The sequence below is a fragment of the Luteibacter sp. TLI7-4A genome, from assembly GCF_056754745.1.
This window is the reverse complement of sequence record NZ_JBPGWO010000001.1, coordinates 2,443,760-2,557,612: the sequence shown is the minus strand read 5'-3', so window position 1 is coordinate 2,557,612 and position 113,853 is coordinate 2,443,760. Positions and strand designations below refer to the sequence as shown.

Annotated in this window: 97 protein-coding genes and 1 pseudogene (2 of these 98 only partly in view); 46 read left to right on the top strand and 52 right to left on the bottom strand. The window is 65.0% G+C overall.

Annotated features, from left to right (window positions below):
* From ACR9Y6_RS11295 to ACR9Y6_RS11265, 7 genes are all read left to right on the top strand, one after another.
* On the top strand, positions 1-666 hold the 3' portion of the coding sequence (locus ACR9Y6_RS11295) for an ABC transporter permease (RefSeq protein WP_481281360.1). Its footprint begins 117 nt before the window's first position; the window shows 666 of its 783 coding nt (coding positions 118-783); its start codon lies off the left edge, out of view; it ends in the stop codon at positions 664-666.
* Positions 564-1,874 (top strand): ABC transporter ATP-binding protein, encoded by a 1,311-nt coding sequence (locus tag ACR9Y6_RS11290; protein ID WP_481281359.1) that lies wholly within the window; start codon positions 564-566, stop codon positions 1,872-1,874. The genes ACR9Y6_RS11295 and ACR9Y6_RS11290 overlap by 103 nt, the downstream gene beginning before the upstream one ends.
* Complete coding sequence (locus tag ACR9Y6_RS11285) at positions 1,864-3,111, top strand: class I SAM-dependent methyltransferase (RefSeq protein ID WP_481281358.1); 1,248 nt, start codon at positions 1,864-1,866, stop codon at positions 3,109-3,111. The genes ACR9Y6_RS11290 and ACR9Y6_RS11285 overlap by 11 nt, the downstream gene beginning before the upstream one ends.
* 11 nt (positions 3,112-3,122) lie before the next feature.
* Entirely contained in the window at positions 3,123-5,012 is a 1,890-nt protein-coding gene (locus ACR9Y6_RS11280) for a glycosyltransferase family 2 protein (RefSeq protein ID WP_481281357.1), read from the top strand.
* Positions 5,009-6,268, top strand: a complete 1,260-nt coding sequence (locus ACR9Y6_RS11275) for a rhamnosyltransferase WsaF family glycosyltransferase (RefSeq protein WP_481281356.1) — start codon at positions 5,009-5,011, stop codon at positions 6,266-6,268. Before ACR9Y6_RS11280 ends, ACR9Y6_RS11275 begins: the two co-directional genes overlap by 4 nt.
* A gap of 96 nt (positions 6,269-6,364) precedes the next feature.
* Entirely contained in the window at positions 6,365-6,991 is a 627-nt protein-coding gene (locus ACR9Y6_RS11270; RefSeq protein ID WP_481281355.1) for a class I SAM-dependent methyltransferase, read from the top strand.
* Between the two features lie 51 nt (positions 6,992-7,042).
* Positions 7,043-8,272: a hypothetical protein gene (locus ACR9Y6_RS11265; protein WP_481281354.1), complete on the top strand. Its 1,230-nt coding sequence runs from the start codon at positions 7,043-7,045 to the stop codon at positions 8,270-8,272.
* A gap of 9 nt (positions 8,273-8,281) precedes the next feature.
* Here ACR9Y6_RS11265 and ACR9Y6_RS11260 read toward each other — a convergent pair whose 3' ends face one another.
* The 10 genes from ACR9Y6_RS11260 to ACR9Y6_RS11215 form a co-directional block, all read right to left on the bottom strand.
* On the bottom strand, positions 8,282-10,372 hold the full coding sequence (locus ACR9Y6_RS11260) for a hypothetical protein (RefSeq protein ID WP_481281353.1): 2,091 nt from the start codon (positions 10,370-10,372) through the stop codon (positions 8,282-8,284).
* Positions 10,373-10,396: 24 nt separating this feature from the next.
* Positions 10,397-10,825 carry a GtrA family protein gene (locus ACR9Y6_RS11255; protein WP_481281352.1) on the bottom strand — a complete coding sequence of 143 codons (429 nt, stop codon included), beginning with the start codon at positions 10,823-10,825 and terminating at the stop codon, positions 10,397-10,399.
* Entirely contained in the window at positions 10,822-12,120 is a 1,299-nt protein-coding gene (locus ACR9Y6_RS11250; protein ID WP_481281351.1) for an NAD(P)/FAD-dependent oxidoreductase, read from the bottom strand. Before ACR9Y6_RS11250 ends, ACR9Y6_RS11255 begins: the two co-directional genes overlap by 4 nt.
* Positions 12,121-12,144: 24 nt before the next feature.
* Positions 12,145-13,089 carry an NAD-dependent epimerase/dehydratase family protein gene (locus ACR9Y6_RS11245; protein ID WP_481281350.1) on the bottom strand — a complete coding sequence of 315 codons (945 nt, stop codon included), beginning with the start codon at positions 13,087-13,089 and terminating at the stop codon, positions 12,145-12,147.
* Positions 13,090-13,091: 2 nt separating this feature from the next.
* Entirely contained in the window at positions 13,092-13,829 is a 738-nt protein-coding gene (locus ACR9Y6_RS11240) for an SDR family oxidoreductase (protein WP_481281349.1), read from the bottom strand.
* 2 nt (positions 13,830-13,831) lie between these two features.
* Complete coding sequence (locus tag ACR9Y6_RS11235; RefSeq protein WP_481282722.1) at positions 13,832-15,136, bottom strand: FAD-binding oxidoreductase; 1,305 nt, start codon at positions 15,134-15,136, stop codon at positions 13,832-13,834.
* Positions 15,136-16,587 (bottom strand): UbiA family prenyltransferase, encoded by a 1,452-nt coding sequence (locus tag ACR9Y6_RS11230; protein WP_481281348.1) that lies wholly within the window; start codon positions 16,585-16,587, stop codon positions 15,136-15,138. Before ACR9Y6_RS11230 ends, ACR9Y6_RS11235 begins: the two co-directional genes overlap by 1 nt.
* Before the next feature lie 82 nt (positions 16,588-16,669).
* Positions 16,670-17,611, bottom strand: coding sequence for an electron transfer flavoprotein subunit alpha/FixB family protein (locus ACR9Y6_RS11225; RefSeq protein ID WP_481281347.1), 942 nt, complete (start codon positions 17,609-17,611; stop codon positions 16,670-16,672).
* Between the two features lie 22 nt (positions 17,612-17,633).
* Entirely contained in the window at positions 17,634-18,380 is a 747-nt protein-coding gene (locus tag ACR9Y6_RS11220) for an electron transfer flavoprotein subunit beta/FixA family protein (protein ID WP_481281346.1), read from the bottom strand.
* 90 nt (positions 18,381-18,470) lie between these two features.
* Positions 18,471-20,348, bottom strand: coding sequence for a glycoside hydrolase family 99-like domain-containing protein (locus ACR9Y6_RS11215; protein ID WP_481282721.1), 1,878 nt, complete (start codon positions 20,346-20,348; stop codon positions 18,471-18,473).
* Here ACR9Y6_RS11215 and ACR9Y6_RS11210 point away from each other — a divergent pair.
* Entirely contained in the window at positions 20,292-20,501 is a 210-nt protein-coding gene (locus ACR9Y6_RS11210) for a hypothetical protein (RefSeq protein WP_481282762.1), read from the top strand. The genes ACR9Y6_RS11215 and ACR9Y6_RS11210 overlap by 57 nt on opposite strands.
* Positions 20,502-20,521: 20 nt before the next feature.
* On the opposite strand, the gene ACR9Y6_RS11205 is transcribed toward ACR9Y6_RS11210, so the two are convergent.
* Together ACR9Y6_RS11205 and ACR9Y6_RS11200 are read right to left on the bottom strand one after the other, a co-directional pair.
* The gene (locus ACR9Y6_RS11205; protein WP_481281345.1) at positions 20,522-22,471 is read right to left on the bottom strand and encodes a glycosyltransferase; all 1,950 of its coding nucleotides are present in this window, start codon (positions 22,469-22,471) and stop codon (positions 20,522-20,524) included.
* Between the two features lie 136 nt (positions 22,472-22,607).
* The gene (locus ACR9Y6_RS11200; RefSeq protein ID WP_481281344.1) at positions 22,608-24,215 is read right to left on the bottom strand and encodes an electron transfer flavoprotein-ubiquinone oxidoreductase; all 1,608 of its coding nucleotides are present in this window, start codon (positions 24,213-24,215) and stop codon (positions 22,608-22,610) included.
* A gap of 146 nt (positions 24,216-24,361) precedes the next feature.
* Between ACR9Y6_RS11200 and ACR9Y6_RS11195 the strand changes: the two genes are divergently transcribed.
* Positions 24,362-25,762, top strand: coding sequence for an amidase (locus ACR9Y6_RS11195; protein WP_481281343.1), 1,401 nt, complete (start codon positions 24,362-24,364; stop codon positions 25,760-25,762).
* The gene (locus ACR9Y6_RS11190) at positions 25,711-26,358 is read left to right on the top strand and encodes an alpha-ketoglutarate-dependent dioxygenase AlkB family protein (RefSeq protein ID WP_481281342.1); all 648 of its coding nucleotides are present in this window, start codon (positions 25,711-25,713) and stop codon (positions 26,356-26,358) included. The genes ACR9Y6_RS11195 and ACR9Y6_RS11190 overlap by 52 nt, the downstream gene beginning before the upstream one ends.
* 159 nt (positions 26,359-26,517) lie before the next feature.
* On the opposite strand, the gene ACR9Y6_RS11185 is transcribed toward ACR9Y6_RS11190, so the two are convergent.
* Genes ACR9Y6_RS11185 through ACR9Y6_RS11170 form a run of 4 tightly spaced genes read right to left on the bottom strand, consistent with a single transcriptional unit; the run spans position 26,518 to position 29,925 of the window.
* Complete coding sequence (locus ACR9Y6_RS11185; RefSeq protein WP_481281341.1) at positions 26,518-27,123, bottom strand: ABC-type transport auxiliary lipoprotein family protein; 606 nt, start codon at positions 27,121-27,123, stop codon at positions 26,518-26,520.
* Positions 27,120-28,058, bottom strand: a complete 939-nt coding sequence (locus tag ACR9Y6_RS11180) for an MlaD family protein (RefSeq protein ID WP_481281340.1) — start codon at positions 28,056-28,058, stop codon at positions 27,120-27,122. Before ACR9Y6_RS11180 ends, ACR9Y6_RS11185 begins: the two co-directional genes overlap by 4 nt.
* A 5-nt stretch (positions 28,059-28,063) precedes the next feature.
* On the bottom strand, positions 28,064-28,846 hold the full coding sequence (locus ACR9Y6_RS11175; RefSeq protein ID WP_481281339.1) for an ABC transporter ATP-binding protein: 783 nt from the start codon (positions 28,844-28,846) through the stop codon (positions 28,064-28,066).
* Complete coding sequence (locus ACR9Y6_RS11170) at positions 28,843-29,925, bottom strand: MlaE family ABC transporter permease (protein WP_481281338.1); 1,083 nt, start codon at positions 29,923-29,925, stop codon at positions 28,843-28,845. Before ACR9Y6_RS11170 ends, ACR9Y6_RS11175 begins: the two co-directional genes overlap by 4 nt.
* Before the next feature lie 186 nt (positions 29,926-30,111).
* Between ACR9Y6_RS11170 and gcvT the strand changes: the two genes are divergently transcribed.
* Entirely contained in the window at positions 30,112-31,218 is a 1,107-nt protein-coding gene (gene gcvT, locus ACR9Y6_RS11165; RefSeq protein ID WP_481281337.1) for a glycine cleavage system aminomethyltransferase GcvT, read from the top strand.
* Positions 31,219-31,276: 58 nt separating this feature from the next.
* Here gcvT and ACR9Y6_RS11160 read toward each other — a convergent pair whose 3' ends face one another.
* Complete coding sequence (locus ACR9Y6_RS11160) at positions 31,277-32,431, bottom strand: DUF3103 family protein (protein WP_481281336.1); 1,155 nt, start codon at positions 32,429-32,431, stop codon at positions 31,277-31,279.
* A gap of 315 nt (positions 32,432-32,746) precedes the next feature.
* Here ACR9Y6_RS11160 and gcvH point away from each other — a divergent pair, with 315 nt between their 5' ends.
* The 3 genes from gcvH to ACR9Y6_RS11145 all read left to right on the top strand — a co-directional run bounded on the left by gcvH (position 32,747) and on the right by ACR9Y6_RS11145 (position 35,470).
* Positions 32,747-33,142 carry a glycine cleavage system protein GcvH gene (gene gcvH / locus ACR9Y6_RS11155; RefSeq protein ID WP_481281335.1) on the top strand — a complete coding sequence of 132 codons (396 nt, stop codon included), beginning with the start codon at positions 32,747-32,749 and terminating at the stop codon, positions 33,140-33,142.
* A gap of 433 nt (positions 33,143-33,575) precedes the next feature.
* The gene (gene metJ / locus ACR9Y6_RS11150) at positions 33,576-34,163 is read left to right on the top strand and encodes a met regulon transcriptional regulator MetJ (protein WP_481281334.1); all 588 of its coding nucleotides are present in this window, start codon (positions 33,576-33,578) and stop codon (positions 34,161-34,163) included.
* A 275-nt stretch (positions 34,164-34,438) separates the two neighbouring features.
* Positions 34,439-35,470: an energy transducer TonB gene (locus ACR9Y6_RS11145; protein WP_481281333.1), complete on the top strand. Its 1,032-nt coding sequence runs from the start codon at positions 34,439-34,441 to the stop codon at positions 35,468-35,470.
* Between the two features lie 35 nt (positions 35,471-35,505).
* On the opposite strand, the gene ACR9Y6_RS11140 is transcribed toward ACR9Y6_RS11145, so the two are convergent.
* Positions 35,506-36,852, bottom strand: coding sequence for a serine hydrolase domain-containing protein (locus tag ACR9Y6_RS11140; protein ID WP_481281332.1), 1,347 nt, complete (start codon positions 36,850-36,852; stop codon positions 35,506-35,508).
* A 185-nt stretch (positions 36,853-37,037) separates the two neighbouring features.
* Between ACR9Y6_RS11140 and ACR9Y6_RS11135 the strand changes: the two genes are divergently transcribed.
* The gene (locus ACR9Y6_RS11135) at positions 37,038-38,312 is read left to right on the top strand and encodes an NTP/NDP exchange transporter (protein WP_481281331.1); all 1,275 of its coding nucleotides are present in this window, start codon (positions 37,038-37,040) and stop codon (positions 38,310-38,312) included.
* Here ACR9Y6_RS11135 and ACR9Y6_RS11130 read toward each other — a convergent pair.
* The 3 genes from ACR9Y6_RS11130 to mtgA form a co-directional block, all read right to left on the bottom strand.
* Positions 38,309-38,737, bottom strand: coding sequence for a CBS domain-containing protein (locus ACR9Y6_RS11130; protein ID WP_481281330.1), 429 nt, complete (start codon positions 38,735-38,737; stop codon positions 38,309-38,311). The genes ACR9Y6_RS11135 and ACR9Y6_RS11130 overlap by 4 nt on opposite strands.
* 78 nt (positions 38,738-38,815) lie before the next feature.
* Positions 38,816-39,760, bottom strand: a complete 945-nt coding sequence (locus ACR9Y6_RS11125; RefSeq protein ID WP_481281329.1) for a glycosyltransferase family 2 protein — start codon at positions 39,758-39,760, stop codon at positions 38,816-38,818.
* Positions 39,761-39,768: 8 nt separating this feature from the next.
* Positions 39,769-40,509 carry a monofunctional biosynthetic peptidoglycan transglycosylase gene (gene mtgA / locus ACR9Y6_RS11120; RefSeq protein ID WP_481281328.1) on the bottom strand — a complete coding sequence of 247 codons (741 nt, stop codon included), beginning with the start codon at positions 40,507-40,509 and terminating at the stop codon, positions 39,769-39,771.
* Between the two features lie 106 nt (positions 40,510-40,615).
* Between mtgA and hslO the strand changes: the two genes are divergently transcribed.
* Complete coding sequence (gene hslO, locus ACR9Y6_RS11115; RefSeq protein ID WP_481281327.1) at positions 40,616-41,536, top strand: Hsp33 family molecular chaperone HslO; 921 nt, start codon at positions 40,616-40,618, stop codon at positions 41,534-41,536.
* A gap of 5 nt (positions 41,537-41,541) precedes the next feature.
* On the opposite strand, the gene ACR9Y6_RS11110 is transcribed toward hslO, so the two are convergent.
* Positions 41,542-44,436: a bifunctional diguanylate cyclase/phosphodiesterase gene (locus tag ACR9Y6_RS11110; RefSeq protein WP_481281326.1), complete on the bottom strand. Its 2,895-nt coding sequence runs from the start codon at positions 44,434-44,436 to the stop codon at positions 41,542-41,544.
* A gap of 260 nt (positions 44,437-44,696) precedes the next feature.
* On the opposite strand from ACR9Y6_RS11110, the gene ACR9Y6_RS11105 reads away from it, so the two are divergent.
* Complete coding sequence (locus tag ACR9Y6_RS11105; protein ID WP_481281325.1) at positions 44,697-45,650, top strand: hypothetical protein; 954 nt, start codon at positions 44,697-44,699, stop codon at positions 45,648-45,650.
* 570 nt (positions 45,651-46,220) lie between these two features.
* Here the strand turns inward: ACR9Y6_RS11105 and ACR9Y6_RS11100 are convergent.
* The 5 genes from ACR9Y6_RS11100 to ACR9Y6_RS11080 form a co-directional block, all read right to left on the bottom strand.
* Complete coding sequence (locus tag ACR9Y6_RS11100) at positions 46,221-47,129, bottom strand: DUF4097 family beta strand repeat-containing protein (protein ID WP_481281324.1); 909 nt, start codon at positions 47,127-47,129, stop codon at positions 46,221-46,223.
* Positions 47,130-47,153: 24 nt separating this feature from the next.
* On the bottom strand, positions 47,154-47,573 hold the full coding sequence (locus ACR9Y6_RS11095) for a hypothetical protein (RefSeq protein WP_481281323.1): 420 nt from the start codon (positions 47,571-47,573) through the stop codon (positions 47,154-47,156).
* Positions 47,570-48,124 (bottom strand): RNA polymerase sigma factor, encoded by a 555-nt coding sequence (locus ACR9Y6_RS11090; protein ID WP_481282720.1) that lies wholly within the window; start codon positions 48,122-48,124, stop codon positions 47,570-47,572. The genes ACR9Y6_RS11095 and ACR9Y6_RS11090 overlap by 4 nt, the downstream gene beginning before the upstream one ends.
* A gap of 294 nt (positions 48,125-48,418) precedes the next feature.
* Positions 48,419-50,212 (bottom strand): phosphoenolpyruvate carboxykinase (GTP), encoded by a 1,794-nt coding sequence (locus ACR9Y6_RS11085; protein ID WP_481281322.1) that lies wholly within the window; start codon positions 50,210-50,212, stop codon positions 48,419-48,421.
* Between the two features lie 98 nt (positions 50,213-50,310).
* Positions 50,311-50,901: a TetR/AcrR family transcriptional regulator gene (locus ACR9Y6_RS11080; protein ID WP_306852103.1), complete on the bottom strand. Its 591-nt coding sequence runs from the start codon at positions 50,899-50,901 to the stop codon at positions 50,311-50,313.
* A gap of 139 nt (positions 50,902-51,040) precedes the next feature.
* Between ACR9Y6_RS11080 and ACR9Y6_RS11075 the strand changes: the two genes are divergently transcribed.
* Positions 51,041-51,919 (top strand): alpha/beta hydrolase, encoded by an 879-nt coding sequence (locus tag ACR9Y6_RS11075; protein WP_481281321.1) that lies wholly within the window; start codon positions 51,041-51,043, stop codon positions 51,917-51,919.
* Positions 51,920-51,974: 55 nt separating this feature from the next.
* Positions 51,975-54,446, top strand: coding sequence for an acyl-CoA dehydrogenase (locus ACR9Y6_RS11070; protein ID WP_481281320.1), 2,472 nt, complete (start codon positions 51,975-51,977; stop codon positions 54,444-54,446).
* Positions 54,447-54,729: 283 nt separating this feature from the next.
* On the opposite strand, the gene ptsP is transcribed toward ACR9Y6_RS11070, so the two are convergent.
* The 12 genes from ptsP to ACR9Y6_RS11010 form a co-directional block, all read right to left on the bottom strand.
* The gene (ptsP, locus tag ACR9Y6_RS11065; RefSeq protein WP_481281319.1) at positions 54,730-56,487 is read right to left on the bottom strand and encodes a phosphoenolpyruvate--protein phosphotransferase; all 1,758 of its coding nucleotides are present in this window, start codon (positions 56,485-56,487) and stop codon (positions 54,730-54,732) included.
* Between the two features lie 32 nt (positions 56,488-56,519).
* On the bottom strand, positions 56,520-56,789 hold the full coding sequence (locus ACR9Y6_RS11060; protein WP_481281318.1) for an HPr family phosphocarrier protein: 270 nt from the start codon (positions 56,787-56,789) through the stop codon (positions 56,520-56,522).
* Positions 56,782-57,174, bottom strand: coding sequence for a PTS sugar transporter subunit IIA (locus tag ACR9Y6_RS11055; protein WP_371024631.1), 393 nt, complete (start codon positions 57,172-57,174; stop codon positions 56,782-56,784). The genes ACR9Y6_RS11060 and ACR9Y6_RS11055 overlap by 8 nt, the downstream gene beginning before the upstream one ends.
* Positions 57,175-57,211: 37 nt before the next feature.
* The gene (gene rapZ / locus ACR9Y6_RS11050) at positions 57,212-58,093 is read right to left on the bottom strand and encodes an RNase adapter RapZ (RefSeq protein WP_306852194.1); all 882 of its coding nucleotides are present in this window, start codon (positions 58,091-58,093) and stop codon (positions 57,212-57,214) included.
* Positions 58,094-58,113: 20 nt separating this feature from the next.
* Entirely contained in the window at positions 58,114-59,064 is a 951-nt protein-coding gene (hprK, locus tag ACR9Y6_RS11045) for an HPr(Ser) kinase/phosphatase (RefSeq protein ID WP_481281317.1), read from the bottom strand.
* Positions 59,065-59,279: 215 nt separating this feature from the next.
* Positions 59,280-59,630 (bottom strand): ribosome hibernation-promoting factor, HPF/YfiA family, encoded by a 351-nt coding sequence (gene hpf, locus ACR9Y6_RS11040; RefSeq protein WP_306852085.1) that lies wholly within the window; start codon positions 59,628-59,630, stop codon positions 59,280-59,282.
* Between the two features lie 118 nt (positions 59,631-59,748).
* The gene (locus ACR9Y6_RS11035) at positions 59,749-61,230 is read right to left on the bottom strand and encodes an RNA polymerase factor sigma-54 (protein WP_481281316.1); all 1,482 of its coding nucleotides are present in this window, start codon (positions 61,228-61,230) and stop codon (positions 59,749-59,751) included.
* Positions 61,231-61,329: 99 nt separating this feature from the next.
* Positions 61,330-62,049, bottom strand: coding sequence for an LPS export ABC transporter ATP-binding protein (gene lptB, locus ACR9Y6_RS11030; RefSeq protein WP_306852081.1), 720 nt, complete (start codon positions 62,047-62,049; stop codon positions 61,330-61,332).
* 4 nt (positions 62,050-62,053) lie between these two features.
* Positions 62,054-62,572, bottom strand: a complete 519-nt coding sequence (gene lptA, locus ACR9Y6_RS11025) for a lipopolysaccharide transport periplasmic protein LptA (protein ID WP_481281315.1) — start codon at positions 62,570-62,572, stop codon at positions 62,054-62,056.
* A 25-nt stretch (positions 62,573-62,597) separates the two neighbouring features.
* Positions 62,598-63,197, bottom strand: coding sequence for an LPS export ABC transporter periplasmic protein LptC (gene lptC / locus ACR9Y6_RS11020; RefSeq protein ID WP_481281314.1), 600 nt, complete (start codon positions 63,195-63,197; stop codon positions 62,598-62,600).
* Positions 63,194-63,742 (bottom strand): KdsC family phosphatase, encoded by a 549-nt coding sequence (locus ACR9Y6_RS11015; RefSeq protein ID WP_481281313.1) that lies wholly within the window; start codon positions 63,740-63,742, stop codon positions 63,194-63,196. The genes lptC and ACR9Y6_RS11015 overlap by 4 nt, the downstream gene beginning before the upstream one ends.
* Before the next feature lie 55 nt (positions 63,743-63,797).
* Positions 63,798-64,811 (bottom strand): KpsF/GutQ family sugar-phosphate isomerase, encoded by a 1,014-nt coding sequence (locus tag ACR9Y6_RS11010; RefSeq protein ID WP_481281312.1) that lies wholly within the window; start codon positions 64,809-64,811, stop codon positions 63,798-63,800.
* A gap of 176 nt (positions 64,812-64,987) precedes the next feature.
* Here ACR9Y6_RS11010 and ACR9Y6_RS11005 point away from each other — a divergent pair, with 176 nt between their 5' ends.
* The gene (locus ACR9Y6_RS11005; protein ID WP_306852072.1) at positions 64,988-65,227 is read left to right on the top strand and encodes a BolA family protein; all 240 of its coding nucleotides are present in this window, start codon (positions 64,988-64,990) and stop codon (positions 65,225-65,227) included.
* 57 nt (positions 65,228-65,284) lie between these two features.
* Positions 65,285-66,544: a UDP-N-acetylglucosamine 1-carboxyvinyltransferase gene (gene murA / locus ACR9Y6_RS11000; RefSeq protein WP_371024640.1), complete on the top strand. Its 1,260-nt coding sequence runs from the start codon at positions 65,285-65,287 to the stop codon at positions 66,542-66,544.
* Positions 66,545-66,646: 102 nt separating this feature from the next.
* Here the strand turns inward: murA and ACR9Y6_RS10995 are convergent, their stop codons facing one another.
* The 3 genes from ACR9Y6_RS10995 to purM all read right to left on the bottom strand — a co-directional run bounded on the left by ACR9Y6_RS10995 (position 66,647) and on the right by purM (position 69,278).
* Positions 66,647-67,348 (bottom strand): DUF3108 domain-containing protein, encoded by a 702-nt coding sequence (locus ACR9Y6_RS10995; RefSeq protein ID WP_481281311.1) that lies wholly within the window; start codon positions 67,346-67,348, stop codon positions 66,647-66,649.
* A gap of 203 nt (positions 67,349-67,551) precedes the next feature.
* Positions 67,552-68,199 carry a phosphoribosylglycinamide formyltransferase gene (purN, locus tag ACR9Y6_RS10990; protein WP_481281310.1) on the bottom strand — a complete coding sequence of 216 codons (648 nt, stop codon included), beginning with the start codon at positions 68,197-68,199 and terminating at the stop codon, positions 67,552-67,554.
* Positions 68,200-68,207: 8 nt separating this feature from the next.
* A complete protein-coding gene (gene purM / locus ACR9Y6_RS10985) occupies positions 68,208-69,278 on the bottom strand; it encodes a phosphoribosylformylglycinamidine cyclo-ligase (protein ID WP_481281309.1) in 1,071 nt (356 codons plus the stop codon).
* 104 nt (positions 69,279-69,382) lie between these two features.
* On the opposite strand from purM, the gene ACR9Y6_RS10980 reads away from it, so the two are divergent.
* From ACR9Y6_RS10980 to hda, 3 genes are read left to right on the top strand one after another with little or no spacing between them, the layout of a single operon-like run.
* Positions 69,383-70,369 (top strand): DUF2066 domain-containing protein, encoded by a 987-nt coding sequence (locus tag ACR9Y6_RS10980; protein WP_426286916.1) that lies wholly within the window; start codon positions 69,383-69,385, stop codon positions 70,367-70,369.
* 25 nt (positions 70,370-70,394) lie between these two features.
* Positions 70,395-71,558 (top strand): AI-2E family transporter, encoded by a 1,164-nt coding sequence (locus ACR9Y6_RS10975; RefSeq protein ID WP_481281308.1) that lies wholly within the window; start codon positions 70,395-70,397, stop codon positions 71,556-71,558.
* Positions 71,555-72,250 (top strand): DnaA regulatory inactivator Hda, encoded by a 696-nt coding sequence (hda, locus tag ACR9Y6_RS10970; protein ID WP_481281307.1) that lies wholly within the window; start codon positions 71,555-71,557, stop codon positions 72,248-72,250. Before ACR9Y6_RS10975 ends, hda begins: the two co-directional genes overlap by 4 nt.
* A 1-nt stretch (position 72,251) precedes the next feature.
* Here the strand turns inward: hda and ACR9Y6_RS10965 are convergent, their stop codons facing one another.
* Positions 72,252-73,295 (bottom strand): metallophosphoesterase, encoded by a 1,044-nt coding sequence (locus ACR9Y6_RS10965; RefSeq protein WP_481281306.1) that lies wholly within the window; start codon positions 73,293-73,295, stop codon positions 72,252-72,254.
* Positions 73,296-73,433: 138 nt separating this feature from the next.
* On the bottom strand, positions 73,434-74,237 hold the full coding sequence (locus ACR9Y6_RS10960) for an inositol monophosphatase family protein (protein ID WP_306852055.1): 804 nt from the start codon (positions 74,235-74,237) through the stop codon (positions 73,434-73,436).
* 134 nt (positions 74,238-74,371) lie between these two features.
* Here ACR9Y6_RS10960 and ACR9Y6_RS10955 point away from each other — a divergent pair, with 134 nt between their 5' ends.
* The 4 genes from ACR9Y6_RS10955 to murD all read left to right on the top strand — a co-directional run bounded on the left by ACR9Y6_RS10955 (position 74,372) and on the right by murD (position 80,520).
* Entirely contained in the window at positions 74,372-75,136 is a 765-nt protein-coding gene (locus ACR9Y6_RS10955) for an RNA methyltransferase (RefSeq protein WP_481281305.1), read from the top strand.
* 137 nt (positions 75,137-75,273) lie between these two features.
* Positions 75,274-77,835, top strand: a complete 2,562-nt coding sequence (locus ACR9Y6_RS10950) for a bifunctional aspartate kinase/diaminopimelate decarboxylase (protein ID WP_481282719.1) — start codon at positions 75,274-75,276, stop codon at positions 77,833-77,835.
* Positions 77,832-79,181: a UDP-N-acetyl-alpha-D-muramoyl-L-alanyl-L-glutamate epimerase gene (gene murL / locus ACR9Y6_RS10945; protein WP_481281304.1), complete on the top strand. Its 1,350-nt coding sequence runs from the start codon at positions 77,832-77,834 to the stop codon at positions 79,179-79,181. Before ACR9Y6_RS10950 ends, murL begins: the two co-directional genes overlap by 4 nt.
* Positions 79,168-80,520, top strand: a complete 1,353-nt coding sequence (murD, locus tag ACR9Y6_RS10940; RefSeq protein WP_481281303.1) for a UDP-N-acetylmuramoyl-L-alanine--D-glutamate ligase — start codon at positions 79,168-79,170, stop codon at positions 80,518-80,520. Before murL ends, murD begins: the two co-directional genes overlap by 14 nt.
* A gap of 177 nt (positions 80,521-80,697) precedes the next feature.
* Here the strand turns inward: murD and ACR9Y6_RS10935 are convergent, their stop codons facing one another.
* From ACR9Y6_RS10935 to ACR9Y6_RS10925, 3 genes are all read right to left on the bottom strand, one after another.
* Complete coding sequence (locus ACR9Y6_RS10935) at positions 80,698-80,961, bottom strand: flagellar biosynthesis protein (protein ID WP_481281302.1); 264 nt, start codon at positions 80,959-80,961, stop codon at positions 80,698-80,700.
* Positions 80,958-82,121: a flagellar hook-length control protein FliK gene (gene fliK / locus ACR9Y6_RS10930; RefSeq protein ID WP_481281301.1), complete on the bottom strand. Its 1,164-nt coding sequence runs from the start codon at positions 82,119-82,121 to the stop codon at positions 80,958-80,960. The genes ACR9Y6_RS10935 and fliK overlap by 4 nt, the downstream gene beginning before the upstream one ends.
* A 212-nt stretch (positions 82,122-82,333) precedes the next feature.
* On the bottom strand, positions 82,334-92,101 hold the full coding sequence (locus ACR9Y6_RS10925) for a Tc toxin subunit A-related protein (protein WP_481281300.1): 9,768 nt from the start codon (positions 92,099-92,101) through the stop codon (positions 82,334-82,336).
* 138 nt (positions 92,102-92,239) lie between these two features.
* Here ACR9Y6_RS10925 and tgt point away from each other — a divergent pair, with 138 nt between their 5' ends.
* From tgt to secF, 4 genes are all read left to right on the top strand, one after another.
* Positions 92,240-93,370 (top strand): tRNA guanosine(34) transglycosylase Tgt, encoded by a 1,131-nt coding sequence (gene tgt / locus ACR9Y6_RS10920; RefSeq protein WP_481281299.1) that lies wholly within the window; start codon positions 92,240-92,242, stop codon positions 93,368-93,370.
* A gap of 177 nt (positions 93,371-93,547) precedes the next feature.
* Positions 93,548-93,895 (top strand): preprotein translocase subunit YajC, encoded by a 348-nt coding sequence (gene yajC / locus ACR9Y6_RS10915; RefSeq protein ID WP_306852036.1) that lies wholly within the window; start codon positions 93,548-93,550, stop codon positions 93,893-93,895.
* Positions 93,896-93,956: 61 nt separating this feature from the next.
* Positions 93,957-95,831, top strand: a complete 1,875-nt coding sequence (gene secD / locus ACR9Y6_RS10910; RefSeq protein WP_481281298.1) for a protein translocase subunit SecD — start codon at positions 93,957-93,959, stop codon at positions 95,829-95,831.
* Positions 95,832-95,844: 13 nt separating this feature from the next.
* Positions 95,845-96,810 (top strand): protein translocase subunit SecF, encoded by a 966-nt coding sequence (gene secF / locus ACR9Y6_RS10905; protein WP_481281297.1) that lies wholly within the window; start codon positions 95,845-95,847, stop codon positions 96,808-96,810.
* Between the two features lie 1,627 nt (positions 96,811-98,437).
* Here the strand turns inward: secF and ACR9Y6_RS10900 are convergent.
* Entirely contained in the window at positions 98,438-98,677 is a 240-nt protein-coding gene (locus ACR9Y6_RS10900; protein ID WP_481281296.1) for a hypothetical protein, read from the bottom strand.
* A 202-nt stretch (positions 98,678-98,879) separates the two neighbouring features.
* Here ACR9Y6_RS10900 and ACR9Y6_RS10895 point away from each other — a divergent pair, with 202 nt between their 5' ends.
* The 5 genes and pseudogenes from ACR9Y6_RS10895 (at position 98,880) to ACR9Y6_RS10875 (ending at position 102,727) form a co-directional block, all read left to right on the top strand.
* Positions 98,880-99,140: a hypothetical protein gene (locus ACR9Y6_RS10895; protein ID WP_481281295.1), complete on the top strand. Its 261-nt coding sequence runs from the start codon at positions 98,880-98,882 to the stop codon at positions 99,138-99,140.
* 91 nt (positions 99,141-99,231) lie between these two features.
* Positions 99,232-100,545: a two-component system sensor histidine kinase NtrB gene (locus ACR9Y6_RS10890; RefSeq protein WP_481281294.1), complete on the top strand. Its 1,314-nt coding sequence runs from the start codon at positions 99,232-99,234 to the stop codon at positions 100,543-100,545.
* 81 nt (positions 100,546-100,626) lie between these two features.
* A complete protein-coding gene (gene motA / locus ACR9Y6_RS10885; protein WP_481281293.1) occupies positions 100,627-101,481 on the top strand; it encodes a flagellar motor stator protein MotA in 855 nt (284 codons plus the stop codon).
* A gap of 6 nt (positions 101,482-101,487) precedes the next feature.
* Positions 101,488-102,348, top strand: a pseudogene (gene motB / locus ACR9Y6_RS10880) (flagellar motor protein MotB); the annotation flags it as partial.
* Between the two features lie 154 nt (positions 102,349-102,502).
* A complete protein-coding gene (locus tag ACR9Y6_RS10875; RefSeq protein WP_429197837.1) occupies positions 102,503-102,727 on the top strand; it encodes a hypothetical protein in 225 nt (74 codons plus the stop codon).
* A gap of 19 nt (positions 102,728-102,746) precedes the next feature.
* On the opposite strand, the gene murU is transcribed toward ACR9Y6_RS10875, so the two are convergent.
* Together murU and ACR9Y6_RS10865 are read right to left on the bottom strand one after the other, a co-directional pair.
* A complete protein-coding gene (murU, locus tag ACR9Y6_RS10870; protein WP_481281292.1) occupies positions 102,747-103,427 on the bottom strand; it encodes an N-acetylmuramate alpha-1-phosphate uridylyltransferase MurU in 681 nt (226 codons plus the stop codon).
* Positions 103,424-104,434 carry an aminoglycoside phosphotransferase family protein gene (locus ACR9Y6_RS10865; protein WP_481281291.1) on the bottom strand — a complete coding sequence of 337 codons (1,011 nt, stop codon included), beginning with the start codon at positions 104,432-104,434 and terminating at the stop codon, positions 103,424-103,426. Before ACR9Y6_RS10865 ends, murU begins: the two co-directional genes overlap by 4 nt.
* Positions 104,435-104,613: 179 nt before the next feature.
* Between ACR9Y6_RS10865 and ACR9Y6_RS10860 the strand changes: the two genes are divergently transcribed.
* From ACR9Y6_RS10860 to ACR9Y6_RS10850, 3 genes are read left to right on the top strand one after another with little or no spacing between them, the layout of a single operon-like run.
* Positions 104,614-106,191, top strand: coding sequence for a flavin monoamine oxidase family protein (locus ACR9Y6_RS10860; protein WP_481281290.1), 1,578 nt, complete (start codon positions 104,614-104,616; stop codon positions 106,189-106,191).
* Complete coding sequence (locus ACR9Y6_RS10855) at positions 106,188-106,604, top strand: c-type cytochrome (protein ID WP_481281289.1); 417 nt, start codon at positions 106,188-106,190, stop codon at positions 106,602-106,604. The genes ACR9Y6_RS10860 and ACR9Y6_RS10855 overlap by 4 nt, the downstream gene beginning before the upstream one ends.
* Positions 106,605-106,607: 3 nt before the next feature.
* Positions 106,608-107,099, top strand: a complete 492-nt coding sequence (locus tag ACR9Y6_RS10850) for a RidA family protein (protein WP_481281288.1) — start codon at positions 106,608-106,610, stop codon at positions 107,097-107,099.
* A 180-nt stretch (positions 107,100-107,279) separates the two neighbouring features.
* Here the strand turns inward: ACR9Y6_RS10850 and ACR9Y6_RS10845 are convergent, their stop codons facing one another.
* Both ACR9Y6_RS10845 and ACR9Y6_RS10840 read right to left on the bottom strand, forming a co-directional pair.
* Positions 107,280-108,617: an ammonium transporter gene (locus ACR9Y6_RS10845; protein WP_481281287.1), complete on the bottom strand. Its 1,338-nt coding sequence runs from the start codon at positions 108,615-108,617 to the stop codon at positions 107,280-107,282.
* Complete coding sequence (locus ACR9Y6_RS10840; protein WP_448096670.1) at positions 108,607-108,945, bottom strand: P-II family nitrogen regulator; 339 nt, start codon at positions 108,943-108,945, stop codon at positions 108,607-108,609. The genes ACR9Y6_RS10845 and ACR9Y6_RS10840 overlap by 11 nt, the downstream gene beginning before the upstream one ends.
* 333 nt (positions 108,946-109,278) lie before the next feature.
* Between ACR9Y6_RS10840 and ACR9Y6_RS10835 the strand changes: the two genes are divergently transcribed.
* The 6 genes in view from ACR9Y6_RS10835 to ACR9Y6_RS10810 are tightly spaced (at most 21 nt apart) and all read left to right on the top strand, a layout consistent with a single transcriptional unit that may run on beyond the window.
* A complete protein-coding gene (locus tag ACR9Y6_RS10835; RefSeq protein ID WP_371025012.1) occupies positions 109,279-109,731 on the top strand; it encodes an SUF system Fe-S cluster assembly regulator in 453 nt (150 codons plus the stop codon).
* 14 nt (positions 109,732-109,745) lie between these two features.
* Positions 109,746-111,206: a Fe-S cluster assembly protein SufB gene (gene sufB, locus ACR9Y6_RS10830; RefSeq protein ID WP_481282718.1), complete on the top strand. Its 1,461-nt coding sequence runs from the start codon at positions 109,746-109,748 to the stop codon at positions 111,204-111,206.
* A gap of 2 nt (positions 111,207-111,208) precedes the next feature.
* Positions 111,209-111,616 (top strand): ACT domain-containing protein, encoded by a 408-nt coding sequence (locus ACR9Y6_RS10825; RefSeq protein ID WP_481281286.1) that lies wholly within the window; start codon positions 111,209-111,211, stop codon positions 111,614-111,616.
* Between the two features lie 21 nt (positions 111,617-111,637).
* Entirely contained in the window at positions 111,638-112,423 is a 786-nt protein-coding gene (gene sufC, locus ACR9Y6_RS10820; RefSeq protein ID WP_306852189.1) for a Fe-S cluster assembly ATPase SufC, read from the top strand.
* On the top strand, positions 112,420-113,742 hold the full coding sequence (sufD, locus tag ACR9Y6_RS10815; RefSeq protein WP_481281285.1) for a Fe-S cluster assembly protein SufD: 1,323 nt from the start codon (positions 112,420-112,422) through the stop codon (positions 113,740-113,742). Before sufC ends, sufD begins: the two co-directional genes overlap by 4 nt.
* 15 nt (positions 113,743-113,757) lie before the next feature.
* A protein-coding gene (locus ACR9Y6_RS10810; protein ID WP_481281284.1) for an aminotransferase class V-fold PLP-dependent enzyme crosses the window boundary here: on the top strand, positions 113,758-113,853 show its 5' portion. Its footprint extends 1,152 nt past the window's final position; the window shows 96 of its 1,248 coding nt (coding positions 1-96); it begins with the start codon at positions 113,758-113,760; the stop codon falls past the right edge of the window.

Here is a 113,853-nt window from a genome sequence, read left to right as displayed (position 1 = left end):
ATGCTCGGCGTGTACACGCTTGTCTTCAGCGGCATCTTCAAAGTCAAGTGGACTGGTGCCGCCACGACGTCGGGTTTCGCCTTGGTCCTGTTTGCCGGGCTGATTGTCTTCACGTTCTTTTCGGACGTGCTGGTGACTGCTCCATCGTTGATCTCGTCCCAGCCCAACTACGTCAAGAAAGTCGTCTTTCCAGTCGGAATTCTGGCGGTGGTGCGCGTTGCCGCAGCTTACGTGACGGCCCTTGTCGGTCTGGCTATTCTGATCATTGCACAGTGCGTCAGTGGTGCCTGGCCTAACGGTTGGGTAATCGTCTCGCCGCTTATCCTGGCTGAGCTAATACCGATGTTGCTGGGGATTGCGTGGCTGATGTCTGCGCTGGGTGTGTACCTACGCGACATCGCGCAGTTCACAGGTATTATTTCGAGCGTAATGCTTTTCGTTAGTCCCATTTTCTTTCCTCCGACTGCAATCCCTGAGCAGCTACGGGCGCTGGTGGATTTCAATCCGCTCGTTCTGCCCATGGGTGCCTTGCGTGCCGTGACGGTCCAGGGTCAAGCCCCGGAATGGGCCGGTTTGACAGAGCACTTCGTGGTTTCGTGTGCTTTCGCCTGGATGGGATATTTTGTGTTCCGTCGCCTTTCACGCGGTTTCTCGGACGTCCTATGAAAGATGTACGCACATTTCATGATGGCGAGTTGGCGATTTCTGTCCAGGACGTCGTCAAGGACTATCCGGTCTACGGTAGTCCCCGCGATCGCCTTGCCAGCCTCATCCGGCCGAGTAGAGAGGCGAAGGTTCGTCGGTTCCGCGCGCTCGACGGCATTTCCTTCGATGTGCCTCGCGGCGAAACAATGGGAATTATCGGACGCAATGGAGCAGGCAAGTCAACGCTCCTACAAATACTCTGCGGCACGGTTAATCCCAGTTCGGGTAGCGTATCCATTAATGGTCGATTCGCTGCACTGTTAGAGCTGGGTGCCGGCTTCAACCCGGATTTCAACGGACGCGAGAATGTGTATCTCAATGCGTCGCTCCTGGGCTTGTCGCGCGAAGAGATCGACAGCCGTCTTGACGACATTCGCGCGTTCGCGGATATCGGCGATTTCTTCGACAGGCCGGTCAAGACCTATTCAAGCGGCATGTATGTGCGCCTCGCCTTCGCGGTGGCCATTCATACAGAACCCGACGTGCTCATCATTGACGAGGCGTTATCTGTCGGCGACATTCGTTTCCAGATGAAGTGCCTCGCGCGCATCGAAGTGCTGCGCGCACGCGGAGCCACAATCCTTTTCGTTTCGCATTCCTTGGAACAGGTAAAGCGGTTCTGCCAGACGGCGGTATGGCTGGAAGCCGGCAAGGTCAAGCTGCGTGGAGACGCAGCCTTCGTGGCGGATCAGTTCCGCGACCACGAACTAGGACTTTCCGAGCCTGCGGATGCGGTGCCGCGCGAACAGCTGACCCACAATACGTCGGCGCCTGCGTTCCTCGAGACCGTGTCTGCGTCCACCGATTTCATGAGCCCGTTCGAGCCATTGTCGGTTGATGTTACGTATCAGGTCCGAGATGAGTCCATCAGCGGCCTTCTGGTGGGTGTCGCGATCAAAGGGCTAGACGGACTGCACATCTTCGGACCCAATACACACTTGGAACGTGTCCACATCCCGACGGACCGTGGCTCGCACCGACTGACTTACCATATTCCCTCAATGCCATTGCTGAGTGGCACGTACCAGATCGACGTGGGCCTGTTTACCGACAAAGGCCTTGTGTGTCTGGACTATCTCGGCGATGTAGCCCGCGTGACCGTCGCGGCGCCTTATTTCAGCGAGGGCGTCGTGTACATCCCGCACGAATGGAAGATCCATGAAATCTGAGCTCACCAGCCTTCCGTTCGATCATTTCCAGCGCTACGGGGCCGCATCGTCCGTCGTGGAATCCCTGGGTGGCGATCCGGTGCGTACGGTGCTCGAAGTAGGTGCCAACCGGCAGCGGATACTCAAAGACTTCATGCCTGGCGCGCGCTTCGTATTTAGTGACCTCGAACCGCAGGATCCGGTCGAGGGCGGCGAAGACGTCTTCGTACAAGCCGATGCGACTCAGCTTCCGTTCGTGGACCGCGAGTTCGACATCGTCGTGTCGCTCGATGTGATGGAGCACATTCCCCCTGAACTGCGCCGCCAGGCAACGAGCGAGATGGCCCGCACAGCGGCCCGCGCGGTTATCATTGGCTGTCCGCTCGACCATGCCTGGGTGCACGCGGCAGAGGCAGAGGCAAATACGGTATGGGAGCGCCATTTCGGTACGGCATACCCATGGCTGGAAGAGCACAAAGAATTCGGCCTCGTCGACCCGGTAGTGGTCGAGGACGCGTTGCGCGACGCCGGAATGCGGGTCATTCGCTTTGGTCAGGGTGACGTATCCGTCTGGACAGGAATGATGAGCGCTCACTTCGTGAAAGAGGCGGTGCCGGAACTTGCCGAACTCGTGGCCAGTGCCGACCGACTTTACAACGAGCGCGTGTTCGCCGGAGATCGCTCGAACCACGCATATCGCGAGTTTTTCGTTGCTGTCCGCTCCGAAGCGGACTACGAGGCTTTATCGGCCTCCCATTTTCTGAATGCTCCTCCTGAGGAGTCGATCAAACGCGTCTTCGCGGCTCTTCCCGGGCATTTGCGTCCTGTCGTCGAACGTCTCGCGCGCGCGGAACAGGAATGGAGCAATACGGCCTTAGTAGTTCGTGGCCTTGAAGAAACGCTCCACGCCGAACGTGGCGAGGCGGAACAGGTAGCGAAAGCGACAGCGGAACTTCATGCGTCGGTGATCGCCGAGCGCGACGCCATTCTTGCAGAGCGCGACGATGCGCTCCGTCGCAGCGAGGAACGAACCATCGAGCTTGCGCTGTCATCGGGTCAGCTGATATCGGTCGCCGACAGCTTGCGAGATTATAACGATGAGCTGAGGCAGGACCTGGCGAGGTGCAACGCCCATCGCGAAATACTCACTGACCGTGTACATACATTTGAACGTCGGCAGCGCTTTGTCCTTTGGATTTCCAGCCTGTTCCTCGCTGTCGCGGCAACCGCTGCGCTGGTTTACCATTTCGTCGGCTGACGGAGGCCTTGATGACTAAATCCTCGCTTCAGCGACCAAGCCTTGTGACGCGACTTCGTGCGTTGGTACAGGCCTCTGTGAGTGCCTTCCAGTTCGCCCGGCGCTCAGGGCTGAGCATCCCCGCAATGTTCGGGCTCGTCCTGCGGAGACTGGCCGAGGGGCCGCGTCCCTTCGCCCGTCGAATTATTGCCCTGTCCTCGCGCGCTCGAGTGATCGAGGAGCATTTTGAGGTGCGTTCCGATTCCGGCTTATCGACCTACGAAGCGTGGATCGAGGACGATGCGTCGCGTTTTCCTTACATTGCCGGATCGTCACAACGGCTGGTGAGTATCGTCATGCCCACGTGCAACACGCCGGTGCTCTTCCTGGAAGAGGTGGTAGCCAGTGTACGGGGTCAAAGCTACCCGTATTGGGAGCTATGCATTGCCGACGATGCATCGACCGAGCCACACGTCCGCGCACTACTTGATGCCTATTCGGATAACGACTCCCGCATCAGGGTGACCTACCGGACGGACCGCGGCGGGATATCCAACGCGAGCAACGATGCCCTCGCCATGGCGCGTGGAGAGATCATCACGTTCCTCGATCACGACGATGTTCTCCACGTCGATGCCCTGGGGGAGGTGATGGCGCGTTTTGATGCCGGCGACGTCGATGTCGTTTACACCGACCATGACGCACTGGGCGAGGACGGTCGCCGTCGCTTCCCGTTCTTCAAGCCCGCGTTCAGCCCTGACCTGTTGTTGTCGCAGATGTACATGGGCCATCTCGTTGCATTCGACAAGCGGATGCTGGATCGCGTCGGATCCTTGCGGCCGCAATTCGACGGCGCTCAGGACTACGACTTGATGCTGCGTTGCATGGGGGCGCAAGCACGAGTGGGCCACGTTCCCAAGGTGCTTTACCATTGGCGCCAGCACAGTGGATCCACGTCATCCAACGTGGATTCAAAGCCCTATGCACACGTTGCGGGCGTGCTCGCAATCCAGGACTATCTCGATCACCATGTTCCGGGTGCCCGAGCTACGGATGGCGTTGGCACATTCTGCTATGACGTCCGCTATCCATTCGCGGACGATGAGCCGCTCGCAAGCATCATCATTCCCACACGAGACGGTGTCGACCTCCTCGAGACTTGCGTAAATAGCATCATCGAGCGCACACGTTATGCGCGCTACGAGATCCTCGTGGTCGACAACGGGTCCGTGCATCCCGAGACTCACGAGTGGCTCGCACGTCGTAGCCAGTCAGGGGACGTCCGCGTCATCGACGCACCTGTGCCCTTCAACTGGTCGCATCTCAATAATCTCGCCGCGGTGGACGCCCGCGGCGAGGTATTGGTATTCCTGAACAACGATACCGAAGTGCTTGACGAAGACTGGTTACGCCGGCTTTGCGAGAACGCGCTGCGTCCCGACGTCGGCGTTGTGGGTCCGTTATTGCTCTATCCGGACTGTACCATCCAGCATGCAGGCGTCGTCGTGGGCATGGGTGGCTGGGCCGACCACGTATTCAAGGCACTCGAGCCGGTCCATGCGCAGATGCTGTATGTGTCTCCCGTGATACGTCGTAACGTTCTTGCCGTGACCGGCGCTTGCATGGCGATCGCGCGTTCGACATTCGCAAGGCTTGGCGGTTTCGATGAAGCGTTCATTGTATGCGGCAGCGACGTGGAAATCTGTCTCAGGGCCTTCCACGCTGGCCTGCTCAATGTCTACTTGCCCGAGGCCCGTCTCGTTCACCACGAATCCAAGACGCGCGATCCTCGCGCGATCCCCGAGAACGATTTCGTGCTCTCGGCGCGTGCCTATTCGCCATACCGCGAGGACGGCGATCCGTACTTCAGTCGAAACCTCGACTCGATGTCGCCGGTACCTGCGTTCCGGAGAAGTGCATGACTGACCTGTTCCAGCGTGCGGCACGTCGCGTCGCGCGCGGCATGTTGCGTTTTGCCGATGGCGCCGCCAGCACGCCGCCGGCGACGCATGTGTACGAGACCACCCCGATGACTCCACGTGTGTCGGCGTTCCGGCCGCGTCGTCTTAACCTTCTCGTGCCGTCGATCCGTGCTCAGCACTACTTCGGGGGCATTCACACCGCGATGCAGATGTTTGACGCCATGGCTTCGCACTTCGAAGCACGGCGTATCATCCTGACTGATTCGCCCCCCGATCAGGCGGCACTCTCCCGGTTTTCTCGCTACCAGTCCGTGGTCGCATCGGACGATTCCGACGCCCTGGCCCAGGTCGTTGCCTTTAGTGATCGCTACGGCGAGACCTTGCCCGTTGGTCGGGATGACCAGTGGTTAGCCACTGCGTGGTGGACAGCGCACGGGGCGCAGCGCATGGCCGCATGGCAGGGCCACACGTACGGAGTCGAGGGCCGGTTGGCGTACATGATCCAAGACTTCGAGCCCGGGTTCTATCCGTGGTCGAGCCAGTCGGCGCTGGCGTTGGCGTCGTATCGTCCCTCGCGTGACGTAGGTATTTTCAATACCTCGCTGCTTGCGGAGTACTTCGCAACACAAGGCATCGGATACGACCGGAGTGTCATCTTCGAGCCGACGATCAATGATGGCTTGCGTGCGGCCCTGTACGCGGCACGCACGGAGCGCGTGCCGCGTGCCCGGCGTATCGTGGTTTATGGACGTCCCTCAACGCCGCGGAATGCGTTCCCCTTGATTTGCGAGGCGCTTCGCACATGGGGCTGGAATGATTCGCGCGCGAAAGAGTGGGAGGTGGTTGCGCCCGGCGAGCTCATCGACGACGTCGATCTCGGCTCCCTGACCGTGCGTGCGCTGGGCAAGCTGGACATCGAAAGCTATGCCGAATTGCTCCGCACTTCCTCCATTGGCCTGTCGTTGATGGTGTCACCTCATCCTAGCTATCCACCCCTCGAGATGTCGGCTTTTGGTATGGAGGTCGTTACGAACCGCTTCGCGAACAAGGAGCTCACGCCCTTCGCGCCAACGATTCGATCGGTTGGCGAGATGACTCCCGAGGCGATCGCGGCTGCGCTCAGTTCAGCTTGCGATGCCTGGGAGAGCCGTGCGATGGCGCCTGGCTGGATTATGCCGGCAGACCATGCGTTTCTAGGCGAACCGGCGTTTTCGCCACTGGCCGCACTGGCTGTCCAAGCTCTCGATACGGACTAAAACGACTGGCAACGGCTTTCGCCAGCCAAGGTAATCTGCGTCTGCTAACATCCGGAAAGGTTGTTTCGTCGGTCTTGCCTATGAACTGGAGAGCTCATGAACATGCACGAGAACACGCAGCCGCACGCGTCCGTCACGAAGCTGGAACTCGGGTGCGGTAGTAACAAGCGGGAAGGGTTCTTTGGCATCGATATTATTGATGCGCCCGGCGTCGACCTAGTATTGGACTACGAGAGCAACCCGCTCCCATTCGCGACGGATTCAATCGACTACGTCTATTCCAGCCATTCGTTCGAGCACATTACCCGGTATCCGGAAGTGTTCCGTGAACTGCTCCGGGTCTGTCGGCACGACGCAACCATCGAAATCTGGACGCCGTATGGCAAGAGTGACGATGGCCTTCTTTTCGGCCACTACACGTTCTTCAGTGAAACCTCGTTCAAGCACATCTGTTTTGAGTATGACCGCTTCTATCTCGGTGATAGCCACGGTTATTTCCGGTGGGAACGAAGCCACTACAACCTTCATCCCGATATCCTCGACGGCCTGCGGAAACTGAAAGTATCGCTGGACTTTGCGCTTACGCACATGTTCAATGTCGCGTTGGAGTGGGGGGTCTTTCTTCGAGTGAAGAAGGACGCGCCGCGGGCTCCAGGCCCCCAGGGCCAGGTCCGCGCTTACTCCGTTGCCGGCCGGTCGCCTCTGATCGAGCCAAAGATTTGAGACGTACGACGACGCGCTCAGCATGAAGCGCAGTCGGGGGGAGCATACTAGATGAAGATGCAGCTGCTTGTCCGGCGATGGGCGACGTCGCTTCCGGCGCTAATCGTGCTTGCCGCCCTCGTATTCATGTGGCGGCGCCCTGTTGAGTTGCACCATCCGTATATATGGGTCGAGGAGGGGACGATTTCGCTTCCGGCTTACCTGGCTATGGGGTGGCGTTCGCTCTGGGACCCCGTGGCCGGTTATATCGTCCTTCCCGCGAAGCTGATCTTCCTTACCGCGATCAGTCTTTCCGCGTCGCACTCGGCAGCTATCGCCTACTGGCTCACGCTGATCTTCGAGATCGGCACGATCTGTCTGGTGGCGTACAGCCCAACTCACCTCCGCTATCCGAAGCTAGCGGCCATTGCGATCGCGTTAATTCCTACGCAGCCCGAAGTGTTCGCTGTTTCCGAGTACGCATTCTGGTGGGGTACCCTTTGGAGCTTCGTGGCGCTCTTCTGGCGAGAAGGCGAAAATCCGCGAACGCTTTGGCGAAGTTTTCTCGTCGTGTTCGGCGGACTATCGTCACCCATGGCGCTGCCCATTGCTGTATTTTTAGGTTATCGGGCGGCTCGTGAGCGTAAGCGCGCCGACTGGATCGTGTTTGGCGTGGGCGTCCTGGTTGCGGCCATCCAGTGCATTATGGTCGCGACAGCGAGTGTGCCGGTGGGGTTCGGCAAACGGCATTTCGACGGCGTGCAGGTGGTGGTGCGATTTTTCGGGCACTTCGTCCTGTCCACCGAACGGCCGCCTGTAATCGTCCTGTTCTTGCTGGGTGCCTCGATCATCGCTGCTGGCGTCTACTTCGCCATCACGCGGCGAAAGTGGAACGACACGTACTTCGTGTTACTCGGCGGCGGCTTGTGTGCGGGTGTTCTCGCTGCGATCAGTCGTGTCCCCGTAGAGGTAATGCACCCGGTGCTGGCTGGACCGCGCTACTTCTTTTACCCCTTCATTTTCTTGGTGTGGGCGCTGCTGTACATGTACGGCGAGACAGGCGTTCGATTCCGTGCCTTCATCGGCGTCGTTCTCCTCTTGGCACTATCGCAGTTCGCAATGCACGGCCGACTTGAGTACGACACCTTCCACTGGCGAGGTGAGCTGAAACGCTGTATTGCGGAAGGAACCGGCACTTACCAGTTCCCCGTGCAATTCGCAGGGCCGAAGGAGATCGCATGGCACGTACCGTTAACTGGCGTGCAATGCCAGTCGCTGGTGAATCGTAGCTTGCTCAAGTAGGAGGCTACGTCAGGGGGGCGCGGGTGCTGATGCCGTCGCGATGGCCGACCATTCGCCCCACCCGTCACCATGATCCGTGATTACCACATCAAAGGTTTCTGGCAGTCGGGGATCGTCCAAGGCGAGACGATGCCACTCCACCGCCAGCGGTAGCGGGCGTTCGTCGAACATGCCAGGAATCGAGACGGTTTGACGTCCAGGTGTCGGTCCGGTCCGGTAATAGATAAACTCGCCGCGACGCACCGTCAAACGCACGGCGCCTGTGTCTCGGTCCGATGTCTTCATTGAGCCGGCGACGTCCAAGCCATCGAAATGGCTGTGGTCGATATCGGTGCCGAGAAATGTATTCGGTCCCACGGTGCGCTGGCTCGGTACTAACCCGAGAGCTACGTGCGGTGCTTCAAGTACCGTGGAAACGGCGAGTGGCAGCTTAGCATTGAACTGGCAGGCAGCGCCCCGCAGCACAAACGTGAGATCTCCAGGCGCAGGTTTCGTAACCAGATAGCCCATGAAGCCGTCACCCTGGCGGCGGGGCTGACCGTCGACGGCGAGCCCGACGACGTGCCCACGGGTATCGACGATGTCGATTCGATCCGGCGCATCGCGCGCCGGGCCAACCACCCACCCAGATACTCGCAAGGCAAAGCGGTTCAGGGCTGCTACGTCTGCCACCTCGACGTGCCCTTCGCAAGCCGCGCCTTCGAATACCTCGCTCGTGCCTATGCGGTCGCGCGCGCCAACGAGCGGTTCACTGCCGAATACGGAGATACGGTCGCGCTGCGCGCGGTCCGCCAACGATAGAGCCATGTCAGTAAACGGGAATACCTGTCCGATGATAAGCTCGTCGCGCACTCCAAGGGTCAGGGCAGAGGCCGCTACCATACGGTCGAATCGCATTTTCCCGCGTGGTGAGAGTGCCGTTCGTTGGTACGGCACCATGGCAATCAACAGCGCTATGGCAGTGGCGCTGGCCCATACGAGCCGACGCGGTCGGGTGATAATCCATGGCAGGCCAAGGATGATAGTTGCCATCCACGCCATGATCGCTGGCGTGGTATAGCGGCTGGACAATGCTTGCGCCAGTCCACCCGTTACCCGCCCGAGCGCTGTGCCACAGGCGGTCATGTCGATATACAGAAGGAAGGCCAACATGGCTAGTTCGAGCGGATGCTGTCTGCGCACCCGCCAGATTGCTATGGTACGCAACGCGGCGATGGCGATGAGCGAGGCACCGGCAACCATCGCTGCCACGCCGGCACCTTTCACATGCATTAGTGCGAAATAGACCGGGCTGCCCAGGTACATGAGCATGAACTTCGTGACTTCGGCAGGCTTGGTCAGAAGCACGCTCGACAGCGGAACGTTGCCAACGGCGACATAGCTTTGGAAATAGGCTGCGAGCGTCGCGCAGGCAAGGACGGCCAGGAAAGTGATATGTCGCCACGAAAGTCCGGCAGCTATGGCGAAGACGAGCATGGCTGGGAGTGCGAGGGTGCCATTGGCCATCGTGCCTGCTGACGCTATGCCCAGGACCACGCCTACAAGGAACCATGGAGTGCCATAGGACTCGGAGCACTGCGAGCGAGCAAGGCAGTAGAGCGCCGTTGCCGGCAGCAACTGGGCAAGCAGGAACTGGCTCTGGAACCCCCACGTCAGGTTGTTCTCCTGACTCCAGAAAAAGGCCATCGCCAGGAACAGCGCGTATATCAGGGGTGCGGACGACTCTCCTGCGGTTCCCCGAAGTGCCCAGCGCGCCGCGCGACAGAAAAGAATGCCTGTGCATGCGGCGAGCGATGCGTTGACGACAAGCAGGGAGATTCCCTGTCCACGGAACCAGTGAAGGTCAGCCCAGAACAGCAGTCTCGACAGGAAGATTCGATGCTCGTTGTGCTGGCCCCACCATGCCTGGGGCACACTGTCTTGGACGCGGTAGAAGAAGCCGATGTAGCCGTCCCACATGTCCCAGAAGGGCACCGGGGAATAGGCTCTGATGACACCGAATAGAGCCATCGCGACTATAGATGCGCCGAGTACGAGGGCAAGCCAGTGCGCTACGCGGCGGACATGGACTTTGCCGTCGGAGGAGTTCCTCATCATCATGGTGTGGGGCGTGCTCTGGAAGAGTCAACGAAAGGAGAGGTACTTGTGGCCAAAATAGCTCGTGAAGACCGGGACGGCGACGCCGACTGCGTGAGCGCACAGTTCCAGTTGCCACGTCCATCCCAGCACCGGGAGAAGCCAGCGCGCCAGCAGCAGGCTGATGACAAGCGTCTGCGCCACGGCAAACAGGTTTACGATGATGAACCATATCGCCTGATGGCGTAGCGGCGTTGTGGTCTCGCGGAAGACGAACAGGCGGTTCAGGCAGAAGGCCGTCGTCATGCCCAGAAGGTAAGCCACGACGATCGCGACCGCATAGCTAAGCCAGAGGCTAAAGACGATGCGGGAACTGAAGTTCACAGCCGCCGCGGTCCCACCTACCAGTACGAATAGCAGGAACTGTTGACTCACCCGGGACTTGCTCTTGGGAGACGCTGCCGTGCCGGCAGTCACGACACCGCCTCGCGAGCCATCATTCGGCCAAAATCGATGCTCTCGGAGATGCCGCGGTCTTCTGGGTAGTAGTGCGACGTATCGGCCACCCACAGACCGTCGATGGGTAGCTTTCTCGAGGGAATGCTGTCCAGGTACCCGGGTGGGCAGATCGGTTGTGCATAGCGGTAACGGTTGGCGCGGATATCAATGAAGTCGTCGTCAGTCAGGGACGGATTGATCATCTTGAGGTAGCGGCGCACCTTCCCCGTGAACACTTCGTCGGCGTCGCCGTACTTTGGATGTTCTCCGGGCATATAGAACGGGACGTACACCACATGATGATCGAGGGGGCGCAGGTTGGTGTATTCCACCAGGCCCGGGATATCCATGTCGTCGTCGTTCGTATTGAGCCAGAAGTTCTCGGTGACCTGCCTTTTCAACTTTGCGATGACGCAGACGACGGCAACATTTTTCAGTGCGGAGAACTTCTCGCGAATATCGCTCGGAAGGTCCGGCATCAGGCGCGGGACAAACGGCAGCGGAACGGTGCTGATGACCTTATCAAATGATTCAGTGCCGTTGACCGTCTCTAGCCCCCTGACCGCGCCACCCTCGATGACGACCTTGCGCACCGGCGTTGAGAGCCGGATCTCGCCGCCGTTGCTTTCGATCCACGCCTTCATACCGTTGAGCAGTGTGTCGGAACCACCTTCGAGATAGCCTAACTTTTCTCGAAACAAGTCGTAGCGCGAAGTGCCAATACGGCGAATGCGGCTCCAGATCCATGCGGCCGACAAGTTGTCACTGTAGTCGTAAAACTTGTAATCGAAAAGGCGCTGCCACAACACGCGCCAGGCCTCTTCGCCAACCCAGCGGCGAATCCAGCTGGTAGCCTCGACATGGTCGAGAGGACGCCAGTCCTCGCGCTTGCGCTTCGTGGACAGGAAGGCGTGCAGCCCGTAGCGGACTTTGGCCACCATACCCAGTCCTTTGAACTTCAGCAAAGCAATCGGGTTACCCCAAGGCTGCAGTCGCTTGTTGTACCAGTAGCCCATCTTCGTTTCGGTCCAGTGCATGCGGTTGGCGAGGCCAAGCTCGTCCAGCATGGTGAGGAAGCCTGAATCCGAAATACAGTGGAAGTGGTAGTAGCGTTCAATGCTCAGGCCGTCGAAATCGAAGCACGCAGTCATCCCACCCACTCGGTCGTCGGCTTCGAACACCACGGGGTGGTGCCCGTCGCGGGCTAGTTGATAGGCGACAGCAAGACCCATCGGGCCTGCGCCAAGGACGGCGATGCGTTGTGGCTGGGTCATGGTGAACGATCCGGTGGTCGCGCGTCAGCGCTTCAGGACAATGACGGAATAACGGGGGTCGCAATAGCTTTCACGAACAGCATCGGCAAATGGCGTCTGCTTCACTCCAAACACGGCTTCCGTGTCGACGCCCTTGAAGTCATCGCCCGCGCTTAGCGCTTTGAGCTGGCTCTCAGTAAACGGCGGCTTGCCACTGAATAGTGCGAATACGCGAAGCAGGAAGCCAAATAGCCCATACGGAATGTGCAAGATGAAGGTCTTCAGTCCCTTCGCCCGCTTGATCGTATGGATGATGTCAACATAGTCGATGCGGGTATCGCCGACCACGTCGTACACCTCCCCATTGCGTTCGCGCACGATGCAATCCGCGATGCAGCGGCAGAAGTCGCGTTCGTAGAGAGGCTGGCGCATGTAGCGACCGTCGCCGGGGATCGGGAACACTGGGGTTTTTGCCATGAATCGTGACAGCCAGCCAAAGTGCTTGGGATCGAACCAGCCGAACATGAGCGTCGGCCGAAGCACACAGTGGCGGATGCCCGACTCGACGACCAGCTTCTCTTGGGCCTTCTTGGTGTTCGTATAGTCATCGTTGGAAACGGACACGACCACCGATGAGCTGATGTGCACCAGGTAAGGCACTTGGTGACGTTTGAGCGCGTCGAGCACGATGCGCGTGGCGTCGATGTTGTTGCGGACGAACTCTTCTGTGAACTTGCTCGTGATCTGCGCGTGCAGTTGGACTACGCACGCCGCTCCGGTGAACGCGTTCTCCCAGTCGCCCGGCACCGCTACGTCGGCCTCGATGGCGACGACGTCCGGATGCAGTTCACGCAGAATGCCCATGTTGTAGGCATGCTTGTCGATAGCGACGAGCGGGCTGAACCCCTGGCTCTTGAGCTCGACGATAAGGTTCTGGCCGACGAGTCCCGCGGCACCGGTGATGACGATCTTGCTGTTCTTGTCTGCCATGGTCAGAGGCTAAGGCGCTTGAAGAGGAATTCGGGAATGCTGCGAATGATTGTCATGATGCCGAACCAGAACCAGGGCAGGTACACCACCGAACGGCCATTATCGACAGCTTTCACGATGCCGGACGCGATGGCCTCGGGTTTCGCCCAGAGGGCGCCTTTCTTGAACTCGCGAGTCATAGGCGTATCGACGAAGCCGGGCTTGATGGTGATGACGTCCACGCCATGCTTGGCCATGCGTTGGCGCAAGCCGCTGAGGAAGGCGGATACCGCAGCTTTGGCCGAGCCATACAGGTAGTTGCTGGAACGACCACGGTCGCCAGCGACCGAAGAGATAACCGCGATGCTGCCGCGACCCGCCTGTTGCATGCGGTTGGCGATGAGCGTCAGCAAGGCGATGGTCGAAGTGCCATTGGTAGCGAACTCGGTCAGTGCCGTTTCCACGGATGCTTCGCACGCCTTCTGGTCTGGCAATGTGCCGTGGGCGATGAGCACAACGTCGACGTCGCCCAGGTCAGCCCAGGCGGCATCGAGGACGGCGGCATGCGCGGATACGTCGTTTACATTCAGGCTTCCGTGGCCGATCTCCGCTGCACCGCGGATACGCAGGTCTTCGGTGATGGTCTTGAGGCGATCGGCGTTACGCGCGACCAGATGCAGCCGTGACCCACGCTCGGCATAGACGCGAGCCGTGGCCTCGGCGATGGCGGATGTGGCGCCGATGATCAGAACTCGTTGCATCGTTACTCCGTGACCCTACGCCAGAAACTTGAAGAAATACCCGGATCGACGAACCGGGAGAATGCCTCCCACCGCGGGAAGTAGCGACGGAAATGCCCACCGGACATGCGAGCATCCTTCGCTGGATAAACAGCACCACCAACGGCGTCCACGATCGCGTCGAGGCGGTCGAGCAGCGCAAACGTCGGCGCGCCACCGTTCGGGAAATCCAGGGCCAGCGTGGCGCCAGGCCGCGGAAACGACAGCATGCCCAGCGAGGGTCTATCGCCGAACTGTTTGAGCACCGCGAGGAACGATCCCGCGCCACCGGCTGAAATATTCGAAACCAGTTCGGTCATGGTGGCTTCGGCGGCTTCCGGCGGCACGATGCACTGATACTGGAGGAAGCCCCGGGGGCCGTAGATCCGGTTCCAGTTGGCGATGCTGTCCAGCGGATAGAAGAACGGTTGGTAATGCGTCGTCGCGTGGACTACCGACTTCCGCTGGCGATGATAGTAGAGCTGGTTGAACGCGCGCAGACTGAGCGGGTTGATCAGCGAAATCGGCGGTGTGAACGGCACGCCGAGCGTCCTGCTTCCTGCCGCTGGACGCGAGTCGGGGCTGGCCGGTGCGTGATTCGCACGGCTGAACAGGCCTCGCCCCAGCGCTTTCCCACTCGCCACGCAGTCGATCCACGACACCGTGTACTCGTAGTCGCGATCGGACGCGCGTGAGAGCTCGAAAAACTCCGAGAGGTTGCCGAACCGGTGGTTTTCCGTGGACATCCAGGGCCCGGCGATGCGCCGCAGCTGGATAGTCGCGCACGTCACAACGCCGGTAAGACCAAGGCCGCCGACGGTCGCCGCAAACCAGTCCGCGTTTTCCGTGGGGGTGCAGCGCAAGCGCGTGTCATCGGTACGGAGCAGTTCGAACGCGAGCACATGGTGGCCGAACGTCCCCGCGCGATGATGATTCTTTCCGTGTACGTCGTTGGCAATGGCGCCACCGACCGTGACGAAGCGCGTTCCGGGAGTGACCGGAAGAAACCATCCCTGCGGCACGGCCAGGTCTAGGATCTCGGAAAACAGCACACCCGCTTCACAGGTGAGAACGCCGTTGGCCGGGTCGAATGCGATGAAGTGATCGAGGCCACGCGCAGCCAGCAATACGCCACCGTCATTCAGGCAGCTATCGCCGTAACTGCGAGCGTTGCCCAGTGGAAGGACAGGCAGGTTGCTCTTCGGCAAGGGGGCGTGGCGGTCCGCGAGGGCGACGACCTGCTCGGTCGTCACCGGATAGCGACCCCAAGAGCGTCCCACGGTCGCCATCAGATGGCCGCGGCAACGATGACTGCAGCAATCACGCCGAGGACCTGGCTGGTCCGGTCCAGTACGGCGAACACTACCGGATCGTCGTGCATGACGCCACGATGGGCGATAGCCCAGGTGCGGCTGATCCAGTAAAGCAGAAGCGGGCAGAGCATCCACAGGTAGTGCGGATGACGATAGAGTGACATGCTTGCCGTGCTGTCGACATAGAGCGCGAGCACGAGCACCGCGAGATAGCCGCTCGAGCTGCCCATCGACTGTATCAGCGGGATGTCGTCGACGTCGTAGCCGCGACCGCTGGCCGTGACCTTGCCGCTGGCTTGTAGGGCGAGGAGTTCGGTGTAGCGTTTGACCATGGCTAGGCTGAGAAAGATGAACATCGAAAAGGCGAGCAGCCAGAACGACGGCTTGGTGTGTATGGCCGCGATGCCAGCAAGGATACGCGTGGTATACAAGGTGGCGAGCACGACTACATCGAGCATCATGATCCGCTTCAGCCGGATCGAGTACGCGCTCGTAAGCAAGTAATAGCCCAGAAGTACTGCGACGAACTGGTGCGAGACGAAGAAGGCCAGCCCGAACCCCGCGATGAGCAACAGTGCCGCTGCGATCGGACCGGCGATCAACGGAAGCGTACCAGCCGCGAAGGGGCGGTTGCGCTTGCGGTGATGTTGCCTGTCGGATGGCAGGTCCAGCAGGTCGTTGGTTAGATATACACTTGATGCACACAGCCCGAAGCACATGAATGCCAGCAGCGTTGTCGCCAGGGCATCGATTTCGAACACGCGGTGCGATGCGAGCATCGGCAGAAAGACGAGGACGTTCTTGATCCACTGGTGCACGCGCAGAGCCTTGGCCCATGCCTTGATGCCGCCAGCGCGCACTTCGAAACGCTTCTCGACCGAGGCGATCTTGGCGGCAGCCTTCGAGAGCGCGTGGCCGCTCTCAACGACAAGCGCGGCGCGGGCGTGCTTCCACACCGCCAGATCGATCGGCGCGTTGCCGATGTAATCGAAGCTCTTGTCGCCGAAACGATTGACGAGTGCTTTGGCCTTGTTCGATCCTGACAGGTTGATATCGCCATCACTGGCGATGACCTCATCGAAGATGGCCGTGTGTTCGGCGACGGGTGTCGCCAGCTTTACGTCGGAAGCGGTGCAAAGTACGACATGCCGCTCCGAGCGTTGTTCACTTACCCACGCGATCAGTTCCTGGTTATATGGGAGTGTAGCGGGGTCCAACTCCACGCGCTGCGCAATCTGTCGCTTGAGATGTGCCTTGCCCCGGAGGAACCAGCCGAGCATGGAAAAAATTGCCAACGGCTGGCGGGCAAGCAAGGCCAGCGATGACTCGACTAACAAGTCGGATCGGATAAGTGTTCCATCCAGGTCGACGCAAAGAGGTATACCACCCTTCGCTGCGTGATCCATCGCCGTGACCGCCATTTGCATCCCCTTTCAAGCATAACGGCCGCGACACGCGTCGCGGCCTCTCGCACAAGACCCTGGGCGCTGCGGCGCCTGGTTGTATAGATCAACCAATCGCCGCCTCCAGCTCCGGAAGAATCTTGAACAGATCCCCCACCAGACCGATATCCGCAATCTCGAAGATCGGCGCTTCGCCATCCTTGTTGATCGCGACGATCGTGCCGGCGTCCTTGATACCTGTCAGGTGCTGGATCGCGCCCGAGATACCGATCGCCATATAAAGCTCCGGCGCGATGATCTTGCCCGTCTGGCCAACCTGCATCTCGTTCGGGCAGTAACCGGCATCAACCGCGGCGCGCGAAGCACCCACGCCTGCACCGATCTTGTCAGCAAACTTGTAGATGATCTCGAAGTTTTCCTTCGAGCCCACTCCCCGGCCACCGCTGACCACCTTGGCGGCGCCCTGCAGATCTGGACGGTCGCTCTTGCCCTGCTGCAGGTTCACGAAGCGCGTGTGCGAGGGCAGGGTGGCGTCGACGGTCAGTGCTTCGACCGGAGCGGAGCCATTCGAAGCAGCCGCCGGCCACGAGGCCGTGCGGATCGTGGCAACGACGGTCGAGGCCGCGTCCACGTCCACCGTGACGATGGCGTTGCCGGCGTAAATGGGGCGCTTGAAGCTGTGCGCACCTTCCACGCTCATCACGTCGCTTACCTGCGACACGCCAAGCAGGGCGGCTACACGCGGGGCGAGGTCCTTGCCGAAGGTGGTCGAAGGCGCGAAGACGTGGGTGTAGCCGGCAGCGAGCTTGGCGATCTGGGGCGCGAGGATGGCGGCCAGGGCATGCGCATTCTCGGCGCGGGCCACGGTCAGCACCTTGCTGACGCCGTCGATTTTCGCGGCTTCGAAGGCGACAGCGTCGGGCGCGTCAGATAGCACGATGACGTCGATGGAGTCCGGCTTGACGGCAACAGCGGCGCTGACGGCACGAGCCGTGGCGCCATTGAGCTTGCCATCGAGGTGTTCGGCGATAACGAGGATCTTGGACATGTCGGTTCTCCGGTCGGCTGCTTTACAGCAGGCCCTTCTGCTTGAGGGCCGCGACGAGTTCGGCGGCGTCCTTCACCATCACACCCTTGCTGCGCTTGGCTGGGGCGGCGTAGTGCGTGGTCTTGATGTGGTCGGCGGCATCGATGCCCAGCGAGTCCAGCTTGATCACGTCGATCGGCTTGGCCTTGGCCTTCATGATGTCCGGGAGCTTGATGAAGCGGGGCTCGTTCAAGCGCAGATCCGTGGTAATCACGGACGGGAGGTCGGCTTCGATGGTCTCGAGGCCGGCGTCCACTTCACGGGTGACTGTGGCCTTGCCGTCGGCAATCTCGACCTTGCTGGCAAACGTCGCCTGGGGGCGGTCCCACAGGGCGGCCAGCATCTGGCCCGTCTGGTTGGCGTCGTCGTCGATGGCCTGCTTGCCCAGGATGACCAGGCCGGGCTGCTCTTTCTCAATGAGCTTGAGAAAAGTACGGGCGGCGGTCAGCGGGGACACGGCATCGGCGGTCTGGACGTGGATGGCCCGGTTGGCGCCCATGGCCAGGCCGTTGCGCAGGTGGGCCGTGAGGTCCACCGGGCCGATGCCGACCACGATGACTTCCTCGGCCACGCCCTTCTCGCGCAGACGCAGGGCTTCTTCGAGAGCGATGTCGTCGAACGGGTTGGCGGAGAGCTTCACGCCGTCCGTGACCACGCCGGTGCCGTCAGGTTTCACCTGGATACGGACGTTGTAATCCACGACGCGCTTGTAGCCGACCAGAATCTTCATTCGGGGTTCCTGTGGAAAAAGGGCGCCCGGGGGCGCTCAACGTAGAGGTAGACGGGGCATTCTAGCGAATCTCGGCCGAAGGGCCGAAACTTACGATTGTTGGGCGTATGGATACGGTCCGTGGGGCTCTGGGTCACCTACGATCGAAGCCGCCGTGGCCATGCGGAATCCGAGGCCGGACGCTGAAAGTGACACGGCCCGCTCGACGGCATGCGCCATCGTGCCGTCCACCTGGCCTGCCTCGGCAGCGAACTCGGCTTCGGTCAGCGGAGCGTCGATCAGCGGCGTCAACGCGGTCAGGCGGCACCAGAACATGCTTCCTGCCACAAAGCTGGCCAATGGGTCCGGGGCCTGCGCCAAGCCAGCCAACGAACAAAGGTAGGCCAGGTTTCCAGCATTCGCCCCCACGAAGGAGGCGAGCGGCTGGACGTGACCCTCGGCAGCCACCAAACCCAGATCCGGCTGGGTGCTGAAGGCTTTCGCGATGGCATTGGCGCGGAGCGGCGCGACTAGTCGCTCAAGGAGTTCAGCACGCCACGAGGCACCGTTCTCGCGATGCGTCGACCGCTTGGTATGCAGCTTGAGGACCACGTCCTCGCCCTCGTCAAGCAAACGCGCTGCCACCTTCAGGAACGGCAGGATGTCCCGCCCTCGGTTGGGCGATACGAACAGTTCCGCGTCGAACGACAACCTGGAGAGCTCGCGCCGGACGGCATCTTCGCGCTCGGTGGGCACGGTGAGGACGACGCGGAAGGGTAGCCCCGTCGCCCGGATCGCGTTGACGATTTCCTCCAGCAGTTCCACGTACCAGACGTGGACCACGGTACAGGGACGCTTGGGCGCGATTGCCTCATTGGTGAGTGCCCGCCGGATCGCCTCGAGCCACGCGTAACCGTATTTCGTATCGGGCTCGAGGACAGCTCCTTCGGCCCATTCGTTCCAGGCGTTCACAAAGACGAGGGGCGTGATGGGCGTGCGGCGCCGCGCGACTGCGATCGCTTCGCGAGTCCACGAAGAAAACGCTCGCGGCGTCGCGTACACGAGGCTGCGTCCGCGTCCGGCACGGCGCGCTTCGTTGTCCCAGCCCGGGTTCACCCCGGGATAGAGCAGGTAGGAGGGTTCCGGCGCGGTGACGCTCGCCTTTGCGAGCTCGCGCCAGTCCAGCACCTGGCCGGTGAAATCAGGATTGATCAGTCGCTTGGTCGCGGTGATAGGAGTGAGACTGGTGTTGTTCGGCGGGAACGCCACGGCGGCATCGAAACCGATGCTGGACGGATCGACATTGTCGAAACTCTGCACGTACGCGAGATGGATCTCGCCGATGCCGTTCTCGCGGCACCATGCACGCCAACGCGTCGACGTGGCACGCGGTTCCGGAAGCAGGCCCGGCCGATAGACCAGCAGCATGGGTTTGCCGTCGACGCGCAGGTAGCGTGCATCGCGCAGGTAGGGCGCCACGTACGCGATAAAGGCGAGATCGTCTTCGGCGCTATGCTTCTGGCTGATCAGCAGGTCTTCTTCGCGGCCATCCCAACGGCGGGACCAGTTTTCGTTGGCCCAGCAGAGGCAGATCGGCAGGTCGAGCGACGGATCGTCCAGCCATTGCCGCAATGGCGCTTCGAGCAGCGTCTTGCCCGCAAACCAGTAGAAATACGTACAGAATGCGCCGACGCCGTATTCGCGCGCGAGCGTCATCTGCTCGCGCATCACCTGCGGCAGGCGCAAATCGTAATAGCCAAGGTCGGTTGGAAGCTTTGGCTGCAGGTGTCCCTCGAACTGCGGCAGCGCCCGCGTGACGTTCCGCCACTCGGTGAAGCCCGGACCCCACCAGCGATCATTCTCGGGGATCGGGTGGAACTGCGGGAGGTAGAAGGCGACGACGGTCGCGGGCAACGGGTCGGGCAAGGAGGCATGCCGCCGCTCCACGTAGCCGAGCGTGCGGTGGGCCGCATGATCGTACGGTCGCATCGACACCGTGGTGGCCGCCTGGCCAACGGGACCTGCAGGGACGAGATCGGCGTGACGGGCAAGGAAACGCTGGCGCAGGCGGTCCCGCGTCGCGGCGGGCATGGGTGTGAGCCGGAAGCCGAGGCGAAGGCTGCGAAATACCAGGGAGCGTAGGCGGTGTTTCAAGGGCATGCTCAGAGTATCGCGCGACGCAGCGCGTCACGTGCCGCTTCGGCGGAGAAGTGGGCACGGACGTTTTCGACCGCATTGTCGGACAGGGACGTCCAGAGTGACGTGTCGCGGACAAGACGCAGGTAGGCGGACGCAAACGCTTCGGCCGTATCGGCGACCAGCACGTCCACGCCGCTCTCCAGCCTCATTCCTTCGACCGCCACGGTGCTGGCGATCACGGGCAGTCCATGACTCATCGCCATGTTGATCTTCCCCTTAACTCCCGCGCCGAACCGTAATGGCGCGATCGCGGCCAGCGACGAAGACATCAAAGGCTCGAGATCGGGCACGCGACCGAGCATGTGGAGGCCTGCGTCGGATAGCAAACGGCGATTTCCTTCAGGTACGTCACCTGCGACGAGGATGTTCGCGCCAGGCGCCACGCGTCGCAGCGCCGGCAGGATCTCCGATACCATCCAGTTCATGGCATCCGCATTCGGCGGATGACCGAACCCTCCGACGAAGAGCAGGTCGCGACGACCATCATGACCGCCGGTCCGGCCATATACCTCGTGGATATTCGAAAGAAGCTCGACATTCGCGCTCGGTATCAGTCTGCTCAGCAAGTCCCGTTCGTAGTCGCTAACGACGAACGTGGTATCCGCTTCGGCAATCAGTTTCAGCTCCTGCTCTCGCGTTGTCGCCGCCTGCCGTGCCAGCGATGCGTTACCCCCACGCTCCGCCGCGCGCTCCTCGCGCAGGAAGTGTAGGTCCACCGTGTCGAAGATGACCTTTGCGTCGGGCGCATGCCGGCGAACGAAGCTCGTGTACTGCGAGGCGACCATGTGCCGGCTGAGGATCGCCGCATGCAAGTCCTCAGCAAAACATAGCAGCCAGGACGGAACGCCATCCACCCAGGGGCGCGCGATGACCTCGATGCCGAGGCGGCCCAGTTCCCGGATCCCTCCATCGTCGGCGCGGCCATCGTCTGGCGCGAACACGACGTGCCAGCCGTCTTCGACGAGCAGGCGCATCATCGAGATCAGGCGCAACGAACCCGAGTCGCGCGACGCATCCGGCGTCGCCACATCCACGACTAGGATAGTGCCGCGTCGTTTCGCCTTGGTCACGAGGGCGAGTGGCGTACCCGCCGCCGGCTGGGTGGTCAGCGCCGTGCGCCATTTGTCGGCGAACTTCCTCTGGTTGATAGCCTGGAACCGTTTCATCCCGGTTTCCATGCGGCCGTCGGAGCTGACGCCCTCCGCGTGCACTACAACGCTGGTCGGCACATACCACACCGAATAACCCGCCGCACGGGCGGCGAAAGCGAGGTCGGTATCCTCGTAATAGCCCGGAGCGAAGCGCGAGTCGAAGCCACCCAACTCGGTGAAGACGGCGCGGCGAATCGCGAGCGAAGCCCCCGACACATAATCTACCTTGCGCGCGTAGCGCACGGCGGGATCGCTGCGGGAATCGAAGCGACCAATGTTCCATGCCGACGCATCGGCGAACACCCAGGCGCCGGCTTCCTGCAGGCGGCCATCGGGATAGACAAGCTGGCTGCCGGCAATGCCACAGTCGGCACGCAGTTCGAAACAGCGGAGCAGTTCCTCGCTCCAGCCCGCCATCACCTGCGTGTCGTTGTTGAGGAAAATCAGAAACTCGCCGTGGGCTGCCACCGCGCCGGCGTTGCAACTGCCGACGAAACCGAGGTTGCTGGCGTTACGTAAAAGGCGAATGCCCGAGACACGGGCCAGCGTACCGGCGCTATCGTCGGGCGACGCATCGTCCACGACGATGACTTCGAAGGCATCCGTCGGCGGACAGGCGGCGATTGAGCGGAGGCAGGCCAGCGTGTATTCGAGCTTGCCGTAGACGGGAATGACGATGGAGATTCGCGGCTGTTCGCTGGACGGTAGCGCAAACGGTTCGAACGCTACGTCCAACGGCAGCAGGCTAAGCGAATCATCCACCTCGGGTCGCGAGGCGAACTCCTGCGAGATGCGCGATATCGTTCCGCGCCATCCGCGCAGAGCAACGCTGGAACGAAGCCGCTGCGCAATGGAAACGGCTCGTCGGTAACGCCAGGTAAGCTTTCCGGACACGTCGTCAAAGGTTCTGATAGTTCGGACCCGAGCCACCTTCCGGTGTCACCCAGGTGATGATCTGGTAGGGATCCTTGATGTCACACGTCTTGCAGTGCACGCAGTTCGCCGAGTTGATCTGCAGGCGTTTACCGGCGTCATCCTGGACGATCTCGTAGACACCTGCCGGGCAGAACTTCTCGCAGGGATTGCCGTATTCTGTGGTGCAGCGGTCGATACAGATCGAGGTATCGGCCACCTTCAGGTGCACCGGCTGGTCCTCGTCATGCTCCGTCGCGGCGAAGTAAACGCTCGCAAGCCGGTCGCGCGGGGCCAGCGTCCGATCGACATAGTCCTTCTTCGGCGCTTCGTACTTGCCGAGCTTGCCCAGGGCCGACCAGTCCGCATGGTTCTTCAGCGTCCACGGCGAGCGCCCGCCGGTCACCGTTTCCCATGCCGCATTGATCAACCCCCACCACAGCCCCTTGTTGAAGCCGGGGCGGATGTTGCGCACCTTCTTCAGTTCATCGAGGACGGCGGAGCCGCGCAGCTTCGCATCCCAGCCGGCGGGTGACAGCTGCGACGCGACGAGGTGTTCGGCGGCGAGCATGCCCGAGGCGATGGCCTGGTGGGTGCCCTTGATCTTCGGCACGTTGACCAGGCCGGCGGAATCGCCGATCAGGATCGCGCCCGGCATCTCGACCTTCGGCAGCGACTGCCAGCCGCCTTCGATGATGGCGCGCGCACCCGCCGAGACGATGCTGCCGCCATCGAGCAGGCCCTTCACGTTTGGGTGGTGCTTGAACTGCTGGAACGCCTCGAACGGCGAGAAATTCGGATCGGGGTAGTCCAGGCCCACCACGAAGCCGACCGCCACGCGGTCGTTGTCCAGGTGATACAGGAAGCTGCCGCCATAGGTGTCGCTGGTCAGTGGCCAGCCGACGGTGTGCACCACCTTGCCGGGCTCGCCCCGGCCGGGCGGCAGCTGCCAGAGTTCCTTGATGCCGATGCCGTAGGTCTGCGGATCGCTGTCGGCATCGAGGTCGAACTTCTTGATCAGCGATTTGCTGATATGGCCGCGGCAGCCTTCGGCCAGGACGGTGACCTTGGCCCGGATGTCGATGCCCTCGGTGTAGCCGGGCTTGTGGCTGCCATCACGCGCGACGCCCATGTCGCCGATACGCACGCCGTTCACCGCGCCGCCTTCGTCGAACAGGGCCTCGGCCGCGGCGTAGCCCGGGAACACATCCACGCCCAGCGCCTCGGCCTGCGGCGCCAGCCAGGCGCACAGGGCTCCGAGGCTCACGATGAAGTTGCCGTGATTGTTCATCTGCGGCGGCGTCATCGGCAGCCTGGTGCCGGAGGCGTGGTCGCGCAGGAACCAGAACTCGTCCCTGGCCACCGGCACGCAGACCGGCGGCGGGTTCTTGCGCCAGTCGGGCAGCAGGCGGTCGAGCGGAGCCGGCTCGATGACGGCGCCGGAGAGGATCTGCGCGCCGATCGTCGAGGCCTTTTCGATCACGCAGACCGATACCTCGGGATTGAGCTGTTTCGTACGAATGGCGAACGCCAGGCCCGCCGGGCCGGCCCCGACGACGACGAGGTCGTATTCCATGGTTTCGCGTTCGCTCATGGCTGGCTCACTCATCGGCTGGCTGCGGAATCAACCCGGCATTGTCCGGTTTCGCCGGGAGCGGGGCAAATCGGCGTTTCAAACATCAGGGGTTGCACGATCTTCACATGGCGCGTTCATAATCGTCCCACGTGCAAGGAGATTTCATGAATACGATGCCGCCGGTCGCCGATGTCGACATGCGACGGGCCACACTGCTGCAGATCCTGCATTGGCTGGCCATCGGAAGGGTCCAGCCACAGGCCCTTTCCGACGTTTACCAGGGCGCCATCGAGCGCCTGAACCCCCGGCTCAACGCTTTTGCCGACTACAGCGTCTCCCTGATCCAGGAACAGGCCCTGGCGGCGGACAGGCGGCGTCGCGACGGTGTCATCGGCCGTCTCGATGGCCTGCCGATCGCCATCAAGGACAATTTCGACGTGGCCGGGGTGCCCACGCGGGCCGGCATGCGTCGACGCACCGTCGTGCCCGAGGAAGACGCCCACATCGTCGCGCGGCTGCGCGCGTCGGGGGCCGTGCTGGTGGGCAAGACCAACATGGACGAAGGTGCCCTCGGCCTGACCACGAACAACCCGTTCCATGGCGCGACGCACAATCCGCATCGCCTGGGCTATACGGCGGGCGGATCATCCGGCGGCGCGGCCGCCGCCGTGGCCGCCGGGCTCGCGGTCGCGGCCATCGGCTCGGACACCCTCGGTTCGATCCGCGTACCCGCCAGCTATTGTGGTGTTTACGCGCTCAAGCCCACCCACGGCGAAATCTCGACCCGTGGTCTCGTACCTGCCGCCCGCCGCCTCGACGCCGTAGGCCTGCTCGCCCGTGGCGTGGACGACCTCACGGTGCTCTTGCAGACGCTGGCCGGCTATGACGCCGACGACGCGCGTTCCCGCCGCCGCCGCGTCGCCTTCTCGCCGCCGGATTGGGAGCCGGGCAATCTCCGCGCGGGCTTCCTGCCAGATCTCGCGGCCGTGGGTGTGGAACAGGATGTCGTCGATGTGTTCAACGACGCCCTGTCGAAGCTGAAGGGCGAGCTGGGCGAACGCCGGACCGTGGATTTTTCCGACTGGGATTTCGCCCGGACCCGCCGCGCCGGCCTCCTGCTGATGGAAGCGGAAATGCTCAACACCTTCGCGGCCGAACTGGCCGACGAGGCCTACCCGGTATCGAACGGTTTCCGTGACATGGTCGGTTTCGCGGCGAAGAAGTCCGCAGCCGACTACGTGGCGGCCGACCTCGTGCTCGACGCGGCCACGTTGAAGATGCGCCGCCTGTTCGCCCAGGTCGATGTGCTGGTGCTGCCCACGACGCCGCAGGGCGCGTTCCCGCTCGATGGACCGGTGCCGTCCTCGCAGGCCGACCTGTGCAGCTTCGCCAGCCTTGCCGGTTGCCCGGCCGTGAGCATTCCCATGGGCACCTTGTCCAACGGCATGCCGATCGGCCTGCAGTTGGTCGGCGCGCGCGGCTCGGATCTCCGCTTGCTCGAACTGGCCGGCGTATGTGCGTCCTCGCTGGACGCCGAGCCGGCTTACCCGGTGGAGCCGGCCTGAACTCCGGCTGGCATCGCATCGCGCTACCCGGCGCGGACGTCACGTTCGCGCCGGCGTGGCTGGGCCGCGAAGAGGCCGATGCCTTGCTCGCGCGGCTGCTCGATGAATTGCCCTGGGAAGTGCATCGCATCCGCCTGTTTGGCCGTCTCGCGGATTCGCCTCGGCTGAGCGCCTGGATCGGCGACGAGGACGCCACGTACCGCTATTCGGGCACGCGCTTCGTGCCGCATCCATGGACGCCGGCGTTGGCGACGCTGCGCGAGCGCGTCGCCGAGGCGTGCGGCGGCCGCTTCAACAGCGTCCTGGCGAACCTGTATCGCGATGGCGGCGACCGCATGGGTTGGCACAGCGACGACGAACCGGAGTTGGGTCCGGAGCCATTGATCGCTTCCTTGAGCCTGGGTGCCGAGAGGACGTTCCGTTTCCGGGCGAAAGCGGGCGGCGAGCCGGTGGCGATCGATCTGCCGCATGGCAGCCTGCTACGGATGGCTGGAGGCACGCAGCGCTTGTACAAGCATGAGTTGCCGGTGCGGAAGCGGGTCGCGGGGCCGCGGGTCAACCTCACCTTTCGGTGTATCGGGGAGCTTCGCCGCTGAAGCGGCTCCCACAAGGGCATCGCCGACAGGGTCGGCTCCCACTACATCAGGTTCCCACCAAGCACAGCAGGTTCCCTCCGGGCACGGCGCGCTACCACCCACCAGGCATGGCGCGCCTGGTGGGAGCCGACCCTGTCGGCGATGCTCTCGTGCGACAACTTATTTCGCCGGCACCGTCTGCAACGTCCATCCCACCACGTCCGCCGACACCTTATCCATCGCCCGTCCGAACGCCTCGACCACCCGCGGCACCTCCTTCCCATCGACGGGCTCGTGCACCTCGAAGCGACGGCTGCCCACGATCTGGTGCTTGCGCGTGCTCGCCAGTACCGCGTCGTAGCGGATCACCACTTCCGGCTTGCCGCCCACGTACTCGGTCTGGAACGCTCCCAGCCCGCCGCCCAGTTCGTAGTCGGCCGCGAGGTTGCTGTCGTCCGTGCTGATCGCGGCGACGCGCCCGGTATCGCGGAAGGCATCGGCCAGGCGTTCGCGGAAGAGGTGCGGCGAGGTATCCGCCCAGCGGGCGCCGCCGTACACCGTGATGGTGTTCGATTCCGGCACGACCGCGATGCGCGAGTTGTCCAGCGCGCGCGGCGCATTCGGTGCCGCGACGCGCAGTGCCCAGCTCACCGGTGCTGGCGAGGCGGGGCGAGCGCCGGGCGCGGCCGGCAACGTATAGATATGTGGCGTTTCCGCCTTGGGCAGGATCGAGCACGCCGTCAGTAGCGCGAGAACCAACGGAGCGGCGAGGCGGGCACGGCTCATGGGGTGAACTCCTTGGTCTTTTCGCGGCCGAACAGATAGCCGCTGGGATTCTCGTCGAGGCGACGCGTGATGGAACGCAGAGAGCCCAGCGTGTCGCGCAGTTCGCGCAACGCGGGCTCGAGTTCGCCCAGGCTCGCGGCACCACCATTGATCGCATCGCTGTTGTCGTTGAGCAGGCGGTCGACCGACGCCATCGAATGCTCCAGCGAAGCCATCGCACGCTGCGCGCTTTCCAGCGTCGCCTTGCCCTGGCCTTCGATGAGTCCGTTGGCGTTGTGCACCAGGGTACGGCTCTCGGCCAGCGTGTCGTTGGCCTGTTGGGTGGCCAGGGCCAGTTGCTTGATAAGGGAACGGATGTCCTCTCGCTCGTCCGCGATCACGCCCGTGGTCTTGTCCAGGTGATCGAGGGTGTTCTCGATCCGGTGCACGTTTTCCTTGGAGAGGAGTTCGCTGGCCCGCGCCGCGGCCTGGTTGATATTGGTGATGAGATCCTCGCCATTGGCCAGCAGGCGGGCGAAGGGGGAGGGATCGGCGATGATCACCGGCACTTCGCCATCGTGGCCCACCAGCAGCGGGCTGCCCGGCGAGCCGCCGGAAAGCTGGATGATCGCCACGCCGGTCACCCCGGTCAGGGCGAGCTTGGCATGGGTGTCCTTGCGCAGCGGCGTGTCGCCCTCCACGCGAACACGGGCGAGCACGCGGCGCGGATCTTCCGGGTCCAGACGCAATTGCATGACGTCGCCCAGGCGGATGCCGTTGTACTGCACGGCGCCACCCTTGGAGAGGCCGGTCACCGCCTCGTTGAAGACGATGTCGTAGTAATTCCACTCCTGGTCCGAATGCGCCTTTGCCAGCCAGACACCGAAGCCGAGGCCGAAGAGGACGACGAGGACGGTGAACAGTCCTATCAAGACATGATGGGCACGGGTTTCCATGGTCTTCAGTCCTTGCCGGGATGAGCGGCGCGGGTGGCCGCGCGGCCGCGCGGTCCATTGAAATAAGCCTGGACCCAGGCGTCGTCGGTGCGGGCCACGTCGTCGATCGGCGCGGCGGCCAGCACGCGCCGTTGCGAAAGCACGGCGACGCGATCGCAGGTGGAATACAAGGTATCGAGGTCGTGGGTCACCAGGAACACCGTGAGACCCAGCGCGTTGCGCAGGGTCACGATGAGGCTGTCGAACGCGGCGGCGCTGATCGGATCGAGCCCGGCGGTGGGCTCGTCGAGGAACAGGATCTCCGGATCGAGGGCCAGTGCGCGTGCCAGGGCCGCCCGCTTGATCATGCCGCCGGAAAGCTGCGAGGGATATTTTCTCCCCGCATCCACGGGCAGGCCGGCCAGGGCGAGCTTCACCCCGGCCAGCCGTTGCGCATCCACGCGGGGCAGGCCCGCATGCTCGACCAGGGGCAAGGCCACGTTCTCCGCCACCGTAAGGGAGGAGAACAGCGCGCCGCTCTGGAACAGCACGCCGAAGCGTCGCTCCACCCGGGACCGCCGTTCGTCCGACAGGGCGAGCAGGTTCTCGCCGAACACGCGCACCTCGCCGGCCACCGGCCTCACCAGCCCGACGATCGTGCGCAGCAGCACGGACTTGCCGGTGCCCGAGCCCCCGACGATGCCGATGATCTCGCCTCGATAGACGTCGAGGTCGAGGTTCTCGTGCACGGTCTGCGACCCGAAGCGGTTGACCAGCCCGCGGACCTCGATGACGGTCTCGCGCGTCACCAGCCCATCTCCATATAGAAGAGGGCGGCGAGCGCATCGAGCAGGATCACCACGAAGATCGATTGCACCACGGCCGAGGTGGTGTGTTCTCCGACGGACTGCGCGCTGCCGGAGACCTTGAAGCCTTCCATGCAACCGATCACGGCGATCATGAAGGCGAAGACGGGCGCCTTGGCGATGCCGACCAGGAACTGGGTCAGCGAGATGTCCGCCTGGAACATCGACAGGAACATCGATGGCGACATCTTCAGCACCGCCATGCAGACCACCCCGCCGCCGACGATCCCCGCGATCATCGCCAGGAAGGTCAGCAGCGGCAGGGCCACGAGCAGGGCGAGTACACGCGGCAGCACCAGCAGCTCCACCGGGTCGAGACCGAGGGTGCGGATGGCGTCGATTTCTTCCCGGGCCTTCATCGAGCCGATCTGCGCCGTGAACGCACTGGCGGTCCGGCCCGCCAGCAGGATGGCGGTGAGCAGTACGCCGAACTCGCGCAGGAAGGCGAAGCCGATCAGGTCCACCGTGAACAGGCTGGCGCCATAACTCGCCAGCGCGGTCGAGCCGAGGAAGGCGACCACGCAGCCGACCATGAAGGAGAGCAGGGCGAGGATAGGCACCGCATCGAGGCCCGTCTGTTCGATGTGCGACACCAGCGAGGTGACCCGCCAGCGGCGCGGCCGCCATGCCGTGGCGAGGAAGCCCTGCAAGGTGATGCCTATGAAGGCCAGCAGCTTGGCGGTCTGCTTCCAGAACCCCTGCATGGCCTTGCCGATGCGCTCCAGCGCGGCGACGAAGCCGGCATCGCGAGGCCGTTTCACGCCCGTGCAGTAGGTATCGATGGCATCGCCCACGGTCTTCAGCAGCGCGCGGCGCGCTGGCGGAAGGGCTTCGTCCTGGGCCAGGGCCTGGGTGCGCGAGCTGCCCAGCAACTCGGCGATGACGAAGGCGCCCGAGGTGTCCATGGCGCCCAGCTGGTGGATGTCGACGGCGACGCCGGTGTCGATCGACCCGGCCAGCTCGTTCGCGCGGTGCTGGAGGTTGGAATAGTGGGCCAGTGTCCAATCGCCGGCGATGGTCAACCGCGTCCCGCCCGTGTCGCGGGTGAGCGTGGCCGAGCCGGGGAGGGGGGTACTGTCGCCATGCGCCAAAGGCTAGCAGGACTACCGCACGAAATCGCCGATGCTGCGGCCGCGCTTGGACTGGAACCGCCCGGGGCCCGATAATGCCAGGCTGCACCCGCCGCCATTCCCCTGCAAGGTACGACGATGACCGACAAGACCGCACTCAACGCCACCCACCGCGAGCTCGGTGCCCGCATGGTCGACTTCGGCGGCTGGGACATGCCCATCGCCTATGGCTCGCAGATCGAGGAGCATCACGCGGTCCGCAAGGACGCCGGCATGTTCGACGTATCGCACATGACGGTGGTCGACCTCACCGGCGATCGCACCCGCGAGTTCCTTCGCAGGCTCGTGGCCAACAACGTCGACAAGCTGGCCAAGTCCGGCAAGGCGCTCTACACCTGCATGCTCGACGAGAACGGCGGCGTCATCGACGACCTCATCGTTTATTTCCTGCGCGAGGATTTCTTCCGCCTGGTCGTCAACGCGGCGACCCGTGCCAAGGATCTGGCCTGGATCGAGAAGCAGGCGGCCAGCTTCGGTGTCACTGTCCGCGAGCGTCCCGAATTCGGCATGATCGCCGTGCAGGGGCCGAATGCCCGCGCGAAGATGATCGGCCTGCTTCCCGAAGAGGTTCGCGAGAAGGCCACCAAGCTCGGCAAGTTCGCGGCCATCGAGATCGAAGGCCCCAACGGCATGCCCCTGTTCCTCGCCCGTACCGGCTACACCGGCGAGGACGGATTCGAAGTGGTGGTACCCAACACGCGCGTGGTGGAGCTGTGGAACCTTCTGCGCGAGGCGGGCGTCGCCCCGGCCGGCCTGGGTGCGCGCGATACGCTGCGCCTCGAAGCGGGCATGAACCTCTACGGCCAGGACATGGACGAGACGGTGACGCCATGGGAGGCTTCGCTGGCCTGGACCATCTCGCTGGACGAAGGCCGCGACTTCATCGGCCGTGCCGCGCTCGAGAAGCAAAAGACGGCGGGCGTGCCGCGGGTCATGGTCGGGCTGGTGATGGACGACAAGGGCGTATTGCGCCACGGTCAGAAGGTGCTGACCTCCGCCGGCGAGGGTGAAATCCTTTCGGGCGGTTTCGCGCCCACCCTGGGCAAGTCCGTGGCGTTCGCCCGTGTGCCCGCCGGTGAACCGGGACAGGTGCGCGTGGATATCCGTGGCCGTGAAGTGCCGGTGCGCGTGGTGAAGTTTCCGTTCGTCCGCGACGGCCAGCCGATGCCGGGCATCGTCGACTGATTCCTCTCTGTAGGCACCGGAGTGGAGGAGTGGCCGTCGGGCCACCCCTCCACCGACCTCACCGGGACTTCACGACATATGGTGCGAGCACCATCTTCGCCTCGCCCCGCGCGCCGACCAGCGGCGCCACATCACTGCCGTACTTGCCACCGCGCTCGATCACGTAGAAGGAATCCACGTAGTCGGCATCGTTCTGGAACCACTTTTCGTCCATGGCGTTGATGATCTCGGCACCTACCTTCGATACGCCGGCGACGATCAGCGCGGGCGGTGCGCCCGGGGACACGACGAGCGCCAGGTCCCCGACCGCCTTGGTAACGGCCATGGCGAGCGCCTTGAAGTTCGTGTTCCCGTCTTCCTCGAAGAACTGCACGTTGACGTAGTTGGTCCCGTAGTCCGTCCAGTTGATGAGGTCCATGCCGGGCTTGTACCAACGCTTGTCGTGGTCCAGCCATGGCATGTCCTTGGTGACGAGTCGCGGTGTCCCGTCCGGTGCCACGCCGGAGACGATGGCGAAGATCTCCGCGTCGCCCTGGATGTTGGGCTCGTGGTCGTTTTCCAGCCGGATCTCCCGCAGGATCGTCAGTTCTTCCGATGCGTTGACCGCGCGCGAGCTGCCGGCGGCGGTGGGGGCCTGCATGCCGCTGTTGCGGAGGACCTCGTTCATGACGGTCATGCCGGCCTGGAGCGCCGCCGAACTGTCCGACTCCACGATCAACATCGGTACGTCCGGGGCCGCATCGAGCGAGAACCGCTGCTCACGCCCGGAGGGGGCGTAGGCCACGAGCTGCTTCTGGCCGGTGGCCAGGTCCTTGCTGACGGTCGCGGTCCAGAAGCCGCGGATGCTCGTGATCGGCTGGCCCTTGTCCACACCATGTACGCGAATATCGAAGAGGGCGTCCAGTGCGCCATCGAGACCGCGCAGGCGAATGGCCTGCCGCTCCAGGTCGCGCAGGTCGGTCGTCACGTTTTCCCTGGCCTGCGTTCCATGCCCGGCGTAGTTGCGTAGCACGTCGGCCAGCGGCGCCTTACCCTTGCTCAATTGTTCCCGAAGCGTGGCGTCGAAGGAGGGATCGTTGACCAGCGCGGCGATGGCCTTCGCCGTTTCTTCCCGTGCCTGGTTGACCGAGGTGACCTCCGCGGCCATGAGCGGCGAAGAAAGGGCGAGGGCGAGGGCCGCGCCGACGAGGGTGAGATTGAGGATCCGTTTCATGGGTAGTCCTTGATATGGGTTCGCGGCTCGCACCGCGGGGGATGTGGGCTGTCACCTCATTGCAGGGGAAGGTGAGGCCGATGCGGCGTCGTCGAGGTCGAGCCGCATGGATAAGGTAGTCGCCCGCGCCGACGGTCTTCTGTCGGTGGAAGCGTGAGGTTCGTGTCGGCGAAAGACTTGTGCGCCGCCCCGGCTCGAACCACAGGGCACTTCTTTTTTCCCCGCGGCCAGCCCGAACGCTTTCCTGAAACGCATAGAACGGTACAATCGGCCGTCACATCAGCGACCGTCCCGAGACAACGAGGCATATACCCCATGAGCGAAATCCCTGGCGATCTGAAATTCCGGAAGTCCCACGAATGGGTCCGGGTCGAGGACGACGGCACCGTCACCGTCGGCATCTCCGAACACGCGCAAGAGGCGCTGGGCGATCTCGTCTACGTCGAACTGCCGGAAGTGGGCACGGAAGTCACGGCCGGCAACGGCGTCGCTGTCGTCGAATCCGTGAAAGCCGCCTCCGACATCTATGCTCCCGTTTCCGGCAAGGTCACCGCCGTGAACGATGTCCTCAGCGACAAGCCGGAGACGATCAACGAGGACGCGTACGGCAAAGGCTGGATCTTCAAGTTGGAGATCTCCGACAAGGGCGAACTCGACGACCTGCTCGGTCCGGATGAGTACGCCGAAGAGATCGAGAACGAAGATCACTGATCCCCTCCTCGAACCCCGAACATGGTGCCGGTCGACCTCGACCGGCATTTTTTTGTCCGTTTGGGCGGGTCCGGCAAAAATATTTTTTGCCCCCAGTTGAACTCCGTTCATCCCCCGGGAAGGGGTCCGACGACACCATCCAGGCGATCTCTCACGAGCGTCATCTCGTGTCCCCGCTTGTCGTCGTCGTTTCTCGTGGCGAACGAAAAATGCCTTTATTTAAGGCGTTTGCTGAACCGATATGTTTGCGCGGTATGTTTTGTTTTAGATGTCCAAATATCCGCGGTGCTCGTCGCGACGGGTGCGATCGCACCTCGGCGATGGCGGGGAAGGCCCGGCTATGCGTCCGCAAGGTCTTCAATTTAGAGCCAAAATTTATTGACAGCGGAAATGTTCAGGAATAGCTTTTGCGTCAATTGACGGGGAACCGGAAATGGAAACAGGAAAATTCATCAGGCCGTACGTGGAGCATGGTTCGAAAGCGGGCTCGGTAAGAAAGATCACAGTATCGATTCCGCTGCACATCCTCCGCCTGCTTTCCGATGAACGTACTCGCCGCCAGGTGAACAATTTGAGGCACGCTACGAACAGCGACCTGCTGGTCGAAGCGTTCCTCCACGCTTTTACTGGGCAACCACTGCCAACTGATGAGGAGCTGAGAAGAACTATGGCCACTGCCAAGAAAGCCACTGCCAAGAAGTCCGCCGCCAAGAAGGCGTCGAAGAAGTCCACCGTGAAGAAGACCGCCGCGCGCAAGTCGCCGGCAAAGAAGGCCTCGACCCGTAAGGTCGCGACCAAGAAGGCCGCGACCCGCAAGTCGCCGGCGAAGAAGGCTGCTGCTAAGAAGGTCGCCCGCAAGGCGCCCGCCAGGAAGGTCGCCGCCAAGAAGGCGGTGAAGAAGGCCGTTCGCAAGGCCCCCGCCAAGAAGGCCGCGCGCAAGGCTGCACCGCGCAAGGCTGCTTCGAAGAAGGTTGCCGCCGCCAAGGTGGTCCGCGCGACCAAGGCCGCCAAGGCCAAGTAAGCGTCACCTTCCAATAAGAAAGTACGTTTTGCGAATTAGCTCCCCGCGGTGCCCAGCGCGGGGAGTCACTTCGAAAACTTGACCCCGGCCTGGCCGGGGTCGTTCGTTTCTGGAGCAGGGGTTTTGCCGGCCCGGGAAAAGCTCCTAGGCCGCCCAACTGGATTCACGCGCCCATTACGGTTACCTTGTCGCCACATCGCGCTGCGGAGGACGGGGGGTTCTCCGCGTCAAGCCATCAGGGGGCGCGCGCCTTGCGGAGTCCGTTCTGTAACGCCATGGATAACCGTCATCGCTTTTCCGCGCGCTCGCGAGCCCGCGGCGCCGTCAATCCCGTCACCCTCGCCGTCATCGCCATCGTGCTGGCGCTCGCGGTCGCGGCCTGGTTCCTGATCATCAAGCCTTACCGCGATGCGGCCGCGGGCGTATCGCCGGTACCCACCGCCTCGCAAAAGGCGGCGGCCACCCGCGAGACGCCTCCGGCGAACGTGGACGCGCTCAGCGTCGACCAGCTGCTGGCCGAGGCGCGCACCGCGATGAACGAGCAGCGGCTCGTCGCCCCGGCGGGCAACAATGCCTTCGAGTTCTACATGAAGGTGCTGCAGAAACAGCCGGGAAATCCGGTGGCCGCGGATGCGCTGCGGGAGACGTTCTCCTACGGTGCCGCCGCCACGGAGCAGACGATCAACCAGCGTGACTTCAACGAGGCGCAGCGGGAAATCGATCTCCTGGCCAAGGCCGACCCCGAGAACTACACGTTGACGATCCTCCGCTCCAAGCTCGACGCCCAGCGCAAGACGCTGGACCGGGAGCAGCAGCAGGCGGTGGATGCGCAGAAAGCCCAGCTTGCCCAGCAGAATGCCGCCGCGGCCGCGAGGCTCCAGGCGGAGCAGGCGGCGGCCGCCGAAGCGCAGCGCCAGCAGGCGGCTCGCGAGCAGGCGGCACGCGTGGCCCAGCAATCTCAGGCGGCGAGCCCCACGACTCCCACGCGTCCGGCCGCCGCGGCGCCACGTGCACCCGCCGCGGACGCCGACGCCATCAGCGACGCCGTCCTCATCCGCCAGGTCAGCCCGCGCTACCCGACCGCCGCCATGCGTGCGAACCAGGAAGGCTGGGTGGACGTCGAGCTGACGGTGGGTACGGATGGCACGGTGACCAACGTCGCCGTGGTCGACGCGCAACCCAAGCACGTCTTCGACCGCTCGGCGATCGACGCCGTCAGCCGTTGGGAGTACAAGCCGGCCACGCGCAACGGCGAACCGATGACCGTGACGCTACGGCGGCGGTTGCAGTTCAACCTCGGCCGGTGACGACAAAACCAGCCGCGGCCGGTGCCGCGGCTGGATCAATCGGGTTTCTTCTTCCTGGCCGGCTTGGCCGCGCTCTTCTTCGCAGGTGTCTTGGCGGCGGCCTTCGCGCGTGATTTCGCTGGCGCCTTCGCGGCTTTCGCCACCGGTGCGGTACGCGCGGAACCTTCCACGCCGGCCCAGTCCACGTGCGGCAGGCCGAGCAGGCTGTCGAACACCATCGGCATGAGGCCGGCCGGGATCGGTCCCGCGGCGTTCCACATCGTCACCACGCCCGCGTGGTACTTGGGGAAGAAGCCGATCATGGTGCGGTAACCGGACACGGCACCCGCGTGGTAGATCAGGTCTTCGTTGGCGTACTTGAACACGCGCCAGCCGAGCGCGTAGTGCGCGTCGGTCACGCGTGCCCGGCGCCAGGGCAGCGAGCGCTCCTCGGAAGGCGTCGCCACTTCCGGTGCGTGCAGCACGTCGAGCAGGGGCGTGGGCAGCACGTCGGGACGCCCGCCCATCTGCGCCATCAGCCATTGCTCCATGTCGCGCAGGCTCGCATTCACGCCCGCCGCCGGGGCGACGCGGTAGTAGCTGTCGTTGGGCTCGTAGGGAATCCAGTTGTGCGGTCCGCCGCGATGGGGGCGGGCCCAGCTCTTGCTCGCCTCGAGCGCGTCGCGGCCGTAGCTGGCGGTGGTCATGCCCAGCGGCGCGAAGATGCGGCGCTCCACCTGGCGGAAGAAATAATCTCCCGTGACCGCGTAGACGACGTCGCCGATCATGCTGAAGGCGACGTTCTGGTACCCGTAGCATTCGCCGACCTTGCAGGAGAGATCGACCTCGTCGAGCTTGCGCACGAGTTCCTCGTACGGCGCGTCGGATTCGAGCATGGCGTCGTAGGTGTTGCGTGGCAGGCCCAGCCGTTGGCCGAGGATGTCCCTCACGGTGGCCTGTTGGGCCGCCTGCATGTCCTTGAGCTTGAAGTAGGGGATGGTGTCGATGAGCTTGGTGTCCCAGCTCAGGAACCCGGCGCGGACCAGCACGGCGGTGACGCCCGTGGCGAAGGCCTTCGACAGGGAGGCGAGGCGGAACACCGTTTCCGGCGTGGCGGGTTCCTTGGTCTTCGCGTTCGCGTAGCCGATGGCGCGTTCATACACGACCTTGTCGTCGACGATCACGGCGGTGACGATGGCGGGGGCGGCATCACGAGCCTCTGCGGCATCCAGCCACTGTTTGTAGCTTTCGACGGTCGCCTTGACCCGTTCCGCTGGCAGCCGGGAGGCTTCGGGGTCCACATGGACGACGGGCGGCTTCGGCGGCGGCGCGGCGAGCGCGAAGGGAGCGGCAACGGCGCAGGCGAAAGCGCAGGCGAGCAGGGAAGCGGAACGGAACGACATGCTTTTCTCGCGGGGTCGAGGCGTGGGGCACGCCGCGGAGTGGGGACGCCGGGAGGGGTCCGGACGTCGTTCCCGGCATTGTCTTTTACTTCCTCGTCCGCGACAACGGATGGTGCCTTGACGACGCTGAACGGAACGTCTCGCCATGCTAGGCTTCACCGACTCCACCGGACACGCCGGCCATCGTGAACGCAGCACCGCATGCCGCCCGGAGCAAGGGAACCACCCTGGCGCTCTCGGTCATCGCCTTCTTCCTGGTGCTGACTTCCTATTACGTCCTGCGACCCGTGCGCGACCAGCTCGTCGGCGCCGCGGGTTCGTCGTCGCTGCCGATGTTCTACGCGATCGTGTTCGTGGTCATGCTGGCCCTGACTCCGGTGTTCGGCTGGCTCGTCGCCCGGTTTCCCCGGAGGCAGGTGCTGCTGGGCAGCTACCTTTCCTTCGTCGTCTGCCTGGTCGCCTTCGTTCCTGCCTTCGCCGCCCAGGATCGGATCGGCGCGGTGGTGCTCGGCCGGGTGTTCTTCGTCTGGGTGAGCGTCTTCAACCTGTTCGTGGTCTCGCTCTTCTGGAGCGTGATGGCGGACGTGTACCGGAGCGTAGAGGCGCGCCTGGTCTTCCCCTTCATCGCCTTCGGCGGGATGATCGGCGCGCTGGTGGGACCGTTGCTCACGCGATCGCTGGTGGTTCGCCTGGGCGTACCGTCGATGCTCGTGGTGTCCGCGGTGATCTTGTTGTTGGCCCTGGGGGCGCTCCTGGCGCTGCCCACGGACAGGGAAGGTAACGACCGCAGTGGGGGCGCACCCGTGGGCGGCTCGATCCTGCAGGGTGCCAAGGCGGCGTTCTCGCAGCCGTTCCTGCGCTACATGACCCTGCTGATGCTGCTGAGCGACGGCATCGCCACGATGGCGTACGCATTGATGGCCGACTACACGAAGGCCCACTTCACGGACAACGCGGCACGTACCGCGTTCTACGCCGACCTCGACCTGTGGATCAATGGCTTCGGTGCCCTGCTGCAACTCACCCTGACGCCACTGCTGATGCGCGGCTTCGGTCCGCTCTGGGCGCTGGTGCTGCCTTCCGTGGTGAACTTCGGCTTGCTCCTGCTGCTGACCCTGCACGGGCCGGACACGATGCTCTTCGGCATCGCCGTGCCACTGATCGTCATCGTGCAGGTGGTGACGCGCGGGACGACCTACGGCATGACCAAGCCCGCTTCGGATGCCTTGTACACGCGCATGCCCCGCGAGGCGCGCTACAAGGGCAAGAACTTCATCGAGACGGCGGTATGGCGTTTCGGCGACCTGCTGGTCACCAGCGGGCTCACTGGCCTGCATGCCGTGGGCGTGGGCATCGCGGGCATAGGACTGATCGGTTCGGGGCTGGCCGCTATCGCGACCGAGGTGGCCCGGCGCGCCGCCACCTCGCCGGACCTCGAACCGGAGTCGAAGGACACCTAGCCGACGATGTAGCTCTCGAGCTGGTTGATCGTTTCCTTCTGCTCCGAGATGGTGGCCTTCACCAGGTCGCCGATGGAGATCATGCCCACCACGCGGCCACCTTCCAGCACGGGCAAGTGGCGCAGGCGGCCATCGGTGCACAGGCGCATGCACTCGTCGACGGAAGCGTCCGGCGCGACCGTCACCACGCTGGCCGTCATGATGTCGGCCACGGGCGTGTCGCGCGAGGAGCGATCCTTGAGGATCACCTTGCGCGCGTAGTCGCGCTCGGAAACGATGCCGACCAGTTCGCTGCCCCGGATGACCGCCAGCGCGCCGACGTTCTTCTCGGCCATCTGCTGGATCGCTTCATAGACGGGCGCCTCGGGTGCGACGGCGAAAACCGCCGTGCCCTTCGCTGCCAGGAGATGCTTGACCTGCTGCATGCTCGACTCCCCGGATGGACGCGGCGCGTGCCGCTCGGGCTCCAGTCTACCGCCGCGACGGACCGGCCAGGGTAACGATCAGGTGAAGGGCGGACGGCCGCCCCGGCGCGATTCCACGTAGTAGAGCGGGCGGCGTTTGGACTCGGAGTAGGTACGGCCCACGTATTCGCCGATGACGCCCAGCGCGAGCAACTGCGCACCGCCGAGGAACAGGATCACCACCATGAGCGTGGGGTAGCCGCGGACGGGATCGCCCCAGATCAGGACCTTCAGCAACACCCAGAGGCCGTAGAGGAAGGCGAGCGTGGCGGCGGAGACGCCCAGCCACGTGGCGATACGCAAGGGCGCGGTCGAGAACGAGGTGATGCCTTCGACGGCGAGGTTGGTCAGCCGCCAGTAGTTCCACTTCGTGCTGCCGGCGTAGCGGGCGTCGCGGTGGTAGGTGACGGCGGCCTGCCGGTAGCCGATCCAGGCGAACAGGCCCTTCATGAACCGCTGGCGCTCGCGGAGTTCGCGCAGCGCTTCCACCGCGCGCCGCGACAAAAGGCGGAAGTCGCCGGTGTCCCGGGGCAGCGGGGTGTCGGATACGCGTTCCATGACGCGATAGAAGGCGGCCGAGGTGAATTTCTTCGTGCGCGTTTCGCCATCGCGTTCGCCGCGGGTCGCGTAGACCACGTCGTTGCCTTCGCGCCAGCGCGCGATGAGCGCGGGGATGACCTCGGGCGGGTCCTGCAGGTCCGCGTCGATGACGACCACGGCGTCGGCATCCACGTGGTCGAGGCCGGCCGTCAGGGCGGCTTCCTTGCCGAAGTTGCGCGACAGCCTTATCGCCTCCACGCGCGGGTCCTGCTCGGCCAGCACACACAGGCGCGCCCATGTCTCGTCGTGGCTGCCGTCGTCGACGTAGATGACGTGCGTGTTCGCGTCGATGGTGCCGAGGACGGCGCCGAGCCGGGCATGGAAACTGTCGATGACCAGCGCTTCGTTATAGGCGGGGACGACGATGGCGAGGGAAAAGGACATGGGCGGTCTCAGCGGACACGACCGGCGACGGGCGCCGGGCGGGTGAGGTAGGCGGGGCCGCCGAGCTGGCCCATCTGCTGGGCGATCCATGCCGTGCGCCGCTGCACGTACGCACTGGGTGCGTCGACGCGGAATCGGCGCGGATTCGGCAAGACGGCGGCGAGTCGCGCGGCCTGGACGACGCCGAGGCGGTCGGGCGTGGTGTGGAAGAACACGTCGCTCGCGGCGCCGACGCCGTAGACGCCATTACCCAGCTCGACGATGTTCATGTAGACCTCGAGGATGCGCCGCTTCGGCCACAGGGCTTCGATCAGTACGGTGAAATAGGCCTCCATGCCCTTGCGCACGAAGCTGCGTCCATTCCAGAGGAACAGGTTCTTGGCCACCTGCTGGCTGATGGTGCTGGCGCCACGCAGGCGCTTGCCTTCATCGGCGGCATCGATCGCGTCCTGGATCGCGTCCACGTCGAAGCCATGATGGAACGGGAACTTCTGGTCTTCGCCCGCGACCATCGCGATGCCGACCTGCGGAGAGATGCGTTCCCACGGGACCCAGCGATGGCGGTAGGCGAAATCCTTCTCTCCACCGACCAGCGCCTCCACGCGGCGCTCCATGATCATCGCGCTCGTCCATGGCGGCACGAAGCGCAGGACCAGCACCACCAGGCACGACAACGCCAGCCACGAGACGAGCGACAGGCCCACGAGGCGGGCGATCCGGCGGAACGGTGAACGGGGCGTCGGACTCATGGCGGCGCGGTGACGAAGGATGGCGCAGTATAAGGGCCTGGACCTTCGCGGGCTTGCCGGCGCTCCGGCGAGTCCCCATCTTCCGTCGGATCACCAGGAGACCGCCGTGACCGATTCGATCGTTGAAACCCTTGCGTCCGAAGACGTATTGCACCGCTTCATGCTCGAGAAGGCGGGCGTGCGCGGTGTGCTGGTACGCCTCGGCGCCAGCTGGCACGAGATCGCCTCGCGTGCCGATTACCCGGCCGCCTTGCGCGACACGTTGGGGCAGGCCGTGGCCGCCAGCGCGCTGCTCACGGGCAACATCAAGTTCGAGGGATCCCTCTCCCTGGAATTCAAGAGCCAGGGGCCGCTGCACCTGCTCTTCGCCGAATGCAGCGACAGGGGTCGCCTGCGCGGCCTCGCGCGGTACGACACCAAGGCCTTGCCCGCGCGACTCGCGCTGGCGGGCCTGCCCGAGGCGATGCTCGCGATCACCATCGGCCATGCCGAGCGGGGCCGTTACCAGGGCGTCGTGGAGCTGGACGACACGGAGTCGATCAGCCAGGCACTGGAAAACTACTTCGAACGCTCGGAGCAGCTCCCCGCACGCATCCTGCTCGCCGCGAATGGCGAGCATGCGGTCGGCCTGATGCTACAGCCCGTGCCAGGAGAGGGTGGCCACAGCGCCGCCGAGGACGACGACGAGGCCTGGTCGCGCGTGGGCCATCTCACGGCCACCCTCAGTGCCAGTGAAATGCTCGCCACGCGGCCGGAGGAATTGCTGTACCGCCTCTACCACGAGGAATCGGTGCGCCTCTACGAGCCCAAGCCGCTGGCCTTCGGCTGCACCTGCTCGCAAGAGCGCGTGGAGGGCATGCTGCGCGCGCTCGGGCGCGAGGAGGTCGAAGCCACGCTTGACGACCGCGACGGCGAGATCGAGGTGATCTGCGAGTTCTGCGCCACCCGTTACACGTTCGACCGCGTGGATGCGGAGCGCCTGCTCACCCAGGTGGAAACGCCGCCCTCGCCCTCGACCCTGCAGTAGCGGGGTCAGGCGTCCAGCGATAGCGGCGAGCCCAGCCACTTGCTGGCAGGGGCGGGCTGGGCGAAGAGGAAGCCCTGGCCGAAACGGCATCCGATCCGGCGCAGGGCACGCATCTGGGATTCCGTCTCGATGCCTTCCGCGATCACCTGCATGCGCAGCGAATTGGCCAGGGCCTGGATCGCCCTGACCACCGCCGTGCTGTGCGCCTCGCTGTCTTCGGCGGGCAGTTCGATGACGAAGGAGCGATCGATCTTCAGCGTCTCGATCGGATACTGGTGCAGGTAGCTGAGTGACGAATAGCCGGTACCGAAGTCGTCCAGCGCGATGCCCACGCCGTGGTCGCGCAGGTTCTCGAGGATGCGCTTCACCTGGGCCGGGTTCTCCAGCAGCGCGCGCTCGGTCACTTCCACGCGGATGGAGCGGGCCGGCACCTTGTGTTCGATAAGCAGGTCGAGCAGGCGCTGGTCCAGGTCCGGCGAACGGAAATGGCTGCCCGACACGTTGATGCTGATAAAGCCTTCGTCGCCCACCAGCGCTCGGGCCTGGCGTGCCACCTGCTCGAAAATCTGCCAGTCGATCGCCTCGGAGCAGCCGGTGTCCTCGGCCACGGAGAGGAATTCACCCGGCGACAGCAAGCCGCGCTCGGGATGGCGCCAGCGCAGCAACGCTTCGTAGCCGACCACGCGGTGGTCTTCCAGATCGACGATCGGCTGGTAGAACGGCACGAACTCGTTGCGGGTGAGCGCCCGGCGCAAGTCGCCCTCCAGTTCCAGCAACGAAAGCGCTTCGCGGCGCAGACGGTCGTCGAACACCGCGGCGCGGTGCCGGCCCTCGTCCTTCGCCCTGTACATGGCCGAATCGGCGTCACGGAGCAACTCTTCCGGACGGGTGTACTCGGGCGTGGGCAGGGCGATGCCGATCGATGCCGACGTGAAGATCTCTTTCGCGCCGAGCCGGAACGGGGTCTGCAACTGGGCGATGATGCGTTCGGCGATATGCGTCGCCGACTGCGGGTCGACGATGCCTTCGACCAGCACGGCGAATTCGTCGCCACCGAGGCGGGCTACGACATCGCGGGTCTTCAGGCAGGCGCGGATACGCCCGCCCACCTGGAAGAGGAGATCGTCGCCGACGAGGTGGCCGACCGAATCGTTGATGACCTTGAAGCGGTCGAGGTCGATGAAGAGCACCGCGAACAGGTCGACGGGATTCTCGCGGTAGTGGTTCAGCGCCTGCTCGAGCCGCTGCAACAACAACGTGCGGTTGGGCAGCCCGGTGAGCGAGTCGTGCAGGGTCTCGTATTTGAGGCGGCGCTCGACGCGCTCGCGCTCGGCGATCTGCTCGCGCAGGTCGCGGTTGGCCAGGGCCAGCGCACGCGTGCGCTCGGTCACCCGCCGCTCCAGGCTGGCGTAGGCCTGCTTCAGCGATTCGGTGGTGTACTTGCGCTGCAAGGCGTTGGCGATGTGGTAGCTGACGAAGGTCAGCAGTTCCTGGTCGCGCGCGCTATAGGTGTGCTCGGGCGTATAGCTCTGCACGGCCAGCACGCCCATCGACTTCTCGTTCCAGATCAGGGGCACGCCCAGCCAGTGCAGCGAACGCGCGCCGCTGGGGGAGAGCACGTGGTCGCGGTTGAGCCGGTCGATCTCCTCGCGGTCGGCGAGCAAGGCCTTGCCGTTGCGCAGCACGAATTCGGTCAGGCCACGGCCCAGCTCGCGCGGTTCGCGCACGCCATCCAGTTCGTCGACCGAATAGGGGAAGGTCAGCTTGTTCTGGTCTTCCGAGAGCAATGCGATGTAGAAGTTGCGCGCATACAGCAGGCCGCCGATGACCCTGTGCACGGCGGCGTAGAAGTTCTCGATGCTGTCGGAGGTGTTGGCCAGTTCCGCGATGCGGAACAGCGCCGCCTGCAGGCGTTCACCGCGCTGGCGTTGCAGGACTTGCTGGCGCAGCACGCGGTTGGCCTCGCGCAGGGCCGCCGTTCGCGTGGTGACGCGGCGCTCCAGTTCCTCGTGGGCCTGCCGGCGTTCGAGCGCGGTCTGCACATGCTGCGCGACATAGGTGAGCAGCTCGCGATCGTTTTCCGTGTAGTGCGTGTCGTCGCGATAGCTCTGCACGACCAGGGCGCCGACGACGTCCTCGCCGCGTTTCATCGGCACGCCCAGCCAGTCGTCGCTGGGCGGCCCGATGGGGACGCGCGGACCGGGCAGGGTCTTTTCCAGTTCGCTGCTGGCACCCATCATCGACCGGCCGCTCTGCAACACGTTCCAGGTGAGCGTGTTCTCGATGGCCTCGATGGTGCGCACGCCTTCGGGATCGGGAATGTCCTGGTCTTCCGTATCGACGAAATACGGGAAACGCACCGTGCGGTTCTGTGCGTCGTAAAGGACGATGAAGAAGTTCTCGGCATACATGAGGCTGCCCACGATGCCGTGCAGCGCACTCATCATGTCCTTCATGTTGTGCTCGGCGCCTGCCTGCTCGGCGATCGCGTACAACGCGCGCTGGAGCCGTTCGGCGAGGGCGAGGCGCGAGATCGCCTCGTAGAGGTTGGCCGTTTCGGCGAGCTGGCGCAGGCGCGCAGAAGCGAGCCTGCCCAGCCAGGCGAGCATGTCGCCCCCGGTGGACAGGTCGGCGTCGCTGGTCACGACCTCGAGGATCCGTTCGCTCTGTGGGTCGACGGCCAGTTCGAGCACGCCCGGAACGGCCGCCTCGCCGCTTGCCGCGGGTCGCCACGTCACCTTCGCATCCGGCAGCAAGCACTGGACGAAGGCCTCGCATTCCGTACGCACGCCCTCCGCATCCGCTGCGCGCAGCAACCGCTCCACGGCATCCTGCAACGGCTCTACCTCGCCGTGACCGGGCGCCTGCAAGGTCGGGCTGTGGGATGGAGCGAAAGTCATCGCCTGACGAGGTTCCGGTCGTGGTCGGGTCAGTCTATATGTGTTAACGCGGCCGTGCGATGGGGCGTGGAACCCAATCTCACGGGGCCTGCGCCTGGGCGCCCGAATCTTCCCTTGCGTCATAAACGGCAGCTAATCCGAATCCTGAAGAGGGCCTCCCCGGGGTGTTAGTAAAAAGTAAAATGGTTTAGACTCGGGTCGTTCCCGTCAGGCTGAGGCGGGACCTCGGGGAATCTCAGCCGCTGCCGATAAAGACCACGATGCGCAGATCCTTACTCACCATGCTTCTGTTCATGCCGCTCGCCGCGGCAGGACAGGTCGCGCCGGTGGGTTCGGACGCCACGGCATCGCAGCTGCTGGGCCAGCAACCGGCCTCGTCCGCTCGTGCGGACCAGGGCAGGCTGTCGTTGTGGCGCGCCCCGGATGGCCGCACGCTGTCCCTCCAGTCCGACGATCGCGCCGACCAGGCCAAACCACTGGCCCTGCGTCCGGTGGACTCGGGCCCCTTCCTGTCCAGCGGACTGCAATACGACCTGGGGCCGCGTGTCCAGGCCCATGCCAGCGTCAGTGGCCAGGGTTGGATCAACTCGGTGGAATCCTGCGGTGCCTCGGCGGGCCATAGCGACCGCTGCAGCACCCCCGGTGCGCCTCCGCGTATCGTCGGCAGCGAAGTGGGCGCCACCTTCCGCGGCACGGGTTACAGCGTGGGCGTCGGCGTCGGTTCCAGCCGCCCGACCGGCACGGGTGCGGCCTTGCCTCGCGTGTTGCCTGGCCTCGCCACCGCTTCGGGCTTGCCGCTCAGCGCACTTTCCTCCAGCACCGAATTGAATGCCCATGGCCGTGTCGACCTGGGTGCGCGCAGTGGCATCGACCTCGGCGCGAGCATCGGCCGGATTCGCCTGCTACCGGGCAACCTTCTCGGCATCGGCACGGTGGACCAGAAGGCGCTCAGTTTCGGCGTCGATCGCGGCCCCTTGTCGGGTTCGATCACCGGCCGCACGATGCAGCCGGAAGCCAACGCCGTGAACGGCATCAACCCGGACCGCCGCTGGAGCGCGATCGACCTTGGCGTGACCTGGCGCCTGCCCTGGCGCGGTGAGTTGTCCGTTGGCGCGCAGAACGTGTGGTCGTCGGGGAACGCACCGAGCAGCCCCGCCGGTCCCGAGCCGGACCAGTCGCGTACGCCTTACGTGCAGTACCACCAGGATCTCTGAGGCCGGAATCGCCGGTTCCCGAAGGCAGGTACTTCGAGTGGAGCCGACCCTGGTGGGAGCCGACCTTGTCGGCGATCCCGCGGCAGCGGGCCGGTTGCATGCACGGCTCGGCTTCGCCCTCGCGTCGCCGTGTGCGGCGAGGGGAGCTGCCGGGCGCCACCCTCGGCGCGACGGTAGTCGCCGTCCCTTGGGAAGGGATGCCGCTGCGCGGCCGTGTTTGATGGCTGCGCCCCTTCGGGCTCGGACGGTCGGGCGGGGGTTTCCGATTCGCCCTCCGTGGCTCAGCGGAAACGATCGGCCGTCCTGGCCGATCCCCTGCGGGCCTTCTCCGCCCGCCCGTCCTCGGCTCCTAATGTCGCGCCGAGGGTGGCGCCCGACAGCTCTCTCGACCCTGGGGTGGATTGGTTGGCAGAGCACCGCTCGCCACGTGTGGCGTGCCGCTCTCCGTGGTGCTTGCCCCTTCCCACCCGCGTGAGGGTGTTTCACACGGAGACGGCGTCCACCCGGGTCGCGGGCGTTGCTTCGCGAAGGACCAAAAGAAGAAGCCGCCCTTGGGCGGCTTCGTCGTATTCAGCGTCCAGCGCCTCGTATGCGGACATCGCCGCTGAACGACTCGACGTGGATGAAGGCGTCGCCACCGCCGATGGTGGTTTTCAGTTCCTTGCCCGGGCCATCGTCGCCACGCGAAGGATTGCCCCAGTCGCTGCGCAGGTCACCGCTGAAGGTGGAGGCCTCGAGCCGGGCCGAGGCGTCGGCTGGCAACTGGAGTTGCACGTCGCCGCTCATGGAATCGACATCGAGCTTGCCGCCGCGCGCCGGAGCACCGTTGACCTGGGTGTCGCCGGACACCGTGCTGAAACTGGCTTCCTTCCAGGGGCCGCCGCCGATGGTCATGCGGCCGGAAACCGTCTGGGCTTCGATCTTGTCGCCGATGTTCGGCGCCGTGATGTCGCCGGAGACCGTTTGCAGTTCGGCTTGCCCCGCACGGCCGGCGAGGTCGATCGTGCCACTCACCGTTTGCATGCTGACGTTGGGCGATCGCAGGTTCGCACGGATGCGTCCGCTGACCGATTCGACATCGATCTTGCCGCCATCCAGGCCGTCGATGCTGACCGGCGCACTGACGACGTTGATATGGACTTCCACGGCCCTGGGCACGCGCACATTGAGGATGGTCGGCTGCATGCGCGAGTCGTTGCCCCAACTAAACCAGTTGCCTTTCTTCTCGTCGCCTTCGACGCGAATCTCCACATTGTGGTCGTCGCCGTCGAGTTCGAGCGGGCGGGCGCCGTCGCCGAGGCTGCCGGAGACCTGCACCTGGTTCTTGTCCCAGGCGGTGACGGTGACTTCGCCCTTGACGTTTTCGATGCTGATCTTCGCGTTGGGGCGGATGTCTTTCGACAGGTTGATCGGCGTCGAGGCAAAGGCCTCGCCGATCGAAAGCGCCAGCAGCAGGGGGGTGAGATAGAGCGTTTTCATGGGTAGTGTCCTGGCTGTTCGCGTTTAGCCGGCTTGCTTTTCGAGGTTGCGCAGACGGTCGCGCTGGCGTTCGGTGCGCAGCAGCAGGCGCTGCAACGCGGCTGAATCGGGGGAGTCCTGCATGGCCTGCGTGAGCTCCATGCGTGCGGCGTCGAGTTCGACCGCCGCGCCGGAAAGACGCGGATCGGAAGGTTTCCAGGCCGACCCGGAGGCCAGGCGAGCACTGTCGTCGGGGGAGACCAGGTGCAGGCCGAGGCCACCGCCGAGTACGGCTACGCCGGCAATGGCCGCGGCCATCAGCCAGGGGCGCGCACGGCGGTGTCGTACCGCGGAAGCACCCGGGGCCTCGTCGAGACGGGCTTCGATGCCGGACCACAGGTCGCGATGGGGCACGACCGGGCGGTTGAGGGAGCGCATCTGGCGCAGGTAGTCGAGTTCGTTCATGGTTTATCTCCCAGCGCACGGCGGAGCAGTCCGCGCGCACGGTGCAACTGCGCTTTCGAGGAGCCCACCGCCATCGAAAGCTCGACGGCGATCTCCTCGTGTTTCCAACCTTCCACGTCGTGCAGCACGAGGACGGCACGGGCCCGCGGCGGCAAGCACGCGATGGCCTTTTCCAGCTCGCCGCGCTCGAACGCGCGGACGGGATTGTCGATGTCGGTGATCTCCGGCAGGTGCTCGTCGTCGACGATGCTGACCGGGTCGGCGTTGCGGGCGCGTATGGACATCAGCGCCACGTTGACGGCCAGCCGGTACACCCAGGTACCGAACGCGCTTTCGAAACGGAAGCCGTCGAGCTTCTGCCAGGCGCGGATGAAGGCTTCCTGGGTCAGGTCCTCCGCACGTGCGTGATCGAAACCCGCCAGACGCAGCACCGCGCCGTACACGCGGTCTGCATGGCGCCGGTACAGGGCTTCGAAGGCCTTGCGGTCGCCGGCCACCGCCGCACGCACGGTATCGTCGTCCGACGAGGCGGTGGGCAGCTCAGGCTGCATGAAGGACGTGGCGGCGATGCATAGGGCGTTCATCTTGCCAGCTTGGATGCGGGCAAGGGGGAAACGGTTTAACGAGGAGGGCGGTCCCGCCAAGGAGCAAGGGCGGGCTCCCAGGGAGCAAAGGCAGGTCCGCCAAGGAGAAAGGGCAAGCCTGCCAAGAAGGAAGGGTGAGCCCGCCAAGGAGAAGGGTAGGCCTGCAAATTCATAAAGAAGGGCAGACCAGAGCCTTTGTGGGAGCCGCTTCAGCGGCGATACGGCCCGCCCCGAGGCTGGGACGGGCCGCAAGACCCCCGATCAGGCCACGTGCGTCGCGCGTTTTCCCGCGCAGGCGGCATCGAGCGCTTTGCTGACGCGTTCGCGCTCGGCTTTCAGCCGCGCTGGCATGCGTTCGCCGAAGCCGTCGAGGTACAGGCCGATGGCGCGCAGTTCTTCCTGCCAGCCTTCGACATCGATGTGCAGCAGTTCCTCGAGCTTGCCCGGGTGGAGGGAAAGTCCATCCGTATGCAACTCGCCCTTCGCGGGCACGGTGCCGATCGGCGTGTCCACGCCCTTGGCCAACCCTTCGACGCGCTGGATCATCCAGTCGAGCACCCGCAGGTTCTCGCCGTAGCCCGGCCACATGAAGCGCCCGTCGGCGTCCTTGCGGAACCAGTTCACGTGGAAGATGCGCGGCAGTTTCGCCCCCGGTTTGTCGAACGACAGCCAATGGGCGAAATAGTCGGCGAAGTTGTAGCCGCAGAAGGGTTTCATCGCCATGGAGTCACGCCGGAGCACGCCGACGGCTCCCGTCGCGGCGGCGGTGGTTTCCGAGCCCATGGCCGCACCGACGAGCACGCCGTGCGCCCAGTCCTTCGCTTCGAAGACCAGGGGCACCAGCGACGGACGACGGCCACCGAAGACGATCGCCGAGATGGGCACGCCGGCGGCTTCTTCCGATTCGGGCGCCCAGCTCGGGCATTGTTTCGCGCTCACGGTGAAACGTGAATTCGGGTGCGCCGCAGGACCGTTGGCCGCGTCGTACGGGCGGCCCTGCCAGTCCGTTACCGGCTGACCTTCGCCAAGGCCTTCCCACCAGGGGCGATTGTCGGCGGTCAACGCCACATTGGTGAAGATCGCATCGTGGCCGAGCGTTTCCAGGGCGGTGGGATTGGTGCTGGCGCTGGTTCCCGGGGCTACGCCGAAATAGCCGGCTTCCGGGTTGATCGCCCACAAGCGTCCATCTTTTCCCGGGGTCATCCAGCAGATGTCGTCGCCGACCGTCCACACTTTCCAGCCCGCCTTGCGGTAGCCCTCGGTGGGAATGAGCATGGCGAGGTTGGTCTTGCCGCATGCCGAAGGGAACGCGGCGGCGATGTAGTGTTTCTCGCCCTTGGGATTCTCGATGCCGACGATGAGCATGTGCTCGGCGAGCCATCCTTCGCGACGCGCCTGGTAGCTGGCGATGCGCAGCGCGTGGCATTTCTTGCCGAGCAGCGCGTTGCCGCCGTAGCCCGAGCCGATCGACTTGATCGAGAGTTCCTCGGGGAAATGCATGATGAAACGGCGCTCCGGATCGAGGTCGCCCGTGGAGTGCAAGCCCTTCACGAACTGGCCTTCGCGCTCGATGCGGGCGAGCGCCGGCGTGCCCATGCGCGTCATGATGCGCATGTTGGCGACCACGTAGGGGCTGTCGGTGATCTCGACGCCGCAGCGCGCAAGCGGCGAATCGATCGGACCCATGCAGTAAGGGATCACGTACATCGTGCGGCCACGCATGGCGCCGGCGAACAGGGCATCGATCTTCGCGTGCGCGTCGGCCGGTGCCATCCAGTGATTGTTCGGGCCGGCGTCTTCCTTGTCCGGCGTGCACACGAACGTCAGGTGTTCCACGCGCGCGACATCCGAAGGGTGCGAGCGATGCAGGTAGCTGCGGGGGTTGCTCTCCGCATTGAGCGGGAGGAGGTCGCCACTGGCTAGCATCGTCTGGACGAGTTCGGCGTACTCCGCTTCCGAGCCATCGCACCAGCGAACGGAGGCGGGCTCCGTCAACGCGGCGACCTCGTCGACCCATCGATTCAATGCTTCCAGTGAACTGCCGTGCGATCGCATCCTTGGTGGTCTCCAGTTAAACGCAAGCGGAGACAGTAGTTTGCGTGGCCTGGTATTGGCAAGGCACGGCGCAGCAAAAGCGCGCGTGCCATTCAGGATCAGTCGGTGGATCGCGCCGGTGTGAGCGTGGCGATCATGTGTTCGACGTAGGCGTCGAACTCCTCGTGGCTGAGGCGGGGCAGTCCGAGGGTGAAGTTCAACTGCAGGAACCCGACGTACGCGGCATAGGTGAGGCGTGCGCGATGCAGGGCGACGACAGGCTCCAGGCCCGCTTCCTGATAGAGCCGCGTGAGGAATTCCATGCGCCGCTGCGAGACGCGCGACATCACCGGCACCACCTGCGGATGGTCGAGTGCCTTGAGCAGGGCGGCATACACGCGATGCGGCTGCAGTTCGTGCGCGACGCGGCGAAACAGTTCCGGGAAGCGCTTCAGCGGGTCGGGGATGCGTTCGATTTCCGCCAGCACCTCGCGTTCGCCGTATTCTTCCCAGCGTTCGAGCGAAGCCTGGAGCAAGGCCTCGCGGGTGCGGAAGTGCCAGTAGAAGCTACCCTTGGTGACGCCGAGGCGCCGCGCCAGGGCTTCGACCGCGAGGGCGCCGACACCTTGTTCGGCGATGAGGGCTAGGGCGCCGTCTTCCCAATCTTCGGCGGAGAGGCGGACTCGTTCGTTCTTGGCACCGTCGTTCATCGACGCATGGTAGCGGAGACGTGGCGGTTTGCAATTGGGAGGCTTCGAATATGTTGCATAAGACCTTGACTTGCCAGCCGTTACATGACCGTACGCTGGCGTATTGACGCACCTCGCCGCGGGTTACATACTCAACCGTATGGTAGCCATCCCGTCCCCTGTCCACTCGGCTCGTGCCAGCCTCGTTTCGTTCGACGGCATCGCGCTGGCCACCCAGCACTGGCGCGGCGAGCGCCTGCCGTCGCTGCTGTTCGCGCACGGTTTCGGCCAGACCCGCCATGCGTGGAACGGCACGGCGCGGACGCTCGCGGCACAGGGCTTCGACGCCACCACCTTCGATGCCCGCGGTCATGGCGAGAGCGAACGCGTGCCGCGGGGCGATTACCACATGGAGCAGTTCGTCGCCGACCTGCTGACGGTGGCGGCCCATGCCCGTTCGGCGGATGGCCGTGCTCCGGTATTGGTCGGCGCCTCCATGGGCGGTCTGCTCGGCCTGCTGGCCGCGGGTGAGGCGGAGGAAGGCAGGGAACCCTTCTCGGCCCTGGTCCTGGTCGATATCACGCCACGGTGGGAAACCGCCGGCGTGGAACGTATCCTCGGTTTCATGCGCGCGCACCCGAATGGTTTCGCGAACTACGACGAGGCCGCCTCGGCGATCGAGGCGTACCTGCCGCACCGTCGCGAGCGCAAGACGGAAGCGCAGCTGAAACCCCTGCTCCGTCAGGACGGCGACGGGCGCCTTCGCTGGCATTGGGACCCCGCCCTACTCGACGGTCCGATCCAGCAGAGCGAGCGTTACCAGCCGCGACTGTTCGCCGCCGCCGCACGGGTGACGGTCCCGGTATTGCTGCTGTCCGGCGCACGCAGCGACGTGGTGTCCAGCCACACCGTCGATGAATTCCTCCGCCTCGTGCCGCATGCGCGCCACGTGGCCTTGCCCGACGCCACGCACATGGTGGCGGGCGACGCGAACGACGCGTTCACCCGCGAGATCGCGACGTTCCTCGAAACCCTTTGATCCAACCGCTCCACGAAACACGTAGCAACGACCCGACTGTGACGAGGTGATACCGATGTCTGCGATCCTAGTTGTGCTGGCGGCGCTCATCGCCTCCGGTACCTGTGCCTACCACCGCACGTCCCTGAAGACGTGGGCCGTCGCGACGGCGGCGACGATCCTCGTCGTGGGTTTCCTCGCCGGCGCGCCGGCGGCCACCATCGTGCTCCTCATCCTGCTCGCGGTCGTGGCGGTGCCACTGCTGATGGTCGACTTCCGCCGGAAGAAGATCAGCGCGCCGCTGTTGTCGATATTCGCCAAGGTGACGCCGAAGCTCTCCGACACCGAGCAGACCGCGCTGGAGGCCGGCACGGTCGGTTTCGAGGGCGAACTGTTCTCGGGCAAGCCGGACTGGTCGCAGCTGCTTCGCCAGCCGAAGCCCGAGCTCTCGGTCGAAGAGCAGGCCTTCCTCGACGGCCCCGTCGAAGAACTCTGCGCCATGATCGACGACTGGCAGATCACCCACGAACTGGCCGACCTGCCGCCGAACGTCTGGGAGTTCATCAAGAAGAACAAGTTCTTCGGCATGATCATCCCGAAGAGCTACGGCGGCCTCGGCTTCTCCGCGCTGGCCCATTCGGCGGTGTTGCAGAAGCTGTCCAGCATGTCGCAGACGCTGGCTTCCACCGTCGCCGTGCCGAATTCGCTCGGGCCGGGCGAGCTGCTGATGCACTACGGCAGCGACGAGCAGAAGAACCACTTCCTGCCGCGATTGGCGGATGGGCGTGAAATTCCCTGCTTCGCGTTGACGGGCCCGTACGCCGGCTCGGACGCCACGTCGATTCCCGATTTCGGCATCGTCACCAAGGGTATGTGGAATGGCGAGGAAACGGTCGGCATCCGCCTGACGTTCGACAAACGCTACATCACGCTGGCACCGGTGGCCACGATCGTCGGCCTGGCGTTCCGCATGTACGACCCGGACAAGCTGCTCGGCGACAAGGAAGACCTGGGTATCACCCTGGCGCTGCTTCCGCGCGAGACGCCGGGAATGCAGATCGGCCGCCGGCACTTCCCGCTCAATACGCCGTTCCAGAACGGCCCGGTCCACGCCAAGGACATGTTCGTGCCGTTGTCCGTGCTGATCGGCGGCCCGCACATGGCTGGCCAGGGCTGGCGCATGCTGGTCGAGTGCCTCTCGGTCGGCCGCGCGATCTCGTTGCCGTCGAACGCCACCGGCGCGTCGCGCATGGCGGTGGCCGCCACCGGCGCCTACGCACGCATGCGCAAGCAGTTCGGCCTGGCCATCGGCCGCTTCGAGGGCGTGGAGGAAGCGCTGGCCCGCATTGGCGGCCTCACCTATGCCGTCCAGGCGCTGTCGCGCGCCACCGCCGCGGCGGTCGATCGCGGTGAGAAGCCGGCGGTGCCTTCGGCCATCGCCAAGTACCACGCCACGGAGTGGTGCCGCCAGATCGCGTCGGACGCGATGGACATCCATGGCGGCAAGGGCGTGATCCTCGGTCCCAAGAACTACATGGGGCGCGGCTGGCAGAGCGTGCCGATCGCCATCACGGTGGAAGGCGCGAACATCATGACGCGCAGCCTGATGATCTTCGGCCAGGGCGCGATCCGCTGCCATCCTTATGTGCTGAAGGAGATGCAGGCGCTCAACATCGCCGACTACCGCGAGCGCCTCACCACCTTCGACAAGGCACTGTTCGGCCATATCGGCTTTGGCTTCTCCAACGCGGTGCGCAGCTTCGTCCTCGGCATCACCGCGGCGAAGATCGGCGACACCGCCGGCGACGCCTATACGCGACGCTTCTACCGCAAGCTCAACCGCTACTCCGCGGCGCTGGCGCTCTGCGCGGACGTCTCGATGGGCGTTCTCGGCGGCAAGCTGAAGTTCAAGGAGAAGCTGTCGGCCCGCCTCGGCGACACACTCTCGTACCTGTACATCGCCAGCGCGATGCTCAAGCGTTACGAGGACACCGGCCGCCCCGAAGCGGATCGTCCGCTGCTGGCCTGGGCGTTCCATGAATGCGTGTGGAAGATGCAGATGGCGCTGGACGGCGTGATCCGCAATTTCCCGGTCCGTCCGGTGGCCTGGCTGCTGCGTGCCCTGGTGTTCCCGTTCGGTCGTCGCGAAGTGCCGCCGTCGGACCGCCTGGGCCGTCGCGTCGCCGCGCTGATCACGGCGCCGAACGAAGCCCGTGACCGCCTCACCACGTGGAGCTACCTCACCCCGACGGCGAACAACACGGTGGGCCGCATGAATGCGATCCTGCCGGACGTCATCGCCGCGGAGCCGGTGGAGCGCAAGTTCCTCAAGGCGTTCAAGGGGGGCCAGCTGCGCTCGCACACGTACAACGAGCAGCTGGCGGAAGCCGAGAAGCTCGGCGCCATCACGCCCGCCGAACGCGAGCTGTTGCAGCGCGTCCGCGACGGCGTCGCCGAATTCATCTCGGTGGACGACTTCGACAGCGAGGAACTGCGGGCGAACGTGGTGCGCAATGCGGAAGCGATGAAGCCGGTGCGCGCGGCGTAGTCGACGGCATCGTTCGGAAACGGTACCGCTGGAAGACAAAAAGGCCGCGAGCGATCGCGGCCTTTTTTTATTGTGAGCGGACCTTCTTGCCTGGCGTGAGCCGCTCTGGCGGCCCCGCCCTTGTGGGAGCCGACCTTGTCGGCGATCCCGCGGCAGCGGGCCAGGCCGAGGCAAGCACCCATCGCCGCTGAAGCGGCTCCCACGAAAGGTGGCCTCCCACAAAGGTGGCCCCCCACAAAAGGTGGCCTCCCACGGAAGCCGACTTCCATTGGAAGCGGCGCCGCTATCGGGTTTCGGCGCAGCCGTCCTGCAAGGCCACGACTTCGAGCAGCCGTGCCTCCACCTCGTCGCGCGAATGCGCACGGAACAGGCGTGGCGCCGCACGGCGAAGGGCGCCGCAGTCGAGCTGGGTGAGGCGGTCGCGGACCTGCAGGAGCTGGCCCGGATGCATGCTGAATTCCTCCAGGCCCATGGCCAGGAGCAGCGCGGTGAACTGGGTATCCCCGGCGATTTCACCGCACAGGCTCACCGGTTTCTTCGCCCGGCGCGCGCTGGCGACCACGTGCGCGATCAGGCGCAGGAACGCGGGTTGCAGTGGATCGTAGATGCCTTCGAGCGCATCGTTGTTGCGGTCGGCGGCGAGCACGTACTGGGCGAGATCGTTCGTGCCGATGGCGAGGAAGTCGGCTTTCTCCAGGATCGAGGTGACGCCGATCGCGGCGGCCGGTACCTCGATCATGGCGCCGACGTCGAGTCGCTCCGGCAGCTCCTGGCCAGCCCTCGCCAGGTCTTCGCGTGCCTTCTTGATCAGTCGGCGCACCTCGGTCATCTCGCCGAGGTGGGTGATCATCGGAACCAGGATTCGCACCGGCCCATAGCAGGCCGCGCGCAGGATGGCGCGCAGCTGCACGCTGAAGATGTCCGGATAGCGCAGGGAGAGGCGGATGCCACGGACGCCCAGCGCGGGGTTGTCCTCGCCACGGATGGCCAGCCCGGCGGCGTCGGCCTTGTCGGCGCCGAGGTCGAGCGTGCGGATGGTGACGGGCAGGCCGCCCATGCCGAGCACGACGTCCCGGTAGGCGGCGAACTGCTCGTCTTCGGAGGGCAGGCCCCGCTGGCGCAGGAACAGGAATTCCGAACGGTAGAGGCCGACGCCGTCCGCGCCACGCGAGCGGGCGAGGGTGACGTCGCTGGCCAGTTCCGCGTTCGCGAAGAGGCGCACGTGGGCGCCGTCTTTCGTGAGCGTGGGGGCGGTGGCCAGTGCGGCGAGCCGGCGGCCTTCGGCGGCGGCCTGCCGTTGCCACTGGCGGTAGCGCGAGAGGTCTTGCGCGGTGGGATGGACGATGACCTCGCCGTGTTCGGCATCGATGAGCACGAGGTCGTCGTCGTTGACGGTCGCCAGCGCATCGCGGGTGCCGACGAGCATCGGCAGGTTGAAGCTGCGCGCGAGGATGGCGCTGTGCGAATAGATGCTGCCCGCGCTGGCGATGACGCCGAGCATGCCTTGCCCGGCCATCGCGGCCATGTCGGCCGGTGCGATCGTGTCGCTGACGACGATTTCGCCGACCCGGGCGGCGAGTTTGCGTTCCTCGCGACTGGACTGCTGGTTGAGCGCGGACATGACGCGGCCGATGACCTGGTCGATGTCCTCGCCACGACTCTTGAGGTAAGGGTCGTTCATCGCGTCGAACACCGCCGCGAGGCGGTCGCGTTGCATCTTCAGCGCGGCACTGGCGGTGTAGTGGCCTACGGTGACGAGTTCGTCGAGGCCACGGAGCAGTTCCTCGTCGTCGAGCAGCAGGCTATGCGCATCGATGAAGTCGCCGACCTCGCGGGCAAGCGCGCCGTGAAGCTTGCCGCGCAGTTCATGGAGTTCGGTACGGGCGGTATCGAGGGCCTGGTGCAGGCGTTCGATCTCGGGGCCGATCTCCTTGTCCTCGAGCATCCGCATGTCCACGGCGAGGATGTTCGGCTGGACCAGGCGCGCCCGGCCGAGGGCCATGCCCCGTGCGGCCGGCGTACCGGTCAACACGATTCTCATGCGGCCCTCGTTCTGCGCACGTGGTTCATGCTTCAGGCACCCTCGTCGAACTTGCGGTCGAACAGGTCGATGACGGCCGAAAGGGCGGTTTCCTCGTCCGCTCCCTCGGCGCGCACGGTCAGCGCGGTGCCCATGCCGGCGGCCAGCATCATGACGCCCATGATGCTTTGCGCGTTCACTTCGCGCCCCTTGCTGATGAGCCAGACCGTCGATTTGAAACCTGAAACCAGCTGGACGAGCTTGGCTGATGCGCGCGCGTGCAGGCCCAGCCGGTTGGATACCACGATGTCTCGTTCAAGCATGGTCGATGAAGATCCCTCCGCGGCCGCCGCTGGCCGCGATCTCGGCCAGTTCGGGCAACGATTTTTCCGAATAATTGAGAACCCGCAGCAGCATCGGCAGGTTGAGCCCCGAGACGCAGCGCAGGTGGACGCCGAGTTCGCCCAGGGACAGGCCGATATTGCAGGGGGTGGCGCCGTAAAGATCGGCCAGGACGAGCACGCCCTCGCCGTGGTCGAGGTCGCGGGCGTGCTTCGCCGTGAGCGTGCGCATGACGTCCGGGTCGGCGCTGGGCGGTACCTCGACGGCGTCGATGTCCAGCGGCAGCTTGGGCATGACGTGCCGAGCGGCGGAAATCAGCGCCTTGCCGACGGCTTCGTGGGTCATGAGGAGGACGCCGACGCTCATCGCCCGGTGTCTCGTGATGGCTTGGGCTGGGTCATGGTCACTCGAGCTCGCGATGGAAAGTCAGTACGTTGCCGCGTTCCGAGCGGAAATGCTGGGCCAGTTTCTCCACCAGGTATACCGAACGGTGGCGACCGCCGGTGCAGCCGATGGAGACCGTGACATAGCTTCGATCCTCGCCCTCGAAGCGCGGCAACCAGGTGTCGAGCCAGCGGGCGACGTCGGCATAGTATTCGCCTACCAGGGGGTTCGCGTCGAGGAATTCCCGGACGGGGAGGTCCTTGCCCGAGAACGGGCGCAGCCGCGGGTCCCAGTGGGGGTTGGGCAGGCAGCGCGCATCGAAGACGAAATCGGCATCGGAAGGGAGTCCGCGCCGGTAGGCGAAGGACTCGAACAGTAGCGTCGTGCCGTCGGAGGCGGCGGCGTAGCCGGTGGCGAACAGGCGGCGCAGCTGGTGCACGTTCAGGTCGCTGGAGTCGATGACCTTCTCCGCGATCGAGACCAGCGGGCGAAGCAGCTTTCGTTCCTGGGCGATGGAATCGGCCAGCGACAGCTTCTCGGCCGCCAGGGGATGGCGGCGGCGCGTCTCGGAGTACCGCTTGATGAGGACATCGTCACGGCTGTCGAGGAAGATCAGGTGCACGTGCACGCCGGCGGAAGACAGCTCCGACAGCACGTGCGGCATGCGCGAGAGGTCGACACGGCGGTTACGCACGTCCACGCCCACGGCGATGCGCTTGCGCGGCCCGTGCTCGCCCTGGCTGACGGCGGCGACCAGCTGCGGGATCAGTTCCGCCGGCATGTTGTCGACGCAATAGAACTCGAGGTCTTCCAGCGCACGCAGGGCGACGGTCTTGCCGCCACCGGACATGCCGGTAAGCACCACGAGGTGGATGGCATCGGGATCGACGATAGGGCTCATGACTTCGTCGCTCACGGCGGTCACCACGGGGAGAAGCGGCGCATCTGGTGCGCCTGGCGGTCGATGAAGGTCTGCGCCGGGTCGATGCCCTTGGCCTTCAGCACATGGTTGCGCACCGCGGCCTCGACCAGCACCGCCAGGTTGCGGCCCGGCGCGACGGGAATGGTGATCTTGGGCACGTCGACATCGAGCACGTTGCGCCGGCTGACATCGCCGGTGAGACGGGTCATGGCGTCGGTGTCCTCGCCTTCGCGCAGCGGCTTGAGGTGGACGACCAGGCGCAGGTACTTGGACGGTTTCACCGCGGTGTGGCCGAACATCTCCCGGATGTTCAACACGCCCAGGCCGCGCACCTCCAGGAGGTCCTGCAGCAACTCGGGGCAGGCGCCGTCGATGACGTCGGGGGCGATGAGGGTGAATTCGGTGGCATCGTCGGCGACCAGGCGATGGCCTCGGCTGATCAGTTCCAGGGCCAGTTCGCTCTTGCCCGAGGCGGGCTCGCCGGTGATCAGCACGCCGATGGAGAAAACTTCCAGGAACACGCCGTGCAGGGTGACCCGTGGCGCCAGGGTACGGGCCAGGTGGTATTGCAGGTAGGTGAGCAGTTCATGGCCGCGCTTGGTGCTCTGCCACAGCGGCGTGTCCGTTTCCTCGGCCACCTCGCGCAGGTCGGCGGGGATGGACTGTTCCTTGGTGACGATCAGGGCGGCGGGCTGGTAGGCGGCGATCTTGTGGATGACTTCCCAGCGCTGGCGCGAATCGAGCCCGTCGAGGAAGTTGAGTTCCTCGGTACCGATGATCTGCACCTTGTTGGGGTAGATCACATTGAGGTAGCCGACCAGCGAGGGACGCCGGCTCTGCTTGGCGTTGGGCTCGAGCACGCGTGATTCCCCACGCATGCCGGCGGCCCAGCGCAAGGCCATGCGCTCGTGTACCCCGTCGAAGAGTTGTCTGGCGGTAAGCCGGTCCACGCTTTGGGTCCCTTGAAGAGAAAAGCCGGCACGCGGGCGGCCGGCTTGCTCGTATATTGTGCCACAAGGGTTGGGAGCGGCCGGCCGTGAGGGGGCTTGTTGTGCCTTTGAAGGTGGGAAGCGGCCTGGGCCGCGATGGGGCTTGCGGCAAGGCTGTTCGCGCGCCAGCGCGCTTTCCCACCCGCCAGCGCGCTTCCCACCCGGGGAATCGGACCTCAGCTGCTGGCGACGCGTCCGTCACGGACCTCGTGATTGTGGTGGTCTTTCAGTTTTTCCTTGTGCTTCTTCAGCTGGTCGGCCAGCTTGGCGATCATCGCGTCGATCGCCGTGTACATCGTGTCGTTCTTGTTGTCGTCTTCGAGGCGGGCAATACCGTCGGCGTGCAGGCGCGTACCCGCGCAATGCAGGGTGCCGCCGGCCTTGTGCTCGTTCTTGTCGACGGAAAGGACCACGTCGAGGGCTTTGATGTTGTCGAAAAGGCGTTCGAAGCGGCCGACTTGCTGTTCCACGCGCTCACGCAGGGCGGGGGTGATATGGATGTGCTGGCCGCTGATCTGGATTTGCATTGACGCCTCCTTCTTGCTGAGGGTGTCGCCTTGTGGCGACGAGATCGGAACGGCGAGGTGCCGTTCCTCTAGCCTTGAACCTATGGGACCGTAGACCTCCGATGGGGTTCCGTTCGCGTCAACTGGCGCGGACGCGTTCGCTGGAACTCGGGATGCGCATGGCTTCGCGGTACTTGGCCACCGTACGTCGTGCCACCTGAATACCGCGTCGATGCAGTTCCTCCGCCAGTGCCTGGTCGGACAGGGGCCGACGCGCGTCCTCGGCCATGATGAGCTTGCGCAGCATGGCCTGGATCGCGGTGGCGGACGCGGTGCCACCGTCCTCGGTGGCCACGCCGCTGGAGAAGAAATGTTTCAATTCGAAGGTGCCACGCGGCGTATGCATGTATTTGCGCGTGGTCACCCGGGAGATCGTGGACTCGTGCATGCCCACTTCCTCGGCCACTTCGCGCAATACCAGCGGGTGCATGGCCTCGGGGCCGTAGTCGAGGAACGCGCTTTGCCGACGGACGATCACATCGGCCACCTTCTGCAAGGTCTCGGCCCTGGACTGCAGGCTCTTGAGCAGCCAGCGTGCTTCCTGCAGCTGCCCCTTCATCCAGGTGGCGTCGTCGCCTCGGGCCCGCGCGATGAGGTTGCAATAGTGCTGGTTGAGACCCAGCCGGGGCTGGGAGTCGGGATTGAGGCTGACCTGCCAGCGCCCGTTCTCGCGTCGGGCGTAGACGTCGGGTGCCACGTATTCGACGGGCGTGGCATCCAGCGCGGCGCCGGGACGGGGGTCGAGGCTGCGTATGAGGCTCGCCGCGGCGGCCACGTGGGCCTCGGGTGCCTTGAGCCGACGGGCGATCTTGGCGGTGTCGTTGCGCGCCAGCAGTTCCAGTTCCTCGTTCACGATGCGGATCGCGAGTTCGCGATGCGGGGTGTCGAGCGAGAACTGGGAAAGCTGGCAGAACAGGCAGTCGCGCAGGTCGAGGCTGGCGATACCCGTGGGATCGAAACGTTGCACGCGCTGGCGAACGGCCTCGATCTCCCCGGCGGTCGCATGCAACTCGGCGGGCAAGGCGGCTTCCACCGCTTCCACGCCGTCATGCAGGTAACCGTCCTCATCGAGCGCGTGGATGATCGCGGTGGCGATGGCGTGGTCGCGGGGCGAGAACTGCGACAGGTTGAGCTGCCACTCCAGGTGTTGCTGGAGGCTTTCCGGCGCGGCGTTCTGCGGCTCGAAACCATCCTCGTCGAGACCGCCGCTGCGGGAAGATGCACCGGCGTAGTCGCCGGCCTCGCCGTGGAACCGGTCATCGTCCCATTCCGGCGCGAGTTCCTCCGACGGCGTGACGGTGGATTCCTCGTCCTCCTTCGACGCCTTGACCGGGATGTCTTCTCGCGAGGGGAATTCCGGAGCCTCATAGCCGTCTTCCGCGGCCGGCTCCGTTTCGGACTCGGCGTCTTCCGCGAACTCGAGCAAGGGGTTGCTTTCCGCGATCTGGCGGAGTTCGGCCTCGAGCTCAAGCTGTGACAGTTGCAGAAGGCGGATGGCCTGCTGCAACTGCGGCGTCAGCGTGAGCTGCTGATGGAGGCGAAACTGGAGTCCGGGTTTCATGCCTGCGACGCTTGGGGTTCCCGATCCATCGTAACCCCTTACGGGCCCCGCAAACCAGCGGCGCGCGGAGACGGCTTCGCGAAGGGAAGACGGGCGCCGTCAGATTCGGAATTCACGGCCCAGATACACTTCCCGTACCTTTTCATCGGCGAGGATGTGCTGAGGCGTGCCGCGGGAAAGTACCTCTCCGTCGTTCAGGATGTACGCGCGGTCACAGATGCCGAGGGTCTCGCGCACATTGTGATCGGTGATCAGCACGCCGATCCCGCGCTCCTTCAGGTGGCGGACGATGCGCTGGATCTCGCCCACCGAGATGGGATCGACGCCCGCGAACGGTTCGTCGAGCAGCATGTAGCGGGGACGCGCGGCGAGGGCGCGGGCGATCTCCACGCGGCGGCGTTCGCCGCCGGACAGGCTGATGCCTTTTTGCTCGGCGATATGCGAGATCTTCAACTCGTCCAGCAGGCTCTCCAACTCGTCCTCGCGCTGCTTCTGGGTCATGCCTTCACGCAATTCCAGCACGGCCAGGATGTTGTCCGACACGCTGAGTCGCCGGAACACCGAGGCCTCCTGCGGGAGATAGCCGATACCCAGCTTGGCGCGGGCATGCATCGGCAGTCCGGTGATGTCTTGCTGATCGAGCTTGATGGAGCCGGCGTCGGCCTGGATGAGGCCCACCACCATGTAGAAGCAGGTGGTCTTGCCGGCGCCGTTGGGGCCGAGCAGGCCGACCACCTCGCCTTCACGGATGGAAAAGGCGAAATCGCGAACCACCTGGCGCGCGCGGAAGCGCTTCTGCAGGCCTTGGGCTGAAAGCATCGGGTCAGGGCTTCTTCGTGTCGGGTGCCGGCGTCGCGGGCGTCGCCGGGGCGGCGGCCGGCTTGTTCTTCGGCTGGAAGGTCATGTGCACGGGGGCGGCGCCATTGCTCTCGCCGGTCATCGTGCTGTCCTTGGTGTTGTAGGTGAGCTTGTCGCCTTCGGCGCTGCCCTTGGCCGGCTGCTTGACCTTGGCATTGCCCGTGAGGACGGCGAAGTCCTGGTCGACCTTGTAGTCGATGTTCAGCGCCTGGCCGTCCATCGGTTCGTTCTGCTCGTCGAGCTGGTGAATGGTGGCCGGCTTGCCGTCGACCACCACGCGGGTGATGTTGTTGTCGGCATCCAGATAGCCGGTGGCCTTGTCGCCGGTGATCTTCAGCGTGCCCTGGGTGAGGATCACGTTGGTGGTCCAGATCACCTTGCCGGCCGGTTGCTGCGAACCGTCGAACGACTTCGAATGGACGTCGACCGGCTCGTTGCGGTCGGATTGCTTCGCCACGACGGGCAGGCTGGCCACGAGTGCCATGCCGAGCACCGCGAACAGGGCGGCCTTAGCGCTTGCGCGGCAGGTACGTGCTATGGACTGCATCGAGGAGCTCCAGGTGCTTGGTGTCGAGATTGGCGCGCATGCCAACGCCATCCATTGTAGAGCTTCCCTGCACGATCCGCGCCGCCTCGGCCGTCTCCAGGCGGTTCTCCTTGGGCCACGCGGTGACTTCGGAGGTGTCGATGCTGGCGGCCTGGGTGGTGCCGAAGGCCGGCCGCTCCATGTGGACCTTGCCTTGCAGCTTGAGCAGGCTGCCGTCCTTGTTCACCCACCCGTACTGGGAGTGGCCCTTCCACGGCGGGATGTCGGCCTCCTTGGTCGAGGGAAGGACGAAATCCGGAGCGTTGATGTAGAGCGAATCGTCGCCCTCGCGCCGCTCGAGGTGCGGCGCGATCAGCTTGAATGCGGGCTTGCCTTCCTCGTTGTATGAATCGAGGTCGAAATTGGTCAGCACGTAGCCGGAACGTGGCGGGCCCACGAAGTCCTGGACCTTCTTCTCCGGCGCCGCCCAGTAGTAAAGCAATACGCTGGCGCCGAGGACGACGGCGAGGATGCCGGCCGTGCCCGTCGCACCGCGGTCCTTCAGCAGGTTGAACGCGCTCACAGCCAGCGATCCCTCTCTGCCTCGGCCTTGCCCTGGGCGGCGAGGATCATGTCGGCCACTTCGCGGGCGGCGCCATATCCACCGGACAGGCGCGTGCGCCAATGGGCACGCTCGACCACCCAGGGATGGGCATTGGCGGTGGCCACGGCGAGTCCGGCGATACCCATGGCCGGGAGGTCGGGCAGGTCGTCGCCGACGAAGGCGGATTCCTCCGGCGCCAGGCGCAACGCCTCCAGCAGGCCGGCCAGGCAGGCGCGCTTGTCCTTCTGGCCTTGGTAGACGTGGGCGATACCCAGTTCCTCGGCGCGCAGCGACACGGGATGGCTGATCCGGGCCGTGATGATCGCGACCTTCACGCCGTTGCGCTGCAGTGCCTTCAGGCCCAGTCCGTCGTGCACGTGGAAGACCTTGGTCTCCCGACCGTCCTCGGCGTACCAGAGGCGCCCGTCGGTGAGCGTGCCATCGACGTCGAACACGACCACGCGCACGCGGGAGGCGCGCTCGGCCACATCGGCGGGAATCTCGGTGTAATGGGTGTAGGCCATGGTTCGCTATATGGGGATGATGCGGCGCGGCGGGAACGCACCGGGAGTCGGCCGTTCAGACGACGCGGGCACGAAGCAGGTCGTGGATGTTCAGCGCGCCGACGGCGCGGCCATCGGCATCCACCACCAGCAGGGCGTTGATCTGGTGCTTTTCCATCAATTGGGCGGCCTCGACGGCGAGCTTGTCGGAACCGATCGTCTTGGGCCCGCGGGTCATGAGCTGGGCCACCGAGGCACTGCGCAGGTCGACGCCATCGTCGTCCAGCGCGCGGCGCAGGTCGCCGTCGGTGAACACGCCCAGCAGGCGGTTCTCCGCATCGACCACCGCGGTCATGCCCAGGTGCTTGCGCGACATCTCGACCAGGGCCTCGCTGAGGGTGGCCTCGAGGCGCACGCGAGGTACGTCGTCGCCCGAGTGCATCACGTCGGCGATGTGCAGGAGCAGGCGGCGGCCCAGGCTGCCGGCCGGATGCGAACGGGCGAAATCGTCCGGGGTGAAGCCGCGTGCCTCCAGCAGCGCCACGGCCAGCGCGTCGCCCATGACCAGGGCGGCCGTCGTGCTGGCGGTCGGGGCCAGGCCGTGGGGGCAGGCTTCCGAGGCGACGTTGGCGTCGAGGTTGAGGTCGGCCTGGGTCGCCAGCGACGACCTGGGGTTGCCGGTGATCGAGATCAGGCCGATGCCCTGCCGCTTGATCGCCGGCAGGATGTAGAGGAGTTCGTCGGTCTCGCCCGAATAGGAGATGCCGAGCAGGATATCGTCCGGCTGGATCATCCCTAGGTCGCCGTGGCTGGCCTCGCCGGGATGGACGAAGAACGACGGGGTGCCGGTGGACGCCAGCGTCGCGGCGATCTTCCGCGCGATATGGCCCGACTTGCCCATGCCCGAGACCACGACCCGGCCCTTGCAGGCCAGGATCATCTGGCAGGCCTGGACGAAGGCGGCATCGACCTTCGCCTCCAGGGCGCGGATGGCCGCCGCCTCGGTCTTGATGACGTTGCGGGCGCTACGGATGACGGTGTCTGCGTTCACATGGAGGGCGTCGGCGGGTGGGGCGGTGCGGGCGTTCATGTGACCTCATTGTCCGGGTGGGGCAATCCCTGGTTACCCGGGATGTCCATTTCTGCGACACCGGATTTCCATTACCATTACATATTCTCATTTTATAGTCGCTGCCATCGACGGGTGGTTCAGGGTCCGTTTCGGAACCCTCACCGGCGCGGCGACCCCCCATCACCGGAGAATCCATGGACGCTGCGCGCATCCAGGCATTGATCGAAGCCGGCCTGCCCGGCGCGCGGGTAGACGTTCGTGGCGACGACGGCGTCCATTTCGAAGCCGACGTGGTCTCGGAACAGTTCGCCGGCAAGTTGCCCCTGGCCCGCCACCGGCTCGTTTACGCCACCCTCGGCGACCTCATGGGCGGTGCCATCCACGCCCTGGGCCTGAAGACCCTCACACCCGAAGAAGCCGCCGGCCGCCGCTGAACCAGCGCGCCGGGCGCCATCCTCCGCCCGTTTCCTTTCCCAAGGCATTCCCCCTCCATGGCCAAGATCCTTATCAGCGGCGGCCAGCCGCTCAACGGTGAGGTGAGCATTTCCGGCGCCAAGAACGCCGTCCTGCCCATCCTCGCCTCCTGCCTGCTCGCCGACGAACCGGTCAGCATCGGCAACGTGCCGCACCTGCACGACGTCACCACCTTCATCGAACTGCTGGGTCGCATGGGCGTTCGCGTGGTCCTGGACGATCGCATGAAGATGCACATCGACCCGCGCCCGGAGAATTCCTGCGTCGCCCCGTACGAACTCGTCCGCACCATGCGTGCGTCGATCCTCGTGCTCGGCCCGCTGGTCGCGCGGCATGGCAAGGCCGAGGTCTCGCTCCCGGGTGGCTGCGCCATCGGCTCGCGTCCGGTCGACCAGCACATCCGCGGCCTGCAGGCGCTCGGCGCCGAGGTCACCGTGGAGAACGGCTACATCAAGGCGAGGGCCGGCCGCCTGAAGGGCGCGCGCATCGTCATGGACATGGTCACCGTCACCGGTACCGAAAACATCCTGATGGCCGCCACCCTCGCGGAAGGCACCACGGTCATCGAGAACGCGGCACAGGAGCCCGAGGTCGTCGACCTGGCGCACTGCCTGATCGCGATGGGCGCGAAGATCGACGGCATCGGTACCTCCACGCTCATCGTGGAAGGCGTCGAACGCCTGCACGGAGCCCACTACGAGGTCCTGCCGGATCGCATCGAGACCGGTACCTTCCTGGTCGGCGCCGCGATGACCGGCGGCAAGGTCCGCGCGCGTGGCGCGCGCGCCGACACCATGGATGCCGTGCTGCAGAAGCTCGAGGAAGCGGGCGCGCACATCAGCACGGGCAAGGACTGGATCGAACTCGACATGCAGGGACGCCGGCCGAAGGCCGTGAACCTGGTGACCGCGCCTTACCCGGCGTTTCCCACCGACATGCAGGCGCAGTTCACCGCGCTCAACTGCGTGGCCGAAGGCGTTGGCGTGATCACCGAAACGGTGTTCGAGAACCGCTTCATGCATGCGCTGGAATTGCAGCGCCTGGGTGCGGACATCCGCCTCGAAGGCAACACCGCGATCATCACCGGCGTGCCGAAGATGAGCGGCGCGCCGATCATGGCCACCGACCTGCGCGCCTCGGCATGCCTGGTGCTGGCCGGCCTCGTCGCCGAGGGCGACACCACCGTCGATCGCGTGTACCACATCGATCGCGGCTACGAGAACATCGAGGAAAAACTGGGCGTGCTGGGCGCGAAGATTCGTCGCCTGCCGAGCTGATCGCCTGACGTCGCCGCTGCTGGAATCGCGGCGTTGAAATCGCCGACAGGGTCGGTTCCCACCAGGCTTGCGAGCTCTGGTGGGAGCCGATCCTGTCGGCGATCAGCGGCCTTCGAACCTCACCAGTTCCATGGTGAGGTCGCCGCCGTCCTTCTGCGCCAGCTTCACCGGAACCGGGAATTTCGCCGGTACATACCATGCGTTGAAGCCGCGATCCGCATCGGTGCGATCCACGCGGATGGCATCGAACGAGCCGGCGGGCACGGTGACCTTTTCCTTGCCCGAGACCTTGAACTGCTGGTTCTCCACCGCCTGCTTCACCGCCACGGGCAGGGCGACCTGTTGCTGGCCCGAACGTAGCGCGAGCCCGAGCGCGAGCGGCAAGGTGTTGCGTTCGACCATGCCCGGCACGGCCGCATAGCTGAAGCTCTTCTTGTTGTCCTGCACCTGCACGGTCCCGCCCTGCACGGTGAGGTCGCGGGTTTTCGACTTCACCGCGGCGTCCAACTGGTAGTGGTAACTCACCGCCTGCGGTACCTGTCCGGACCAGGTGAAGCGCGAGGTCTCCGCCACATTGGCACCGAGCATGGCCGCGAGGCCCGAGGTGCCCTTGGTCTGGTTCGAATACTCGAACTGCCCGTTGCCCGCCGGTTTCAGCGTGACGGTGGCTTCGCCCAGCGGGCCGCCATCCTTGAGCACCTGGTAGGTGGCGGTGAACGACTGCGGCACGTCGGCGGCGAAAGCGGCGGCGGGCAGGGCGAGGGCCAGCGCGAGGCCGGCGCGAAGGAAGGTCGTGGTCGTCATGCCACCGAGTTTAGCCGGGGCGGCTGAATGCGGGGCGGCATCGCTGGTGGGACGAGGGGAGCCGACCTGCCTGGTGGGAGCCGACCTTGTCGGCGATGGGTGCTAGCGATAGCCTGGCCCGCTGCCGCGGGATCGCCGACAAGGTCGGCTCCCACCAAACAGAGGAGGAGGCTCCCACCGAGAGGTGGCCCCTGGCGGGGGTATCAGAGGTCCGTCAGGGCCAGCGGTTGTGCCAGGGGGGCGCCATCGAACACCGGGCCGCGATCCCAGCGCAGGCGGCCCGAGGCGATCGCGCCGACCACGGCGGGCAACAAGCGGTGTTCCTCGACCAGAAGGCGTTCGGCGAGGTCGGCCTCGGTATCGCCCGGATGCACGGGAATGCGGGCCTGGGCGACCACGGGACCGCCATCGAGCTCGGCGGTGACGAAGTGCACGCTGGCACCGTGCTCCACATCGCCCGCCTCGAGGCAGCGCCGATGCGTGTGCAGGCCGCGGTACTTGGGCAGCAGCGAGGGATGGACGTTGATCGCCCGGCCTTCCCATGCGGCCACGATGCCCGCGTCGACGATCCGCATGTAGCCGGCGAGGACGAGCAGGTCGGCCCCGCTCCGGGCGACGTGGCCGAACAGCGCCGCGTCGAAGTCCGCACGGGTGGGGTAATCCTTCGGATTCAGCGCGACGGTGGGAATGCCGGCCGCCGCGGCTATCCGCAACGCGCCGGCCTGGGCCTTGTCGCTGCCCACGAGCGTGAAGTCCACCGGCAACCGGCCGCCGTCACGGGCGGCGATGAGCGCGGCAAGGTTGCTGCCGCGCCCGGAGGCGAGCGCGGCGATGCGCAGACGGCGTTCCACGCGAGGTGTCAGGCGATGTGGACGCGCTCGTCGCCCGATGCGGCGACGACCGAACCGATGACCCAGGTATCCAGGCCGTGACCGGCAAGCAATGCCTTCGCCGCGTCTACCTGATCGTGCGCGAGCAGCACCGTGAAGCCGATGCCGCAGTTGAACGTGCGCCACATTTCCTCGGGAGCCACGTTGCCCTCGCGCTGTAGCCACTGGAACACCGGCGGCATCTCCCAGGAGGAGGCGTCGATGGACAGGCCGAGGCCGTCGGGCACCACGCGGATGATGTTCTCCTTCAGCCCGCCACCGGTGACGTGGGCCATGCCGTGCACGTCGACCTTCGCGATCAGGTCGAGCATGGGCTTCACGTAGATCGTGGTGGGCGCCATCAGCGCGTCGACCAGTTTCACGCCGCCGATCTCGGTGTCCAGCGGCGAACCGGCGCGCTCGAGGATCCGGCGGATCAGCGAGTAGCCGTTCGAATGCGGACCGGAAGAGGCCACGCCGAGGACGACGTCGCCCGCGACGATGGACGAGCCGTCGTTCATCGCGGACTTTTCCACGGCGCCGACGGTGAAGCCGGCGAGGTCGTATTCGCCCGGCGGATACATGTCCGGCATCTCGGCCGTTTCACCGCCGATCAGCGCGCATCCCGCCAGTTCGCAGCCGCGGGCGATGCCGCCGATGACCGAGGCGGCCGTATCGACGTCGAGCTTGCCGGTGGCGAAGTAGTCGAGGAAGAAAAGCGGTTCGGCCCCCTGCACGAGCACGTCGTTGACGCACATGCCGACGAGGTCGATGCCGATGGTGTCATGGCGGCCAAGCTGCTGGGCGAGCTTGAGCTTGGTGCCCACGCCGTCCGTGCCCGAGACCAGCACCGGCTCCTTGTAGCGACCGGACAGGTCGAACAACCCGCCGAAGCCACCGAGCCCGCCCATCACCTCGGGCCGGAAGGTCCGCTTGACCATCGGCTTGATGCGCTCGACGAGGGCGTTGCCGGCATCGATGTCGACGCCCGCGTCGCGGTAGGTGAGGGAGCCCTGGTCGGAGGACATAAGCGGTTCCGGCGCGTATTGGAAACCGCGCATGATAGCAGCAAGCGGCGGCGGGGCCGGTCCCTGCACATGCCCTGGATGGACGCCATGCCAAGGTTTGGGCAGACTTCCCGCCTTCACAAAGGGATGCCACGACCATGCGCCCAGCCCGTTTCCTCGCCTTATGGATGCTCCTCGTGGTGGCTTGCGCCGGCTCCGCCATGGCGCAGACGTCGATCTACACGGTGACGGTGCCGGTGGCCGATACCAGCGCCGCCGTACGCGACCAGGCCTTCGCCACGGGGCTCACGCAGGTGCTCGCCCGTGCTTCCAACGGGGCCGATCCCCGGGGGAAACCCGGCTATGCGGAGGCCATGAAGCAGCCCGGTGGCCTTGTTCAGCAATACCAGTACGCCCGTACCGGCGGTGCCAATGGCGCCCCGTTGAGCCTCGATATCGTCTTCGATCCCGGCGCCATCCGGCGGGTGCTGGCCGTGGGCGACGCGTCGGTCGCGGCGCCGAAGCCGCCCGTCCTGGTGATCGCCCGCGACGCGAGCGGGAAGCTTCTCGGCCAGCAGGACCTGGTGCCGTTGGCGCAGATGGCCGATACCCGCGGTTACCAGATCGTCGTGCCCAAGGCCGACTCGCTCCCCGATCCCGCGGCCATCGCCCAGGGCGATCCCGGCGCCGTGGCGACCGTGGCCCGCCGGTACAACACCGCCATGGTCCTGGTCGGCAAGATCGGCGACGACCAGGCCGACTGGACCCTCGTTTCCGCCGGACGCACCGGCACCTGGAAAGACAGTGGCGAAGCCCGCGCCGCGCTGCTCGCCAATGGCGCGAACGCCATGGCCGACAAGCTCGACCGGCAGTTCGCCGCCACTCAGGGCGGCAGTTCCAGCGGCAAGGTCTGGGTGACCGGCCTGCGCTCGGCGGCCGATTACGCCGGTTTGCTGGCGACCTTCCAGAACGATCCTTCGGTCAAGTCGGTGGCGCCCGTCGGTGCCACAGCCGACGGGGTGCTGCTCAATGTGAACGCCAGCGCGCCGTTGGCACGCCTGGTGGCGGCCTATGCGGCCGGTGGCCACATACTGGCTGCCGATGCACACGATGGCGCCGACCTCGCCGTGCGCTGGGTCCCGTGACCTCCTACGACGAATCAGGACTCGCATGAACCACGACACTTCGCGCCGCTGGCAGCTGCTTGCGATCACCGCCGTCATCATCTTCGTGATCTGGTTGCTGGCACCGGTGCTGATGCCGTTCGCCATCGCGGCCATGCTCGCCTACCTCGGCGACCCGCTCGCCGATCGCCTGCAGCGGCTGGGCATGGGCCGCACCTGGGCGGTGAGCATCGTGTTCACCGTGATCTCGCTGGTCTTCGTCGGCGTGGTGCTCCTGCTCATCCCGCTGATCCAGCACCAGTTCGAGAACCTCGCCGAGAACCTCCCGCACTACGTGGACTGGGTGCGCGGCACGGCCTTGCCGTGGATCCAGACACGCCTGCGGCTGGACCCGAACGTGTTCGATACCGACAGCCTGCTGGCGACGATCCGCGAGCATATCGGCTCGGTGGGGAGCATCGCCGCCAAGGCCGTCGCAAAGGTCACCCAGTCGGGCATGGGGGTGGTCACCTGGATCACCAATGCCGTGCTGATTCCCGTCGTGGCGTTCTACCTCCTGCGCGACTGGGACACGATGATCGCGCATATCCAGCGCCTGCTGCCGCGCTCGATCGAGCCGACCGTCGTCCATCTGTCGCGCGAATCGGACCAGGTGCTCGGCGCCTTCGTCCGCGGCCAGTTGCTGGTGATGCTGGCGCTGGGCGTGTTCTACGGACTGGGCCTCACCCTGGTCGGCATTTCCATCGGCCCCCTGATCGGCATGGTCGCGGGCCTGCTCAGTTTCGTCCCCTACCTGGGTTTCATGATCGGCTTCGTCGCGGCGTTGATCGCCGCGCTGGTGCAATACGGCGACTGGACGCACGTGATCCTCGTCGCGGTGGTGTTCACCATCGGCCAGTTGCTCGAAGGCTACGTGCTCGTGCCGCGCCTGGTCGGGGGCAAGATCGGCCTGCATCCGGTGGCGGTGATCTTCGCCGTGCTGGCGGGCGGCCACCTGTTCGGATTCCTCGGTGTGCTGCTGGCACTGCCCGCGGCTTCCGTCGTGGTGGTGCTGATGCGCTATGTCTTCGCGCGGTATCGTGAGAGCGACCTCTACATGGAACCCGCCGCGGACGCGTCCACCGAACAGGTGGAAGTCGACGTGGATGTCGACGTCACCGTGAACGCGCGGCGCGACCAGCCTCCATTGCCCGGCGACGGCCATCCATGACGGCCCAGCTTCCCCTCGCATTGCGCTGGCCGCGACGCCAGCGCTTCGAGCACTTCCATCCAGGCGATAACGCGGTGGCAGTGGAAGCCGTTCGGGCCGCGGCGGTGGATTACTCCGCGCCATGGGTGTTCCTGGCCGGTCCACTGGGCAGTGGCCGTACCCATTTGCTGATCGCGGCATGCCAGGCGGCGATCGACGCTGGCCGCACGGCCCAATACCTGCCGCTGGCCGGTTTGCGGGGCTCGCGTGCGGTGGCGATTCGTGGCATGGCGGGCAGCGACGTGCTGGCGATCGACGACATCGATTCCATCGCCGGCGAGGACGACGCGGAGCATGCGTTGTTCGACACGTTCAACCGGTATCGTGCCGACGGATGCACGCTGCTGTTCTCGGCGGCGGGCGCGCCGGTATCGCTGGATATCGCCTTGCCCGACCTGCGTTCGAGGCTGGGCTCGTTGACCCAGGCGGTGCTGAAACCATTGGCCGACGCGGAACGCCGCGGCGTGCTGCGTGAGCAGGCCGCGGCGCGTGGCATCGAACTGGACGACGTGGTGCTGGACTGGCTGTTCGCGCATCATGCGCGCGACCTGGGTACCTTGCTGGACCTGCTCGATACACTGGACCGCGCGTCACTCGCCGCGCAACGGCGAGTGACGGTGCCTTTCCTGCGCAACCTGCTCAAGGACGACTGAGTCAGCTCGCGCGCCGGGTAGGCACGGTATCGATCAGCGTCTTGCGCTCCGGGTCGTTGTCGCGCACGCCGTATACCCGAAGCACCGCCTCGTCGGTGTCGTGTTCCACCACCAGGTAGGTGCGCTGCGAAGCGGAGCCGCTGAGGTAGACCGGCACGCTGCCGATATTCCTGTAATACCCGAGGGAACGGTGCAGATGCCCGGCGAATATGGCCGCCACGTCGACGCCTGAAACGGTACGGGCGAAGTCGCCGTTGAAATTGTCGGGATCGTGCATGTGGACGATGGCGAAGTCATAGGCACGATCCGAAGGGGTACCGAGGGGCGGCACGCTCAGGTGTACGCCAAGCAGGTGGTGTAGCCATGGTACCGAGGATTCGATCTCGTACCGTGCAGGGACGATGCCCTCGGTCGTATCGAACGAAACCTCGTAGGTCGGGTGGTTGTTGAGTTGCATGTGCAGCACGCGGTCCAGTCCCGGTGCGCGCACGGCGTAGGCGAGGCTGCCCACGTAGCGGGTGCTGAACGCACCCGGTTGGGCCGCGAAGTCGAACGAGACGACGCCCCGCTTCTTCGTCACATGGCGAACGAGGTCGGTGATGCTGTCCCGCGCGCAGCCGTTGTTGAAGCAGCCTTCGCCCTGGTCGTTGCGGATGTTGTTCTCGTAGTCGTGATTGCCGAGCCCCAGATGCACGTTGTCACCGAGGATCCGCAGCAGGCGCTCCATCGTGGCGCGCTGCGCTCCATGGCCATAGGCGGTGATGTCGCCATTGATGAACACGGGGATATCCTGCCCCGGGCGGGCCGCGCGGTAGGCGACGATGCTGCGGTACTGCTCTTCGATCAACGCCTCGGATTCCGCGTCGCGTTCGGCATCGTCCTGGGATATGCGGGCATCCGTCTTCGCCGTCCAGGGATATTGGGGATCGGAGGTGACGATCATCGTGCGTACTTCGGCCGTGACGGCAGGGGTCAGGCAGGTCGAAGCGAGGGCGAGCGCGAGCACGGCCGAAAGGCGGCCGGGGTTTCGTGTGGGGAGTGGCACGGGTTTTTCCTTGATCTGTCGTAGGGGAAGCGAACATCCGGTTCGCCAACGACAGATTAGGAGGCAGCGCCCACGCGCGTATGTAGGCTCATGGAAGGAGCCAGTGCGAGGGTTTATCCCTTGGCGCTGGCCTTCCGACTACACGCCGAGGAGGCGGGGCGTGGCGTTGGCGCCGATGACCTCGGTCATCGCGGCTGCCACCTTGTGATTGGCGGCGATGATGTTGCCGCTCTCCGGCAGGCCTTCGCGTCCGGCGAAATCACCGTAGACGCCACCGGCCTCGCGCACGAGCAGGGCGCCCGCGGCGATATCCCACACGTTGAGCCCGGGCTCGAAGAAACCATCGACGCGGCCGGCGGCCACGTAGGCGAGATCGAGCGCGGCCGAACCCATGCGGCGGATGTCTTCGGCGTCCTTGAGCAGTGCCGCCGTCATCGCCAATTGCGCGTCCAGGTGGTTACGCGCCCGGTAGGGATAACCGGTGGCGATCAGCGCACCGGCAAGGCCTTCGCGCTTGCCGACGCGGATGCGGCGATCGTTGAGGTAGGCGCCGTCCCCCTTGCTCGCGGTGAACAACTCGTCGCGCAGTGGGTCGAAGACCACGCCATAGACGGGCTCACCCTTCTCGACCAGGGCGATCGAGACGCAGAAATGCGGGATGCCGCGCAGGTAGTTGTGCGTGCCGTCGAGCGGATCGATGACCCAGGTCAGCGGCCCCTTGCCGATCTGCCCGGACTCTTCGCCCAGGATGGCATGGGTGGGATAGGCACGGCGGAGTTCCTTGACGATCTCGGCTTCGGCGAGGCGGTCGACCTCGGAGGCGAAGTCCATACGCTGCTTTTCGACGACCGCAAGGCCTTCGATGCGATTCATATAGCGCAGGATGATGTTTCCTGCGGAGCGCGCGGCGCGCGCCGCGACATTGACGGCGGGTCTGGGCATGGGATCGGCTTGGTAAAAGAACGTGGGAGGCGGTCGAGGCCGCATCGGCCGCAGAGTTTACCACCCTGTCGCGCCTCGCCCAAGTCATTGCCGTTGTAGACTTTCCGGTCCTCCCCGCCAATCGTCCGCCACCCATGGCCCTTTCCGATCTCCACGACCGCCTTCGTTTCGTCCTCGTCCGCACCTCCCATGCGGGGAATATCGGCTCGGCCGCGCGCGCGATCCGCACGATGGGGTTCGACCGGCTGACCCTGGTGGCGCCGCACCGCTTTCCGGATCCCGAGGCGACGGCGTTGGCGGCCGGGGCGGACGATGTCCTGGACCATGCCGCGATCCACGACGACCTGGTCGACGGCCTGGCGGGTGCCACCTTCGCCCTCGGCCTGTCCGCCCGCCGTCGTGGCGTGAACCTGCCGGAACTGGACCCGCGCGAAGGGGCGGCCCAGGCGATCGCCGCCGCCCGCCGCGGCGAGCAGGTGGCGCTGGTGTTCGGCAACGAGCGAACCGGGCTGGAAAACGACGAACTGGCGCGTTGCCACGCCATGGTGCGGATTCCGAGCGTCGACGATTTCAGCTCGTTGAACCTGTCACAGGCGGTGCAGGTGGTGGCCTACGAGCTGCGTACGGCGCTGTTGGCGGAGGAACCGCGTGCGCCGGTGGCCGGGGTCGACCCCGACGAGGCGCCGGCGGATGCCGAGCAGATGGAGCGGTTCTTCACCCACCTGGGCCAGACACTCGACGACATCGAGTTCCACAAGGGCCGCTCGCCGACGACGATCATGCTGAAACTGCGCAAGCTCTTCCTGCGCGCCCGCCCCGAGCCGCGCGAGCTGCGCATCCTGCATGGCATCCTCGCGGATGCGCAGCGCATGGCCCAGATCGCGCACAAGGGCGATTGATTGCGTTTTTGCCGTTGCGGCGCAACACTTCGGGGGATTTGCCGGTTTGCCCGGCCAACGCTTCCCCCACCAGCCCAAAGAGTCCCGTGAGCGAAAACGCAAACGCGCCGTTGCCCCTCAACGCGCCCTGGATCGTCATGAAGTTCGGCGGCACCTCCGTGGCCACCGCCGCACGTTGGCGCAACATCCTTGAACTGGCCGCCAGCCGCCGCGCCGAAGGCGCGCGCGTGCTGATCGTGGTCTCGGCCCTGTCCGGCATCACCGACGGCCTGAAACAGCTTTGCACGCACACGGAACCCAAACGCCGCTCGGAGGCGGCCGCCGCACTGGCCGATCGCCACCATGCCTTGCTCGCCGAGATGTCGCTGGCGATGCCGCAAACGCTGGGCGAGCGGCTTGCCGACCTGGCGCTGCTCGCCGAGGCCGGCGCCGCGGACCTGGGCGAACTAGCCTGGCAGGCTCGCGTGCAGGCGCATGGCGAGCTGATGTCCAGCGCACTCGGGGCGGCCTTCCTCTCCGCCAACGGACTGGCGACGACCTGGGTCGACGCCCGCGACTGCCTGCGCTCGGTGGTGTTGCCCAACCAGAACGAGCGCACGCGCCTGCTCTCGGCCATGGTGGAACCGCACCACGATGCGGCGATTTCCGCGGCGCTCGCGGAACGCGGCGACGTGTTCATCACGCAGGGGTTCATCGCGCAGGACGAAGCCGGCCGCACGGTCTTGCTCGGACGTGGTGGTTCGGACACCTCGGCCGCGTACTTCGGTGCGCTGCTGGCGGCGTCGCGCGTGGAAATATGGACGGACGTGGCCGGCATGTTCAGCGCGAACCCGCGCCAGGTCGCCGGGGCGCGCCTGTTGCAGCGGCTAGACTACGAAGAGGCGCAGGAAATCGCATCCACCGGTGCCAAGGTCTTGCACCCGCGCTGCCTTTCTCCGCTGCGCGAACCGCGCGTACCGCTTCTGATCAAGGATACCAACCGGCCCGAGCTGGAAGGCACGTCGATCGGCCCGGAAGTGCGCGAGCACGCGCCGAGCATCAAGGCGATCAGCGCACGCAAGGGCATCACCCTGGTATCGATGGAATCGGTCGGCATGTGGCAACAGGTCGGCTTCCTCGCCGACGTGTTCGACGCGTTCAAGCGCCACGGCCTGTCGGTGGACCTGATCGGTTCGGCGGAAACCAATGTCACGGTATCGCTCGATCCCACCGAGAACCTGCTCGATTCGGATGCGATCGCCGCGCTGGCGGCGGATCTGGCCCGCGTCTGCCGGGTGAAGGTGATCGCGCCCTGCGCGGCCATCACCCTTGTCGGCCGCGGCATGCGTTCGATGCTGCACAAGCTGTCGGGCGTGCTGGCCGAGTTCGGCCAGTTGCGCGTGCACCTGATCTCGCAGTCGTCGAACAACCTCAACCTGACCTTCGTCGTCGACGAGGATGTGGTGGATGACATGCTGCCTCGCCTGCACGAACTGCTGATAGGCGCCGGTGCGCTGCGTACGGACGACAGCGTCGTCTTCGGCCCCTCCTGGCAGGCGCTCTACGGTGCCGGCGAACAGGCGTTGCCGAGCGCCGCGTGGTGGCGGGGCGAACGGACCGCCTTGATGCGGCTGGCCCAGGAACGCACCCCACGCTACGTCTACCACGTGCCGACGGTGCGCGCGCAGGCTCGCCGCGTGAAGTCGTTGAAGGCCGTGGATCGCGCCCACTACGCCGTAAAGGCGAACACTCATCCGGGCATCCTCAAGGTGCTGGCGGAGGAAGGCTTCGCCTTCGAGTGCGTCTCGCCGGGCGAGCTGGCGGCGGTCTCTGCCGCGGTGCCGGACGACGTACCCCTGCTGTTCACGCCGAACTTCGCGGCCCGTCGCGATTTCGCCGCGGCCTTGCAGACGCGGGCGACGATCACCATCGATGCACTGCATCCCATCGAGCAATGGGGCGAGATGTTCGCGGGGCGCGACATCATGCTGCGGGTGGACCTCGGCCGTGGCCTCGGTCATCACGAGAAAGTGAAGACCGGCGGTACCGGTAGCAAGTTCGGCGTACCGATCGAACACGTGGATCGATTCCTGCGCCTGGCCGATGCGGCGGGCGTAAGGGTGATCGGCCTTCACGCGCACCTGGGCTCGGGCATCCTCGACGCGGCGCACTGGGGCGAGGTCTACTCGCAACTGGCGGCGCTGGCCGAACGCATCGGCACGATCTCGGTGCTCAATATCGGCGGTGGCCTCGGCGTGCCGTCGCATCCTGGCGAGACGCCGCTGGACATGGCGGCGCTCGACCGCGTGCTTACCTCGGTGCATCAGGCCTATCCGCAGTTTCAGTTGTGGGTGGAACCGGGCCGTTACCTGGTGGCCGATGCGGGCGTGTTGCTGGCCAAGGTCACGCAGGAAAAGGAGAAGGGCGCCAACGTGCGTTACCTCGGCCTCGATACCGGCATGAACAGCCTGATCCGCCCGGCGCTCTACGATGCCTGGCACGAGATCGCCAACCTCTCCCGTGTCGACGAGCCCGCCACCACGATGTATCAGGTCGTCGGCCCGATCTGCGAATCCGGCGACATCCTCGGTTCCGACCGCCGCCTGCCCGAGTCGAAGGAAGACGACGTGATCCTCATCGCCCAGGGTGGCGCCTATGGCGCCGTGATGTCCTCCCGCTACAACCTGCGTGACGAAGCCGACGAGGTCTTGCTGCCGTGACCGCCACGCTTGCCGATCCACGCCAGAGCGATCGTTTTCGCTTCGTCCGCCATGCGTTCGTCGATGGCGTGGCCGAACTGGTCTATGCCTTCGACGAAGGCCCGGAACTGATCGAGCGCGTGACCTTCCCGGGCGCGCCGTCGGTGCCGGCGGAACGCGAGGGAGCTTTCGCGGCGGCGCTGCGCCTGCTCCATCTGGTCGCCGGCGTCAGCTACTACAAGGCGGGCATTCCCGCCACGATCGTCGTCGAGGGCGAGGCGCTCGACGAAGACGGTGCGTCGATGCTCGATGCGCTGTACTTGCACGGCCTGGCCGAGTTCGCCTACCGCAACCGTCTCGACCTTCGCGGGCGCATCGCCTTTCCGTTCGAGCGCAAGCGTCATGCGGCAGCGTCGGCGATCGGCCTGCCGAAGCGTTCGCTTCTGCCCATCGGCGGTGGCAAGGATTCGGTGGTGGCGGTCGAGGCGGTCAAGTCCATCGGTGCCGAGGCCACGGCCGCCTGGGTGGGTAACTCGCCGCTGATCGCCGAGTGCGCCGCGCGCACGGGCCTGCCCACGCTCAACATCTCGCGCGAACTGGCGCCGGGCCTGTTCGAACTGAATCGTCTCGGTGCGTGGAACGGGCATATCCCCGTCACCGCGATCAACTCGGCGATCCTCGTGGTGGCGGCGGTCCTCTATGGCTACGACTCCATTGTCTTCGCCAACGAGCGTTCCGCCTCGGTGGCCACGCTGGAGTACGAAGGCCAGGAAGTGAACCACCAGTGGAGCAAGGGCTTCGGTTTCGAGAAAACCCTGCACGACTACCTGCACTCGCACGTCGCCGCCGATCTCGACTACTGCTCGCTGCTGCGGCCCTGGTCGGAGTTGGCCGTGACCAGCGCGTTCGCGCGGCTGGGTGGCGACTATTTCAACGTCTTCTCCAGTTGCAACCGCAATTTCCGCATCCTCGGACCGAAACCCGCCGATCGCTGGTGCGGCCAGTGCCCGAAGTGCCATTTCGTTTTCCTGGCGCTGGCCCCCTTCATGGCCAAGCCGCGACTGCTGTCGATCTTCGGGCGGAATCTGCTCGACGACGAAGAGCTGGCGGGCGCGTTCGATGCGTTGCTGGAATACAAGGACCATAAGCCGTTCGAGTGCGTTGGCGAGGGCGCCGAGGCGCGCGCCGCGCTGGCCGCCCTGGCCGAACGGCCGGAATGGCGCGAGGATGCGCTGGTCGCGCGTTTCCGCCGCGAAATCCTTCCCCAGCTCGATCGTTCCGAACTGGCGCTCGATCCCTGGCTCAAGCCCGGTGCGTCGCATCTGGTGCCGCGGCGCCTGCTCGGAGCGCTGGATGCGCTGGGCTGACCTCGAGGGCCGGCGGGTCGCCGTCTGGGGGTTCGGCCGGGAAGGACGCGCGGCGCTGGATGCGCTGGCGCGGCGCCTGCCGGGCCAGGCGGTCGAACTCTATTGCGCCGCGGATGAGGTGGATGCGGCAAAAGCGGCGTTTCCCTCGGTGCGCGTGCACGATGCCGCACCCGATGCCGATGCGCTGGCTGCCTTCGATGTCGTCATCAAGTCCCCCGGCATTTCCGCGTACAAGCCGGAACTGCTGGAGGCCAAGGCACGCGGTACGCGCTTCACCTCGGGTACGGCGTTGTGGTTCGCGACGCATGGCGACGCGTGCACCATCGCCGTCACCGGCACCAAGGGCAAGAGCACGACGTCCGCCTTGCTCGCCCACCTGGCGCGTTCGCTAGGCGTGCGTACCGCACTGGCGGGAAACATCGGCTTGCCCTTGCTCGAACTCGACGAGGCCAGCGCCGACCTGTGGGTCATCGAACTGTCGAGTTTCCAGACCGGCGAGGCCACAGGCGTATCCCTCGGCGTCGTGACCAGCCTGTACGAGGAACATCTCGACTGGCACGGTTCACGCGCGCGCTATGTCGACGACAAGCTCAAGCTGCTCGCGGCGTCCGAACGGGTGCTCGTGAACGCGGCACAGCCCACGTTGCTTTCGCGTGCCGCCGATCATCCGGGATTGCACACGTTCGGTGATCTCGCCGGATGGCACGTGGCGGACGGCTGGATTCGGCGGGGCGGCGAGGACGTCATTCGTGCCCGACGGGTGTCCGCTCCCGGGCTGCACAACGCGGTGAACGCCTGCGCGGCGCTGGCCGCGCTGGAGATCCTGGGTTACGACGCACGTGCCGCCGCGCCTGCACTGTCGACCTTCGTGCCCTTGCCGCACCGGCTGCAGCCGCTGGGAGAGCGCGACGGGCTCGCCTGGGTCAACGACTCCATCAGCACGACGCCACTGGCGAGCCTGGCCGCGCTGGAAAGCGTGGGGGCGAAACGCACGGCACTGATCGTCGGCGGCCACGATCGTGGCCTGGACTGGACACCCTTCGTCGAAGCGATGCACGGGCACGAGCCGGAAGCGATCGTGTGCCAGGGCGGTAACGGCCCGCGTATCGCGGACGCGCTGGAGGCGGCCGGTATCGCGAACGTCTATCGCGCCACCGACCTCGGTGCCGCCGTGGCCGCCGCGCGAGCCGCCCTCGGTGGAGAAGGCTGCGTCTTGCTCTCGCCGGGCGCGCCGAGCTTCGATCAGTTTCGTGACTACACCGAGCGTGGGCGGTACTTCGCGGAGTTGGCGGGTTTCGAGCCGGGCATGGCCAGCATCCAGGGCCTCGGCGTCGGCTAGCGGAATCGCCGACAAGGTCGGCTCCCACCAGGTCGCTGTATCGCCGACAGGGTTGGCTCTCATCAGGTCGCTGTATCGCCGGCAGGGTTGGTTCCCACCAGGCAAGCTCATATCGGACAAAGGTCGGAGGTTGCTCCTGTGGGAGCCGACCTTGTCGGCGATTCGGCGCGCGAAAACCTATTCGTCCGTCGCAGCCAACAACGTCCCGACCACAGCCGCCAGCGCCGCGTACAACTCCGGCGGCACATCGTCGCGCAGGCGCACCGCCGCGAGCAACGTGGCTATCTGAGGGTCGAGTTGCGGCGCCAGTCCCAGTGCTTGCGCACGATCCAGCATCGCCTTCACGGCGTCCGCGTCCACGCGTTGGCTCGTTCCGCTGCTGGTCGGCGACGCAAGGCGTAGCGTGACGCTACGGCGAGGCGAGGGCAGCGGCTGGCTCATGCGCGCGCTTCCAGTAACACGGCGCTATAAGCGCTGGTCGATGCGGGCAGGCCGTGCATGCAGGCGAAATGATCGAGCACGAGTCCACTTTTCTCGAGCAGCCGGCGCAGCGACATGAATTCGTTTTCGAGACGGCTGACGGTCTCCGCGTGCTGGGCCCACAGGCGTACCGATACACGCGGGGTACGTAGCTGTATCTCGCCCTGCACGGCACCGAGCGACGGAGGATCGATGGCGAAGCCGACCGTCCACGGGCCTTCTTGTTCGCCGGGAGCGGGCTCGCCTTCCTCGATACGCAACTGAAGCACGTCGTAGCCACGGACGCCTGCGACGGGGATCTCGATCATCCACAGGCCGGAATGCGGCTGCGACTCGAGTTGGGCGATTTCGACGCGCGAAAGCGCCGCGCGCGTATCGCTGCGTAGCTGGTTGACCAGTCCGTCGACGTCATCTTCCGTCACCGCGAGCTCGGCGGCACGCGGTTGGGCCACCAGCGAGCGCTGAGCCAGCGGCGGGGGTGTATCGCTGAGCGGTCGCGACAAGGTGGATGAACCCGGTCGGCTCGCCGATATGTCGGCCAGCGTGCGGCGCAGGGCGAGCAGGGCGGCCTTGAAATCGTCCGCCGCCGGTGTCTCCCGCTTTGGTTCGGCGAGATGGGCTTCGAGGAAGGTTCCGCTCTTGGCGATGGCTTCCTTCATGCCCAGGGGTGAACTGATGTCGTCGGGCTTGTTGATCGCCGCTTCGAGCGTGGCCAGGGCCGCGCGTAACGGGGCGGGGAGCGCCCGTGCCGTCGGGCTGCGTCCGAGGGCGGCCAGTACGCCGAGAAGGGGGGCGTAGCCATTCTGCTGAGGCAGGCGTTCGCGCAGTCCCTGCATCGCGACCTGTTCGTCCGTGTTGCCCGGGATCACTTCCAGCTGCGGCTGCGCACCCTGGGTCAGCACGCGCACCTGGAACTGTGGAGGAAGCTGGGTACCGGTGCCTGGTGCGTCGGCCTCGACGGTCAGCCCGCCGATCTCCAGCAGCAGTTTGCCCAGCTCGTTCTGGCCCATCACCCGCGCCAACAGCAAGGTCCCGACCCGCCAGCTGTCCGCGGCGGCCGTGGTGCCCGCGGCCGCGCCCGCCCATAACTGGGCAGCGAGACTGGTCGGCTGGATGATCAAGGGGGATGTCCTCCCGAGCCTGGCGGGCCCCGAATGGGCACGCTCCTCTGACTGAGGAAATCGGCGGGAACTTGCGAAACTTTAGAGGCGCACTGGCAGTGGAACCTGGCAAGGTCGTCCGGATAACCCGCGCGGCGCCAACGGGTCCGGCACCCACCCGGCCCGGTCTATCGGCGCCATGGTGGGTCGAACCCGCCTGCGACGTGCCATGCCTACTTCGACGGTGGGGTCTTCGAGGCTTCCGGCTGCTCGGCTAGCGTGAACTGGACACGTAGCGAAGCGGATTCCTTAAGCGAGTCGTATTCCTTGGTGATTCCGTCGAGACGTAAGAAGTACTTGACGAAGGCAAACTTGTCCTTGAGCCCATTGGTCTTGCTCGCCCAGACGTCTGACCTAAGATAGTCGTTGTTTGTGAGATTGTAGATGTTGTCCTTTTGAACGGGCCATTTCGAGTCAGTCTTGATCAATGTTGCGCCGCCATCCTCCATGGTCCATTCGAACCAGTAGTATTCGCGTGACGCTGCCATAGACACGCTGTCCGGAATGGTCATGAGGACTCCACCGTCCTTTACGACGACTTGTGGTGCAGGAAGGGTGCTTGTTGTTCCGGCTTCCGGTTGCGCTGAGGCAGGGGCCGGAGTTGGAACAAGGACCGGAGTTGGCATTGGAGCCGGTGTTGGAGCTGGAGCTGGAGCCGGTGTTGGAGCCGGTGTTGGAGCAGGAGCAGGAGCAGGGGCAGGGGCAGGGGCAGGGGCAGGGGTCGGAGCCGGAGCTGGAGCGGGAGGAGGAACCGTCACGTCCACCTTGACGATGACGGATTCCCTGACCACGGGTTTTTGCCAGCCGATCAAGTGCAGCGTGGCGCTCCCCTGGTATCGGCCCGGGGCAAGTTGCTTGTTCTGCCTTGCAAGACACCGTGCGCCCAGCCTAACCGACCCATCGGCAATGGAATCCCTTGCCCTCCTGTAGCTTCCGATGCGACGGACACGGCCCCCGCCCCCATCGCTCGGAAATGGCCAGCGTCCCGCGTCCAGACAGACGCGGACCGCATTTCCGGACGTGTCGACTGTCTGAATGTAAAGCTCCCAGGCGCCCATCTCGAACACCAGTCCAACCGGCCCAACATCTGCGGAGGTCGCGACGAAGCCAAAATCGGACTCCAGCGCCGCACCGATGGTGTAATAGCGGGTCGCGAATTCCTCCGACATAGAGGTAACGATCAATTCGGTGCACCGCGGAATATCCAACATGAGTTCCGGGAAGGCCGTCGCCCGGCTCTCCACCCCGCTTCCATCGAGCGAAACCTTCAATGCGATCCTCAGCTGTGCGTAGTCCCCCAGTTCGTCGAGGTACGTGAGCGGGATGGTGACGTTCAGTCCCTTCTCGAACTCCTCGCCGGTGATCCCTTCTGGCGGCTGACGCAGCGCGAGGTCATGGACGGTTCCATCGGCCTTCGTTCCCAGGCAACGCAGCCAGACGGCCTGGTCCTTCTGGATGAAGGCCCACGGCGCCACCGTGACCGTCGCTCCGTTGGCCGCGTCGCGTCGATCGAGCGCGCCGTTGGCACGGACCTCCGGGACGACAGGCGTGGGGAAGGACGGGGTGTCGGCCTGATCGGTGGCGGGGAGGGCGACTTCCGTGGTTGCCGATGCCGTCGATGTTCCCGCCGCATCGACGGTATAACCGACGGTCAGCCGACGGCCTGCATTGGTCTCCAGGATCGCAGCAGGGATGGGAACGACCAGTCCCTTGCCATTCCATTTCTGTGGTGACGCCGTTTCCGTGACCCCCTCTTGATTCGTATACGTGATCGCGATCTCCGCGCGCGCCGGCAGCGAGGGATGGGCTGCGATGGCGACGGATGCGCCGGCGCCGTCCGCGATGATGCGTGGAGCGGAAAAGTCCAGCGTGGTGGAGGCGGGCGTGGTGGTGGAGCCACCCGGGCCGGGTGCCGAAAGGACGGGGCCGCCCTCCTGTGACGACGCTACGCGGAGGGTTCGCACATGCTCCGCCAGCGCCTCCCCGCCATCGGCGGCGGTGTAGTCGATGGTGACGACAATGTCCTCCAACAGCCAGTTGTCCCCGCTCTTCAGCGTGTCCAGGGTCGTGCCGTCACCGGGGAAGGACAGCGTCCATCGGGAGATCGCGCCCGTTCCTTCGAACGGCAGGTAGCGATCGTCACCGAACACGAGGCCGAAGAGCGCACTGTACCCTTCGACGTTCATGAGCGGCTTCGTGGTGGACAAGGCGACCTTCTGTTCCTGCCGGACATCGAAGAGGACGGAAGGGTGGGCCGGATTGCTGTTGTCGTAGATATACGCCGCACCTTCGGCGGACGGCTCGATCAGAAGCGTGTTGCTCGTCTGCTTCAGGGTGGCGGCGATGCTTCGCATTTCACTGATTGACGACAGCTTGAAGGAAACCGAGACATTGACGATCTGGCGAAGGTAATGACCCGGAAAGTCCGCGTCGTACAGCGAGGAGGGAAGTTCGAACATGACGGCTTGCTTCTTCCCGATTTCCGCGCACAGGTCCGCCGCGCTCATCTTGTTGATCTCGGCGAGCGATACGGTCTTGCGGATATGCATGCGGCGTTCGCGACGGCGCAGATAGGCGGCCTCCATCTCCAGGAGGTCGCGTTGCAGGGCATCGCCGGCCAGCATGCCCCGCCAGTTGTCCATCCAGGCGCCCGGCTTGATGAACTGGCTGCGGAAGTCACCGGTCTCGTAGCGCCAGCCATCCTGAGCCGCAAGGCAGAGCGACATGACCGCATCGTAGGCGGCCGCATAGATGCCCGACAGCTGCGCGATCATCCAGACATAGGTCGGTCCGATGGCGAAGCCGGTCGTCATGAAGACGTACTCTTCGCGCATGAGCTCCTGATGTGCCTTGACTTCGTCCACCGCGATCGAGGCGGCGCGGATCAGGATCTCCTGCTCGTCCAGCTCGCGATCGATCACCTCGATATCGCCGCTTGCCTGTTCGATGTTGAGCAGCCACTCCTTCGCCCGGTACTCGATGTCGCTGTTGTAGCGCAACTCCTCCTTGCCCAAGGTCAAGATATCCGCGCCGAGGACCATCTGCCTGGCCACGGCGGTCGCCATGGAGCCCGGCTCCTGGCCGCCCACGGCGAGGCCGAATATGTTCGGGACCATTTTCAGGCCCGATCCCGTCATGTCGAACGGTATGGACAACAGTTTCGTGCCCGGCGCGGCGGCTGCCAGAGCGGCCGCGGCGATTTCCTGGGGCAGGAGGCCCTGGTCCCATAGGTTCTGGTAGTACTGCCGGCGCTGTTCCGCCACTTTCCTGCTGGCCAACAATTTCTCGCGGCCGGCGCGTGCGCCGGCCAGTGCTTCGGTCTGCAGCCTCAAGGTGAAGTCGGAGAGCTTGATCAGATTGGCTTGCTGAAGGACGCCAAGGCCTGCGTTGTACTCTTCCTCGTAGTTGTGGAACACCTGCCGGCCCATGTCGATCAGTTTTGCGACGGCCTCCTTCGCGGCCGGCAGCACATATTTGAATCGGTACGCGGGAACATCGATGCGCGGCGCGCGTTTACCGCCCGAAAGCATCCCCGCTCGCCAGTTGCCCAACGCGGCGAAGTCGTCGGCGTCATCGTAGAGGTCGAGGTTCATGAGCTTGCCGTCGATGGTCAGCCCGTGCCGTATGTTGAACAGCCGGTTCCGCAGCAGCTCGCGCATGTCGGTCAACGCCACATTCACCGGCGGGAGAAAATCGCCGTCTGTCGTATTCGCCAGCACGGGGAGCGCGGGGGATGGCACGGTCAGTTGTTCGGGCAGGGGGCCGATCAGTCGGAGCGCCTTGCGATAGCAGTTGGCGGCCTCGTTGACATCGTCGCGGGTCAGTTGTCGGTAGAAGTCGTCGCCTTGCTGTCGCCAGGATTCGACCAACAACATGAAGATGGCCTTGCGATACCGTTCGGGATCCGCGTAAGCGAGATCGTCCACATCCTCCGTCAGCGTGTCCGCATCTTCGGCGAGGGCCGGCGGTACGTCGGCCAGCGGCCGGCTACGCCAGAACGGAGGACGAAACACTTCGAGATCGCCCAGGCTGTCATAGGGATCGAAGAGGTGTCGTGCGCACCATTGGAACGCTTCACGGAACTGGCGTGTTCCACGCAGCTGCCAGGCCACGAGCATCGGTACGTGGAAGAACATCTCCCAGTAATACAGCCCGTTGGCGCTGCGGAAGTCGAGCCTGTCGGCCCTGTCTCCCGGTTCCAGGCGCGGTTCGATGAGGTTTTGCGTATCCCAGTCGATCAGGCGATGCGAAGAGGCGGTGGCAAGGGCCGCGAAACGCATGCCCAGGAGCGTATTGAGACGAATGGCGTTGACGGGAAGTTTTCGCCTGTCTGCGCGTGCCTTCTCGTTGGCCTCGGTCGCGTCGAGGTAGTGCAGCTGGTGCATGTTCTGCACGAGGCGCGTGCTCGGGATGGCATCGTCCGGGCCCATGAGATCCTTGAGCTTGTACGCACGGGTGATCTTGCCGAGGATCTCGGTATCGTCCTCGGCGTACACATCCAGTTCGAAGGCATAGTCCAGGACATCGCGATTGATGGGATAACGGGTGCTGAGAACGCGCGACATGTCGTCGCCGTTCAGGCTGACGACGGCTTCCGCCAGGATATTGTCTTCGAGCATGGTCGAGACCATGAACCGGGTGTAGGTGTCGGGGTGCTCATGCTTGAGCTTCATGACGCTGTGGAAATCGATGCCCTCCGGTATCGATATCCCCGATTGGTCGAAGACCTTCGCTTCGTAATCTATGCGGCGTTTTTCGATGGCACGCCTGGAGTTGTCCGATTTTTCGACGCGGAAGGCAAATCTGCTCCAGTCCCAGACGGCCGATGTTATTTCCGGCACGCGGAAGAAGGCATCGGCTTGGTGGGGGATGCGGGCGAGACGTTCGCTGAACGTGGCGAAATCCGCAGGCTTGTCAGTTGCGAAAGCCGGTAGGCGGTTCAAGCCGAGTCGGTTCAGGACACTCTTGTCTTCGGCCGACAGGGTTATTTTTCGGGTTTCCTTCTTGTCCATGCCGCCGCGCAATACCAGGCGAACGCGCCCGATGGTATTTGTGCGAACAGGCGGCGCGACGGATGGGCGACTCGGCAGGAAGACGAGCGTACGCCGACTGAGACTCGGACGTTCATGCGCTTCTATAATGAATATCTGCTCCGAGTACGACATGGCGGGAGGAGCTCGATCTATTGATTTTCCCACCTCTAAGGTCCATCTACTTGATGTGATGTAGTTCAAGAGACTTACCGATTTAAAGTCATCAATGAGTTCTATTGAGGAGCACCGCGCCCTGAGTGTCTCGTCCATCCACTCCACGGAGGAAGTTACACTCGTCCCGTTCGGTGTCTGGATGAGTGTGAGAATTACCTTGTACTGCGGCTTCCCGGCTTCGTTGTACGCCACCCCTGCGAAGTCTGTCACTTCGTTGGATTTCCGCGGTTCAGATAGTTTCCGCTGTGCGGAAAAGCTATGCGTTTCGCCCGACGACAGGCTGGCTATGAAGGATATTGAGTCTTCGCTGGCCAGCTTGGACTTTGATATAGAAAACGTAGTTACGAATTCAATCGAAGCCGGGTCGTATTTTTCCGCCAAAGCTACGCCTCGATACGCTGGGGAGGGATCATCATTGTTAGGTTCCCAGCGGTAATCAACAGAAACGGAAGCAGTATCGGTGGCGCTTCGAAGGTCCACCGTCGCCGTGATGTGGCATGACTGTCCCACATCGACAACATTTAACTCCGCTTCGTATGTAAGCGTTTCTCCCTCGGAGGCTTGCGTCCCTTGGCGCCCGCCCGCCCCCTCATAACTCCACGCGCCATCGAATCCGGCGCTCAGCTCGATGAAGTCACTATCCTCGGGAAGCGATGCCGCGAGCGAGCCGACGCCGAGTTTATCCACCGTCAGGTTCAGTGCAGTCGCCTGCCGCGTGGCCGCGGCTTCGTCGCTGATCGCGTAGCGGGCACTCTCCGCATTCTGCTCGGCGATGGTCACCGCCTTGCCTACGTACTGGTGCTGAACGACACGGGGGTCGGAGAAGAGCGTCTTCCATTCCTTGATGACGGCCTTTTCGATCGCTCCGTCAGCACCACCGTCCAGTTCCTTCTCTTCGAGCAGGAGAAGATCCCGCGATGCGATGAAGTAATCGTCGTTTCGCGCCGGGGCCCGGTCTGTATCCGGCTTCCAATCCCACCACTTGTTGGCCTTGTAAAGCACCACGGTAAGCCAGGGATCCTTGCGGCGATGTCCCTTGGCGTTGACCATGACCACAAGGCCTGGCGCGAACGCCCTGGTTTTCAGGTACGCGTTGCCGCTCGCGGATATCCGCGTGGCATCGACGGAGGGGATCTGGTCCGGTTCGGTGTCATTGCCGCCGAATTTTCCCTTCCCGTCGAATCCATTCAACGTGATGAGTACGTTGGGTGGGCTCCAGAGGCCGTCGAGTTGCTGGAAGCAGTAGCAGACACGGAATACGAAGAAGGGGCTGGTCTTGTTGTCCTTGCCCATGTTCAGCGCCGTCGTGTCGCGCTCTGCCCACACGACATAGCGCCGCTGATCGATCACGACCGGCCGGATGGCGTCGATGCCGTCGCGGAGATCTTCCTTCATCGCGTCCAGGGTCGAGGCGGGAAGGCCGGCAGGCTGGTACGAACTGGCCGGGTCGGGCAACGGCGTGACGGCGATCACGCCTGTCAGGGGGATGGGCACGGGTTCCCACGCCGTGAAGCCCAGCGTACTCGGTGCGCCGTCCGCGTCGCGCAGCGACATGTCCAGGGTGCGCCAATAGTATTGCGCGGGGGAGACATTCGATTTGCCGAGGAAGTGGTACGTATCCTTGAGCGGGTCGATACCGTCGTGGTACGCCGTCAACGGCTGGATATTGCTCGTGGTCTCCACGGCGGTCATGTATCCCAGGATCGCCGCCTCGATATCGTCGGCGCTGAACTTGCCCTGGGCCAACAGGTTTTCCAGGTCCAGGTATGCCTGGGTTTTCCGGCGGCGCTGCGTCGGATCGATGCGGTTCTCCGGGTAGTTCTTCAGTTGCCGCAGCAATCGCCAGTGGCCGTACTGGCTCAGCGAAGTGCTCCATGTGTCGCGCAGTGTTTGCGTCATCGTCTCGTTGGCGCCATGGCCAGGTTCGAGCCCCGTGAACAGGCGGTGCAGATAGGTCTGCAGGCTCGCCATGGTCGACGCGGCCCGGGATGTGACCGGCTCGCGGCCGACCATCACGTCCAGAAGCAGGTGGTCCGAAAGCGCCTCGGTGTCGGTGACATGCGGAAGGCCGGGCTGGGTCGGAACCCAGTGTTCGAGCATCCACGCCGCCAGCGCGTCACGCCATAGTTCGCCGTGCGTCCCTTCGACGGTCAGTGCGTCCTGTTCGGAGCATGCGGCAAGGAGCGCCGCCGCGGCCTTCTCGAAATCGTTGTAATCCGTCGCGACCTTCAGCCCGTTGACATCGAGCAACGCATCGATGGACAGCCCGCTCGATCGCGCCAGTTCGTTGAGGCGCATCGTGAAGTCGATGTCGCGGATATCCTCGACGGTATCGGCAATGTTCTTGCTATCGATGTGACGGGTGACGGCTTCGATGTCAGTCCGCGGCCAATCCGTCAACTGTGACAACAGGGTCGAGCTTTGCGCCGATGTAAGGCGCCGGTTCTCGTGTACTTGCCGAAGGTAGTCGATGGCATGGTCTTCGTCGCTGCCCGTTGGCAACTCGGCCAGCCAGTCGGCGTAGCGGCTCACCTGGTACACCGTGGTGAAGTCGAGCAGGCGCAAGGTGCTACCGGCGCTGCCGGCGCTGCCGGCGAGATTGAACCACGCCGGATGCTCGACCATGGCGGTGACCGCAGCCGCGCTGAGGCCGAAAAGTGTCGCGACAGCGGCGTAGCGATCGAGATCGCTCCATAACCGAAGGTCGTCGGGCGCCAGACAGGCTTTGACATCCTTCGTGCCATCCGCAGCCCTGGTGACCTGGGCGGACCGGCCCAGTGCGCGAAACGCCGTGGCGACACTTGCCGGCGATCGATTCGTCCATTTGAGCAGGGGTAGCGAGAGTGCCTGGTCTTTCAGCTGGAGGCCCTGCTGGATAGCCACGGCGACGATCTCGGTGTCGGTGGACTTGTCCTTTTCGGTCGATTCCAGCGCGGCGATGGCGCGGTTGGTGGCGGCGATCCAGGGTTTCGCTGGCTGGGTCGGCGTGGGAATGAGCAAAGGAAGGCACAGGGTGGCGATCCCGCGTTTGTGGTGCTTCGCCCATTCGGCGACATTCATGACCAGGGCGATCACGTCGAGTACGTCCGTGCCGGTTTGCGACGCATTGGCCAGGCTCGGCGTTCCAGCCAGCTGGCGCAGGACATCGGGGTTTTCACGATTGAGCGTGGTCAGGAGAATCGGCGCTTCGGCGGATTTCAGGCCTAGCAGGCGTGGAAGCGCGATCAGGCGATAACAGGCGGACACCACCGCGAGGCTGCGAGCAGGCGCGGTAAGCGTCTGCGCTTCGACGACGCGGTCCAGCGCCCAGCGGACGGTCGCTTCATCGGCCTTGAACGCCTGGCTCAGTTGACGCACGGCGATGGCGTCGTTGCCGCTGCCCGCGGCGGGATCGAACGTCGTGCCATCGATGGTGAATACCGATTCGGAGTCGCCGCGCGGTTCGATGCCCGACGGGTTGAAGAGGCTGTCGTAGAAAGGCCTTTCGCGTCCCGCGGCCGATGAGGGCATGTCGCCGATGAACGACGCGAACTGCGCGGCCGTCACGGCATACTTCTCGCGCAGGTGCTGGAACAGGCCCAGGGCACGGACGGTAGCGTCGGTGACGTGGAGGTTCCGCTGCTGTCCTTCGGCGAGCATCGCGCTCGTCAAGAGCATGTCGATGTCCGTGAACGAAAGCTTCGTGGCGTGGTGGAGCCGAAGAACGCGCAACATCCGGTCGACGTGACCGTCCGTCAGGCCTTCGATGCGAAGTGGCTTGGATTCGTCGTCGCCTTCGTAGCGAAGATAGAGCGGCTCACCACCGTCGTTGATGAAGCGCGCGCCGAAGCCGGCACTCGATATCGCCGGCTCGGTCGTCGATACGTAGGCACTGCGAAGCACGGCGGGTTGACGATCGACCTCACCGTCGGCGGTCGCCTTGCCCGGCTGGTAGACCGCGAGCAGCTGGCGCAGTTGCTTGCGGCTGAGGCCCAGGCGCCGGCGAAAGCCGTCCGCGATCGCCATGCGTGTTATCGCGGGTGTGGTATCGGCATCGGTCGTGGCAGAGGGGGTGCGGGAGGTGGATGCCGACAGTAGTGCCGTGCTTTCGGTCGCCTTGGATGAGTCGGCGGTGAGCAGGGCACGCAACTCGGGCGCGAATCCGCTGCTCAGCGTCATCGCAGCGCGTAGAGCCGCGGACGTCGCATGACCGAAGATGAAATTCGGATAATCCTTATCGGACTTGCGAACGATATCCCAGATGAAGAGCTTGCGATGGCGCAGCACCGCCTTGACCTGCTCCCACGCGAAGTGGAAGGGCAGGGACGTCGGGAACTTCGCCGCCGCGATCGATTCGCGAAGGGGTGTTGTCGGCGCGGAGTCGCCACCCCGGACGGCGTCTTCGAGGCGGTCGATGGCGAAGCGAAGGGCGGGGAATGTCTGCTTCAACGACCGCTCGTCCATCGGCATGTCGCCGATATCGGGACGGCGGCGGCTGAGTGGTTGTGCCTGGGAGGCATCGGCACCCGCCTCGATCTTTGTCGCCAGCTCGAAAAGCTCGTGCACGTAGGCCAGCGGATTCGTGTTGTCGTTGAGCGCGCCGGGCTGCACCGCCCTGGGCCAGGTGAACAGGGTCAGGTAGTTCGCGGCGTTGCCAGTATCGACGCGGCGCCCCGGAGCCGGCGTCGGCTCGGCGCTCGCGGGAGTGTTCGCTGAAGTGGGCGTCAGCGCGCCGGGAACAGTCTGGTCTGACATGTCGTCACGTCCTTGTTTGTGCCGGAGGGCCATCGCATTCCATGCTGTCGCTCAGGCTACGCCCTTGGAGGCGCAGGGGCATCCGGCCTTTCGTTGTAGGCGCGGCTGCATCCTCCAGCCTCAAGGTAGAATAGGCGGATGACCCAGCTCCCCTTCGAACTCCTCGCCACCGATGGCGCGGCGCGGCGCGGCCGTCTCCGCTTCGGCCGTGGCACCGTCGAAACGCCCGCCTTCATGCCCGTGGGCACCTATGGCTCCGTGAAGGCCATGACCCCGCGCGATGTCATCGACATCGGCGCGGAGATCATCCTCGGCAACACCTTCCACCTGTTCCTCCGGCCGGGCCTGGACATCGTCGGCGAGTTCGGCGGCTTGCACAGGTTCATCGGCTGGGACAAGCCGATCCTTACCGATTCGGGCGGGTTTCAGGTCTTTTCGCTTGCACATAAGCGCAAGATCACCGAAGAAGGCGTCACGTTCGCCTCCCCCGTGGATGGCTCGAAGGTGTTTCTCTCGCCCGAGGAATCGATGCGTATCCAGAAGGTGCTGGATTCCGACATCGCCATGATCTTCGACGAGTGCACCCCCTATCCGGCCACGGAAAAGGTCGCTTCCGATTCCATGGAGCTGAGCCTGCGCTGGGCCGAGCGGTCACGACAGGCCTTCGGCGACCTCAAGAACCCCAACGCGCTGTTCGGCATCGTCCAGGGCAGCACGTTTGAGAATCTTCGCCAGCGTTCCGCCGAACGACTGATCGAGATCGGCTTCGACGGTTACGCCGTTGGCGGTCTCGCCGTGGGTGAGCTGGAGGCCGAGCGCAACCATACGCTGGACTTCACCCTGCCCATGCTGCCGAAGGATCGCCCGCGTTACCTGATGGGGGTGGGCCGGCCGGAAGATATCGTGGAAGCGGTGCGCCGTGGCGTGGACATGTTCGACTGCGTCATGCCGACGCGCAACGCCCGCAACGGCTTCTTGTTCACCGCCGGGGGTACGCTGCGTATCCGCAACGCCAAGTTCGCCATGGATACCCGGGTGATCGAGGAGGGCTGCGACTGCTATGCCTGCGCCAACGGCTTCTCCCGGGCCTACCTGCGTCATCTGGACCGCTGCAACGAGATCCTCGGCAGCCAGCTGGCCACGATGCACAACCTGCGCCACTACCAGCGGCTGATGGCCGGGCTGCGTGGGGCGATCGAGGCGGGTGGGCTGGAGGATTTCGTCGCCGGGTTCTATGCGGCCAGGCGCAAAGCCGAGGTCGACGGCTGACTTGCCCCTTGCGGGCGCCCTGGCGCGCCCCCAAAGCCTTGGCGGGGCGTGGGCGTCCCGCGCCCCGAACCTTGGCGCGGCGCGGTACATAACCGCCGGGGTGCGTGGCATAATCCACGATCTTTTTCCGTGAACGGCCGCTTTTCCTTGGCTGTTCCATGACTTGCGAGAAATCCGATGAGCCTTCCGACGTTCGCCGCCATTGCACAGGCCACCGCTCCCGCCGCCGGAGCCGCCCCTCAGGGCGCCCTGGGCTTTTCGCCGCTGATCATGATGGCGGTGCTGTTCGGCATCTTCTATTTCATGATGATCCGCCCGCAGATGAAGCGGCAGAAGGAGCATCGCGCGCTGCTGGCCGCCCTCGCCAAGGGCGACGAGGTGGTCATGGGTGGCGGTCTGGCCGGCCGCATCGAAGAGGTGGGCGAGTCGTTCGTCCGCGTCGAGATCGCCCCGGGCACCGTCGTCCAGGTGCAGAAGGGCTCGATCACCCAGGTGCTGCCGAAGGGCAGCCTGAAGAAGTCGTAAGGCTTCCAACCGCCATAGCGTCAGCCGCGGCCGGCACGGCCGCTTTCATGGAATGTAAGGCATGAGTGATTTTCCACGCTGGAAGTACGCGCTGGTCGTGATCGTGTTGCTGTTCGGCATCGTGTACGCGTTGCCGAACGTCTTCCCGCCGCAGCCCGCCGTGCAGATCTCGGGCAATCGTGGCTCCGCGGTCGACGCTTCGCTGAAGACAAAGGTCGAGGGCATGCTTGCCGCGGCCAAGGTGCCGCCGTCGTCGATCGAGATCGATGCGAAGGCCACGCGCCTGCTGGCCCGCTTCGGCAATGTCGATGCACAGGCCAAGGCGTCCGATGCGCTGCGCGCGGGGCTCGGCGACAACTACACGGTGGCGCTGAACCTCGCCTCGACGGTCCCCTCGTGGCTGCGCGCCATCAACGCGAACTCGATGCCGCTGGGCCTCGACCTGCAGGGCGGCGTGCACTTCCTCATGGAAGTGGATCAGAACGCCGTGATCGACGCGCAGGAAACCCGCTACGCCGACGATATCCGTTCGTTGCTGCGCGACAAGAACGTCTCCTACGACGCCGTGAACCGCAACGCACGCGGGCAGGGCGTCAGCGTGGTGCTGCGTTCGGATGCCGATCGCCAGCAGGCGGCGTCCCTCATCGCCACGGATTACCCCGATCTCACCGTCGCCGACGGCCCGGCCACGGGTAACCGCTACATCCTCAATGCCACGGTGAAGCCAGCCAAGCTGCGTGAACTGGCGCAGAGCACGATCACCCAGAACGTCACCACGTTGCGCCAACGCGTGAACGCGCTGGGCGTGTCCGAGCCGCTCATCCAGCAGCAGGGTGCGAACCAGATCATCGTCGAACTCGCCGGCGTGCAGGACACCGCCGAGGCCAAGAAGCTGATCGGTGCCACGGCGACCCTCGAATACCGTGCGGGCCTGTATACGCCGCAGCAGGCCGTGGATGCCGCGCGCTCGGGCAGCGTCCCGCCCGACGCCAAGCTCTACTACGGCCGCGACGGACGCCCCTACCTGCTCAGCAAGAAGGTCATCGCCAAGGGTGACGAACTCACCAGCGCCGTGTCCGGCCGCGACCAGCAGAACGGCACGCCGAACGTCAGCGTCACGCTGAACAGCGCCGGTGCCCGCAAGATGCAGGAGTTCACCAACGACAACGTCGGCAAGCCGATGGCGGTGCTCTACATCACGCGCACGGTCGAGACCAAGATGGTCGACGGCAAGGAAGTGAAGACGCCGAAGATCACCGAGGAAGTGATCAACTACGCCAACATCAGCTCGCCGTTCGGCAAGCAGTTCTCGACCAACGGCCTGCCCAGCGATACCGAGGCATCGGAACTCGCGTTGTTGCTCCGCGGCGGCTCGCTCGCCGCGCCGGTCGACATCGTCGGCGAGAGCGTGATCGGCCCCAGCCTCGGCGCCGATAACATCGACAAGGGCTTCAAGGCGGTGATGCTCGGCCTCGGCCTCGTCCTTATCGCGGCGGCCATCTACTACAAGTTGTTCGGCCTGGTCGCCGACATCGCGCTGTTCTTCAACCTCGTGCTGCTGGTCGCCGTGATGTCGATGATCGGCGTCACGCTGACGATGCCGGGCATCGCGGGTATCGTGCTCACCCTCGGCATGGCGATCGACGCCAACGTGCTGATCTGCGAACGCATCCGCGAGGAACTGCGCAACGGCTCGTCGCCGCTGGCCGCCATCCGCACCGGTTACGACAAGGCGTGGGCGACCATCCTGGACGCCAACGTCACCCATCTGCTCGCGGCGCTCGGCCTCATGACCATGGGCTCGGGCCCGATCAAGGGCTTCGGCGTCACGCTGTTCATCGGTATCCTGACCTCGATGTTCACATCGGTGACGGTGACCCATGCCATCACGGCGCTGATCCACGGCGGCCGCAAGCTCAAGACCCTGTCGGTCTGACGGGAGGGACGCCATGGAAATCTTCAACCACAACTCGAACTTCAACTTCCTCGGCCTGCGCAAGTTCAGCATCGGCCTCGCCGTGCTGCTCATGGTTGGCTCGATCGCCCTGATCATGACCCGTGGTTTCAACTACGGGCAGGACTTCCTCGGTGGCGTGGCGGTCCAGGTGGAGTACAAGACGCCGGTGGACCCTGCCGATGTCCGCTCGGCACTTGAGAAGGCGCACCTGGAGAACCCGCTCGTGCAGGCCGTCGGCGGCGCCCGCGAGTTCACCATCCGCCTCCAGCCGAAGGGCGACGTCGCCGCCGCCGGCAACCTCACCAACGACGAGGCGGCCACGAAGGTGGCGAACGACATCATGGCGGCGCTGAAGGAGTCCCGTCCCGACGTCGCGATGAAGAGCAAATCGTTCGTCGGCCCCCAGGTCGGCGAGGAATTGCGCAGCGACGGCATCGTCGCGGTGATCTTCGTCATCGTCGGCATCATGGGATACCTGTGGATCCGCTTCGAGAAGCGATTCGCGATCGCTGCGCTCGCGACGGAAATCCACGATGTCCTGGTGACCCTCGGCATCTTCGCGCTTACCCAGCGCGAGTTCGACCTGACCGTGCTCGCATCCGTGCTGGCGGTGGTCGGTTACTCGATCAACGACAAGGTCGTCGTCTTCGATCGCGTCCGCGAACTGTTCCGCTCCAGCCGCAACGCCACGCCGGAAGAAGTGCTCAACCGCTCGATCAACAGCACGTTGTCGCGCACGATCATCACTTCGCTGTTCACCGGTATCACCATGGCCGCGCTGTTCTTCATCGGTGGCCCGGTCGTGCACGGCTTCGCCATCACGATGCTGATCGGCATCCTGGTCGGCACGCTGTCCTCGATCTTCGTCGCCAGCCCCATCCTGCTCTGGCTGGGCGTATCGAAGAAGGACCTCATGCCGGTCACGAAGGAAGATCCGGCACTGGAGCGCCGGCCGTAAGGTAGGCCGGCTCGGCTTCGCCCTCGCATTCGCTGTGTGCGGTACGGGGGAGCCGCCGGGCGCCCCCTCGGCGCGCCAGGCGGCGCCGTCCCTTGGGGAGGGAAGGCCGCTGCGCGGCCATGTCTGATGGCTGGCGCCCCTTCGGGTTCGGACGGTCGGGCGGGGGTTTTCGATTCGGCTCCTGCCTCAGCGAAAACGATCGGCCGTCCAGGCCGATCCCCTGCGGGCCTTGTCCGCCCGCCCATCCTCGGCGCCTCATGTCGCGCCGAGGGGGCGCCCGGCAGCTCGGCCAAGACCGCGGTGGGGTGGCGGGAAAGAGCAAAGATCGCCGCGCGCCAGACGCCTCACACGCTTGGCCGGTATTCTGCGGTGCAAGCTTCGAAAGCTAATGTGGCTTTCGGTTCTCGGTGGGATGAGTTTCGCGATGGTTGGGATTTGGGTAAAAGTTTGTGGATAGCGGGCGTACTCCTTTCCATTGCGCTTTACGACTAATTGTCCGGAAGGAAGATCCGGCGCTGGAGCGTCGGCCGTAAGGTAGGTGACTGATACTCGTCGAACATCGGAAAAACCCGCCTCGCGATTCGAGGGACGCTTTTTTGGCTCCTTATCAGTTCGTCCTGTCGGATGGCGCGACAAGTTCAGTCGAGACTTTGCTGTCGATTGCATCGCCGTCCTTGCAAATCCGACCCCGATGCTGCCGACGATCTAATCGCCGAAGCCTTGGAGGAACTGTGAAATCTGTCGTCTTTAGCGGCAAGTGAGATAGGATTTTCGATCGCTCGCGCCGATACCGTGCCACGGTTCCAAGTGCCGGATTGACGCGCCCTCGTTGGAGCATATAGTTCAACCAAACGGCAAGGAGGTCGTCATCATGATTCGTAAAGCTCGACTGGGATTTGCAAGGTCAATGCTTTACTTGGGAAGTCTTATCACCATGTCTGGTCATGCCCAGTCCGATCAGGGTACCGTCGTGTCGGTGCCTCCAGGCGGGACTTGGATTGCGGATATAAGCAAGGATGGAAAGATAGAAAAGGGGGCGCGCTGGATCGCATCGGTGAAAGTGGACCCCACATTTGCTTTCGTATATACGCTGACATTCACTGCTCCGTTCCCTTCGGTACCGGAGTGTGCCGTTGTGAACAGGGAGAACGATTCCACGTTTTCCAGGATCCAGGATCCCGGTCCGGAGAAGACGAAGGTAAAAGTGGCCACGGCGAATGGCAGCGGAAGCTTCCCCGAGGCATTTACTGTGACTTGCACACTGCCGGCTGACCGTGCCCCTTAGCGCCTGAAGTCGCAGCCGAGCGAGCGGTGGAAAGTCTCGCCCGATCAGTGCAACGCTTCTTTCGCCACGTGGAGGTCGAAGACTCGGCGGGCCAGCCCGCTTCCCACCCAGGTGCGGCAGGCGAGCGTTGCTCTTTCCTCCAACCCACTCTTGTGTCGAGGGTGGCGCCCGGCAGCTCCCCCGCCACGCACACAACGAGCGCGAGGGCGAAGCCGAGCCCGCAAAAGAAAAGCCCCGCTGTCGCGGGATCGCCGACAGGGTCGGTTCCCGCCAGGGCTGGGCGAGCCCAAAAAAGAGCCCGCGTTGGCGGGCTCTTTTCCTGGTCGCACCCCATCCCTGAGATCAGAAATCGTCGCTATCCTCGGTGGCGCCTTCCGCGTCGTTGGCCAGTGTGACCACGACGTAGGCGGAGCCCACGAGCGACGCGCAGAGCCATGCGTAGACCATCTGGATCGCCGTACGCGGGATGGCGAGCGCCACCCGTGGTGCGAGCGCCAGGCCGACGATGCCGGCGAGCGCGAGTACGGTGGCGACGGTCCACGCAAGGCGCCGCGACGGCGACGTGGCGGTGGTGACGTTCATGCTGCTATGCCCCTGTTTCCCCTGAATCGCGCCCTCGTGCATCGATATGTGAGGCGCTTGTTGTAGGAAATACCCTACAAACTTCCCTGGGAGCAAGTGCCGATTTCCTGAACGAATTCCTTGACTCATAAGGAGTTCCATGCAAGAGCGCTGGCAAGCGCCCGGCTACGCTAGACTTTCGTTTCCCTTCGAGGTCCGATCCATGGCAGAACGCGAATTTCCCGGCTTCACACTACGTAGCGGCGCCACCCGCGAGGGCTCCCGGTACACTGCGCTCCTGTCCGCGCACCCGGCCGATGGCACCTTTCCGAGCTATTTCGCCGTCTACGAGAACCGCAGCTTCCGTGACGAGGATAGTGCCGCCGCCGCGGCGGAGAAGGCGTTGAGCCTCGTCCTGGGTGTCGAAGAGGACGGAGCGCCCGTGTTCGCCGAGGGCGAGACCGGTTTCGACGACGACGTGTGACCCCCATGACTCCCTGGCGCTTGTCCGGCTTGACAGCGAGCCGTCACGCAGCGCGTGATACCAGCGGGGCGACGAAGGGTGGCGACATAACATGAGCGAAGGGAATGGGCGCTACCGGCAGTTCGTCGAGGCATCCTCCGACTGCATGAAGGAACTGGACCGCGATGGCGTCATCCGCTTCGTGGCGGGCCTGGGTTGCGCCGCGTTGGTTCCCGAAGGTACCGATCGACTGGTCGGGATGCGCTGGCTCGACCTGTGGCCCCTGGAGGCGCGCGACATGGCCGCCCGGGTGCTCGACCGTGCGGCGGCTGGCGAGCGGGTGGACTTCGTCGGTGCGCGCCGCACGGGCGACGGTCCGTCGCGATGGTGGGAGGTGATGGTGGCGCCGGTCGTGGCCGACGACACGCTCGATCATTTCATCGTCATCAGTCGGGACGTTACCGAGCGCGTGGAACTCCAGGCGGCTCTGGAAGCCATCATCGAGTTGCTCCAGGATCGGCTCAACGAGACCGTGGCGCGGTCGGTCTCGGCCACGACGCAGTACGGCACCTTGCTGGAACGGTTGGAGACCGAGCACGGGGCGAGGCGCGACGCCGAAAACCGGCTCGCCGGCGTCCGCGAACAACTGGACCTGGCCAACCGCGCGCGCGACCTCGCCGAGGCGGGCTCGCGCCAGGCCCAGAAGCAGCAGGCCATCGGCCAGCTGGTGAGCGGAGTCGCCCACGACTTCAACAACATGTTGCAGACGGTGATAGTCAGCCTTTCCGGCTTGCAGGACGACTCGGATGAACTGTCGCCCCGGCACCGCCGGATGATCACCTATGCGGTGGAGGGAGCGCGGCACGCCACGGCATTGACCCGGCGCTTGCTGGCCTTCGCGCGCAACCAGTACGCCCAGCCGGAGGCGGTCGACCTCGGCGACCTGGTCGTGGCTTTCGCGGACTTCGCCCGGCATGGCCTGGGTGGCCGCGTGGGCATCGAGGTGTTGCGTCAGCCGGGCGCCTTGCCGGTGTGGCTGGATCGCCACGGGGTGGAGCAGGCGTTGATGAATGTGTGCCTGAACGCGCGAGACGCGATGGGCGGCTTCGGGAACATCGTGATGGAGGTCGGCGAGCGCGTCGGCGACGATCGCCTGCCCGGGCTCGCCCACGAAGCCGGCGGCTTGCGCCAGGTCTTCGTGAGCGTGGCGGATACCGGCGGTGGCATGGCCGAGGAAGTGCGCCAGCGCCTGTTCGAGCCCTACTTCACCACCAAGGAGGGCGGTTCCGGTCTTGGCCTCGCCCAGGTCTACGGGATGGTGGCGCAAGCGGGCGGGGCGATCGAGATCGAGAGCGAGACCGACGTCGGAACGCGCGTCCGCCTGGTTTTCCCACGCTATCCCGGCCCCTTCGCCCTGGACGATTGAAACCTGCGAAAAACGTGACCGCGTTCCTCAATTTGCCGACGGATCGGCCGATACAGCAAGGGACTGGGAGGAAGTGAAGTCATGTTGGTCATCATCGGTTCGATTATCGTCCTGGTCTCTGTGCTGGGCGGCTATGTTCTCTCGCACGGCGAGATGGCCGCGCTGTGGCAGCCCTACGAGTTGCTCATCATTTTCGGCGCGGCGTTCGGCGCCTTCATCAGCAGCAATTCGATGGATGTCGTCAAGGCGGCAGGCCGCGATACCGTCGCCCTGTTCAAGGGGCCGAAGTACCGCAGGCAGGACTACGTGGACCTCCTGTCGCTGCTGTACGACATCTTCGTGAAGATGCGCAAGGAGGGGCAGCTGGGCATGGAAGCGCATATCGAGGACCCGGCGAACAGCTCGTTGTTCGGCGCGTATCCGCGGCTGATCGCCGAGCACCACCTCATCGATTTCATCACCGACTGTCTGCGCCTCATCGTGGGCGGCAGCATGGACCCGCATGAGCTGGAGCAATTGCTCGACGTCGAGCTGGAAACGCATCACCACGAGGCGCTGGTGCCGGCATTGGCGGTGCAGAAGATGGCCGACGCGCTGCCCGGCTTCGGCATTGTCGCTGCCGTGCTCGGCATCGTCATCACCATGAAGTCGATCGACGGCGATGCCGTCGTCATCGGCCAGCATATCGCGGGGGCGCTGGTCGGTACCTTCCTCGGCATCCTGCTGTCCTATGGCTTCGTCGGCCCGCTGGCGGCGGCGATGGAAGCGCGCGTGGGCACCGACGGCAAGGCGTTCGAATGCGTGAAGGTGGCCTTGCTTGCCAACCTGCGCGGCTACAACCCGATGGTGTCGGTCGAGTTCGCGCGCAAGTCGTTGCAGTCGGGTTCCCGGCCGACCTTCCAGGACCTCGAGGCGCACCTCAAGGCCGTTCGGTAAGCCACCATGAGCGACCTGAAGCAGATCATCGTCGTCCGCAGGCGGAGAAAGGGCGGCCATGCCCATCACGGCGGCGTCTGGAAAGTCGCCTACGCGGACTTCGTCACCGCGATGATGGCGTTCTTCCTGGTCATGTGGCTGGTCGGCGCGGGCACCAAGCAGCAGCGCGCCGCCATCTCGGAATACTTCAAGAACCCGAGCATGACCCAGGGCCAGTCGACCATGGCGCCGTCGGGCAAGATGGGGCCGGGCGGGGCCAGCACCAGCATGATCAAGCTGGGTGGCGCACTGGAACTGCCCAAGGGCCCGGGCGACCAGCAGGCCTTCACCAAGCCGGCGGAGACCGAGGTGGAGAAGCTGGCCAAGGCGCAGGAAAAGCGTCGCCTCGAACAGCTCATGAAGGACCTGAACGAAGCGATCGCCAAGAGCCAGGCGATGGCCCCCTATAAGGATCAACTCCTGCTCGACATCACTTCGGAAGGACTACGCATCCAGATCGTCGACAGGCAGAACCGGCCGATGTTCGATACGGGCAGCGGCGCGCTGAAATCCTATACCGTGCAGATCCTGCATGAGCTGGCTGGTTTCGTGAACCAGGTTCCGAACCAGATCAGCATCTCGGGCCATACGGACAGCGCGCCGTATATCCGCGCGGACAGCGCCTATGGCAACTGGGAACTCTCCGCCGACCGCGCCAATGCCGCGCGCCGCACCCTGATCGAGGGCGGCATGCAGCCGGACAAGGTCGCACGTGTGGTGGGCCTGGCCGCTTCCGTGCCGTTCGACAAGGCGAACCCCGCGGCGGCGAGCAATCGGCGCATCAGTATCGTGGTGATGACACGCGAAGCGGCGCGGGCGGCGCTTTCGTCGGATGTGGCCACGGAGCCCAGCCTGCCCGCGGTGCCCAATCCGCATTCGGCCGGCTGAGGTCAACGGGAACGCTGAACCCATTCCGCTGTCGAAGTCGCTTGCAACGGTCATGTTACCCCGGCAGTATCGACGCATAGGGGAGGGAAGCGCAGTGGAAAATCACAGTAAGTACAGAGTGGTGGCCAAGGCGGTGAAATACGACAACGCCGGTGAGCAGGTCTACCGCAGCAGTTACCGGATTCTCGACCACATCGGCGAGGAAATCGAAGCCAGCACCGGCACGAACGATTTCGTCGACATCACGAGCGCGTTCAACGAAGCGTTCGCCCTCGGCCACGAACGATTGCGCGAACTCGGCGTCGATACGGTCCAGTAGCCGCTAGGTCCAGTAACCGCTAGGCTGTCGTAAGCACGTGGCGCAGTTCATCCAGTTGCGCCGGCGTGCCCACGTTACGCCAGAAGCCGTCATGCCGTTCGCCGGTGAGGGTTCCGGCGGCGATGGCGCGCCGATACATCGGCAACAGCTTGAATCGTCCCGGTACTTCTCCTTCGACGATCTCGCGTCGGTACACCCCTACGTTGCCAAAGGTGAGGCGCTCCGCACCCGCCGGACCGTCGCCTTCATGAAGTCGTCCCTCCGCCAGGGCGAAATCGCCGTGGGGGTGGAAGTCGGGATTCGGGACCATCACAAGGTGCGCCACGCCCTGCGGCTCGCGGGGAAGCGCGGCGTAGTCGATGTCGCTCCAGATATCCGCGCTCACCACGATGAAGGGCTCGGGGCCCAGTAGAGGCAACGCCTTGAGCATGCCGCCGCCGGTTTCCAGCGGCACGGGTCCCTCGTACGAATAGCGCAGGCGCACGCCCCAGCGCGATCCGTCGCCGAGCGCTTCCGGGAAGCGCTCGGCGAGGTGCGAGGTATTGATGACGATGTAACGCACGTCCGCCGCGGCGAGCTTCTCGATATGGTGCACGATGAGCGGCTTGCCGTTCACGTCGAGCAAGGGCTTGGGAGTGTGCTCCGTGAGCGGACGCATGCGTTCGCCCAGGCCTGCGGCGAGGATCAACGCGTGCCTCATGCGTTCACCGCCCTGCGCAGGTCGCGGTCGCCGACCATCGCCTCGATGAGGTCGGCCAGCGGCGCGGTGTCGGCATGGCGTCGCGCGGTATCGAGCACGTAGCGGAGAACCCGTGGAAGGTCGTTGAGGTAACCCGGCTTCCCGTCGCGATAGCAGAGCCGGCAGAACAGGCCGAGGATCTTGATGTGGCGTTGCAGTCCGGTGAGATCGAACCACCGGCGGAAACGGTCGGTGTCGACGGTCTCGTCCAGCAGCCGCGCGTCGAGCAGGCGCAGGCGGTAGGCCTCGACCCAGCCTTCGACGCGCTCGTTGTCCCAGACGATGTATGCATCGCGCAGGAGCGAAGCGAGGTCGTAGGTGATCGGCCCCGACATCGCGCCCTGGAAATCGATGATGCCAGGCGACCGTTCCTCGGTGACCAGCAGGTTGCGGCTGTGATAGTCGCGATGCATGAAAGCACGCGGTTGTTCCGCGATGACATGCATGATGGCCGTGAATGTGTTCTCCACGACGTCCCATTCGCCGCACGCCAGCGTCACGCCCAGGTGTCTCTCCAGGAACCAGGAAGGCATGATCTCCAGTTCCATGGTCTGCCAGGCATGGTCGAAGGAGGGCAGGCCCTGTGTATCGACGTGCGCTTGCATGCGTAGCAGCGCATCCAGCGCATCGCCGTATAACGCATCCACGCTCGCGTCGTTCAGTTCCGGAAGATAGGTGCGCGTACCGAGGTCCTCGATGAGCAGGAAACCCTGTTCGAGATCGGCCACCATCACTTTCGGTACGTGCAGGCCGGCGCGTGCGAGGCGCTCGCCGATCTCCACCCAGGGCGCGGGGTTTTCCTTCTCCGGCGGCGAATCCATCACGATCACCGGCTGGCCGTCCACATGGCCGCGCCAATAGCTGCGAAAGCTCGCGTCGGCGGAGGCGGGTTCAAGTGCGAGCGTGGCGTCGCCCGTGACATGTCGGGCCCAGGCGAGGCGGGTGGTGGAGCGGTCGGAGGCGGTCATGGACATTCTGCGAGGACGATACCGCTGGTCAGCTTAGAGCCTTTGCCGCGCGCTGTCATAGCACCTTCATGGTGCATATCATCCGATTCTTGTGGTGCACTGCAGCGTGTGGTTATCTAGGAGCCCAGGGGTTTCTATCGGGGGACGGGTAGGTGGAAAACGACTGTGGAAGCGCGTCCATGACGCGACGCGATCTCCTGCGGATGATCGGTATCGCCGGTGGCGGCGCTCTCATGTACCAGGCGATGACCAACCTCGGTTTCGCCGCCGAGTCCCCTTACCGGCGGCCACCGCCATTGCAAGGCACCGGACGTGGCAACGTGCTGGTACTGGGCGCGGGCCTGGCGGGCCTCGTCGCCGCCTACGAACTGGGCAAGGCCGGTTACACGGTGCAGGTTCTCGAATACAACGCGAGGCCGGGCGGGCGTAACTGGACGCTCCGCGGGGGCGATGTCTACACCGAACTGGGCGGCCACCAGCAGGTCTGCCGCTTCGACGAAGGGCAATACTTCAATCCCGGGCCGTGGAGGATTCCGTATCACCACCACGGCGTGCTCGATTACTGCCGAAGGTTCGGCGTGCCGCTCGAACCCTTCGTGCAGGTGAATCACAACGCCTACATCCATGGGAAGAACGCATTCGGTGGCAAGCCGCAGCGCCTGCGCGAGGTGCAGGCGGATTTCCACGGCGGCGTGGCCGAACTGCTTGCGAAGGCGGCGGGGAAGGGCCGGCTGGACGACCTGGTGAGCCGCGAGGATCGCGAGATCCTGCTCGAGGCGATGCGAGATTTCGGTGGGCTCGACCGCCAGTTCCGTTATGCCGCCGGCCGCGAAAGCAGTGAGCACCGCGGCTATGCGAAGGACGCTGGAGGTGGCCCCGATGGCAAGCCGGTGTTCTCCACGCCGGTCGGCCTTTCCGACATGCTCAACGCCCGCTTGTGGAAGGCGCTGGGCATGAGCGAACTCTACGAATACCAGACCACGATGATGCAGCCCGTGGGCGGCATGGATGCGATCGGCAAGGCCTTCGTGCGCGAGATCGGCGGCAACGTGATCCGCTACAACGCGAAGGTCACCGGCATCGCCCAGGACGACCACGGCGTGACGGTGACCTACGAGGACACCAACGCGCCCGGTTCGCCGCGACAGGCGAAAGCCGACTGGTGCGTGTGCACGATTCCCCTGTCCATCCTCAGCCAGATTCCCGTCCAGGTATCCGCCGCAAAGGCGGCGGCGATATCCGCCGTGCCGTACATGGCGTCATCGAAGATCGGCTTGCAGTTCAAGCGGCGGTTCTGGGAAGAAGACGAGGCGATCTACGGTGGCATCACGGCCACCGATCTTCCCATCGGGATGATCTCCTACCCGAGCCACGGCATCGGCACGAAGAAAGGCGTGCTGCTCGGCTCGTACACGTTCTTCACCGAAGCCTACGAGTTCACGTCGCTCGATCCCGCCGCGCGTATCCGCAAGGCCGTCGAATATGGCGCCCAAATCCATCCGCAATACACCGCGGCATTCGAGAACGGCATGGCCGTGGCCTGGCACCGCTCCCCGTTCACCCTCGGCTGTTTCGGCTGGTGGACCGATGCCGCGCGCGAAAAACACTACGCGGACATCTGCTCCATGGACGGCCGCATCGTCCTGGCGGGGGAGCACGCGTCGTACCTGCCGGCCTGGCAGGAGGGCGCCATCCTTTCGTCGCTTTCCGCGATCGACGCCTTGCACCAGCGGGCACGGGCCGGGGGCCACGCATGAAGACGATCATCCTCGCGATCGCGTTGCTCGTGTCGCCCGGCCTCGCCCTGGCGCAAAAGACCGATGCCGATTTCATCGATGCCAAGGAGGCCTCGCATGCCACCGGCCAGCAGATCTTCACGCACATCTGCCAGGGCTGCCATATGGCGGACGCGAAGGGTGCCGTCGGCGCGGGCCATTATCCGGCGCTGGCGAACAACCCGAAGCTCGCGTCGGCGGCCTATCCCGTCGTGATGGTGATGAATGGCCGTGGCGCCATGCCGGCCTTCGGCCCCTTGTTGACGGACGCCCAGGTCGCGGACGTGGTCAACTATGTGCGCAGCCACTTCGGCAACGCCTATCCGGACACCTTGAAGCCCGATGACGTGAAGGCGTTCCGTCCCCCTGCCGCTCCCACCGACGAGGACAACTGACCCATGTTCAAACCCATCCTGATCGCTTCGCTGCTGGTCGCCGCCACCACGCCCGCGCTCGCCGCCGATGTCGTACGGCACAAGATTCCGAACAGCACGTTTCCCATTTCCGCCGCGGTGGAAATCCCTGCGGGCAAGACCCTCGTCTTCCTGAGCGGCGTCGTGCCGCCGGTGGCCGATGCGAACGCGCCGAAGGACAGCCCGCAGGCCTATGGCGACACGAAGACGCAGACCGTCGGCGTGCTGACCTCGATCGAGAAGCAGCTGAAGGGCATGGGTTTGTCGATGGGCGACGTCGTGAAGATGCAGGTCTTCCTGGTCGGCGATCCCGCCAAGGGCGGCAAGATGGATTTCGCCGGGTTCATGGCGGGCTATACGCAATTCTTCGGTACCGCGGCACAACCGAACCTGCCATCGCGCTCGGCGATGCAGGTGGCCGCATTGGCGAGCCCGAACTTCCTCGTCGAAATCGAAGTCACCGCCGTCCGCCCATAGCCCCCACTTGATTGAGAAGAGTGGAAAGGGTGGGAAGCGCGCTGGCGCGCGAACGGTTCTCGCCGAACCCCCATTCGCGGCCAAGGCCGCTTCCCACCCGAAGGTGGGATTGCCTACCCACCCGAAGGTGGGACTGCCTATCCCACCCACCCTGGGTGGGGGCCCGGTCAGTGCGCCAGCTCAAGACAAGTTGTAACCCCGCTCCTCGTGCAGCGCGATATCCAGGCCCACCTGTTCCTGTTCCTCGTCGACACGCAGGCCCATCGTCACGGCGATGCCCTTGAAGATGGCGTAGCTCAGCACGGCGCTGTACACGACGGTGAAGGCCACCCCCTTGAACTGGATCCACAACTGCAGGCCGAGGTCCGTCACGGTACCGAACCCGCCCAGCGCGGGTGCCGCGAACGGCCCGGTGAGCAACGCGCCGATGATGCCGGCGATGGCGTGGACGCCGAAGACATCGAGCGAGTCGTCGTAGCCGAACCTGCGCTTGAGGCGCGTGGCACAGAAGAAGCAGACGATACCCGCGACGAGGCCGAGCACCAGCGCCGCACCGGGGCCACAGGTACCGGCGGCGGGCGTGATGGCGACGAGTCCGGCGACGGCGCCAGAGGCGATGCCGAGCACGCTGGGGCGGCGATGGGTGATCCACTCGATGGCGGTCCAGCCGATCGCCGCGGCCGCCGTCGCGATCTGCGTCACCAGCATCGCCATGCCGGCGCTGCCGTTGGCCGCGACCGCGGAGCCGGCATTGAAACCGAACCAGCCGAGCCAGAGCATGCTCGCGCCAACCAGCGTATAGCCGAGGTTGTGCGGTGGCATCGGTGTTGAGGGATAGCCGCGGCGCTTTCCGATCACGAGACATCCCACGAGGCCCGCGATGCCCGCGTTGATGTGCACCACGGTGCCGCCGGCGAAGTCGAGCACGCCGAGGTCGCCCAGGAAAGAACCCGGGCCGCCCCACACCATGTGCGCGACCGGCAGGTAGACCAGCGTGAACCACAGCGCGGTGAACACGAGCAGCGCGGAGAATTTCATGCGTTCCGCGATCGCGCCGACGATGAGTGCCGGCGTGATGATCGCGAAGGTCATCTGGAACATCACGAAGACCGCTTCCGGAATCGTGTTGTAGAGGCTGTCGGGCTTGAGCCCGGCCAGCATGGCGTGGCCCAGCCCGCCGACGAAGGAATGCAGGTTGGTCGTTCCCACGGTCATGCCGGTGTTGTCGAACGCCACCGAATAGCCGTAGACCACCCACAGGACGGTGACCAGCGCGGTGATGGCGAAGCACTGCATCAGTACGGAGAGCAGGTTCTTCGCGCGGACCATGCCGCCGTAGAACAGGGCCAGGCCCGGAATGGTCATCAGCAGCACGAGCATCGTGGCGGTGAGCATCCAGGCGGTGTCGCCGGAATCGAGCTTCGCCGGAGCGGCGGCCGCCTGGGCGAGGGCGCCACAGGGGAGGAGGGCGGCAACCAGCGCCGGAGCGAGGGCCTTGCGGATCACATCAGAGCGCATCGGCGTCGACCTCCTGGGTGCGGATACGAATGGCCTGTTCCAGGTCGATGACGAAGATCTTGCCGTCGCCGATCTTGCCCGTGCGGGCGGCGGTGGTGATCGCCTCGATCGCGCGCTCCAACTGTTCGTCGGTGACGGCGATCTCGATCTTCAGCTTGGGCAGGAAGTCCACGACGTACTCGGCGCCGCGATACAGCTCCGTGTGGCCGTGCTGGCGGCCGAAGCCCTTCACCTCGGTGACCGTCATCCCCTGGACTCCTACCTCTGAGAGGGCTTCGCGGACGTCGTCCAGCGTGAACGGCTTGATGATCGCGTTGATCCACTTCATGGAGCGCGCTTCCCCTTCGATTGGCCTGCCGGATGAAGAGCAGGATGCGTGCCAGTGGGGCGCGAGTGCCTTCAGGCGTTGTGCGGCGCGGCAACGGCTCGCGACGGTAAGGCGAGCGGCGCCCGGACGCACCATCGAGGTGCGATGCATTGCACCATGGAAGCGCCCTGGTGGGAGCCGACCCTGTCGGCGATGGGTGCTTGCCATGACCTGGCCCGCTGCCGCGGGATCGCCGACAAGGTCGGCTCCCACCAGGGCCCGTTTCCTTCGCCATTGCACTGATGCGCAGAAATCAGTACCATTTTGGTCCGGTATTGACGACATCCCCTCCCCATGCTCCGTGTCAGCCGATTGACCGATTACGCGACCGTGGTGATGACCTGCATCGCCGCGCATCCCGCCGACGTTCTGAGCACCGCCCAGATCGCCGAAGAGGCGCGCCTGGAGCTGCCCACGGTATCGAAGCTGCTGAAGCTGCTGGGCCATGCCGGGCTGGTGGAGTCGTTTCGTGGGGTCAATGGCGGTTACCGCCTCGCCCGTCCGGCCGAGGCGATCAGCCTCGCCGACATCGTCGAGGCGATGGAAGGTCCGATCGGCATGACCGAATGCAGCGTGGCCCAGGGCCATTGCGACCGGCAGTCCCAGTGCGGTGTCAGCGACAGCTGGCGGTCGGTCTCCGGGGCCATCGACGGCGTGCTGCGTTCCATGACCCTTGCACAGATGCTGGCCGGCCGCCCCGTGGCGCCGGCGAAGGATGCGGCCCAGGCCGCACAGGCAAACGCATGAACGAGAGTGAGAACATGACACGCGACGTGGCAGCACCGGTGCGCGACAACGCCGAAGTCGAAGCGGCCCTCAATCGCCGCTACGAAGCCGGTTTCGTCACCGACATCGAATCCACCAGCCTGCCTCCCGGCCTGAGCGAGGACATCGTCCGCCAGCTCTCCGCGATCAAGCAGGAGCCCGAGTGGATGACCGAGTGGCGCCTTGCCGCGTATCGCCACTGGCTGACCATGCCCGAACCCGACTGGGCGAAGCTCGACATCGCGCCGATCGACTACCAGGCGGTCAGCTACTACTCGGCCCCGAAGGCCGGTCCGAAGTCGCTGGACGAGGTCGACCCCAAGCTGCTCGAGACCTACGAGAAACTCGGCGTGCCCTTGCACGAGCGGGCCAGGCTGGCCGGCATCGCCGTGGATGCGGTGTTCGACTCGGTGTCGGTGGGCACCACCTTCCGCAAGGAACTGGCCGAGGCCGGCGTGATCTTCTGCTCGATGTCCGAGGCGATCCGCGAGCACGGCGACCTCGTGCGCCAATACCTCGGCAGCGTCGTGCCCACGGGCGACAACTACTTCGCCGCGCTGAACTCGGCCGTGTTCTCCGACGGCAGCTTCGTGTTCATTCCCAAGGGCGTGCGTTGCCCGATGGAGTTGTCCACCTACTTCCGCATCAACGCGATCAACACCGGGCAGTTCGAGCGCACGCTCATCGTGGCCGAGGACGACGCCTATGTGTCGTATCTGGAAGGCTGCACCGCGCCCATGCGCGACGAGAACCAGCTGCACGCGGCGGTGGTCGAGCTGGTCGCGCTTGAGCGGGCCCAGATCAAGTATTCCACCGTGCAGAACTGGTATCCCGGCGACGAAAACGGCGTCGGCGGCATCTACAACTTCGTGACCAAGCGCGGCGACTGCCGCGGTGCCGATTCGAAGATCTCCTGGACCCAGGTGGAGACCGGTTCCGCGATCACCTGGAAGTATCCCAGCTGCGTGCTTCGGGGCGACCGCTCGGTGGGCGAGTTCTATTCCGTGGCGCTCACGCATCACCGCCAGCAGGCCGATACCGGTACCAAGATGATCCATATCGGCAAGGGCACCAAGTCGAAGATCGTCGCCAAGGGCATCAGCGCCGGCCGCAGCTCGAACAGCTATCGCGGGCTGGTCAAGATCGAGAAGGGCGCGGACGGTGCGCGCAACTACACCCAGTGCGATTCCCTGCTCATCGGCAAGAAGTGCGGTGCGCATACCTTCCCGTACATGGAAGTGAAGAATCCGAACGCGATCGTCGAGCACGAGGCCACCACCTCGAAAATTTCCGACGACCAGCTGTTCTATTGTCTTTCGCGCGGCATCGGCGAGGAAGACGCCGTGTCGATGATCGTCGACGGTTTCTGCAAGCAGGTGTTCCGCGAACTGCCGATGGAATTCGCCGTCGAAGCCAAGAAGCTGCTCGAGGTTTCCCTCGAAGGCGCGGTGGGCTGACGATGGGCATCGCCGGTTCCGCACCGGGCGTGACCGATCTGCGCGCGCTGCTCGCCGCGCTCGATCCCGAGATCGACCCGATTCCCAAGCGCTTCCTTCATGTCTCGCACGAGAAGGCGAGGACGCGCATGGCCGACGCGCTGATGATGTTCCGCGAGGCCGAGGGCACGACGCTGATCGTGGATGTCGATGGCGACGATGCGCTGGGCGGCCGCCTGCTCTGGGCACGCATCACGTTGCGCGTGCAGTCGAGCCTCACCGCGGTCGGCATGATGGCCGCCGTATCCGCCGCGCTCGCCAGGCGCGGCATTCCCTGCAACCCCGTATCCGCGTTCCTGCACGACCACATCTTCGTGCCCTGGGATCGCCGCGACGACGCGCTCGACGCGCTCTCGCACCTCACGCCCTGATTGGACAGCACCGCCATGCACATGCTCAAGATCGACAACCTCCATGCCCGCGTCGAAGGCAAGGAGATCCTCAAAGGCCTTTCGCTCGCGGTGAAGCCCGGCGAGGTGCACGCCATCATGGGGCCGAACGGCGCGGGCAAGTCCACGCTCGGTAACGTGCTCGCGGGGCGCGATGGCTACGAGGTGACCGAAGGCTCCGTCACCTTCGACGGCCGCGACCTTCTCGCGCTGGAACCGGAAGAGCGTGCCGCCGTCGGCGTCTTCCTGGCCTTCCAGTATCCGGTCGAGATCCCGGGCGTGAACAACACCTATTTCCTGCGTGCCGCGCTCAACGCGCAGCGGAAGTTCCGTGGCGAAGCCGAGCTGGACTCCATGCGCTTCCTCAAGCTGGTCCGCGAGAAGCTGAAGGTGATGCAGATCTCCGACGAACTGCTCCACCGGGCGGTGAACGAAGGGTTCTCCGGTGGCGAGAAGAAGCGTAACGAGATCTTCCAGATGGCCGTGCTCGAACCGAAGCTGGCCATCCTCGACGAAACCGATTCCGGCCTGGACATCGATGCCCTGAAACAGGTGGCCGAGGGCGTCAACGCCTTGCGCTCGCCGGACCGCTCGTTCGTGATCGTGACCCACTACCAGCGCCTGCTCGACTATATCGAGCCGGACTTCGTCCATGTGCTCGCCGGTGGCCGCATCGTCGAGAGCGGCGACAAGAACCTCGCCTTGAAGCTGGAAGAGCAGGGCTACGCGTGGCTCGCCGATACGCACCCGGAACTGCGCAAGGCCGACCTCGCCGGGGCGCCGGCATGAGCAACGCGCCGTCCCCGTTCGTGCGGGCGGCACTGGACGCCGCCGCCACGCTTCCCTCGACCGGCATCGCATGGCTCGACGCCGCGCGTGCGGAAAATCTCGAAGCCTTCGCTGCCACCGGCTTGCCGGAGGGGCGTGACGAGGCGTGGAAATACACGCCGCTGCGTGCGCTGTCGCAGCGAGGGTTCGCGCTCGCCGACCGTACCGCCGCCGTTGCCACCGTCGTCGATCCCGCGCTGTATGCCTTGCCAGGTGTCGACGGCGGCCGTGTCGTCTTCGTCGACGGTGCGTTTCGCGCCGATCTTTCCTCGCTCGATACCGACGGTGTCGAATGGGCCCCGTTGTCCGGCGCGTTGTCCACCCATGCCGAGCCCCTGCGCTTCGCATTGGCCAACCGCTACCGCCGCGCCGCCGCCGATGCCTTCGCCCACCTGAATGCGGCATTGGCCACCGACGGTCTCGTGCTCCGGATACCCGATGGCGTCGTCCTGGCGAAGCCGTTGCATATCGTGCATGTCTCCAGCGGCGTCCAGGGCGATAGCGCCTGGCACGTGCGCGTGCTCGTGGAAATCGGGAAAGACGCGAGTGCGGAAATCGTCGAGCACTTCGTCTCGGCAGGTGCCGCCACGCAACTCGGTACGCTGGTCTCCGATGTCGTCGCCCACGAAGGGGCACGCCTGGGCCTCGTCGTGGTCCAGGACGCCTCGGTCGCCACCACCCTGGTTCGCCGCAGTCACGTCCGCCTCGACGCGCGGGCCGAGGTGACCTTGCATGCCCTCGAACTGGGTGGCGCGCTCGTCCGGCATGAGGTGAACGCCGAACTGGTGGGCGACGGCGCACGCTTCGATTCGCGCGGCGTGTTCGCCCTGTCGGGCCGGCAGCACGCCGACACGCAGCTGGAAATCCGGCACAACGCGAGGAACACCGCATCCGATGCCTTGTGGCGCGGTATCGCCGACGGCCGCTCACGCGGGGTATTCCGTGGTGCAATCGTGGTCTCCGAGGGCGCCGACGGCACCGATGCCTCGCTCAGCAACAAGAACCTGCTGCTGTCCGGGCAGGCCGAGATCGACACCAAGCCGGAACTCGAGATCTATGCCGACGAGGTGAAGGCCGCCCACGGCGCCACCATCGGCCAGCTCGATGAACGGTCGCTTTTCTACCTGCGCTCCCGCGGTATCCCGTTGGTCCAGGCGCGCAGCCTGCTGACGCTGGCGTTTTGCCGTGCCGTGCTCGAATCGCTGCCGAACGAGTCCCTGCGCGAGCATCTTGGCGAACTGCTGGTCGCGCACCTGCCGACCAGCCTCGCCGCCGAATAAGTCCGGAGCCAAGCCATGAACGCCAAGCCCGAAGCCGCCACCTTGCCGTTGGACGTCGAACGCATCCGCGCCGACTTCCCGTTGTTGTCGCGTACCGTCCACGGAAAGCCG

What these genes read in the sequence shown, in the direction of transcription:
- ACR9Y6_RS11290 (WP_481281359.1), top strand. Translation starts at nt 564, where the DNA reads ATGGGCCGGTTTGACAGAGCACTTCGTGGTTTCGTGTGCTTTCGCCTG.
- ACR9Y6_RS11285 (WP_481281358.1), top strand. Translation starts at nt 1,864, where the DNA reads ATGAAATCTGAGCTCACCAGCCTTCCGTTCGATCATTTCCAGCGCTAC.
- ACR9Y6_RS11280 (WP_481281357.1), top strand. Translation starts at nt 3,123, where the DNA reads ATGACTAAATCCTCGCTTCAGCGACCAAGCCTTGTGACGCGACTTCGT.
- ACR9Y6_RS11275 (WP_481281356.1), top strand. Translation starts at nt 5,009, where the DNA reads ATGACTGACCTGTTCCAGCGTGCGGCACGTCGCGTCGCGCGCGGCATG.
- ACR9Y6_RS11270 (WP_481281355.1), top strand. Translation starts at nt 6,365, where the DNA reads ATGAACATGCACGAGAACACGCAGCCGCACGCGTCCGTCACGAAGCTG.
- ACR9Y6_RS11265 (WP_481281354.1), top strand. Translation starts at nt 7,043, where the DNA reads ATGAAGATGCAGCTGCTTGTCCGGCGATGGGCGACGTCGCTTCCGGCG.
- ACR9Y6_RS11260 (WP_481281353.1), bottom strand. Translation starts at nt 10,372, where the DNA reads ATGATGATGAGGAACTCCTCCGACGGCAAAGTCCATGTCCGCCGCGTA.
- ACR9Y6_RS11250 (WP_481281351.1), bottom strand. Translation starts at nt 12,120, where the DNA reads ATGACCCAGCCACAACGCATCGCCGTCCTTGGCGCAGGCCCGATGGGT.
- ACR9Y6_RS11245 (WP_481281350.1), bottom strand. Translation starts at nt 13,089, where the DNA reads ATGGCAGACAAGAACAGCAAGATCGTCATCACCGGTGCCGCGGGACTC.
- ACR9Y6_RS11240 (WP_481281349.1), bottom strand. Translation starts at nt 13,829, where the DNA reads ATGCAACGAGTTCTGATCATCGGCGCCACATCCGCCATCGCCGAGGCC.
- ACR9Y6_RS11235 (WP_481282722.1), bottom strand. Translation starts at nt 15,136, where the DNA reads ATGGCGACCGTGGGACGCTCTTGGGGTCGCTATCCGGTGACGACCGAG.
- ACR9Y6_RS11230 (WP_481281348.1), bottom strand. Translation starts at nt 16,587, where the DNA reads ATGCAAATGGCGGTCACGGCGATGGATCACGCAGCGAAGGGTGGTATA.
- ACR9Y6_RS11225 (WP_481281347.1), bottom strand. Translation starts at nt 17,611, where the DNA reads ATGTCCAAGATCCTCGTTATCGCCGAACACCTCGATGGCAAGCTCAAT.
- ACR9Y6_RS11220 (WP_481281346.1), bottom strand. Translation starts at nt 18,380, where the DNA reads ATGAAGATTCTGGTCGGCTACAAGCGCGTCGTGGATTACAACGTCCGT.
- ACR9Y6_RS11210 (WP_481282762.1), top strand. Translation starts at nt 20,292, where the DNA reads ATGCCGCCGCTCCACGTAGCCGAGCGTGCGGTGGGCCGCATGATCGTA.
- ACR9Y6_RS11215 (WP_481282721.1), bottom strand. Translation starts at nt 20,348, where the DNA reads ATGCGACCGTACGATCATGCGGCCCACCGCACGCTCGGCTACGTGGAG.
- ACR9Y6_RS11200 (WP_481281344.1), bottom strand. Translation starts at nt 24,215, where the DNA reads ATGAGCGAACGCGAAACCATGGAATACGACCTCGTCGTCGTCGGGGCC.
- ACR9Y6_RS11195 (WP_481281343.1), top strand. Translation starts at nt 24,362, where the DNA reads ATGAATACGATGCCGCCGGTCGCCGATGTCGACATGCGACGGGCCACA.
- ACR9Y6_RS11190 (WP_481281342.1), top strand. Translation starts at nt 25,711, where the DNA reads ATGTGCGTCCTCGCTGGACGCCGAGCCGGCTTACCCGGTGGAGCCGGC.
- ACR9Y6_RS11185 (WP_481281341.1), bottom strand. Translation starts at nt 27,123, where the DNA reads ATGAGCCGTGCCCGCCTCGCCGCTCCGTTGGTTCTCGCGCTACTGACG.
- ACR9Y6_RS11180 (WP_481281340.1), bottom strand. Translation starts at nt 28,058, where the DNA reads ATGGAAACCCGTGCCCATCATGTCTTGATAGGACTGTTCACCGTCCTC.
- gcvT (WP_481281337.1), top strand. Translation starts at nt 30,112, where the DNA reads ATGACCGACAAGACCGCACTCAACGCCACCCACCGCGAGCTCGGTGCC.
- ACR9Y6_RS11160 (WP_481281336.1), bottom strand. Translation starts at nt 32,431, where the DNA reads ATGAAACGGATCCTCAATCTCACCCTCGTCGGCGCGGCCCTCGCCCTC.
- gcvH (WP_481281335.1), top strand. Translation starts at nt 32,747, where the DNA reads ATGAGCGAAATCCCTGGCGATCTGAAATTCCGGAAGTCCCACGAATGG.
- metJ (WP_481281334.1), top strand. Translation starts at nt 33,576, where the DNA reads ATGGAAACAGGAAAATTCATCAGGCCGTACGTGGAGCATGGTTCGAAA.
- ACR9Y6_RS11145 (WP_481281333.1), top strand. Translation starts at nt 34,439, where the DNA reads ATGGATAACCGTCATCGCTTTTCCGCGCGCTCGCGAGCCCGCGGCGCC.
- ACR9Y6_RS11140 (WP_481281332.1), bottom strand. Translation starts at nt 36,852, where the DNA reads ATGTCGTTCCGTTCCGCTTCCCTGCTCGCCTGCGCTTTCGCCTGCGCC.
- ACR9Y6_RS11130 (WP_481281330.1), bottom strand. Translation starts at nt 38,737, where the DNA reads ATGCAGCAGGTCAAGCATCTCCTGGCAGCGAAGGGCACGGCGGTTTTC.
- ACR9Y6_RS11125 (WP_481281329.1), bottom strand. Translation starts at nt 39,760, where the DNA reads ATGTCCTTTTCCCTCGCCATCGTCGTCCCCGCCTATAACGAAGCGCTG.
- mtgA (WP_481281328.1), bottom strand. Translation starts at nt 40,509, where the DNA reads ATGAGTCCGACGCCCCGTTCACCGTTCCGCCGGATCGCCCGCCTCGTG.
- ACR9Y6_RS11110 (WP_481281326.1), bottom strand. Translation starts at nt 44,436, where the DNA reads ATGACTTTCGCTCCATCCCACAGCCCGACCTTGCAGGCGCCCGGTCAC.
- ACR9Y6_RS11105 (WP_481281325.1), top strand. Translation starts at nt 44,697, where the DNA reads ATGCGCAGATCCTTACTCACCATGCTTCTGTTCATGCCGCTCGCCGCG.
- ACR9Y6_RS11100 (WP_481281324.1), bottom strand. Translation starts at nt 47,129, where the DNA reads ATGAAAACGCTCTATCTCACCCCCCTGCTGCTGGCGCTTTCGATCGGC.
- ACR9Y6_RS11095 (WP_481281323.1), bottom strand. Translation starts at nt 47,573, where the DNA reads ATGAACGAACTCGACTACCTGCGCCAGATGCGCTCCCTCAACCGCCCG.
- ACR9Y6_RS11090 (WP_481282720.1), bottom strand. Translation starts at nt 48,124, where the DNA reads ATGCAGCCTGAGCTGCCCACCGCCTCGTCGGACGACGATACCGTGCGT.
- ACR9Y6_RS11085 (WP_481281322.1), bottom strand. Translation starts at nt 50,212, where the DNA reads ATGCGATCGCACGGCAGTTCACTGGAAGCATTGAATCGATGGGTCGAC.
- ACR9Y6_RS11080 (WP_306852103.1), bottom strand. Translation starts at nt 50,901, where the DNA reads ATGAACGACGGTGCCAAGAACGAACGAGTCCGCCTCTCCGCCGAAGAT.
- ACR9Y6_RS11075 (WP_481281321.1), top strand. Translation starts at nt 51,041, where the DNA reads ATGGTAGCCATCCCGTCCCCTGTCCACTCGGCTCGTGCCAGCCTCGTT.
- ACR9Y6_RS11070 (WP_481281320.1), top strand. Translation starts at nt 51,975, where the DNA reads ATGTCTGCGATCCTAGTTGTGCTGGCGGCGCTCATCGCCTCCGGTACC.
- ptsP (WP_481281319.1), bottom strand. Translation starts at nt 56,487, where the DNA reads ATGAGAATCGTGTTGACCGGTACGCCGGCCGCACGGGGCATGGCCCTC.
- ACR9Y6_RS11060 (WP_481281318.1), bottom strand. Translation starts at nt 56,789, where the DNA reads ATGCTTGAACGAGACATCGTGGTATCCAACCGGCTGGGCCTGCACGCG.
- ACR9Y6_RS11055 (WP_371024631.1), bottom strand. Translation starts at nt 57,174, where the DNA reads ATGAGCGTCGGCGTCCTCCTCATGACCCACGAAGCCGTCGGCAAGGCG.
- rapZ (WP_306852194.1), bottom strand. Translation starts at nt 58,093, where the DNA reads ATGAGCCCTATCGTCGATCCCGATGCCATCCACCTCGTGGTGCTTACC.
- hpf (WP_306852085.1), bottom strand. Translation starts at nt 59,630, where the DNA reads ATGCAAATCCAGATCAGCGGCCAGCACATCCATATCACCCCCGCCCTG.
- ACR9Y6_RS11035 (WP_481281316.1), bottom strand. Translation starts at nt 61,230, where the DNA reads ATGAAACCCGGACTCCAGTTTCGCCTCCATCAGCAGCTCACGCTGACG.
- lptB (WP_306852081.1), bottom strand. Translation starts at nt 62,049, where the DNA reads ATGCTTTCAGCCCAAGGCCTGCAGAAGCGCTTCCGCGCGCGCCAGGTG.
- lptA (WP_481281315.1), bottom strand. Translation starts at nt 62,572, where the DNA reads ATGGCACTCGTGGCCAGCCTGCCCGTCGTGGCGAAGCAATCCGACCGC.
- ACR9Y6_RS11015 (WP_481281313.1), bottom strand. Translation starts at nt 63,742, where the DNA reads ATGGCCTACACCCATTACACCGAGATTCCCGCCGATGTGGCCGAGCGC.
- ACR9Y6_RS11010 (WP_481281312.1), bottom strand. Translation starts at nt 64,811, where the DNA reads ATGAACGCCCGCACCGCCCCACCCGCCGACGCCCTCCATGTGAACGCA.
- ACR9Y6_RS11005 (WP_306852072.1), top strand. Translation starts at nt 64,988, where the DNA reads ATGGACGCTGCGCGCATCCAGGCATTGATCGAAGCCGGCCTGCCCGGC.
- murA (WP_371024640.1), top strand. Translation starts at nt 65,285, where the DNA reads ATGGCCAAGATCCTTATCAGCGGCGGCCAGCCGCTCAACGGTGAGGTG.
- ACR9Y6_RS10995 (WP_481281311.1), bottom strand. Translation starts at nt 67,348, where the DNA reads ATGACGACCACGACCTTCCTTCGCGCCGGCCTCGCGCTGGCCCTCGCC.
- purM (WP_481281309.1), bottom strand. Translation starts at nt 69,278, where the DNA reads ATGCGCGGTTTCCAATACGCGCCGGAACCGCTTATGTCCTCCGACCAG.
- ACR9Y6_RS10980 (WP_426286916.1), top strand. Translation starts at nt 69,383, where the DNA reads ATGCGCCCAGCCCGTTTCCTCGCCTTATGGATGCTCCTCGTGGTGGCT.
- ACR9Y6_RS10975 (WP_481281308.1), top strand. Translation starts at nt 70,395, where the DNA reads ATGAACCACGACACTTCGCGCCGCTGGCAGCTGCTTGCGATCACCGCC.
- hda (WP_481281307.1), top strand. Translation starts at nt 71,555, where the DNA reads ATGACGGCCCAGCTTCCCCTCGCATTGCGCTGGCCGCGACGCCAGCGC.
- ACR9Y6_RS10960 (WP_306852055.1), bottom strand. Translation starts at nt 74,237, where the DNA reads ATGCCCAGACCCGCCGTCAATGTCGCGGCGCGCGCCGCGCGCTCCGCA.
- ACR9Y6_RS10955 (WP_481281305.1), top strand. Translation starts at nt 74,372, where the DNA reads ATGGCCCTTTCCGATCTCCACGACCGCCTTCGTTTCGTCCTCGTCCGC.
- ACR9Y6_RS10950 (WP_481282719.1), top strand. Translation starts at nt 75,274, where the DNA reads ATGAAGTTCGGCGGCACCTCCGTGGCCACCGCCGCACGTTGGCGCAAC.
- murD (WP_481281303.1), top strand. Translation starts at nt 79,168, where the DNA reads ATGCGCTGGGCTGACCTCGAGGGCCGGCGGGTCGCCGTCTGGGGGTTC.
- ACR9Y6_RS10935 (WP_481281302.1), bottom strand. Translation starts at nt 80,961, where the DNA reads ATGAGCCAGCCGCTGCCCTCGCCTCGCCGTAGCGTCACGCTACGCCTT.
- ACR9Y6_RS10925 (WP_481281300.1), bottom strand. Translation starts at nt 92,101, where the DNA reads ATGTCAGACCAGACTGTTCCCGGCGCGCTGACGCCCACTTCAGCGAAC.
- tgt (WP_481281299.1), top strand. Translation starts at nt 92,240, where the DNA reads ATGACCCAGCTCCCCTTCGAACTCCTCGCCACCGATGGCGCGGCGCGG.
- yajC (WP_306852036.1), top strand. Translation starts at nt 93,548, where the DNA reads ATGAGCCTTCCGACGTTCGCCGCCATTGCACAGGCCACCGCTCCCGCC.
- secD (WP_481281298.1), top strand. Translation starts at nt 93,957, where the DNA reads ATGAGTGATTTTCCACGCTGGAAGTACGCGCTGGTCGTGATCGTGTTG.
- secF (WP_481281297.1), top strand. Translation starts at nt 95,845, where the DNA reads ATGGAAATCTTCAACCACAACTCGAACTTCAACTTCCTCGGCCTGCGC.
- ACR9Y6_RS10900 (WP_481281296.1), bottom strand. Translation starts at nt 98,677, where the DNA reads ATGAACGTCACCACCGCCACGTCGCCGTCGCGGCGCCTTGCGTGGACC.
- ACR9Y6_RS10895 (WP_481281295.1), top strand. Translation starts at nt 98,880, where the DNA reads ATGGCAGAACGCGAATTTCCCGGCTTCACACTACGTAGCGGCGCCACC.
- ACR9Y6_RS10890 (WP_481281294.1), top strand. Translation starts at nt 99,232, where the DNA reads ATGAGCGAAGGGAATGGGCGCTACCGGCAGTTCGTCGAGGCATCCTCC.
- motA (WP_481281293.1), top strand. Translation starts at nt 100,627, where the DNA reads ATGTTGGTCATCATCGGTTCGATTATCGTCCTGGTCTCTGTGCTGGGC.
- murU (WP_481281292.1), bottom strand. Translation starts at nt 103,427, where the DNA reads ATGAGGCACGCGTTGATCCTCGCCGCAGGCCTGGGCGAACGCATGCGT.
- ACR9Y6_RS10865 (WP_481281291.1), bottom strand. Translation starts at nt 104,434, where the DNA reads ATGACCGCCTCCGACCGCTCCACCACCCGCCTCGCCTGGGCCCGACAT.
- ACR9Y6_RS10860 (WP_481281290.1), top strand. Translation starts at nt 104,614, where the DNA reads ATGACGCGACGCGATCTCCTGCGGATGATCGGTATCGCCGGTGGCGGC.
- ACR9Y6_RS10855 (WP_481281289.1), top strand. Translation starts at nt 106,188, where the DNA reads ATGAAGACGATCATCCTCGCGATCGCGTTGCTCGTGTCGCCCGGCCTC.
- ACR9Y6_RS10850 (WP_481281288.1), top strand. Translation starts at nt 106,608, where the DNA reads ATGTTCAAACCCATCCTGATCGCTTCGCTGCTGGTCGCCGCCACCACG.
- ACR9Y6_RS10845 (WP_481281287.1), bottom strand. Translation starts at nt 108,617, where the DNA reads ATGCGCTCTGATGTGATCCGCAAGGCCCTCGCTCCGGCGCTGGTTGCC.
- ACR9Y6_RS10840 (WP_448096670.1), bottom strand. Translation starts at nt 108,945, where the DNA reads ATGAAGTGGATCAACGCGATCATCAAGCCGTTCACGCTGGACGACGTC.
- ACR9Y6_RS10835 (WP_371025012.1), top strand. Translation starts at nt 109,279, where the DNA reads ATGCTCCGTGTCAGCCGATTGACCGATTACGCGACCGTGGTGATGACC.
- sufB (WP_481282718.1), top strand. Translation starts at nt 109,746, where the DNA reads ATGACACGCGACGTGGCAGCACCGGTGCGCGACAACGCCGAAGTCGAA.
- ACR9Y6_RS10825 (WP_481281286.1), top strand. Translation starts at nt 111,209, where the DNA reads ATGGGCATCGCCGGTTCCGCACCGGGCGTGACCGATCTGCGCGCGCTG.
- sufC (WP_306852189.1), top strand. Translation starts at nt 111,638, where the DNA reads ATGCTCAAGATCGACAACCTCCATGCCCGCGTCGAAGGCAAGGAGATC.
- sufD (WP_481281285.1), top strand. Translation starts at nt 112,420, where the DNA reads ATGAGCAACGCGCCGTCCCCGTTCGTGCGGGCGGCACTGGACGCCGCC.